Origin of the sequence: Streptomyces tibetensis (genome assembly GCF_040647715.1) — a bacterium.
Classification (GTDB): Bacteria; Actinomycetota; Actinomycetes; order Streptomycetales; family Streptomycetaceae; genus Streptomyces; species Streptomyces tibetensis_A.
Map to the genome: position 1 here is coordinate 388029 of NZ_JBEZCR010000003.1, position 112614 is coordinate 500642.

106 protein-coding genes, 3 tRNA genes and 2 pseudogenes (2 of these 111 running past the window's edge) are annotated in these 112614 nt (G+C 70.7%); 52 read left to right on the forward strand and 59 right to left on the reverse strand.

Translation table 11 applies throughout. From position 1 onward, the window contains the following. On the reverse strand, positions 1-82 hold the start of the coding sequence (locus AB0B29_RS10440; protein WP_362236648.1) for a hypothetical protein. It extends 389 nt beyond the left edge of the window; 82 of the gene's 471 nt are visible here — the first part of the coding sequence; its start codon is at positions 80-82; its stop codon lies off the left edge, out of view. Positions 83-244: 162 nt separating this feature from the next. Between AB0B29_RS10440 and AB0B29_RS10445 the strand changes: the two genes are divergently transcribed. Then, positions 245-1474, forward strand: a complete 1230-nt coding sequence (locus AB0B29_RS10445; RefSeq protein WP_362236650.1) for a GNAT family N-acetyltransferase — start codon at positions 245-247, stop codon at positions 1472-1474. A gap of 17 nt (positions 1475-1491) precedes the next feature. On the opposite strand, the gene AB0B29_RS10450 is transcribed toward AB0B29_RS10445, so the two are convergent. The 10 genes from AB0B29_RS10450 to AB0B29_RS10495 all read right to left on the reverse strand — a co-directional run bounded on the left by AB0B29_RS10450 (position 1492) and on the right by AB0B29_RS10495 (position 11535). Continuing rightward, on the reverse strand, positions 1492-2529 hold the full coding sequence (locus AB0B29_RS10450; RefSeq protein WP_362236652.1) for a MerR family transcriptional regulator: 1038 nt from the start codon (positions 2527-2529) through the stop codon (positions 1492-1494). Continuing rightward, complete coding sequence (locus AB0B29_RS10455; protein WP_362236654.1) at positions 2523-3212, reverse strand: HEAT repeat domain-containing protein; 690 nt, start codon at positions 3210-3212, stop codon at positions 2523-2525. The genes AB0B29_RS10450 and AB0B29_RS10455 overlap by 7 nt, the downstream gene beginning before the upstream one ends. A gap of 360 nt (positions 3213-3572) precedes the next feature. Beyond that, positions 3573-3797 carry a translation initiation factor IF-1 gene (gene infA / locus AB0B29_RS10460; RefSeq protein ID WP_356599948.1) on the reverse strand — a complete coding sequence of 75 codons (225 nt, stop codon included), beginning with the start codon at positions 3795-3797 and terminating at the stop codon, positions 3573-3575. Then, on the reverse strand, positions 3794-4588 hold the full coding sequence (locus AB0B29_RS10465) for a GNAT family N-acetyltransferase (RefSeq protein WP_362236657.1): 795 nt from the start codon (positions 4586-4588) through the stop codon (positions 3794-3796). The genes infA and AB0B29_RS10465 overlap by 4 nt, the downstream gene beginning before the upstream one ends. 242 nt (positions 4589-4830) lie before the next feature. Further along, on the reverse strand, positions 4831-6165 hold the full coding sequence (locus AB0B29_RS10470) for a glycoside hydrolase family 68 protein (RefSeq protein ID WP_362236660.1): 1335 nt from the start codon (positions 6163-6165) through the stop codon (positions 4831-4833). Between the two features lie 182 nt (positions 6166-6347). Next, a complete protein-coding gene (locus AB0B29_RS10475) occupies positions 6348-7361 on the reverse strand; it encodes a LacI family DNA-binding transcriptional regulator (RefSeq protein WP_362236662.1) in 1014 nt (337 codons plus the stop codon). A 62-nt stretch (positions 7362-7423) separates the two neighbouring features. After that, entirely contained in the window at positions 7424-8452 is a 1029-nt protein-coding gene (locus tag AB0B29_RS10480; RefSeq protein ID WP_362236665.1) for a LacI family DNA-binding transcriptional regulator, read from the reverse strand. 76 nt (positions 8453-8528) lie between these two features. After that, positions 8529-9365 carry an ATP-binding cassette domain-containing protein gene (locus AB0B29_RS10485; protein ID WP_362236668.1) on the reverse strand — a complete coding sequence of 279 codons (837 nt, stop codon included), beginning with the start codon at positions 9363-9365 and terminating at the stop codon, positions 8529-8531. Next, complete coding sequence (locus AB0B29_RS10490) at positions 9362-10375, reverse strand: ABC transporter permease (protein ID WP_362236671.1); 1014 nt, start codon at positions 10373-10375, stop codon at positions 9362-9364. The genes AB0B29_RS10485 and AB0B29_RS10490 overlap by 4 nt, the downstream gene beginning before the upstream one ends. Before the next feature lie 143 nt (positions 10376-10518). Next, a complete protein-coding gene (locus AB0B29_RS10495; protein ID WP_362236673.1) occupies positions 10519-11535 on the reverse strand; it encodes a sugar ABC transporter substrate-binding protein in 1017 nt (338 codons plus the stop codon). 252 nt (positions 11536-11787) lie between these two features. Here AB0B29_RS10495 and AB0B29_RS10500 point away from each other — a divergent pair, with 252 nt between their 5' ends. The 3 genes from AB0B29_RS10500 to AB0B29_RS10510 all read left to right on the forward strand — a co-directional run bounded on the left by AB0B29_RS10500 (position 11788) and on the right by AB0B29_RS10510 (position 15367). Beyond that, positions 11788-12768: a carbohydrate kinase family protein gene (locus tag AB0B29_RS10500; protein WP_362236676.1), complete on the forward strand. Its 981-nt coding sequence runs from the start codon at positions 11788-11790 to the stop codon at positions 12766-12768. Positions 12769-12793: 25 nt separating this feature from the next. Further along, the gene (locus AB0B29_RS10505; protein WP_362236679.1) at positions 12794-13096 is read left to right on the forward strand and encodes a putative quinol monooxygenase; all 303 of its coding nucleotides are present in this window, start codon (positions 12794-12796) and stop codon (positions 13094-13096) included. A 99-nt stretch (positions 13097-13195) separates the two neighbouring features. Continuing rightward, positions 13196-15367, forward strand: coding sequence for a TerD family protein (locus AB0B29_RS10510; protein WP_362236681.1), 2172 nt, complete (start codon positions 13196-13198; stop codon positions 15365-15367). 146 nt (positions 15368-15513) lie between these two features. Here the strand turns inward: AB0B29_RS10510 and AB0B29_RS10515 are convergent, their stop codons facing one another. The 6 genes and pseudogenes from AB0B29_RS10515 to AB0B29_RS10540 all read right to left on the reverse strand — a co-directional run bounded on the left by AB0B29_RS10515 (position 15514) and on the right by AB0B29_RS10540 (position 22312). Further along, complete coding sequence (locus AB0B29_RS10515) at positions 15514-18060, reverse strand: GH32 C-terminal domain-containing protein (RefSeq protein ID WP_362236684.1); 2547 nt, start codon at positions 18058-18060, stop codon at positions 15514-15516. 391 nt (positions 18061-18451) lie between these two features. Next, positions 18452-19285, reverse strand: a complete 834-nt coding sequence (locus AB0B29_RS10520) for a PIG-L family deacetylase (protein ID WP_362236687.1) — start codon at positions 19283-19285, stop codon at positions 18452-18454. 381 nt (positions 19286-19666) lie between these two features. Then, a complete protein-coding gene (locus AB0B29_RS10525; protein WP_362236690.1) occupies positions 19667-20002 on the reverse strand; it encodes a deoxyxylulose-5-phosphate synthase in 336 nt (111 codons plus the stop codon). 153 nt (positions 20003-20155) lie between these two features. After that, positions 20156-20563 (reverse strand): NUDIX hydrolase, encoded by a 408-nt coding sequence (locus AB0B29_RS10530; protein WP_362236693.1) that lies wholly within the window; start codon positions 20561-20563, stop codon positions 20156-20158. Positions 20564-20630: 67 nt separating this feature from the next. Continuing rightward, positions 20631-21476, reverse strand: a pseudogene (locus tag AB0B29_RS10535) (transposase); the annotation flags it as partial. A 230-nt stretch (positions 21477-21706) separates the two neighbouring features. Further along, positions 21707-22312 (reverse strand): TetR/AcrR family transcriptional regulator, encoded by a 606-nt coding sequence (locus AB0B29_RS10540; RefSeq protein WP_362236695.1) that lies wholly within the window; start codon positions 22310-22312, stop codon positions 21707-21709. A gap of 93 nt (positions 22313-22405) precedes the next feature. Here AB0B29_RS10540 and AB0B29_RS10545 point away from each other — a divergent pair, with 93 nt between their 5' ends. The 4 genes and pseudogenes from AB0B29_RS10545 to AB0B29_RS10560 all read left to right on the forward strand — a co-directional run bounded on the left by AB0B29_RS10545 (position 22406) and on the right by AB0B29_RS10560 (position 25932). Then, positions 22406-23608 (forward strand): MFS transporter, encoded by a 1203-nt coding sequence (locus AB0B29_RS10545; protein ID WP_362236698.1) that lies wholly within the window; start codon positions 22406-22408, stop codon positions 23606-23608. Between the two features lie 521 nt (positions 23609-24129). Next, a complete protein-coding gene (locus AB0B29_RS10550) occupies positions 24130-24408 on the forward strand; it encodes a hypothetical protein (RefSeq protein ID WP_362236701.1) in 279 nt (92 codons plus the stop codon). 247 nt (positions 24409-24655) lie between these two features. Next, positions 24656-25045, forward strand: a pseudogene (locus tag AB0B29_RS10555) (tyrosine-type recombinase/integrase); the annotation flags it as partial. A gap of 317 nt (positions 25046-25362) precedes the next feature. Next, on the forward strand, positions 25363-25932 hold the full coding sequence (locus tag AB0B29_RS10560; protein ID WP_362236704.1) for a hypothetical protein: 570 nt from the start codon (positions 25363-25365) through the stop codon (positions 25930-25932). Between the two features lie 284 nt (positions 25933-26216). On the opposite strand, the gene AB0B29_RS10565 is transcribed toward AB0B29_RS10560, so the two are convergent. Beyond that, positions 26217-26837 (reverse strand): hypothetical protein, encoded by a 621-nt coding sequence (locus tag AB0B29_RS10565; protein ID WP_362236707.1) that lies wholly within the window; start codon positions 26835-26837, stop codon positions 26217-26219. 619 nt (positions 26838-27456) lie between these two features. Here AB0B29_RS10565 and AB0B29_RS10570 point away from each other — a divergent pair. Next, positions 27457-27909, forward strand: coding sequence for a hypothetical protein (locus AB0B29_RS10570; RefSeq protein WP_362236710.1), 453 nt, complete (start codon positions 27457-27459; stop codon positions 27907-27909). 401 nt (positions 27910-28310) lie between these two features. On the opposite strand, the gene AB0B29_RS10575 is transcribed toward AB0B29_RS10570, so the two are convergent. Both AB0B29_RS10575 and AB0B29_RS10580 read right to left on the reverse strand, forming a co-directional pair. Further along, on the reverse strand, positions 28311-28853 hold the full coding sequence (locus tag AB0B29_RS10575) for a flavoprotein (protein ID WP_362236713.1): 543 nt from the start codon (positions 28851-28853) through the stop codon (positions 28311-28313). Continuing rightward, positions 28850-30064 carry a DNA-binding protein gene (locus tag AB0B29_RS10580; protein WP_362236716.1) on the reverse strand — a complete coding sequence of 405 codons (1215 nt, stop codon included), beginning with the start codon at positions 30062-30064 and terminating at the stop codon, positions 28850-28852. Before AB0B29_RS10580 ends, AB0B29_RS10575 begins: the two co-directional genes overlap by 4 nt. Positions 30065-30170: 106 nt before the next feature. On the opposite strand from AB0B29_RS10580, the gene AB0B29_RS10585 reads away from it, so the two are divergent. From AB0B29_RS10585 to tgmC, 4 genes are all read left to right on the forward strand, one after another. Beyond that, the gene (locus AB0B29_RS10585) at positions 30171-30752 is read left to right on the forward strand and encodes a hypothetical protein (RefSeq protein ID WP_362236719.1); all 582 of its coding nucleotides are present in this window, start codon (positions 30171-30173) and stop codon (positions 30750-30752) included. A 286-nt stretch (positions 30753-31038) separates the two neighbouring features. Continuing rightward, positions 31039-31350 carry a putative ATP-grasp-modified RiPP gene (gene tgmA, locus AB0B29_RS10590; RefSeq protein ID WP_344466189.1) on the forward strand — a complete coding sequence of 104 codons (312 nt, stop codon included), beginning with the start codon at positions 31039-31041 and terminating at the stop codon, positions 31348-31350. After that, the gene (tgmB, locus tag AB0B29_RS10595; protein ID WP_362236722.1) at positions 31347-32297 is read left to right on the forward strand and encodes an ATP-grasp ribosomal peptide maturase; all 951 of its coding nucleotides are present in this window, start codon (positions 31347-31349) and stop codon (positions 32295-32297) included. The genes tgmA and tgmB overlap by 4 nt, the downstream gene beginning before the upstream one ends. Then, a complete protein-coding gene (gene tgmC / locus AB0B29_RS10600) occupies positions 32297-33421 on the forward strand; it encodes an ATP-grasp peptide maturase system methyltransferase (RefSeq protein WP_362236724.1) in 1125 nt (374 codons plus the stop codon). Before tgmB ends, tgmC begins: the two co-directional genes overlap by 1 nt. Before the next feature lie 90 nt (positions 33422-33511). Here tgmC and AB0B29_RS10605 read toward each other — a convergent pair. Both AB0B29_RS10605 and AB0B29_RS10610 read right to left on the reverse strand, forming a co-directional pair. Continuing rightward, positions 33512-33608: transfer RNA gene (locus AB0B29_RS10605), tRNA-OTHER, on the reverse strand. Positions 33609-34323: 715 nt separating this feature from the next. Beyond that, positions 34324-34626 carry a hypothetical protein gene (locus tag AB0B29_RS10610; protein WP_362236726.1) on the reverse strand — a complete coding sequence of 101 codons (303 nt, stop codon included), beginning with the start codon at positions 34624-34626 and terminating at the stop codon, positions 34324-34326. On the opposite strand from AB0B29_RS10610, the gene AB0B29_RS10615 reads away from it, so the two are divergent. Next, positions 34618-35625, forward strand: coding sequence for a DUF4041 domain-containing protein (locus AB0B29_RS10615; protein ID WP_230299590.1), 1008 nt, complete (start codon positions 34618-34620; stop codon positions 35623-35625). The genes AB0B29_RS10610 and AB0B29_RS10615 overlap by 9 nt on opposite strands. Before the next feature lie 302 nt (positions 35626-35927). Here AB0B29_RS10615 and AB0B29_RS10620 read toward each other — a convergent pair. The 3 genes from AB0B29_RS10620 to AB0B29_RS10630 all read right to left on the reverse strand — a co-directional run bounded on the left by AB0B29_RS10620 (position 35928) and on the right by AB0B29_RS10630 (position 39603). Then, positions 35928-36000, reverse strand: a tRNA-Arg gene (locus AB0B29_RS10620). Positions 36001-36300: 300 nt separating this feature from the next. After that, positions 36301-38022, reverse strand: a complete 1722-nt coding sequence (locus AB0B29_RS10625) for an IclR family transcriptional regulator domain-containing protein (protein ID WP_436845820.1) — start codon at positions 38020-38022, stop codon at positions 36301-36303. A 225-nt stretch (positions 38023-38247) separates the two neighbouring features. Then, positions 38248-39603: a M6 family metalloprotease domain-containing protein gene (locus AB0B29_RS10630; RefSeq protein ID WP_436845831.1), complete on the reverse strand. Its 1356-nt coding sequence runs from the start codon at positions 39601-39603 to the stop codon at positions 38248-38250. Between the two features lie 297 nt (positions 39604-39900). Between AB0B29_RS10630 and AB0B29_RS10635 the strand changes: the two genes are divergently transcribed. Then, on the forward strand, positions 39901-40545 hold the full coding sequence (locus AB0B29_RS10635; protein WP_362236732.1) for a TetR/AcrR family transcriptional regulator: 645 nt from the start codon (positions 39901-39903) through the stop codon (positions 40543-40545). 195 nt (positions 40546-40740) lie between these two features. After that, on the forward strand, positions 40741-42285 hold the full coding sequence (locus AB0B29_RS10640; RefSeq protein ID WP_362236735.1) for an MFS transporter: 1545 nt from the start codon (positions 40741-40743) through the stop codon (positions 42283-42285). A gap of 136 nt (positions 42286-42421) precedes the next feature. Here the strand turns inward: AB0B29_RS10640 and AB0B29_RS10645 are convergent, their stop codons facing one another. Next, positions 42422-42955 carry a MarR family winged helix-turn-helix transcriptional regulator gene (locus tag AB0B29_RS10645; protein ID WP_362236738.1) on the reverse strand — a complete coding sequence of 178 codons (534 nt, stop codon included), beginning with the start codon at positions 42953-42955 and terminating at the stop codon, positions 42422-42424. 90 nt (positions 42956-43045) lie between these two features. On the opposite strand from AB0B29_RS10645, the gene AB0B29_RS10650 reads away from it, so the two are divergent. After that, complete coding sequence (locus AB0B29_RS10650; RefSeq protein WP_362236741.1) at positions 43046-43831, forward strand: dioxygenase family protein; 786 nt, start codon at positions 43046-43048, stop codon at positions 43829-43831. 75 nt (positions 43832-43906) lie between these two features. Here AB0B29_RS10650 and AB0B29_RS10655 read toward each other — a convergent pair whose 3' ends face one another. Continuing rightward, a complete protein-coding gene (locus AB0B29_RS10655; RefSeq protein ID WP_362236743.1) occupies positions 43907-44425 on the reverse strand; it encodes a GNAT family N-acetyltransferase in 519 nt (172 codons plus the stop codon). A 194-nt stretch (positions 44426-44619) separates the two neighbouring features. Here AB0B29_RS10655 and AB0B29_RS10660 point away from each other — a divergent pair, with 194 nt between their 5' ends. Continuing rightward, positions 44620-45618 carry a sigma-70 family RNA polymerase sigma factor gene (locus AB0B29_RS10660; RefSeq protein ID WP_031107295.1) on the forward strand — a complete coding sequence of 333 codons (999 nt, stop codon included), beginning with the start codon at positions 44620-44622 and terminating at the stop codon, positions 45616-45618. Positions 45619-46035: 417 nt separating this feature from the next. After that, complete coding sequence (locus AB0B29_RS10665; RefSeq protein ID WP_436845821.1) at positions 46036-46884, forward strand: TetR/AcrR family transcriptional regulator; 849 nt, start codon at positions 46036-46038, stop codon at positions 46882-46884. A gap of 9 nt (positions 46885-46893) precedes the next feature. Here AB0B29_RS10665 and AB0B29_RS10670 read toward each other — a convergent pair whose 3' ends face one another. Next, the gene (locus AB0B29_RS10670; protein ID WP_362236746.1) at positions 46894-47955 is read right to left on the reverse strand and encodes a helix-turn-helix transcriptional regulator; all 1062 of its coding nucleotides are present in this window, start codon (positions 47953-47955) and stop codon (positions 46894-46896) included. A 62-nt stretch (positions 47956-48017) separates the two neighbouring features. Between AB0B29_RS10670 and AB0B29_RS10675 the strand changes: the two genes are divergently transcribed. From AB0B29_RS10675 to AB0B29_RS10695, 5 genes are all read left to right on the forward strand, one after another. Then, positions 48018-49523 (forward strand): MFS transporter, encoded by a 1506-nt coding sequence (locus AB0B29_RS10675; RefSeq protein WP_362236748.1) that lies wholly within the window; start codon positions 48018-48020, stop codon positions 49521-49523. Positions 49524-49791: 268 nt separating this feature from the next. Beyond that, positions 49792-50553, forward strand: a complete 762-nt coding sequence (locus AB0B29_RS10680; RefSeq protein ID WP_362236751.1) for a DeoR/GlpR family DNA-binding transcription regulator — start codon at positions 49792-49794, stop codon at positions 50551-50553. Then, entirely contained in the window at positions 50550-51497 is a 948-nt protein-coding gene (gene pfkB, locus AB0B29_RS10685) for a 1-phosphofructokinase (RefSeq protein WP_362236754.1), read from the forward strand. Before AB0B29_RS10680 ends, pfkB begins: the two co-directional genes overlap by 4 nt. Before the next feature lie 154 nt (positions 51498-51651). Then, entirely contained in the window at positions 51652-53709 is a 2058-nt protein-coding gene (locus AB0B29_RS10690; protein ID WP_362236757.1) for a PTS fructose transporter subunit IIABC, read from the forward strand. A 117-nt stretch (positions 53710-53826) separates the two neighbouring features. Beyond that, positions 53827-53985, forward strand: a complete 159-nt coding sequence (locus AB0B29_RS10695) for a hypothetical protein (protein WP_362236760.1) — start codon at positions 53827-53829, stop codon at positions 53983-53985. A 17-nt stretch (positions 53986-54002) separates the two neighbouring features. On the opposite strand, the gene AB0B29_RS10700 is transcribed toward AB0B29_RS10695, so the two are convergent. The 4 genes from AB0B29_RS10700 to AB0B29_RS10715 all read right to left on the reverse strand — a co-directional run bounded on the left by AB0B29_RS10700 (position 54003) and on the right by AB0B29_RS10715 (position 58818). Then, positions 54003-54749 (reverse strand): DUF6227 family protein, encoded by a 747-nt coding sequence (locus tag AB0B29_RS10700; protein WP_362236762.1) that lies wholly within the window; start codon positions 54747-54749, stop codon positions 54003-54005. Between the two features lie 189 nt (positions 54750-54938). Next, on the reverse strand, positions 54939-56156 hold the full coding sequence (locus AB0B29_RS10705; protein WP_362236765.1) for a L,D-transpeptidase: 1218 nt from the start codon (positions 56154-56156) through the stop codon (positions 54939-54941). Between the two features lie 166 nt (positions 56157-56322). Further along, positions 56323-57351 carry a P1 family peptidase gene (locus AB0B29_RS10710; protein WP_362236767.1) on the reverse strand — a complete coding sequence of 343 codons (1029 nt, stop codon included), beginning with the start codon at positions 57349-57351 and terminating at the stop codon, positions 56323-56325. 234 nt (positions 57352-57585) lie between these two features. Beyond that, positions 57586-58818, reverse strand: a complete 1233-nt coding sequence (locus tag AB0B29_RS10715; protein ID WP_362236770.1) for a low temperature requirement protein A — start codon at positions 58816-58818, stop codon at positions 57586-57588. Positions 58819-58874: 56 nt separating this feature from the next. Between AB0B29_RS10715 and AB0B29_RS10720 the strand changes: the two genes are divergently transcribed. Then, positions 58875-59054, forward strand: a complete 180-nt coding sequence (locus AB0B29_RS10720; protein WP_362236773.1) for a hypothetical protein — start codon at positions 58875-58877, stop codon at positions 59052-59054. A gap of 133 nt (positions 59055-59187) precedes the next feature. On the opposite strand, the gene mscL is transcribed toward AB0B29_RS10720, so the two are convergent. The 6 genes from mscL to AB0B29_RS10750 form a co-directional block, all read right to left on the reverse strand. Next, a complete protein-coding gene (mscL, locus tag AB0B29_RS10725; RefSeq protein WP_362236776.1) occupies positions 59188-59646 on the reverse strand; it encodes a large conductance mechanosensitive channel protein MscL in 459 nt (152 codons plus the stop codon). Between the two features lie 96 nt (positions 59647-59742). Further along, positions 59743-60333: a hypothetical protein gene (locus AB0B29_RS10730; protein ID WP_436845822.1), complete on the reverse strand. Its 591-nt coding sequence runs from the start codon at positions 60331-60333 to the stop codon at positions 59743-59745. A 340-nt stretch (positions 60334-60673) separates the two neighbouring features. After that, positions 60674-61546, reverse strand: coding sequence for an S-methyl-5'-thioadenosine phosphorylase (locus AB0B29_RS10735; protein ID WP_362236778.1), 873 nt, complete (start codon positions 61544-61546; stop codon positions 60674-60676). A gap of 78 nt (positions 61547-61624) precedes the next feature. After that, positions 61625-61942: an FmdB family zinc ribbon protein gene (locus AB0B29_RS10740; RefSeq protein ID WP_362236781.1), complete on the reverse strand. Its 318-nt coding sequence runs from the start codon at positions 61940-61942 to the stop codon at positions 61625-61627. Positions 61943-62009: 67 nt separating this feature from the next. Further along, positions 62010-63302: an MFS transporter gene (locus tag AB0B29_RS10745; RefSeq protein ID WP_362236783.1), complete on the reverse strand. Its 1293-nt coding sequence runs from the start codon at positions 63300-63302 to the stop codon at positions 62010-62012. Between the two features lie 267 nt (positions 63303-63569). After that, positions 63570-65099 carry a potassium/proton antiporter gene (locus AB0B29_RS10750; protein WP_362236785.1) on the reverse strand — a complete coding sequence of 510 codons (1530 nt, stop codon included), beginning with the start codon at positions 65097-65099 and terminating at the stop codon, positions 63570-63572. 238 nt (positions 65100-65337) lie between these two features. On the opposite strand from AB0B29_RS10750, the gene AB0B29_RS10755 reads away from it, so the two are divergent. Further along, positions 65338-68163 (forward strand): penicillin acylase family protein, encoded by a 2826-nt coding sequence (locus AB0B29_RS10755; protein ID WP_362236788.1) that lies wholly within the window; start codon positions 65338-65340, stop codon positions 68161-68163. Between the two features lie 193 nt (positions 68164-68356). On the opposite strand, the gene AB0B29_RS10760 is transcribed toward AB0B29_RS10755, so the two are convergent. Continuing rightward, positions 68357-68905, reverse strand: a complete 549-nt coding sequence (locus tag AB0B29_RS10760; protein WP_436845823.1) for a 5-formyltetrahydrofolate cyclo-ligase — start codon at positions 68903-68905, stop codon at positions 68357-68359. 168 nt (positions 68906-69073) lie between these two features. Between AB0B29_RS10760 and galU the strand changes: the two genes are divergently transcribed. The 7 genes from galU (at position 69074) to AB0B29_RS10795 (ending at position 74637) form a co-directional block, all read left to right on the forward strand. Next, a complete protein-coding gene (gene galU, locus AB0B29_RS10765) occupies positions 69074-69973 on the forward strand; it encodes a UTP--glucose-1-phosphate uridylyltransferase GalU (RefSeq protein ID WP_362236793.1) in 900 nt (299 codons plus the stop codon). A 4-nt stretch (positions 69974-69977) separates the two neighbouring features. After that, positions 69978-71318, forward strand: a complete 1341-nt coding sequence (gene glp, locus AB0B29_RS10770) for a molybdotransferase-like divisome protein Glp (RefSeq protein ID WP_362236795.1) — start codon at positions 69978-69980, stop codon at positions 71316-71318. 82 nt (positions 71319-71400) lie between these two features. Further along, the gene (gene moaC / locus AB0B29_RS10775) at positions 71401-71910 is read left to right on the forward strand and encodes a cyclic pyranopterin monophosphate synthase MoaC (RefSeq protein ID WP_104780145.1); all 510 of its coding nucleotides are present in this window, start codon (positions 71401-71403) and stop codon (positions 71908-71910) included. Further along, on the forward strand, positions 71907-72407 hold the full coding sequence (locus AB0B29_RS10780; protein WP_362236798.1) for a MogA/MoaB family molybdenum cofactor biosynthesis protein: 501 nt from the start codon (positions 71907-71909) through the stop codon (positions 72405-72407). Before moaC ends, AB0B29_RS10780 begins: the two co-directional genes overlap by 4 nt. 26 nt (positions 72408-72433) lie before the next feature. Then, positions 72434-73051, forward strand: a complete 618-nt coding sequence (locus AB0B29_RS10785; RefSeq protein ID WP_362237258.1) for a GNAT family N-acetyltransferase — start codon at positions 72434-72436, stop codon at positions 73049-73051. A gap of 172 nt (positions 73052-73223) precedes the next feature. Further along, positions 73224-74480 (forward strand): divisome protein SepX/GlpR, encoded by a 1257-nt coding sequence (gene sepX, locus AB0B29_RS10790; RefSeq protein ID WP_362236801.1) that lies wholly within the window; start codon positions 73224-73226, stop codon positions 74478-74480. Positions 74481-74563: 83 nt separating this feature from the next. Then, positions 74564-74637: transfer RNA gene (locus tag AB0B29_RS10795), tRNA-Ala, on the forward strand. Positions 74638-75046: 409 nt separating this feature from the next. Here the strand turns inward: AB0B29_RS10795 and AB0B29_RS10800 are convergent. Beyond that, complete coding sequence (locus AB0B29_RS10800; protein WP_362236803.1) at positions 75047-76018, reverse strand: LysR family transcriptional regulator; 972 nt, start codon at positions 76016-76018, stop codon at positions 75047-75049. Between the two features lie 86 nt (positions 76019-76104). On the opposite strand from AB0B29_RS10800, the gene AB0B29_RS10805 reads away from it, so the two are divergent. Further along, positions 76105-77271, forward strand: coding sequence for a nuclear transport factor 2 family protein (locus AB0B29_RS10805; RefSeq protein WP_436845832.1), 1167 nt, complete (start codon positions 76105-76107; stop codon positions 77269-77271). A 149-nt stretch (positions 77272-77420) separates the two neighbouring features. On the opposite strand, the gene AB0B29_RS10810 is transcribed toward AB0B29_RS10805, so the two are convergent. The 3 genes from AB0B29_RS10810 to AB0B29_RS10820 form a co-directional block, all read right to left on the reverse strand. Beyond that, positions 77421-77606, reverse strand: coding sequence for a hypothetical protein (locus AB0B29_RS10810; RefSeq protein ID WP_362236808.1), 186 nt, complete (start codon positions 77604-77606; stop codon positions 77421-77423). Further along, positions 77603-78061: a hypothetical protein gene (locus tag AB0B29_RS10815; RefSeq protein WP_362236811.1), complete on the reverse strand. Its 459-nt coding sequence runs from the start codon at positions 78059-78061 to the stop codon at positions 77603-77605. The genes AB0B29_RS10810 and AB0B29_RS10815 overlap by 4 nt, the downstream gene beginning before the upstream one ends. A gap of 313 nt (positions 78062-78374) precedes the next feature. Then, positions 78375-78863, reverse strand: a complete 489-nt coding sequence (locus AB0B29_RS10820; RefSeq protein WP_362236814.1) for a GNAT family N-acetyltransferase — start codon at positions 78861-78863, stop codon at positions 78375-78377. Positions 78864-78902: 39 nt separating this feature from the next. Between AB0B29_RS10820 and AB0B29_RS10825 the strand changes: the two genes are divergently transcribed. Next, on the forward strand, positions 78903-79727 hold the full coding sequence (locus AB0B29_RS10825; protein ID WP_362236817.1) for an exodeoxyribonuclease III: 825 nt from the start codon (positions 78903-78905) through the stop codon (positions 79725-79727). Positions 79728-79782: 55 nt separating this feature from the next. On the opposite strand, the gene AB0B29_RS10830 is transcribed toward AB0B29_RS10825, so the two are convergent. Together AB0B29_RS10830 and AB0B29_RS10835 are read right to left on the reverse strand one after the other, a co-directional pair. Beyond that, a complete protein-coding gene (locus AB0B29_RS10830) occupies positions 79783-81015 on the reverse strand; it encodes a recombinase family protein (RefSeq protein ID WP_362236819.1) in 1233 nt (410 codons plus the stop codon). Between the two features lie 251 nt (positions 81016-81266). Beyond that, positions 81267-81911 (reverse strand): MerR family transcriptional regulator, encoded by a 645-nt coding sequence (locus tag AB0B29_RS10835; RefSeq protein WP_362236822.1) that lies wholly within the window; start codon positions 81909-81911, stop codon positions 81267-81269. 130 nt (positions 81912-82041) lie between these two features. On the opposite strand from AB0B29_RS10835, the gene AB0B29_RS10840 reads away from it, so the two are divergent. The 4 genes from AB0B29_RS10840 to AB0B29_RS10855 all read left to right on the forward strand — a co-directional run bounded on the left by AB0B29_RS10840 (position 82042) and on the right by AB0B29_RS10855 (position 85700). Further along, positions 82042-83559: a flavin-containing monooxygenase gene (locus tag AB0B29_RS10840; RefSeq protein ID WP_362236825.1), complete on the forward strand. Its 1518-nt coding sequence runs from the start codon at positions 82042-82044 to the stop codon at positions 83557-83559. An 8-nt stretch (positions 83560-83567) separates the two neighbouring features. Continuing rightward, the gene (locus AB0B29_RS10845) at positions 83568-84518 is read left to right on the forward strand and encodes an alpha/beta fold hydrolase (protein ID WP_362237261.1); all 951 of its coding nucleotides are present in this window, start codon (positions 83568-83570) and stop codon (positions 84516-84518) included. Next, the gene (locus AB0B29_RS10850; protein ID WP_362236827.1) at positions 84515-85399 is read left to right on the forward strand and encodes an SDR family oxidoreductase; all 885 of its coding nucleotides are present in this window, start codon (positions 84515-84517) and stop codon (positions 85397-85399) included. Before AB0B29_RS10845 ends, AB0B29_RS10850 begins: the two co-directional genes overlap by 4 nt. 76 nt (positions 85400-85475) lie before the next feature. After that, positions 85476-85700: a hypothetical protein gene (locus tag AB0B29_RS10855; RefSeq protein ID WP_104780154.1), complete on the forward strand. Its 225-nt coding sequence runs from the start codon at positions 85476-85478 to the stop codon at positions 85698-85700. Positions 85701-85770: 70 nt separating this feature from the next. On the opposite strand, the gene AB0B29_RS10860 is transcribed toward AB0B29_RS10855, so the two are convergent. Continuing rightward, positions 85771-89013 carry a S41 family peptidase gene (locus AB0B29_RS10860; RefSeq protein WP_362236830.1) on the reverse strand — a complete coding sequence of 1081 codons (3243 nt, stop codon included), beginning with the start codon at positions 89011-89013 and terminating at the stop codon, positions 85771-85773. Between the two features lie 153 nt (positions 89014-89166). On the opposite strand from AB0B29_RS10860, the gene AB0B29_RS10865 reads away from it, so the two are divergent. The 4 genes from AB0B29_RS10865 to AB0B29_RS10880 all read left to right on the forward strand — a co-directional run bounded on the left by AB0B29_RS10865 (position 89167) and on the right by AB0B29_RS10880 (position 91557). After that, positions 89167-89769, forward strand: coding sequence for a TetR/AcrR family transcriptional regulator (locus AB0B29_RS10865; RefSeq protein ID WP_362236832.1), 603 nt, complete (start codon positions 89167-89169; stop codon positions 89767-89769). 82 nt (positions 89770-89851) lie between these two features. Then, a complete protein-coding gene (locus tag AB0B29_RS10870) occupies positions 89852-90367 on the forward strand; it encodes a YbaK/EbsC family protein (RefSeq protein WP_362236835.1) in 516 nt (171 codons plus the stop codon). Further along, positions 90364-91209, forward strand: a complete 846-nt coding sequence (locus AB0B29_RS10875; RefSeq protein WP_362236838.1) for a DMT family transporter — start codon at positions 90364-90366, stop codon at positions 91207-91209. The genes AB0B29_RS10870 and AB0B29_RS10875 overlap by 4 nt, the downstream gene beginning before the upstream one ends. A gap of 72 nt (positions 91210-91281) precedes the next feature. Continuing rightward, positions 91282-91557 (forward strand): DUF1876 domain-containing protein, encoded by a 276-nt coding sequence (locus tag AB0B29_RS10880; protein ID WP_053675991.1) that lies wholly within the window; start codon positions 91282-91284, stop codon positions 91555-91557. Between the two features lie 47 nt (positions 91558-91604). Here the strand turns inward: AB0B29_RS10880 and AB0B29_RS10885 are convergent, their stop codons facing one another. The 6 genes from AB0B29_RS10885 to AB0B29_RS10910 all read right to left on the reverse strand — a co-directional run bounded on the left by AB0B29_RS10885 (position 91605) and on the right by AB0B29_RS10910 (position 96409). Next, on the reverse strand, positions 91605-92768 hold the full coding sequence (locus tag AB0B29_RS10885) for a serine hydrolase domain-containing protein (RefSeq protein ID WP_362236841.1): 1164 nt from the start codon (positions 92766-92768) through the stop codon (positions 91605-91607). Positions 92769-92803: 35 nt separating this feature from the next. Then, entirely contained in the window at positions 92804-93250 is a 447-nt protein-coding gene (locus AB0B29_RS10890; RefSeq protein WP_362236844.1) for an organic hydroperoxide resistance protein, read from the reverse strand. Positions 93251-93354: 104 nt separating this feature from the next. Then, the gene (locus AB0B29_RS10895) at positions 93355-93816 is read right to left on the reverse strand and encodes a MarR family winged helix-turn-helix transcriptional regulator (RefSeq protein WP_362236847.1); all 462 of its coding nucleotides are present in this window, start codon (positions 93814-93816) and stop codon (positions 93355-93357) included. Between the two features lie 10 nt (positions 93817-93826). Further along, positions 93827-94594, reverse strand: coding sequence for an energy-coupling factor ABC transporter ATP-binding protein (locus tag AB0B29_RS10900; protein ID WP_362236850.1), 768 nt, complete (start codon positions 94592-94594; stop codon positions 93827-93829). Next, entirely contained in the window at positions 94582-95343 is a 762-nt protein-coding gene (cbiQ, locus tag AB0B29_RS10905) for a cobalt ECF transporter T component CbiQ (RefSeq protein ID WP_362236853.1), read from the reverse strand. Before cbiQ ends, AB0B29_RS10900 begins: the two co-directional genes overlap by 13 nt. Before the next feature lies 1 nt (position 95344). Further along, positions 95345-96409 carry an energy-coupling factor ABC transporter permease gene (locus AB0B29_RS10910; RefSeq protein ID WP_362236856.1) on the reverse strand — a complete coding sequence of 355 codons (1065 nt, stop codon included), beginning with the start codon at positions 96407-96409 and terminating at the stop codon, positions 95345-95347. Between the two features lie 169 nt (positions 96410-96578). Between AB0B29_RS10910 and AB0B29_RS10915 the strand changes: the two genes are divergently transcribed. Beyond that, on the forward strand, positions 96579-96944 hold the full coding sequence (locus AB0B29_RS10915; RefSeq protein ID WP_362236859.1) for an SsgA family sporulation/cell division regulator: 366 nt from the start codon (positions 96579-96581) through the stop codon (positions 96942-96944). A 63-nt stretch (positions 96945-97007) separates the two neighbouring features. On the opposite strand, the gene AB0B29_RS10920 is transcribed toward AB0B29_RS10915, so the two are convergent. Continuing rightward, complete coding sequence (locus tag AB0B29_RS10920; RefSeq protein ID WP_362236862.1) at positions 97008-98675, reverse strand: penicillin-binding transpeptidase domain-containing protein; 1668 nt, start codon at positions 98673-98675, stop codon at positions 97008-97010. Between the two features lie 103 nt (positions 98676-98778). After that, positions 98779-100413: a penicillin-binding transpeptidase domain-containing protein gene (locus tag AB0B29_RS10925; RefSeq protein WP_362236865.1), complete on the reverse strand. Its 1635-nt coding sequence runs from the start codon at positions 100411-100413 to the stop codon at positions 98779-98781. Between the two features lie 243 nt (positions 100414-100656). On the opposite strand from AB0B29_RS10925, the gene AB0B29_RS10930 reads away from it, so the two are divergent. Beyond that, positions 100657-100914: a hypothetical protein gene (locus AB0B29_RS10930; RefSeq protein WP_362236868.1), complete on the forward strand. Its 258-nt coding sequence runs from the start codon at positions 100657-100659 to the stop codon at positions 100912-100914. A 387-nt stretch (positions 100915-101301) separates the two neighbouring features. Here AB0B29_RS10930 and AB0B29_RS10935 read toward each other — a convergent pair whose 3' ends face one another. The 5 genes from AB0B29_RS10935 to AB0B29_RS10955 form a co-directional block, all read right to left on the reverse strand. Then, positions 101302-102288: a hypothetical protein gene (locus AB0B29_RS10935; RefSeq protein ID WP_362236870.1), complete on the reverse strand. Its 987-nt coding sequence runs from the start codon at positions 102286-102288 to the stop codon at positions 101302-101304. Beyond that, positions 102285-102827 carry a DUF6932 family protein gene (locus tag AB0B29_RS37740; protein WP_436845824.1) on the reverse strand — a complete coding sequence of 181 codons (543 nt, stop codon included), beginning with the start codon at positions 102825-102827 and terminating at the stop codon, positions 102285-102287. The genes AB0B29_RS10935 and AB0B29_RS37740 overlap by 4 nt, the downstream gene beginning before the upstream one ends. A gap of 283 nt (positions 102828-103110) precedes the next feature. Then, the gene (locus tag AB0B29_RS10945; RefSeq protein ID WP_362236875.1) at positions 103111-103575 is read right to left on the reverse strand and encodes a Pycsar system effector family protein; all 465 of its coding nucleotides are present in this window, start codon (positions 103573-103575) and stop codon (positions 103111-103113) included. A 458-nt stretch (positions 103576-104033) separates the two neighbouring features. After that, complete coding sequence (locus AB0B29_RS10950) at positions 104034-104174, reverse strand: hypothetical protein (RefSeq protein WP_436845825.1); 141 nt, start codon at positions 104172-104174, stop codon at positions 104034-104036. A gap of 207 nt (positions 104175-104381) precedes the next feature. Beyond that, positions 104382-106130, reverse strand: a complete 1749-nt coding sequence (locus tag AB0B29_RS10955; protein ID WP_362236878.1) for a dolichyl-phosphate-mannose--protein mannosyltransferase — start codon at positions 106128-106130, stop codon at positions 104382-104384. A 110-nt stretch (positions 106131-106240) separates the two neighbouring features. On the opposite strand from AB0B29_RS10955, the gene rsmI reads away from it, so the two are divergent. The 7 genes from rsmI to AB0B29_RS10990 form a co-directional block, all read left to right on the forward strand. Then, positions 106241-107089 carry a 16S rRNA (cytidine(1402)-2'-O)-methyltransferase gene (gene rsmI / locus AB0B29_RS10960; RefSeq protein ID WP_362236880.1) on the forward strand — a complete coding sequence of 283 codons (849 nt, stop codon included), beginning with the start codon at positions 106241-106243 and terminating at the stop codon, positions 107087-107089. A 298-nt stretch (positions 107090-107387) separates the two neighbouring features. Beyond that, positions 107388-107813 (forward strand): hypothetical protein, encoded by a 426-nt coding sequence (locus AB0B29_RS10965; protein WP_362236883.1) that lies wholly within the window; start codon positions 107388-107390, stop codon positions 107811-107813. A gap of 79 nt (positions 107814-107892) precedes the next feature. Beyond that, positions 107893-108783 carry a TatD family hydrolase gene (locus AB0B29_RS10970; RefSeq protein WP_362236886.1) on the forward strand — a complete coding sequence of 297 codons (891 nt, stop codon included), beginning with the start codon at positions 107893-107895 and terminating at the stop codon, positions 108781-108783. A gap of 129 nt (positions 108784-108912) precedes the next feature. Further along, complete coding sequence (locus AB0B29_RS10975) at positions 108913-110472, forward strand: ubiquitin-like domain-containing protein (RefSeq protein ID WP_436845826.1); 1560 nt, start codon at positions 108913-108915, stop codon at positions 110470-110472. A 31-nt stretch (positions 110473-110503) separates the two neighbouring features. Next, on the forward strand, positions 110504-111394 hold the full coding sequence (rsmA, locus tag AB0B29_RS10980) for a 16S rRNA (adenine(1518)-N(6)/adenine(1519)-N(6))-dimethyltransferase RsmA (RefSeq protein WP_362236888.1): 891 nt from the start codon (positions 110504-110506) through the stop codon (positions 111392-111394). Further along, positions 111391-112293, forward strand: a complete 903-nt coding sequence (locus AB0B29_RS10985) for a 4-(cytidine 5'-diphospho)-2-C-methyl-D-erythritol kinase (protein WP_362236891.1) — start codon at positions 111391-111393, stop codon at positions 112291-112293. The genes rsmA and AB0B29_RS10985 overlap by 4 nt, the downstream gene beginning before the upstream one ends. A 158-nt stretch (positions 112294-112451) precedes the next feature. Next, on the forward strand, positions 112452-112614 hold the 5' end (the start) of the coding sequence (locus tag AB0B29_RS10990) for a HEAT repeat domain-containing protein (protein WP_362236893.1). 1103 nt of this gene lie beyond the right edge of the window; only the first 163 of its 1266 coding nucleotides appear in the window; its start codon is at positions 112452-112454; its stop codon lies beyond the right edge, outside the window.

Sequence of the window (112614 nt, forward strand, 5' to 3'; positions counted from 1 at the left end):
ACCGCAGATGCTCACCGGCCAGCGTCGCCCCGATACCCAGCACTGCTCCCAGCGCCGTCCCCACGAGAGTCACCCATCCCACGCGGTGGATCGTGCCACACGGGGACTCTCTCCGTGGCGGCGCGTGACGCTCAACCGGTCCGGGCCGGAGGGTAATTCGCTTGCCCGGGCCACGGGTCGACGCTGCACTGTGGCCACCCACCACTCGTCGTGGTGCGGGTATCCCGAGGAGGCAGCGGCAGCGATGGAGATCCGTCCCACGACCGACAAGGATCTCGACGCCTTCGTCGACACCGTTCATGCCGCGTTCGGGCGCTTCCCGGAAACCCCGGTCGAGGGCGGCGGGCTCTGGTGGTCGGCGCTCGAAACGGACCGCTGCCTACTCGCCCTGACGGCGGACGGCCGGCCCGTCGGCACCGCCGCCACCCACTCCTTCGAGCTCACCCTGCCCGGCGAGACCCTCGTCCCGGCCCCCGGGGTGACCGCCGTCGGCGTCCTGCCCTCGCACCGACGCCAGGGCGTGCTCACCGAGATGATGCGGTATCAGCTCGCGGAGCTGCGGTCCCGCGGGGAGCTCCTGTCCGTGCTGCTGGCCTCCGAGGCCTCGATCTACGGCAGGTTCGGCTACGGACCGGCGACCTGCACGGCGCAGCTGAAGGTGCCGCGTGCCGAGGCCGCACTCGCCGTCCCCCGGGCACGCGAACTGGTCGACGCGCCCGTGACCGCGTCCGACAACGGCTCGGTCGAGGTGCTGCGCCGGGCCGAGTGCGGCGGGATTCTGGAAGAGGTCTACGACCGGTACCGCCGCGCCCAGCCCGGCGCGCTGTCCCGGCCGCACCGCTGGTGGGCCCTGCGCGCGGGGCAGCCCCCCATCTCGAGGGAGCCGCGTTACATCGCTGTTCACCGGGACGCCGACGGGGTCCCGGACGGGTACGCCAGCTACTCGATCGAGTCCGGCACCCTGACGGTCGACGAGACCATCGCCACCGACGACGCCGTCTTCACGGCCCTGGCCCGGTTCGCCCTCGAACACGACCTGGTGTCGCAGGTCGTGTTCAAGCACGTCCCGCCCGACCACCCGCTGCGCTGGCAGTTCGCGGACTTCCGCGCCGGCCGGGTGAGCGGCGACATGGACTGGCTCTGGGTACGGCTGCTGGACGTCCCGCGTGCGCTGACCGCACGCCGCTGGTTCACGGACGGCGAGCTCGTCCTCGACGTCCACGACCCGTTCCTCGGCGGACGCGACCGCTACCTGCTGACCGTCCGCGACGGCAAGGCCGACTGCGCCCCGACGGACCGCAAGCCCGACCTCTCCCTCGACATCCGCGATCTGGGCTCGGTCTACCTCGGCGGCACCGCCCCGAGCACGTTCGTGCGCGCCGGACACGTCCTGGCCCACCACCCGGACGCGGCCGCCCTCGCCGACACACTCTTCCGGGCCGACCGCTCCCCGCACTGCCTGCACTGGTTCTGACCCGTGCCTCACCGACGTCAGCGGTCCTCCAGGTACCGCTCTTCGAGAACTTCGACGAGGGCCGTGGCGACCAGGGCGACATCGCGGTCGTCGTCGTGGGTCAGTCGGCGCAGGACGGTGACCGGCCCGGCCTCCTGCGCGGTGGTTCCCGCGAGCTCGACCAGCGCCTGGGTGAGGCGGATCCGCGTCGCGGAGTCCGCGGTGGGCGCGGCCAGTTCGCCGACCAGGGCGGTCGTGATCCGGTCCCTGCACCCGGGGTCCAGGGACAGAGTTCCCAGAACCTCCGCCGCGTCCACGTCGTTGCAGCCCTCGACCACCATGCTGACGAGTGTGGGCACCGCCGCGGCCACGCCCTGCCGGCCCAGAGCCAGAGCGGCGTGCCTGCGCACCGGCGGGTCCGAGTCCCGGAGAGCGTCCGTGAGCACCTCGACGGCACCCGGGGCCTCGGGCATCCCGGCGATCGCCAGCACCGCGCGCCGCCGGACGCGGGCGTCCTCCGAGTGCGTGCCGGCGCGCAGCGTCGCCACGGCGTCGCCGCCCGATCGGGCGAGCGCCCAGCGCAGGGCGCCCGCGACGTGCGGGTCGGATTCGGTCAGGACCGCCTCGGCCAGCAGTTCGGCGGGGACCGGCGCGTTCTCCGGCGGGGCCAGGACGGCCTGCTGTCGGCGCGCGGCACTGGTCGAGTTGAGTTCCCGCATGAGTGCGACGATGCGCAGCACGCCCTGCCAGTCGGTGGGCGTCGACGCGTCGATGGCTCGGAGCCGCTCGAGCAGCTCCTTCTCCCGCGCCAGGCGGTCCTCCGTCTGCCGGATGAGGTCACTGACCAGGGCGGACGGCGTGAAGGCCGGGTCCTCCAGCGCGCGCCCGATCTGCTTGAGCGAGAGCCCGAGGGACCGCAGGCTCTCCACGTGGAAGATCCTGCGGACGTCCTCGGCGGAGTACTCGCGGTAGCCACCGACGGTGCGCCCCGTGGGCCGCACCAACCCCAGGGCGTCGTAGTGCCGGAGCATCCGGGTGCTCACCCCGGAGCGGCGGGCCACATCGCCGATCAGCAATCTGCGCCCTCCGCCTCAGCAGCTGTCCCGGTGCCTGCCGACGCAGCCGCGGCAGCAGCAGCCCGGTCCGGGCCGAGTGCGACCACGCGCTTCGCCTCAGCGAGGGCCGCATCGAAACCGGTCTCCGGGTTCTGCCTGAGCAGCTCGGTGGCACGGGCGTGTGCGGCCACCGCCGGGTCGGAACTCTCCGAGGCCCCCTCCAGGGACGGTTTGACCACGTCACCGAGGTCGACCAGGGCCCGGCTCAGACTCAGCTGCACATCGCGGTCCCCACGGCCGAGCTGCAGGACCAGATCGGCTGCCAGCTCCTTCTTCTCGCCCTCGGGCACCAGGACGACCGCGACGCGCCACGCAGTCCGCGCGACCTCGTCGTCCGCGTCCCGCAGCATGTCGCGGGTGATCCATGCCCACGTGCTCTTGTCGCCGATCTTGGAGAGTGTGTGCAGTGCCTGGCTGCGGGCCCGGGGCCGTTCGGAGTCGAGTTCCTGGCGGACCCGGGGCAGGGTGATCTCCGGCGGGAGACGGGTCAGCGCCCAGGACAGCATGTCTCGTACGAAGAAGTCCGGCTCGACCGCGCACCGCTCGACGAGCGTCCCCAGGAACGCGGGATCGGGGTTCGAGCCGACCGCCAGGGCCGCCTGCAGCCGGACCGACGAGTCCTCGGCGCCCAGGGCGTTGGTCACACGGGTGTGCTGCGGGGTTGTGTCGGTCGTGTTGATCGGGACCACCTCCAGCGCCCAAGTGAAAACCTTGTCACGGTGTCAAGGTCAAGCGCGAGGTCGGAGACCGGGAGGACGCACTCCGCCGGTGTCGGCCGACCGGCGACCGACGGCCGAACCGCCCCCGGAGCCCCCGCCACGGAGAACACCGTGACCGGAACCCCAGGGTCAGCCACCGCCACGGCCGGGGCCACCGCTACCGCCGGTGCCCCGCTTACCGCCGCGGCCCCCTACGGCTGGGGCCCGCTACGGCTGGGGCCCCCTACGGCCGGGGCCACCGCTGGGCGCGGCCCCGGTCGGCGAAGTGCCCGGGGCCGCCCGCCGCTAGTTCCGGTACCGGAAGACGATCCGCCCGCGTGTCAGGTCGTACGGCGGGAGCTCCACCAGCACCCGGTCCTCCAGCATGATCTTGATGTAGTGCTTGCGGATCTTCCCGCTGATGTGCGCGAGCACCTGGTGGCCGTTCTCCAGCTCCACGGTGAACATGGCGCTGCGCAGGCACTCGACGACCCTGCCCTCGACCTCGATGACGTTCTTGTTCTTCGTCATCGCACCAGCTCCAGGTTGCTGCTCATCGGCCGGGCGCCGACGCCCTCGAACAGTGCCGTGGCCGCGTGGTTGGACTCGTGGACCTCGGTCCAGGCCGCGGGGAACCCGGAGCGGTGCGCCGTCACGAGCGCATGGGCCAGCAGGGCTCGCCCGATGCCGCGGCGCTGCTCGCCCGCCCGGACCGCGATCAGCCCGATGCGCGGCCGGATCGCCGTCACCACCCGGATCAGCCCCAGGTAGCGGTGCTGCGCCGCGGCCACCGCGTACTTCGACGGGTCGACGACGGTGTCGCCCTCGGTGCGGGGCACCACCTCCGCGGGCATCGACTGCCACCACCCGGCCGTCGCCTCGACCTCGTCCCGGATCGTGCGGTCCACCTCCCGCAGCGGACCCTCGTCCGCCTGGCCGGCGGGCACGATCGTCACGCCCGAAGGCGGCAGGACCCCTTCGAGTCCGGTGACCCGCGGGTCGGTCGGTACGGCGTACTCCCACTCCCTGCGCCGGACCGTGAAACCGGCCCGCCGCCAGCCGGCCGTCAGCTCGGTGTCCGCTTCGTCGACCACCGTGTACAGCGGCGCCGGCAGTGCCGCCACCATCACCTCGGCGAGCCGGTCGAAGGCGGCGTCGTGCCAGGCGTCGATGCTGACGAACAAGCGGCCGTCGGGTCGGTGGTGCGCATGCCCGCGGCCGACCACCAGGTCGTCGTCCAGGGCGTGCCATTGCCTGTACGCGACGCGCGTGACCGTCACCGCGTTCTCGCTCAGGCCGGATGCGAAAGGCTTTGTGTCCATCGGAGTCTCCCTTCCAGGAGTGCCTCGGTCTCAGGCGCTCCTGGCGACACCGAACGTCAGCCGCCGGACCGTGACGGATCGAGGGAGCACCCACGGGTAACTGCGTTCACGGGGCTCACCTCCTACGACGATTCACGGTCCACGGGGAAGGTAGCAGCGGGGCGCCGCCACGCTCAAAGCCTTTTACGGGCAGGGGGGCGGCTGATGAATCAGCCGCCCCCCTCGGATCCACTCGGACTGGTCTACGGAATGAAGCCGTAGTCCAGCTGACCGGCCAGCCTCGTCCTGTCGTCCTTCAGGGACAGTACGAGCGTGCGTGCGAGGGTGCCGCCGAAGCGGGTCCCGCCGTCAGCCGTCGGGACCGTGTCGATGAAGCTCTCCACCAGCCCGTTGGGCATCACGTAGTGCGAGTACTGCTGCGTCGGGGCGTCCTCGGGGTTGCCCAGGACCAGCGCGCTGCCGTTGAGCGGCCGGTAGTCGCTGCGCAGGCCCGGGCCGACGAACCCGTAGAGGCCGTCCCAGCCGCTCAGCCCCGGCGCGAACGTGAACTTGTGGCTGATCGTGAACAGGTAGTACTTGCCGCCGCGGATGATCAGGTGCGGCCGTTCGGTCTGCTGGTTCACGCAGTTGGCCGAGAGCAGCGGGGGCTGGAGCTTCCAGTTCTCCAGGCTGTCGCCGTCGGCCGTGGCCAGCCCGATGTTGCCCGTGTAGTACTTCGAGTCCTCCGGCACCTCGTGGCCGGCCGGGAGGTCACCCAGGTCACGCTTGGTGCACTGGTACGAGCCCGCGGTACCGCCCGTGTTGCCCTCGAACAGCAGGTGGACCTTGCGGTCCCGCGGGTCGCGGAAGACGTACGGGTCGCGGAAGGCGTAGATGATCGGGCCTTGTTGCGACTGCTCGAGGGTCTGGTACATCTTGCCGTCGGCCTCGGCGATGATGCGGTGTTCCCGGAAGCCGGAGAACCACACGCGGTTCTTGTCCGCGTGGATCTGGCCGGTCGCCTGCGCCAGACGCTGCAGGGCGTCGCTGGGGTCGACCCCGCCGTTGTCGCGCCCGGAGGCGGTGTAGAAGGACTGCACCTTGTCACCGATGAGCGCCGTCGAGCCGGCCCACTCACGTGAGCCGAACGAGGTGCCGGCCGGGAACAGGTCGCCGCCGTACTTCCAGCTCTTGGCGTCACGCGAGTAGAAGTAGCCGATCTTCGCGTACCAGTGCCGGTCACCGAACGGCACCGAGCGTGGGGCCGTCAGGGAGAAGATGACGTGCCAGCCCTTGTAGGTGGCCGTCCGGGTGTTGAGCTTGGTGAGCGGCCAGGTGTCCCACACCCACACCTTGTCGGTCATCACCGGGAAGTCGGGTGACACGCGAGGGGCGGTGTTGGTCTTGTCCTGCTTGAGTTTCAGGGCGTCCGCGCGGGACCAGACGGCTGTGTAGTCGTCGTCGGCGGTGTACTGCCGTGTGCCCGTCCGGGACGCGTCGTGGGGGGAGGCGGAAGCGGGAGTGATGATGCCGCTCAGCGTCGCGAAGGCTGCCAGACCCGTCGCCAGCCGGAGCAGCACTCGTCTTGCTCTGTACATACGTCACCCTTGGGGGGAAGAGGGAACGAATGGAAGCTTTGGAACCGGTTCCGTCGCTGACGCTACCTCAGTTTTGCGGGAAAAGGGTGAACTTGTGAGGTGAAGATTTACGTACGAGCAGCGGTCGGAGTCGCGCTGTGGAAGTTAATGGAAACGATCCAACGTCGTCGGCGCAGCGCGGATCAGGATCCCGCGGCGGCCGTCGTACGCCGGGGCACGAGCTCCAGTTCCAGCATCGTCTCGACGGGTTCGCCAAGGGGCCGGCCGATGCGTTCCAGCAGCAGACGCGCGGCGATCCCACCGCTGGCGCGCAGGGGCTGGCGTACCGTGGTCAGCCCTACGTAGGCCGCCACGTCGAGGTCGTCGAAGCCCACCACGGACAGGTCCTGAGGAACCCTCACGCCCGCCGAGTCCGCCGCCTCGATCACCCCCAGCGCCCGGGTGTCGGACGCGGTGACGATCGCGCTGGGGGGCTCCGGAAGGGCCAGCAACTCATCGGTGAGTCGGTGCGCCACGGCGCGGCCGTGGGGTCCGACCCGCATGTACGGCTCCTCCAGCGCGAGACCGTACGCCTGCAGCGCCAGCTCGCAGCCCTCGCGGCGACGGGCGCTGGCGCTGAAACGGAAACGGTCGTCGGCGACGTCGCCCATGAACGCGATGCGACGGTGGCCGAGTTGCAGCAGATGACGCGTCGCCAGCATGCCGCCGCGCACGTCGTCGATCACCACACGTGGCAGGTCCGGGTGCTCACAGTCCAGCAGGACCGTGGGCAGACCGGCCCGTGCCAGCTGCTTCGTCTCGTCGTCGGTGGGAGCGAGCGAGATCGCCAGCAGCCCGTCGAAACGGTCGTCGGCCGCCACTGCCCGGTACTGCTGATCGCGCTGATCCGGTGTGGCCACGTCGAGCAGTGTGAGGTCGTGGTCGCTGCCGTGCAGCACGTGTGAGACGCCGCGCAGCCGCTCGACGACCGACGGCTCGGTGGCGAAGGGCGCGATGACGGCGATGCTCTGGGTGCGTCCCGTGGACAGGGCGCGAGCGCGCCGGTTGGGCCGGTAGTCCAGGTCCCGGATCACCCGCAGCACCCGCTCGCGGGTGTCCTCGCTGACGTTCCGGCTGTCGTTCAGGACGCGCGAAACCGTGCCGACCCCCACCCCGGCCCGGGCCGCGACATCGCCGATGGTCGCCCGTTCTCCCACGGCCGTACAGTACCCGAACCCGCAGATCAGCCTGTTCAGGGCTCAGGAGGCGCCCCGGCCCGTCAGTGACCGCCGCCTCGGATGCGTTGCTCTCCCGACCCACGGACGACCAGCCGGGTGGGCACGGTGATCGTGCGGGCCCGGGAGCGGTCGCCGTCGAGCCGGGCCAGGGCGGTGGTCGCGGCGCTGCGGCCGATCTCCTCGGGGGCCTGGGCGACGACCGTGAGGGCCGGTTCCAGTGCTTCGGCCAGGGAGACGTCGTCGAAGGCCACGACAGCCACGTGTTTGCGCTTGCTGCGGGCGAGTTCGGCGACGATGCCGAGCGCCATGATGTTGTTCCCGGCGAACAGGGCCGTGGGGGGATCGGGCCGTTCGAGGAGCTGAGCCGTCACGGCCTCCGCCCCCTGCTGATCGTGCGCGCTGACGACCAGGGAGCGGTCGTAGGGGATGTCGGCTTCCTGCAGGGCCGCCCGGTATCCGGCGAGGCGTTCGCGGCGGGTGTACAGCTTGACCGGCAGGTCGCCGACGAACCCGATGCGGCGGTGCCCGTGGGTGATCAGGTGCGCGACGCCTTCCTGGGCCCCCGCACGGTTGGAGCTGACGACACTGTCCGTGGACAGGCCGACCCCCGGCCGGTCGAGGAAGACGACCGGCAGTCCCGCCGTGCGGTGCGACTTGAGGTCGGAGTGGTCGGCGCCGACGGACGGCACGACGATCAGGATGCTGACGCGCCGGGCGAGGAACTGGGCCGTCAGGGCGCGTTCGCGGTCGGGGTCGTCCGCGGACGAGCCCATGAGCAGCGTCAGCCCGCGGTCCCGGACCGTGTCCTCGATGCCGCGGGCGACGGCTCCGAAGAAGGGGTTGGCCAGGTCGGGGATGACCAGCCCTATCGTCGTGTCCGGGCCGCCGACGCGGATGTTGCGGGCCATGAGGTTCGGCTGGAAGCCCAACTCGGCCACCGCGGCGAGCACCTGCTCCCGCGTCCGGGCCGAGACGGGCCCGTCCTCGTTGAGGACCCGGGAGACCGTCTTGGCGCTGACACCCACTTCTCGGGCGACATCGGCCAAGGTGGGTCTGCGGCTCGCTGCCATGGAGTAAACCGTCTCCTGGATGCTCCCGGTTCCGGGCCGCGGCCTCGGCCGGAACATGCGGGAGCGGGTTGCGCTGTCAGGTGGCCTGTACTCCGGCGGCCTTCGCGGCCTCGGAATCCGCTACGACAGTATCTCCGGCCTCGTCGACGGTGAGGGCGCCCGTCATGATGGCCACGACCTCCGCCATGGAGTAGTCCGACGGCCTGATCACTGCGGCGCGCCGGCCCAGCCGGTGGACGTGGATCCGGTCGGCGATCTCGAAGACGTGCGGCATGTTGTGGCTGATCAGGACGACCGGCATGCCCTTGTCGCGGACGCGGCGGATCAGGTCGAGGACCTGGCCGGACTCCTTGACGCCGAGGGCGGCGGTGGGTTCGTCCATGACGACGACGCTGCGGGCCCAGGCGACCGCACGGGCCACCGCGACGGCTTGGCGCTGTCCGCCGGAGAGGGTCTCGACGGCCTGGGTCAGCGAGCGCAGGCCGATCTTCAGGTCCGCCATGTGCTCGGCGGCCTCCTGGCGCATGCGCTTCTTGTCGAGCATGCGGAAGGCACTGCCGAGGATGCCCGGGCGGCGCAGCTCACGGCCGAGGAACATGTTCGAGGCGATGTCCATGGACGCCGCCACGGCGAGGTCCTGGTACACCGTCTCGATGCCGTGGGCGCGTGCGCTCTGCGGGCCGGAGAACTGGATCGGCTTCCCGTTGAGGCGAATCTCGCCCTCGTCCGGCACCACCGCGCCGGTGAGGGCCTTGATGAGGCTGGTCTTGCCGGCGCCGTTGTCGCCGATGACGGCGAGGACCTCGCCGGGCATCAGGTCGAAGTCGGCGCCGTCGATGGCGGTGACCTGGCCGTAGCGCTTGACGAGACCGCGGGCCTGCAGCACGGGCGTCTCGGTGGTGGTCGTGGTCATCGGGCCTTCCTCCGGGAGATCTGGTCGACGGTCACCGCGAGGATCACCAGGACCCCGGTGATCAGGGTCTGGTAGATCGAGGCGACGCCCATCAGCTGGAGCCCGTTGCGGAAGACGCCGACGATGAGGACGCCGATGAACGTGCCCAGGACCGAGCCGCGTCCGCCGAAGAGGCTGGTGCCACCGAGCACCACGGCGGTGATGCTGTCGAGGTTGTCGGTCTGCCCGGCCTGCGGATCACCCACGCCGGTACGGGAGATGAGCAGCAGGGCGGCGACGCCGTAGAGGAGACCGGCCACGGTGTAGACGCCGATGGTCAGCCGGGAGGTGCGGATGCCGTTCAGCCGCGCCGCTTCCGGGCTGTTGCCCAGCGCGTAGACGTGCCGGCCCCAGCCGGTGCTGCTCAGCGCGTAGGCGAGGAGGAGGAACAGGGCGATGGTGACCAGCGAGCCGTAGGTGATGTCGGTCTTGCCCAGCGGGAAGGTCTGGCCGAGGGCCGTCAGCGGGCCGGGCAGGTTGCTGACCGTCTGCTCCTCGGAGTAGATGTGCGTCAGCGCGAACGCCACGTTGAGCATGCCGAGGGTGACGATGAACGGCGGCAGCGGGACCTTCTGCACGAGTGCCCCGTTGAGCATGCCGAAGCCGCCGCAGACGACCAGGCCCAGCGCGATCGCGGCGAGCGGCGGCAGGGAGCCCTCGGCGGCCATCTTCGCGATCATGATGCTGCCGAACGCCATCACCGCTCCGCAGGACAGGTCGATGCCCGCGGTGAGGATGATGAGCGTCTGGCCGATGGCCAGCGTTCCGACGACCATGACCTGCTGGACGATCAGCGAGAAGTTCCCGCCGGTGAGGAACTGGTCGGTCGAGACGGAGAAGAAGACACAGGCCAGCAGGAGGGCGATCAGCGGGCCGGTGGTGGGTTGGGTGAGCAGTCTGCGGGCGGTGGTCGGCGCCTTGAGCTCGGCGTACGGCGTGGACGTGGAAGGTGGCGTGGACGTGGCAGTCATGCGAGGTCCTTGTCGGAAGACAGAAGTCCTTGTCCGTCCCCTGAGGGCGGCAGGAGGACGAGAGGCGGCCGTCCCGGGCCGGGGAGGAGGGGCCGGCCGCCCCGCTGAGGGGTGTCGAACGTTTGGCGGCGGGAGCCGGCGGCTCAGCCCCAGCAGTTGTCCAGGCCGTAGGCGGTGTCCTTCGAAGCGACCCCGTCCTGTGCCTTGTCGGTGATCAGGGTGACGCCGGTGTCGGTGTAACCCGACGCCTTCTTGCCGTCCTTGGCGTACGTCACGACGGCCTTGACGCCCTCGGCGGCCATCTTCAGCGGGTACTGCTGCGAGGTCGCGGCGATCTTGCCGTCCTTGACGGCCCGGGTACCGGTGCAGCCGCCGTCGACGGAGACGATCAGGACGTCCTTCTCCCGGCCCTTGGCCTTGAGCGCGGTGTACGCGCCCAGCGCGGCGGGCTCGTTGATGGTGTAGACGACGTTGATGCCGGGTTCCTTCTGGAGGCAGTTCTCCATCGCCGTCTGGCCCTTGGACTGGTCGCCGCCGGTGTCCTGGGCACAGGCGACGTCCTTGTCGGTGGCGCCGAAGCCCTTGAGGAAACCGTTGTGCCGCTGCACGCCGACGGACACACCCGGCGCGAGGTCGAGGGCGGCTATCTTCGCCGTCTTGCCCTTCATCGCGGCCTTGGCGTACTCCCCGATCAGCTCACCGGCCTTGAGGTTGTCGGTGGCGAAGAGGGCGTCGACCGCGCTCTGCGGCTCGGTCGGGGTGTCCAGGGCGATGACCAGGACGCCCTTGGCCTTGGCCTTCTGGATCGCCGGCACGATCGCCTTGGAGTCGCTCGGGGTGATCAGGATGCCCTTCACACCGGAGGCGACCATGTTCTCGATCGCGGTGACCTGCCCGGCGTTGTCGCCGTCGAACTTGCCGGCCGCGGTCATGAGCTCGACGCCCTCGGCCTTCGCGGTCTTCTCCGCGCCCTCCTTCATCTTGACGAAGAACGGGTTGGTGTCCGTCTTGGTGATCAGGCCGACCTTGACCTCGCCCGAGCCGGTGCTCGTGCTGCCCGATCCCGATCCGGATCCACAGGCGGTCAGGGTGAGGGCCGCGATGCCCGTGCACGCGGCAGCTCTGAGCAGGGAGGAGGGCAGACGAGAGGTGCGTGACATGAACGACTCCAGGCGGGATGTCGGGCGGGTGGTCGGCAGCGAGGCCTGCCGTCCCGCGATGTCAACGATGACTGATGTCATCGTTGACACTGCTTGGCGAGGATGATGGACTCCGCTCACCGGCAACGTCAATGCCTTGCACTCGTCACAAATCGGCAACGTCCCTCGGCGGCTGCCCCGCCCCGAAGCCGTACACCGGCGTGCCCGGGTCATGCCCGTTTCCGCTCCGCGCGTCCCAGAGAAGAGCAGCCCATGAGCCGGATCACCGTCCTCGGAGAATGCGTCGCCGACGCGTTCACCGAGCCCGCGCCTGCCCCGAACGAACTCGCCCTGCGCGTCCTGCCGGGCGGCGGGCCGGCCAACACGGCCGTGGCCCTGGCGCGCCTCGGCACCCGGGCCCGCTTCCTCGCGCGACTGTCGGGCGACGTGTTCGGCCGCCTCTTCCGGGCTCACCTCGCGGCTTCCGGCGTGGACCTCTCGCACGCCGTGGAGGCCGCCGAACCCAGCACGCTCGCCGTCGCCGAACTGGACGCCCAGGGCCAGGCCGCGTTCTCCTTCCACGCCCAGGCCACCGCCGACTGGCAGTGGACGACCGCGGAACTGTCCGGGGTGGACCTGGCCGGCACCGCCTGCGTGCACACCGGTTCGCTGGCCCTGGTCAGGGAGCCGGGAGCGGCGGTGGTGGAGGACTTCCTGGCAGCGGCCGCTCCCCGGGCCACCATCAGCATCGACCCCAACGTCCGCCCGCTCCTGGTGCACCCCGAGGTCTACCGCGCCCGGCTGGCGCACTGGTGCTCCCTCGCGGACGTGCTGCGGCTGAGCGAGGACGACCTGGAGCTCCTCCTGCCCGGAACACCGCCCGAGCAGGCGTGCGACGCCTGGCATGCGGCGGGGACACGGCTCGTGGTGATCACGCGCGGCGCGGAAGGTGCCCTGGCCTCACTCGACGGGGAGCGTGTGCGGGTGCCGGCGGTGGCCACACCGGTCGTCGACACGGTCGGTGCGGGGGACTCCTTCACGGCGGGCCTGCTGCACCACCTCGGCACCCACGGACTCCTCGGCGGCAGACTGACCGACCTGCGCCTCGCCGACGTCGAGGCCGCCTGCCTGTACGCCGTGCAGGTCGCGGCCCTGACCTGCTCGGTCGCCGGCCCGAACCCGCCCTGGCAGGACCGGTTGCCGCCTCTCACGCCGGACGCCTGCGCGGTCCGGCCCCTCGACTCCACCCACTGAACCCCACGGACAAGGACGGAAGACCATGACGAAAACCCTGCTCGCCGAGTTCACCGCCCGAGAAGGAGCGGAGGACGAGGTCGCCCGCCTGATCCAGGAGTACGCCCTGAAGGTGCGCGAGGAGGAAGGCAACCTGACGTTCGACGTCTACACCAAGGCGGCCAGCCCCCGCGCCTACTGGATCTTCGAGGTCTACCGGGACGAGGACGCCTTCCAGGCGCACCTGCACGCCCCGTACGGCGGCCCGTTCAACGCCGCCCTCACTCCGCTGATCGAGGAGGACGCCTCCGTGCTGACGTTCCTCGATCCGCTGGCCACGCGTCCCTGACGGCAGCGGCCGGGGGCCCGCTCGCCGGAGGCCCCGGGCCACGGCGTCGTGCGGAAAACTCCGGTGCGTCGCCTCGCGCACCTCTGCGATCATCCCCGAATGGCGCACACTTTCGAATCGCTGGTCGTCCGGCACACCCATCGCCTGCCCTCCCCCAAGGGATCCGCAGGAGAAGGCGCCACCGCCGCCCGGCAGTTCGACGCGGCCCTGATCTCCGTGGGCTTCAAGCTCTCCGCCGAGCTGCTGGAGCGGCTGTCGGGGCTGTCCGAGGCCGCGGTCGTGCACACCGCCCGGCGAACGCTGGCCACCGTGAGCGAGATGGTGGGCGACCACGTCCGGCACAACTCCTACTTCATCGACTTCCCGGCGAACGTGCCGGACACCGAAGAGTTCTGGATGCGGTGCGTGACGAAGGCGCTCGCCGACGACACCTCGCGCGAGAACGTGCAGGCGCAGCTGACGCACGGGGCCCTGAACCTGCTCAGCCTCCCCGCGTACGGCCGCTACCAGCACACCTACGAGGAGATGCTCGCGGCACAGGACGAGCTGATCGCCTCGGCGGGTGACCGGGTGACCGTCCTGCACCTCGGCCGGGACCTGGACGCCGAACTCACACACCTCTACCTGGCCCTGGCGGGCAGCACGACGCCCCTGGGCGAGGAGCACCTGCGCGACCTCAGGACCCTCGCCGGACGCTGCGCCCCCGGCCCCCAGCCGGAGTCGATCCCCGTCCGGGAGAACCGGGCGGTCGTCAACGAGGCCCGCCTCGGCGTCGGCGCCGACCTCCTGCTGGACACCGTCACCGACGTGCTGCGTCTGGCCTGCGCCCTGTCGGGCGGCGATGTCACGCTCCAGGAACCGACCCGGTTCCGGACGCTGCCACGGCCGGTCCGCCGGGCTCTGCTCGCGGGCCTCGACGCGGTGGTCGCGGCGAACCCGGCGAAGCTCGCCGACGTGCACGCGCACCGGGAGCCCTTCAAGCGCCTCGGTGAGCGTCTCCACCCGCACGAGTACCCGCGCTGGCCGCACGCCGCCGACGTGTTCGCCGTGGCGCGGGGCGAGAAGGAGGCCCGCTCCTTCGACAGCCGCGTCGAGAAGCTGCTCGACGCGTACGACGTCACCGGTGCGGTGAAGCTGCTGAAGTCCGCTCCCGGCAAGCTGTTCCGCGCCCTGGACCTCCTGCTGCGCATCGCCGCCGGCCAGGAGGAGCGGGACGCGGTGGTGGCCGCCGCGGTCGAGGCCGCCCCCGAGGTCTCCGGCCGGGTCGTCCTCTCGGTCCGTGAGCACTTCCACAACCGGGAGCGGGAGACCGACGCACCTCGCATCTTCGTCAACCGCCGGGGCCGCGCCTGGGTGACCCCCGACGACCGGCCCCCGGTACCGGCCGCGGACCGCGATCGCCTGATCGCCGCCCTCGACACGGAGATCCGCCGCCGCCTCCCGGCGCCGCGCCGGCTGCTGCTCGACCCCGAGATCCTCGACGTGGCGCTCCCGCTCAGCGGCAGGGCGACCACGGCCGGGTTCGGCGTACTGCCGCGGGGCTCGGTCTCGCGGATCGACGGCGAACTGCTGCGCTTCTTCGTGTACTGGAAGCAGACCGAGGTCCGCACCGACTACGACCTGTCGGCCCTGCTTCTGCGCAGCGACTACAGCACCGACTCCTGGCTCTCCTACACGGCCCTCACCGCCGTCGGGGGCCGGCACTCGGGCGATGTCACCGAGGCGCCCGACGGGGCCTCGGAGTTCATCGACCTGTCCCTGGACCGGGTGCGCAGCGCGTACATCGTTCCCCAGGTCAACATCTACGCGGGCGAAGGCTTCGAGGAGGTCGAGGAGTCGTTCTTCGGGTTCATGCTGCGCGAGGGTGAGCAGAAGGGCCGTCCGTTCGAGCCGCGCACGGTGCGGATGAAGTCGGAGCTGCGTGGGGTCGGCCGTGTGGCACTGCCGCTGGTCTTCCGGCGTGGGGACGACGGCACGTGGAGCGCGAAGTGGCTGCACCTGTATCTGAAGGGCGTCTTGGTGGCGAACCGGGTCGAGGAGAACCAGGTCTCGGTGTCCAAGGTGGTGCGTGCCCTCGTGGAGCGCGAGCAGCTGACGACGAGGTACCTGATCGACCTGATGTCCCGCGGCACCACGGCCGTGTCCCTGTGGGACGGCGAGTCGGTTCCGGAGGAGCCCGTGACGTACATCGGCCTCGAACGACCCGAGGGGCTGCACCCGGACTCCCGGATCATCACCCTCGAAAATCTGCGCGACCTGATCCCGGCCTGAGTGCTAGCGTTGCCGACGGCGAGGCCATGAAGGGGCTTCCTTCTCATTCACTCCAAATGACTCAAGTCCCTTCGCTCTCCTCGCCCTCGACGTCGACCGAGAGGCGCCCACGCGGCGCCTCTCGGTTTTCGTGCACGAACAGCTCATCACTGCCAGATGGACTTCATCTGCCACACGCGGAGGACATCGAGGGTGGCGGTGCCTCCTTCGGCGAACACCTGGACGCCGGTGCTGGAGGGGTCGGGGAAGATTTGGTCGGTGATCACGGCCTCGCCGTTGCCGCCGAAGACCTCGACGGACGACCAGTCGACGAGGATCCGCAGCCTGACCTTGCCGTTCTCGGCCTTCAGCGGTGCCGTCTGCACGCTCGGGAAGGTGCTGTTGAAGTCACCGGCGCCGGAGCGGCTGCGGTCGGCGTACAGCTCCTGGGTGGTGGTGTCGTAGCCGATGACGGTCTCCTCGCCGCCGGCGCCGGTGCGCACCTTCAGGCCGAAGCGCTTCGCGTCCTTGAGGGAGAAGGTCGCCTCGATGTCGAGCGCCTTGCCCTGGGCCCCGAGACCGGTCAGGGACTTCGAGGTGCTCTGGACGGTGACGCCGGACGCCCTGGCCGGGCCGGTCTGCCGGAGGGACTCGAGACTCCCCACCGGCTTGCTGGTCAGCCGGATCCGGCCGTCGACGGTCCGCAGGGCCATCTCCCTCGGGACGCTCTGCACGCCGCGCCACGGGGAGGTGGGGACGGACTGGCCGTAGTCCCAGTTGTTCATCCAGCCGATCATGTAGCGCTTGCCGTCCGGCGCGTTCTCCCAGGACACGGCCGCGTAGTAGTCCCTGCCGTAGTCGGCCCAGCCGGCGCGCCGCAGAACGGACTCGGCGGGCTTGTCGGCGGTGGTGAACCGGTCGGCCAGTACGTGGCCCCAGCCGCCGGTGTTCGTGTCGACGATCCGGATCTGCGCCTTCTTGCCGACGTACGGGCGCAGGTCGAAGGACGCCCAGTCCATGGCCTCACTGTCGGTGCCGGTCGCGCTGCGGACGACCTTGCCGTCCACGATCAGGTTGACGGACGTCTCCTGGGAGGCACGCTGGGCCGGGGTGTCGGACATGACGATGTGGTCGGCGTTGACGTGGCCCCAGCCGCCGGTGTTGTCGTCGACGATCCTGATCCGCGCCTTCTTGCCGGCGAGGTCGCCGACGTCCCACGAGGCCCAGTCGAGGGCCTCGGAGTCCTTCCCCGTGGCGCTGCGCACCACCCGGCCGTCCACGAGGAGCTCGACGGCGGTGGGGTTGGCCGCGTCCGCCGGGTGGTTGCCACCGCCGATGAGGAAATTGATGTGCTTCTTGTCGACGGTGAACTCGGGCGAGGTGAGGGTGCCGGTGGTGGAGTCGCCGCTGCGGAAGGTGTTGACCAGGCCGCTGCCCAGGTATCCGGAGACCTGTTGCTGGCCGGGGAGGGTGCCGGTGGCCGGTGCCGTGCCGAAGGCGTCCCCGGTCGCCGTCCAGTCGCCGTAGCCGCCGCCCTCGAAGTCGGCGAGGACCGTGCCCTCGGGCGCGGTGCCGTCCAGGACGGTACCGGCCTTGTGCGGGTGCCGCCCGCCACCGATCTTGAAGTTCAGGTAGGGGCTGGTCACGGTGAAGGAGGGGGAGGTGAGGGAGCCGGTGGTGCCGTCACCGCCGTGGAAGCTGTTGGCGAGACCCTTGCCGTCGAAGCCCGAGACGGCTTGCTGACCGTCCACCGCACCGGTTGCCGGCCCTCGCCCGAACGCGGTCCCGGTCGCCGTCCAGTCCCCGAAGCCGTCGCCTTCGAAGTCCTGCACGACATCGCCCGTGGGCGGCGTGTAGGTGCCCTTGTCGTCAGGGGTGAACTTCTTGCCGTCGAAGTCTCCGACGAAATACTGGGCGGCCGAACCACCCGCGATACCACCGGGGTTGAGGTTGACCACCAGCACCCACTTGACCTTCTTCGGGTCCCCGTCGACCGCGAGGGGGAACAGGTCGGGGCACTCCCACACGCCACCCGTCGCGCCGGCCGGCCCGAACTCGCTCTGCAACTCCCAGTCCTTGAGGTTCTTGGACGAGTAGAACCGCACCTTGTGCTCGGCGGACAGAGGCACCGTCATCAGCCAGCTCTTGGTCGGCGCGTACCACTGCACCTTGGGGTCGCGGAAGTTGTCGGAACCGATGTCGATCACGGGATTGCCCTGGTACTTGGTCCAGGTGCGGCCCCGGTCGGTGCTGTAGGCGAGCGACTGGGCCTGCTTGCCGCCGTTCTTGTAGGCACTGGTGTAGATGGCCACCATGGGCGGGTTCTCCGTCGTGCCGAACCCGGTGGTGTTGTTCCAGTCGACGACCGCGCTGCCGGAGAAGACCATCTCCTCGTCGTCGTGCGACAGGGCGAGCGGCAACTCCTCCCAGTGCACGAGGTCCTTGCTCACCGCGTGTCCCCAGGACATGTCGCCCCAGGAGCTGCCGTTCGGGTTGTACTGGTAGAAGAGGTGGTACTCGCCCTTGTAGTACACGAGGCCGTTGGGGTCGTTCATCCAGTTCTTCTGCGGGGTGAAGTGGAACTGGGGCCGGTAGGTCTCGGTGTATGCCTGTGCGACGCCCTGCGGGGTGAGCGGGGCCGCCGACAGGGCGAAGGCGGTCACCACCGTCGCCACCCGCATGCGGGCCTGCCGGGATACGCGTATACGGCTCATAGCGGCTCCTTGTCCCACGGCCGTCCACGCGGCGGTGAGGGAAGACCCCTGCGCGACGACCGAGAAGTGCGCCCCGGCCCGACGAAGGCTGCCCCGCCGTCGCCCGAGGGTGTCATCGTTGACTTGTGTCATCGATGACAGTGGCTGCCCGATTATGAGACCCAGTCAGGTGGCCGCGTCAACGGTGCGGATGCGAATTGGTTCGGTGCGCCCTGCGGTCCCCGGGTGCGGGGCAGGGCCTGACCGGTCACGCCCTGCCGCAACACCCCCTACGACCCGCTGCTCACACCGGCATGGTCGCCGTCCTGTCCGCTTCCTGTCCCATCAGCGGGCGAAGCCAAGCTGCCGGCCGGTCGCCGGTGCGCTTCCCCGGCCGGCCTGGTAGGGCGGATCAGCGCAGTCCGGCGAAGAGATCGTTCTCGGGTACGGCCGCGCCGGTGGCGTCCTGGACCCGTACGAAGGTCTCCATGCCCATCAACTCGCCGAACCTCTCCTTGCCCATCCTGAGGAAGAAGATGTTCTCGCCCTGACTGGCGTGCGCGGCCAAGGCGTCGAACTTCTGGCCACTGAACTCGGTGGTGTCCACCCACGTGGTGATCTCATCATCGGGGAGGCCGATCTCGGCCATGGCGGCGGCCTCGGCAGGATCCGGCTCCGGCATGTCCGGATGAAACTCGCGCATGATCTCGCCGAACCGCTGCATCATCGAGCGGGGCATCGTGGTCCAGTACACCTTGGGTGTCAGCGCGGTCATCTCCAACGCCGCCATCGTGATGCGGTGGGCCTGGATGTGGTCGGGGTGACCGTAGAAGCCGTTCTCGTCATAGGTGACGACCACATCAGGCCGGTAGTGCCGCATGAGTTCCGCGAGCCGGGCCGCGCCCTCCTCCACGGGGGTCTGCCAGAAGGACCCGGGGGCGTCGTTGCTCGGCCAGCCCATCATCCCGGAGTCGGCATAATCCAGCATCTCCAGATCACTGATCTTCAGCACTCCACAGCTCGCCTCCAGTTCCTGACGGCGCATCGAGGCGACCGCCGCCGCATCGTGCCCGGGGTCGCCCGGTTTGGCGCCCCCCGGCCCGTCACCGCACCCGCCGTCGGTACACGTCACGAGAACCGTGCGGATGCCTTCCGCCGCATACCGCGCCAGGACCCCTCCCGTTCCGGTGGCCTCGTCGTCGGGGTGGGCGTGAACTGCCATGAGCGTCAACGGCCGGTCAGTCATGAAGCGGTCCTCCTGCGGAGATACGTCTTGATCCGAGTACGTGGCGGGCCTACCGCGATCCCGGGGCCAGGCGGCCTGGTGGCGCTGCGGCCCTGGTGGTGCTGAGGATCTTGAGGCCTCTGGGCCCGTCGCCCGTGCGGCCCGGACCCTCGATCGATGCAACCGCGCCGGCCGGGCCGACTGTTCCCGGCGCGACCGATTGGTCTTGCTTGGCAGACGCGGTGCACATGAACTTCCCCGGCGTCCCAGGGCCCCGGGCCGACGGCCCCATTCGTTGATGTCCGGCGGGCCGCCTGCCGCGCTCGACACCTACCGCCGGGACAGGGCGCGCAGTCGGGGCATCCGGCTCGGCAGCCGGTGGAGGACGCCCACCGTCGCCGGCTAGGGCAGGTCGCGGCGTACCAACGCCTGCGCGAACGGTTCTCCGGTGGCCCGGGCGTAGGCCATCCGCTCGCGCACCTCGCTGAGGGTGCGGGGGCGGTAACCGGGGCCGCCGCAACAGCTCTTGTGGAAGCGCACACCGGCGTGCAGCAGCACGGAGAGGGTGCGCCAGGCGGCGGTGTCCCGCCTCTGGGGTGCCGCGAAGGCGGAGCCGACATGGATCAGAGGCTCGCCGCAGCGTGGACAGACCCGGTCGTGATCGTGGTAGCCGGGGTAAGGCTGCTTGTACGAGGCCCGGCAGGGCAGGCAAACGTACGAGGTCTTTCCGTGGGCCATGCGGCCAGAGTAGGGCCGTCGCAGGACCGGGTTCGACGGAGTTTCGGCTGCCCGCTATTGCATGGGTGTCGACCGTGGCCGGCCCTCGCATCCGGCACGAGTTCAGCACGAGAAGCCCTCGTCCCGATCCGATCCTGCCCAGCGGACACGACGTCAGAGCAGCCGACCGGCCTCGTGAAGCGAGTCGAAGACCAGCCCGTCGACAACGGAGACCCGGTCCCTGTCGGCGTAGCGGAACCACGCCTTCTCGGCGACCTCCCGTGCAGGGGTCAGCTCGCCGCGGTGGTCGGCCGTGTAGCAGATCATCCGGAACGGACCGTGTTCCGGATGGCCCTCGCCGATCTCGAAAGTGCCGACATGCACCATGGAACGGGGGTCGACCGCGGCCTGCAGTTCCTCGTCGATCTCCCGCACCAGAGTCTCGCCGTCGGACTCGCCCGGCTCACGGTGACCACCCGGCAGGTAGAAGCGATCCCTGCCGTGGCTACGCGTCACGAGCACCAGCCCGTCCCGGACCAGGACCCACGCCACCTTCTCCGGCACACGGTTGCCATTCGCCATGACGGGACCGTATCGGTGTGCCACGACACTGGAAGCGGTGCAGCGTGCGAGCGTCCCGTTTCCGAGCGGCGAGCGTCACGGCCAGTCCGGCGGCTCCGGTGTGGCGGAAGATCTTGCGGCGGTTGTGGCAGGCGGCCAGCAGGCGCCACTCGCCGCGGGCGCCGTCCTCGCCGCGCAGGAGGAGTTGGCGGCCGTTGTGGCAGGTCATGATCTGGCCGAAGACGGGTTCGACGATGGTCTTGCGTCGGTTGTAGGCGGCCCGGCCGGGCTTGGTCCGCAGTTTGCGGGCCATGCGCTCCTTTAAGGTCGCGTCCTTGGGGATGCGTCCGCGGGGTGCGTGCGGGACCTGCTCGTCGTGGGACAGGCGGCCGGTGGCCATGAACGTGTCAGTGGGGCAGTTCAGTTGGCGTTCCTTTGCTGCTTCGAGGTTCGTCTCGGAGCAGTAGCCGGCGTCGACGAGAGCCTGCTTGGGGTGGGCGCCGGTGTTGCGCGCGGACTGGTCGAGCATGCTGGTGTAGTTCAGTGCGTCGGAGGCGTTGGTGGTCACGTCGGCGGCGGTGATGACCGGGTGGGTCTCGTCGACGACGGCCCGGGCGTTGTATGCCTGGATGTAGGCGCCGTCGCTGCTCTTCGTGATCCGCGAGTCGGGGTCGGTGAAGTTGGCCTGGGCCTTCGGCTTGGGCCTCGCTTTCGCGGCGGCCTGCTCTTCCGCGTCGGTGACGGCCTGCTCGTCGCGGACGCCGGTGCGGTCCTGGCGGCGGCGTTCTTTGTCCTCGGCGTGGCGGCGGGCCTTGTCGGCGGTCTCGGCCTCGATCTGGGCGCGGGCGGCCTGCAGCCGGGCGAGGCGCTTCTCTCGTCGGTCCAGCTCGGCGGGTAGATCGGTCTCTTTGCCGTCGATGCCGAAGGCCTGGTCCGGGTAGCCAGTCGTCCAGTGACGGCGGCAGCAGCAGGGCCTGGTGCGGGTCGAACGCCGGAACGTCTTGTCCACCGCCGCCGCACGACGTGGCGGCTGTTTGCCCTCGGCCGGCTGGACCTCGAACAGCCCCTCCTGATCACGCATACCGGGATCAACCTGTACGAGTGATCACCAGACACACGCGGGTTGCGGTTACTGCGACACGCTCCTGGCGCATCCCCGTGCCGTCAGGCAGGTTCCGCGGGCGTGGGCCCCAGGGCGCGGACCGCGAGGTCGATCGCGGTGGTCAGGCGCTCGATGTCGTGGCCGGCCCGTTCCCGCACCCGCAGGCCGAGCACCGTGGTGAACAGCAGCTCCACGGCGTCGTCGATGTCGAGACCGGCGGACAGTTCGCCACGGTCACGGCCCTCGGCCAGCACGGACCGCAGGGCCTGCCGGGTGACCTCGAAGGCGGCCTCGGTCCGCTGACGGACCTCTTCGTCGGTGGTCCCGAGCTCGGTGGCGGTGTTGACCACGAAGCACCCGCGGCCGGGCGCGCCGTCGGCCGGGCAGGTGACCAGCCACAGCATCCATTCCCGCAGCACCTCGCGAACGGGATGGTCCGCCGCGTCCAGCCGCTGCCGGGCCTCCGCCGACTCGGTGGCCCGGTAGTGGTCGAGCGCGCGCAGGAACAGCGTGTGCTTGTCCGTGAACGTCCGGTACAGGCTGCTGGGCGTGAGCTTCAGCTCGTCACCCAGGTCGCGCACCGAGGTGGCGTGGTAACCGCGTCGCCAGAACAGCTCGGTCGCCGACGTGACCGCGTTCTTCTCGTCGAACTGTCGGGGGCGTGCCATGTGTTCACCTTACCGAACTTGTGGAGCGATCGCTCCCATACTAGGGTGCCCAATTCGGGAGCGATCGCTCCCGAATTGTTGAAGGAGGCTCCGTTGACGACCGCAGAACAGACCCCCACACCGGCGCAGGAACCACAGGCCCCGGAGAGAAGTCGCTGGATGGCGGTCTCCGCGGTGGCTCTGGGCACCTTCCTGCTGGTGACCGCCGAGCAACTGCCGATCGGTCTGCTGACCTCCGTGGGGTCCGCGCTGTCGGTCTCCGAGGGGACGGCGGGGCTGATGGTGACGGTGCCCAGCATCGTCGCCGCGTTCGCGGCGCCGCTGGTTCCGATGCTCGTCGGGGCCATGGACCGGCGCATCCTGCTGCTCGGACTGATGGCCCTGATGACCGTCTCCAACCTGGCCTCGGCCCTGGCACCGAACTTCGCCGTCCTGGTGGGCTCCCGGGTGCTGGTCGGTATCGCGATCGGCGGCTTCTGGGCCATCGCCAGCGGCCTGGCCGTCCGGCTCGTCGCTCCCGCCGATGTGCCGCGAGCCACCGCCGTCATCTTCGGCGGCGTCGGAGCCGCGAACGTGTTCGGCGTCCCGCTCGGCACCCTGGTCGGTGACCTCACCGGCTGGCGCATCGCCTTCTCCTCGCTGAGCGCCCTGGCGCTCGTCACCCTCATCGCCCTGCTGGTGGTGCTGCCGCGGCTGGTCGCTTCGCAGGTCATCCGCGCGAAGCTGCTGATGGAGCAGTTCCGCAATCCGGGTGTGCGCGTCGGCATCATCGCGACGGTGCTGATCGTGTTCGGGCACTTCGCCGCCTACACGTTCGTGAGCCCGGCCCTGCAGAAGCTGTCGGGGATCGACGAGCGCTACGTCGGTCCGCTGCTGTTCGGATTCGGTGTGGCCGGCATGATCGGCAACTTCGTCGCCGGCTCGGCGCTCTCCCGCCAGGTGCACCGGAGCGTGCTGGTCATCTCCGTGGCCCTCGCGGTCGCGATGCCGCTCTTCCTGCTGCTGGGCCAGACCGCGTTCGGCGGCGTCATCCTGCTGATCGTCTGGGGACTGTCCTACGGCGGGGTGTCCGTGGGCCTCCAGACCTGGATGATCAAGGCCGCCCCGCAGGCGGTGGAAGCGGCTTCCTCGCTGTGGGTGGCGGTGTTCAACCTGTCCATCGGCCTCGGCGCGCTGGTCGGCGGCGTCATCGTCGACTCGCTCACCCTCCAGGGCGTGCTGTGGCTCGGCGGCGCCTGCGCCCTGCTCGCCGCCCTGGCAATCTGGACCGCCCGCACCAACGACGCCTTGCGATGACCGAGCCCTCCTCAGAGCCCACCGGGGACGCGTAGCCACAACGGCGCCGGATGGCGCGCCGCCGGTGTACCGGCGGCGGCACGCCAGCCGGAGTCGCATTGTGTCGGGCTCCAGGCGTGGCCTGATTGCCGGTTACTGGACACGCTCCTAGGCGCTGCGCTCTTGGTCGGCGTTGCCGTTGTGGCACTGATGCTGACGCTCTACGGGGCGGGTCCTGACTGACAGCGGTTGGCTGTAGGCCGCTTGTAGGCCGGCACGAGGCCGACAGGGGTCTGACCCGCGATGCGGACCAGACCCCTGTCCTTGTGTTTCAACTGTTGGGGTGGCGGGATCTGAGCCCACGACCTCCTTGTCCCGAAGCGACGTGGACGGGCGCTCGACCTTGGGCCAGCGTGCTTCTCGTCTGCGGCTACAGTCCATGGGCGTTCGCGGTTGCCCGCCGCTGTGTGCCGGCGTTGTCACGCAGTTGAACACTCACCTCGCCACGGGGCGGTGTCGTAGGGCTCGGCTATGTTGCCTGCATGACTGACAGGGATCCGCTTCTGCCGGCACTCACCGGCCTGCTCGTTGACGTCGTGTGGTGGCTGGAGAGTTGCGAGGACGAGGAAGTGGATCCCGACTCCGCGGTGAAGATGATGGAGAGCCTGGGCGGGGTGCTCCTACAACTGCCTTCAGACCAACGCCAACGGCTCTTGCAGGTGCTTGTGGACCTGGCCGAAAGGGAGCAGGACCCTGAACGGCGCGAGTTCCTGGAGTCGTTCCCCTTCGCGATCGGCATGGTCGAGGACCGGGAGGGCTGAGGTGAGCCGGCGGCGACCCCGCTTCAGCCACAACTGATCACCCGCGGCCGTGGCTTGTCCATCAGCACGGGTGTCCTCCCGGCTGGGTGCCCGTCCCTCCCCCATCGGTGACCGACAGGGCCATCACCTAGCGGGAGACCCGAGGGCAGGTGGAAACTGCCGAGTCCGCCGCTCGCGGTGGGGAGGATCGCGTTCGTGCTCAGTTCGCCCACGATCAGAGTGCTCGCCGAGGAGAGATCGTGGGCCTGCGCTGGTCGCCCTCTGCATGGCGCCCCTGCTCCGGCACCGCCTACGGCAGGCGGACGCTCATGCCAAGGCGGGGGAGAGGTGGCAGGAGTCGGACTACGTCTTTGCCACCCGAACCGGCCGCCCAGTCGAGCCGCGCAACCTGTACCGCTCCTTCACCCGCGTCGCCGAGTCCGCCGGCCTCCGTGTCATCCGGCTGCACGACGCTCGCCCCGGGGCGGCCACGCCCCTCACGGCGGCCGGAGTCGCGCCCCGCGTGGTGACGGAGATCCTCGGCCGCTCCCAGATCAGCATCACCATGGACGTCTACACCCACGTCGTCCAGGACACGCAGCGCGAGGCCATGAGTCACATGGACCGGCTGCTCGGAAGACGCCGCATCCCCGAGTGACCGCCCGCGTTGATGTCAGAAGCGCATGTCAAAGGCCCCGGACCATGATCGGTCCGGGGCCTTTTGGCTGGTGCCCCCGGCACGATTCGAACCTGGACACCGCTATAGGAGAGAGGCTGGGTGATCGCGGGTCTGAGCTGCGGCTTCGGCGGCCGAGGAAGCGAGTGGCTACTCGACCGCGGGGTACCGGTGTTGACCGTGGCTGACCCCTGCATCTGGCCCGCCTGCAGCGTGCCCTGAATGAGGCTCCGACTGACGGGCTGTGACGCCCAATTGACCTACGGTTGACGCTTGGCTCGGTGGGTTAGGAAGCACTCATGAGTCTGACTGGTCAACTGGCAACGTTGCTCGGCGTGGCGTTGGGCGCCATCCTGTCGATGACGACAACCATGATCGTGGAGAAGGCACGATGGCACCGCGAGCAGTCCGTCCGGTGGGATGAGCGTCGTCTGAGCGCGTATGCCGAGTACGCCCACGTCGTGAAGGATCTCGCGCACCGTTACCGGCGGATCGCGGTCGCCAAGGGCATTGCTGTCAGTGGGGCAGCGCCGCTGGAGCCCACCGATCAGGTTCTCGCCGAAGTGGCAGAGGCCGAGGTGCAGCGCTCGGCGCTCGCTGAGACAGTGTGGCTGCTGGGGGACGCCAAGACGAACACGGCCGCTGTCAGGCTGAACCACTGCCTGTGGCATCTGGAGTGGTTGGCCCGTGAACTTCCGACAAGAGAACAGGGAGGCTGGGACCAGGCGTACAAGGATTTCCGACAGGCACGGCAGCACTTCCTGGAACTGGCTCGAACTGGTCTCGGTGTGCGAGGGGCGCGCATAGCGGAGTCAGTTCCCTGGCCACCACCTTGGAGGGGTGACCTTTCCCAAGACACCCCACGCTGACTACTGGCGCTGGCGGAGCCTCTTCTTGCCCTGGGTCTTGCCGGGATCTTGGTGAGCTGGGTTTTTGCTGCTCATGGGTTTGTGGGCGCGTGCGCCTGGTGGTCGTTGTTGGTCGTCATTGGCCACTGTGGAGGGGCCTCGGACGGCCCAGGGACGGCCCAACCAGCACCGTTATGAACGTCGCACCGAGCGCGACGGATCGGCACCTTCGGCACGGATTCGAGGAGGGGCGCCAAGGCGGCCTAGAAGGCACAGGCGTAGATCCAGCTGTCATCGGTTGCTGGTCAGGGGGTCTCCAGCTTCCCGACTGCGTCCGCCCAGGCCGGACTCTTGGCGTACTCCTTTAGCCAATCGACCATAGCTTCACAGCTCGCGATGTAGTCCTGGCCGGCACCGGTGGTCGGGAGTCGCCTTCTGTCTCGAAGCTCCTGCGAGATTGCGTGGAGATCACGCAGGGATTGAGCGATGTCATGGGGGAAGTACCGTTCACTCCAGATGAGGCGCCTCAGGACCGTCTCGCCGATCCTGCCGTAGGTGGTGTGCTCCAACACCATGCGGCTGATAGTCCAGCGGACTTGACCCCACGCTTCGAGCATCGCATTGGTCGGGTCAATGTAAGGAGCTGTCGGTCGCGCATCCCGTTCACGTCGCTCGGCAACTGTCGCGGCCGACGGTAGCGGCAGTTCGCTGGCCTGTGGCTCGGCCTGTGTCACGGCCTCCTCTACTTCAGCGCTGGCCTGCTCAACAGCTTCCGAGAACTCAGCGTCCACACCCACAGCGCTCAGTGCTTTGACTCGCCGCAGCAAGCCTCGAACCTCCTCCCTGAACCCGTACGCGACGGCAAGGATCACGGCTGGCCACACAAGCACCTTGAGGAAGTCCAGAACCAGACGGGCTATCTCCACCAGATCATCTTGGCTTCCTGGGTAAAGGTTGTAAGGCGTTTGCGCAACTTGGTCGGAAGGTGCTCGGCCCAGAGGGGGAAGAAGGCACCCCATCTTGACAAACGTGCAGGTAAGAGGCCATTATCTCCCGAATCGCTGCCAGTTCTCCGGGCTCGGTATAGCCCTCCAGTGCCGCAGATCAACTCGGGGAGCCCATGCCAGAGCGGGGTGGGGGTGGGGTGCTGACTCTCAACGTTGGTCGGTTCCGGAAGGCCCAGGGACGGCCCCAGCGGGTGATGGTGGGTAGAAAGGTCACCTGCTCTACAGTTTCGAAACAGAGAGCCCTGAGGCCTGCCGCGAAGCACTGAAGTCGGCGGAGTTTCAATGGTTAAGTCAAGCCGACAGGGCGCCGCCCGTCATTCGAGAGCGGCGCCCCGCCTGGCACAGGTTCTATCCTCAGCCTTATCAGGTCGGTCACAGGGAATCGAGGACATCGATCAATTCACGCCGAGTCTCGGTTGATCGTCCGTTGGGGTTCGGCCCCGACTGCTCATGTACGTGCCTGTTGATGTCAGCCGCTGTTGTCAAGAATGACGGCGTCCTTGACAACCGCGCTGGGAGCTGACTCAAAATTACGACCTTGATTCAAGCGCGCGAAACCCTACAAGGGGCGGGGATGATCAAGAGGCCTGGGGCGTTGGCTGTGGTCGGCGCCCTCACCGTTGTTTTAGCAAGTGGTTGTGGCGCGGGTTCGGGCGTGCCAGATCCCGGCGGCTCGTCCCCTCAGGACTGGTGCTTCGCCAGTGAATGGGTGGACAGAGCTAGCTACGTATACGCCTACTGGCAGGAGAAGCACCCGCACAGTCCTGATGAAGTCAAGCGAGCGATGGGCTATGGACAGTCCCTCATGAGGCAGTACCAACAGGATGAGCGTAGTGGCGACCTGCCCGCAGACATCGCTGACGACGCGCTGAAAGGCTGGGTCGTCCACCTGGCCCATGTCCAAGGTGACAGCTCCCAGAACGCTGCCGTGGCGCTGAGCGAAGGGGGCTTCGTCAACAGCTATCTGGACCAGGTGCACGCTGCCTGCTGAGTAGCCGACCGCCCCAGCCGCGACGTACCTCTTTTCTGGCATCAAGTGGCTGATTGCTGGGCGCGCGGCTCGGACGCCGGCCGGGCTGGAGCGGGGCGGAGACAGGAGCGCAGGCGCGGCCGGGGACCGGGCCGCGCGCGGTGAGTGGAGCGAGCCGCCTTGAACCAGTAGAGAAGTTGTAACTCAGTCTGTGGCGTGGGGGTGTCCGGTCCCGGTAGATGCTTGACACTTCGGTCCCAGATGACGGTTGACAGTGGCCGTGATCGTCCTGCGGATCGGGTAGGGGCATGGGCTACAGAGGCTGTACACGCTCCCGAACGGGAAAACTGCCGTCGTGGGAGCCTTTGCCCACTCTGGCCTTCGGGTGGGAGTGGGATGGGGCGTTTCGTCTTGTACGTAGGTCAGTGACCGCCGGTCTGTCGCCGAACGCCAGCTAGCGCCTTCCCCCAGGGATACGCCTGCGGGTTGCCCCGCTTCGGAGGGTGCGACTGGTATCCGTCCGGGCCATCGAGGACCAGAATGCCCTGTTCACGCAGAGCAGCAATCGACTGTGCCACCGCCGGCTGCGCACCCTGAGCCTGGTTGAAGTAGGGCATCGCCACGACCGGCACGCCCATGTGCACCGCTTCCGACGGGATACCGATGGCGACGGTGTCCGTGATGCCGGCCCCCCACTTGTTCAACGTGGTGCACGACATCGGCGCGACCAGCATCGCGTCGGCCTTCGGTAGGGCGTCCTTCTCCCACGGCAGCTTGTACCGCGATCGAACAGGATGCCCGGTCAGCTCGACGAGTTCCTCCATGCGTGGCTCCCACCAAGTCGCCGCGGACGGGGTCAGGATGAGGCACACGTCCCAGCCGTCGGCCTGCGCGGCGCGAACGCCGTCGTCGATGTGCTGCGTCGGGCCAGCGGCGCAGGCGATGAGGTAGAGCACTCGGGTCATGCCCGCAGTCCACAATGCTCGGCGAGCGTGCGCAAGGCCGGTCCGGGGTCCCGGGTAACGCGGACCACGTCCTTGACGAGGTTCACCGTCTCCGGACGTCCGCGCACCTCCTCGGGCGCCAGCTCGTCGGCCTGGAGCAGGGCTGCTACGGCTGCGCCGTGGCGTCGCGTCAGCAACGAGGCGCGGGCGATGGCGACCCGGTGCCCGGCCTGCCGCTCCCGGGTCATCCCCGCGAGCGCTTCGGGCCTCGCATCCTCTGCGGCTTCGAGCGCGGACCATCCGTCCTCGAAGCGGAGCAGCACGTCCATCCGGTGCAAGGTGACGTTCGTCGGCCCGAACTGGGTGTAGTCCTCGTCCAGGTCGACGCCCTGCCGCGCGGCTACGTCCCCGGCCTCGGCCACGTACTCGCCCGCCGCCGCGATGCGCCCGGGGGTCCGGTCCTGCGAGGACTCGGCGAGCGCGGCGGACAGGTACAGCATGCCGAGGGTGGACAGACCGAGCGCCCCGCGGCCGGTGAGATCGTCGGCCAGGCGCCGCCCGGCCGCCGTCGCGAACTCGACCGCCGCGGCCGGACGCTGTTGGTAGACGAGGCTCTTCGCGACCCGCCGGGCGGCCGCGCCCATCTGCACCGGATCACCGGACCGCTCGGCGGCGACCAACGCCCGGTCAGCGGCGAGCGCCGCCGGGATCGCCGTCGCCGCACCGTACTTGTGCAGGTACGAGGTGACGAGCTGGTACACGCGGGAGAGCAGCGCATGCGCCTCACCCTGCTCGCCGACGGGCGCCGTGTGCACCGCCCGCCCGGCCTCCCCGATCAGTGCGGGCAGGTCCCGGGAGAGCGCAGCGTAGTGGCAGGCCTGAAAGGCCACACAGCAGTAGTCGAGGCGACGTTGCAGAACACTGCGCGGTGGCACGTCGTCGTCGCGGTCGGAGCCGTACAGGGCGTCGATGACGCGGAGGGCGTCAGCGGGCGGGGTGCTGTCTGCCGGCTGCTGGGGCGCAGTGTCGGTCAAGAGCTGCTCCAGAGGGACGCGGAGGATCTCGGCCGCGCGCACCAGTACCGAAAGCCGCGGGTCCTGTTGGCGCTTGCCGCCTTCGACGTCCTGCACCCAGCGTTTCGTCTGGCCCATGAGGTGGCCGAAGTCCGACTGGGTGTAGCCGCGCATGGCTCGCCAGTAGGCGATGCGGCGACCGATGCCTGAAGTGTCCATCCCCGTGCCCCCGTACAAGGCACGCACTGTGCGTGCCCACCTCTGTTGTACCGCGCCCTACGGTCCCATGTGTGAGACGGACCACATGTGACAGGGGGGCGCGAGCATGAACTGCGATCACAGCTATCCGGCCTTACGGTCGATCGAGGCTGCGCCCGGCGTGTTCATCCACCCCACCGTTGACCGGCGGTTGGCCTCGGAGCACTGGCTGCTGGCAACCCTTCCGGCATCGAGCCGTGCCCGCGCCCGGCTGGAATGGGACCAGCACCAGGTGACGCTGCTGCCGCTGGGCACCCTGTTCTCCGCTGTGCGGATCCCCGGCCGCCTCCTCGTCGCCCTCACTGGTATCACCGAGGCCCTCAAGCTGGACCAGTTCCTGCGCGAAACCCTCGAAGGCGGCCCGGTCGTCTGCGATCCGCACTTCCGCCGGTACTACGCCCTGGTCCCCGCGAGTATGCCCAAGACCTGGTACCAGGCCCTCGACGACTGGCGGGCCATGGACGTGGACTGCCTGGGCCGCGGCAGCTACCTCGGCGTGCCGAGAGTGGACGCCGTGCAATGGACTCGTCCCCGCGCCACCTACTGGTCGGCGCCTTTGGACTCGCCCTCGATGCTGTGCTCGCCCGTCGAGGTCGCCCGCCTGATCGCTGCCGGACGGCACTGTATGCCGGCGGAGCCGGAGGCATGAGCGGCCGCGGTTATCCGTCCTCCGTCGACGCCTCCTGGGCAGCCGCGTTCGAGCGCATGGCGGGCCACTGCATGACCTGCCCGACGTGCACGGCCACTGACGACCGGGCCGCGAACCTTCGGCTGACATGCCCGGAAGCCGTATGGCTGAGCAGGGAATGCCGGGACGCGCGCCGCGGCGCCTGACCCGAGGAGACTCCCGCCCCGGCTCTCAACCCTTCACAGGCCGAGCGCAGGGGCGGGCTCGTCAAGCAACCGAAGAAGACCGAAGCAGAGAGGAAGAACTCTTGTTCGCTCACTCCGATCGGCTCCCCACCGGGACGCCTCTGCCCTCCGGCGCGGCAACGCCGTCCCCCTGGGGCGTGCGGCGCATGGCTCCGTATCCGGCGATGGCGTCGGGCTACGACCGCGTCGAACTCGACCGAACCACGCAGACAGCTCGCTACTTCGACGCCGACGGTCGTGTGCTGGAGATGGGGAAGCACGGCACCAGCAGTGGCACGAATCCGGCGACCAACACCGGTAACCCGTCGGACGGCTCCGGCGGCGGTGGCAGCGGCGGCGGTGACCAGGACACCGGGAACGACACCGACCAGTGAGCGATCTCGGTCCGGTGCTGGTCGTCACCAATCTGGACGACCCCACGGCCGACGTGGTGATCAGTGAGCTGCACGACCGGGGCGTCCCGGTCGTGCGGTTCGACTCGGGGGACTTCCCTCACGCCCTGTCGGTCACGGCCACGATCAGCTCGAACGGTATGGAAGGAACGCTGTCCACGCCGTCGCGGACCGCCGACCTGACACAGGTCCGGTCCCTGTACTACCGCCGGCCTTCCGGCTTCACCTTCCCGCACCTGGACGAGCAGGACGCCCGGTTCGCGGTCGCTCAGGCCCGCTACGGTCTGGGCGGAGTCCTCGCGTCGCTTCCCGGCTGCCTGTACGTCAACCACCCGCACCGCATCGGGGACGCCGAGTTCAAACCGTCCGGCCTGGCCGCCGCTGCGGCCGCGGGGTTCCGTCTCCCGCCGACGGTCATCACCTCGGACCCGGATGCCGCGCGGTCGTTCATCAAGCAGCACGCACCCGTGATCTACAAGCCTCTGTCGGCGCCGCTGTACCGCATCGACGGGGTTTCCTGCACCGTGGAGGTCGCCGAAGTGGCGACCGATGACATCGATGAGGCCGTCTCCGGCACCGCGCACCTCTTCCAGCAGCGGATCGAGAAGACCGCGGACGTACGCGTGACCGTCATCGGTGACCGGGTGTTCCCTGTCCGCATCGTCTCGGACCTGTTGGACTGGCGTACCGACTACAGCCTTCTGCGCTACTCCGTGGTCAGCCCGCCGCCCGGCATCGTCGACGCCCTGCACGCATACCTGGCCCGCTTCGGCCTCGTCTTCGGCGCTTTCGACTTCGCCATCGACCGCGAAGGGCAATGGTGGTTCCTGGAGTGCAACCCGTCTGGGCAGTGGTACTGGCTGGAACCGGAGACCGGCCTGCCGATGCTCGAGGCCATGGCCGATCTGCTGGAAAGGAAGATGCGCTGATGACCGTCATGGACTCCGCAGCCCATCGCCGTGCGCTGGCTGCTCGACTCGCCGGTGACGGCTTCCTGCGTACCCCGTCGTGGCGCTCGGCTGTCGAAACCGTGCCCCGCCACGAGTTCCTGCGTGGCGGTTTCTTCGATCAGGTCGAAGGCTCCGCACCGACCGCCTGGCGGTCCGTCCTGCCCGACACCGCCGGCTGGCTGGAGCGCTGCTATGCGGATGAGTCTCTGGTCACTCAGATCGCCGGGACGGTCGTGCCGGGCGACATCCGCGGTGAGATCCTGCGGACCCCCACGTCGTCCAGCACCATGCCGAGCCTGGTCGTGCGGATGCTGGAGGAGCTCCAGGTCGACGACGGCAACCGGGTGCTTGAGATCGGCACCGGCACCGGATACTCGACCGGGCTGCTGTGCCACCGACTCGGAGAAGAGTTGGTGACGTCGGTGGAGGTGGACGCGGAGGTGTCCAGCAGGGCGAGAGCTGCCCTGGGTTCCTGCGGCTACTTCCCCGAGTTGGTTGTCGGTGACGGCCTCGCTGGGCACAAGGACGGGGCCCCGTACGACCGGCTGGTCGCCACCTGTGGGGTGCTGGACGTGCCCTACGCCTGGATCGAGCAGACCGCACCGGGCGGAGTCATCCTGGCCACCCTGTGCGGATGGCTGTATGCCTCGGAGTTGGCCCGGCTTACTGTCGACGACGACGGGGTGGCCCGCGGCAGACTGCTCGGAGGGCAGATCTCCTTCATGCTCGCCCGGCCGCAGCTGCCGCCCCACCTCGGCATGCTCCCCGACCTCGACGACGGCGAGGAACGCGAGACCGTCACCGGCGCCGACGTGCTGAACAACTGGAGCGCACGCTTCGTCACGCAGCTCGCCGTGCCGGGCGCCCAACGGCTGACGATGGAACGGAACGGGCGCACCGAGGACGTCCTGGTCGACGTCGGCTCCGGTTCGTGGGCCGCGGTGTACGAGGACGGCGGTCGGTGGCTGGTCCGACAGGGCGGGCCGGAGGGGCTGTGGGACCGCGTGGAAGAACAGCTCGGCCGCTGGTACGCCGCCGGTGCACCGGAGCTGGAGGAGTTCACTGTCACCGTTACCCCGGAGGGACAGACGGTTCGCTGGTAGCCGGAGCGAGGGAGAGCTTTCGACCGTCTGGTTGATGTCAGACGTAGATGTCAAAGGCCCCGGACCAAGATCGGTCCGGGGCCTCTTGGCTGGTGCCCCCGGCAGGATTGACCTGCGACACCCGCTTTAGGAGTTTTCTCTGATCAAGGTCGTGGCCTGGGGGGATCATCACCCCGTTCACGGGGCCCCAGTTGCCGTGCTGGTCGCGGTTGGGGGGTGCGCCAGGATCCGTGTTCGACAACGCCAAGTCGTGCGTTCTTGAGAACGGACAGGATCTTGTCCGCGGACAGAGGGGTGGGCACCTTCGCTTCACCTTCACCCGGTGCGTCAGGGGCGGTCGGCCGTGCCCGGGGGCGCCGGACCGGTCCCTCGAGGACGAAGGGCACTTCGCTGCCGGCGGAGGGCCGTCCTGACAGCGGCCGGAGTCTAACGGCTTCCCTGCGGCTTACTCACCTCGTCGGATCTGCTGCCAGGAGGGCCAAAAACAGGAGATGGCAGGACGAAGGTCCACAAGGCCGAGTACGTTCGACTCGGCCCGCTGGCTGCCGGACGGCATCGGGGTTACGCCGGCCGTCTCTCGCCCTCGCGACAGGAGTCGTTGCCCCATGACCTACCGGTTCAACCCGCCGCCCACCTGGCCCGCCCCGCCGGAGGGGTGGAGCCCGCCACCGGGCTGGGAACCGGATCCCGCATGGCCCACACCCCCAGGCTGGCAGATCTGGATCCCGGAAGGGGCCGCGCCGCAGCCGAGCGCACCCGTTCCTCAGCAGTCCCCCTACGGTCCCCAGGCGACGGTCCCGGCCACAGGTGGGGGTCTGTTCGGCCGGCGCCGTAAGCAAGCGGAGTCCGAGGCGGCGCGTCTGGCGGGCGAGCTGGCGCTGATGGAAACACAGGTACGCGGACTACAGGAAGACAACCGTCACCTGACGGAGCAATTGAGTCGTCTCATCGGAGCCGACAGCGCTCAGATAGCCGCCGAGCAGCAGCGACTGCGCCGCGCGCATGAGGAGAAGCTCCAAGAGATCGGACGGATCGACGCTCTCCTCGACGAGAAGATAGAGCACGCCGCCGAGAGCGCCGCGCAGTCCCTGGTTGACGTGCGCCGCCAAGCCGACGACATGGCTCGCCAGACGGCGGAGGCCGAACAGCGTCTCACGGCCGCGCGCCGGGATCTGGTGCTCACTGATGAGACGCGGATGCTGCAAGAGGCCGGCATTTACGAGTACCGCCATCCGCTCGCCGACGCGCTCGCCTACAAGGACCGGCTCGACAGTCTCAAGGCCCGCTACAAGCAGTTGGCGAGGGACGATCGGGCAGTGCTCGGCAACCAGTACTGGATGGTGGACGGCTCAGCTGCCAAGGGCCGCAAGATGGTCCGTGACTTCTCCAAGCTGATGCTGCGCGCGTACAACGCCGAGGCGGACAACGCAGTGCGCGGCATGAAGCCGCACCGGCTTGACTCGTTGATCGACCGGCTCGGCAAGACGCGGGAGTCGATCGCCCGGCTCGGCGCCACCATGCAGATCCGCATCGGCGATGACTACCACCAGCTGCGGGTCCAGGAGTTGGAACTGACGGCGGACTACCTGGTGAGGAAGGAGACCGAGCGGGAGGAGCAGCGAGAGCTTCGAGCCCAGCAGCGCGAGGAGGAGCGCATGCAGCGCGAGATCGAGCGCGAGCGGCAGCGGCTGGAGAAGGAACGCAGCCACTACGAGGGCGCCCTGCGCCGCCTGCGCTCCGGCACCGGCGATGAGGCCGCCATCGCCGAACTCGAAGGAAAACTTGTTGAGTTGGGCGCCGAACTGGAGGCGGTCGAGGCCCGCGAGGCCAACATCCGGGCCGGATACGTCTACGTCATCTCCAACGTCGGAGCGTTCGGCGAACGCATGGTCAAGATCGGTATGACCCGGCGCCTCGATCCCATGGACCGCGTCATCGAACTCGGGGACGCGTCCGTCCCCTTCCGTTTCGACGTACACGCCCTGATCTTCAGTGAGGACGCCGTCGGCCTGGAACGCCGCCTGCACCAGGAGTTCGAGTCCCGCCGCGTCAACCGGGTGAACCTACGCCGGGAGTTCTTCTACGTCACACCGGCAGACGTACGCGCCGCCCTGCAGCGGCTCGCCGGACAGCACCTCCTGGAGTTCCAGGACACGCCCGAGGCTCCTGAATGGAGGGCCAGCCAGACCGCTGCCGGGCGGTGACGGGCTCGACTCAGTCAACCTCGTCGGGTGTGTCCAGACGGCAGGCGGCGCCATCCAGACTGATCCAGGTGACCTTGGAGGTACTGCCGGCAAAGGCCTGTCGATGGCGTCGCGCAATCTCGGAGCAGCCGGTAGACGCAGAGTGACCTGTGGCGGATTGGGGCGGATGTGGTGGTTGCCCTTAAGTGGTTGCCGGGCGGCGAGCCCTCTGCCGGATGATGTGGCACGCCTATGGCACGGGGCGGGAAACGAAGAAGGGCCAGCCTGGGAGGAAACCCCTCCTGAGCTGGCCCTTATCTCTGTGCCCCCGGCAGGATTCGAACCTGCGACACCCGCTTTAGGAGAGCGGTGCTCTATCCCCTGAGCTACGAAGGCAGTGGCAGTGGACGCAAGCAGCGACGTGCCCTGTGGTCTGGGAGGACCACAGGCGTCAGCGTACCGGATGCGGGTCGGGTGGGTGTGGGGGCCAGGATGCGGGGCGAGCGGTGAGCGGCGCGGGGGAGACGGCGGGGCGCGCGGGGAAGACGGCGGGTGGGCGGGCAGCGGCCGATCCGGTGACTGGTCAGAAGCCGGACCGGTGGCTGGTCAGGAGTCGGTCAGAAGCCGGTCAGGGGACCGTCAGAGGGCTGGTCAGGGAAGCTGGTCGGGGTCGGGCAGGGCCCGGTCAGGGGGCGGTCAGGATGTCGGGATCCGGGTGAAGCGGGACGCTGTGTGGAGGTCTGTTTGGATGCGGGTGGCTGTGGTCGTCAGTTCCGGGAGGAGGTCCCTCACGCACTCCTTGAGGGTGTGGCGGCTCGCGTGCATCGCCGTGTTGAGGGCCGCCACCACCCTTCCCGACCGGTCGCGGATCGGGACCGCCAGGGAGCGGAGGCCCTCTTCCAGTTCCTCGTCCACCAGGGCGTAGCCCTGCGAGCGGACCGAGGTCAGGGTCCGCTCCAGCGTCTCGTTGTCCGTGATCGTGTGCGGGGTGAGAGCCCGCAGGCCCCCGGAACGCGGAACGCGAGCGGGCGCGTCCGCCAGCAGGACCCTGCCCAGTGCCGTCGCGTAGGCCGGCAGGCGGGTGCCCACCGTGATGTTCACGCTCATCACCCTGGCCGTCGCCACCCTCGCCGTGTACTGGATCTCCTCGCCGGAGTCCGACAGCACCGCCAGTGACGTCGATTCGTGGATGCGGGACGTCAGATCGGCCAGGTGGGGCTGGGCGATCTCCGGCAGGGACGTACGGGACAGGGGCGGGAAGCCGAGGGAGAGGACCCGGGGAGTCAGGGTGAAAGTGCGGCCCGTCGTGGCCACCAGGCCCAGGTGGTCGTAGGTGATCAGGGCGCGGCGGGCCGTCGCCCGGGCCAGGCCCGTAGCCCGGGCCACCTCCGTGAGGGTCGGTTCCGGCCTGTCCTCGCCGAAGACCGTGAGGACCGTCAGGCCACGCGCCAGGGATTCGATGAACTCGCGGCCCAGTTGCTGCTTGGACGCCCCCGTCCAGCGCGCCAGGTCCGATGGGGGAGGGCCGGGCTCAGGGGGTGGGGTGTTCTGGAGTTCCCGTTCCATGGCCCGGACCGCGGACCGCAGTCTCGGGAGCAGCGTCGTACGCAGGTGGTGTGCGGTGTGGCGGCTGGTGTGGCTGACCACGCTCGCCACGCACGCGATCCTGCCGGTTGCGCCGTCCGTTCCCGGGGCTCGGACCGGCACCGAGACCGCCACCAGGCCCGGCTCGATGAGCTGGTCGTCCAGGGACCAGTCGTTCGCCGACGCCTCCTGCGTGCGGCGTGCAAAGGTCTCGTCGTCCCGCTCGTCCGCCCCGTACCTGCGCGGCGGTACGGCCGTGAAGGACAGGTCTCTCGGATCCGCCGCCCTGCGGTGCCGCCAGCGTTGCCAGTCCGTGGCCGTCCACTCCGTCGCGAACAGCGGGCCGGGCGCGGTGCGTTCGGCGGGGAGCAGGTCGCCGATGCGGAAGCTGAGGGACATCGCGCGCCGGCGGGTCGCCTGGTGGATGAAGCGGATGCCGTCGAGGTCGGCGACCGCGAGCGAGACCGACTCGTCCAGTTCGTCGGCCAGGGCGTCCGCGTGCGGGGCGAGCAGGGCGGGCAGGCGCAGGGCCGACATGTAGGCGTTGCCCAGTTCCATCAGGCGGGGGGACAGGTGGACGTCCCTGCCGTCGAAGCGGACGTAGCCCATGCGGGCGAGCGTGGCCGTGATGCGGTCGACCGTGGAGCGGGCGAGGCCGGTGGCGCGTTCCAGCCCGCTCAGGCTCAGCGTGCCGCCCGCCTCGGTCAGTTCCCGCAGTACCGCGATGCCGCGGATGAGAGGGGTGACCGCCTCCTCGGGTACGCCCCTCTGCCCCGACTCGTCGGCCGTCGGAGCGGCACCCTCCTGGGACTCGGGCATGGGCTTCGCTGGCATCGGCTCTCCGTACTGCGCTCGCGACGGTCGCGGCAAGCCCACCGTAATCCGAGTGATCCGACTGATCCGAGTAATCCGAGAGGGCAACATCCGGCAGCCGGCGGCAGCAACCGGCAGCCCGCGGGCCCCCGGGAGCAGCCGGCCGCCTGGCGCCCCGGCCCAGCACCCCCGCCTGTCCCGGGAGCAGCCGGCCGCCTGGCGCCCCGGCCCAGCACCCCCCGCCCCCTACTCCCTCGTCACCCGCACCCGATACCCCCCTTCCGCCCTTGCCCGTCCTCCCGCCCCCACCCCCGCCACTCCCGGCTCCACCCCCGTCACCTCGATCGTGATGCCCCGGCCCGCGTCGCGGAACGTCTCGCCGGGGGTGAACGTCGCGTCCGACAGTTCCGCGTGGACGTTCGGCGCGCGCGTGCAGCCGCCGCTGTTGCGGCGGGAGTCGGTGACGGTGACCGGGCCCATGCCCGTGTCCACCTCCGCGTCGACCTTGTAGATCAGGACGCCCGGCCGGCACACCGCCTCGTCGTTGCCGGCGTGGGTGCGCAGTTCGACGGCGTAGCCGGTGCGGGCGTCGAGGGGGACGAAGACCAGCTTGGAGCCACCGGCCCGGGCCAGCGGCGTCAGGGTGTACTCCGTGGTGCCGGGGGACGCCGCGCAGTGGACCTGGGCGGCGTCGAGCCAGCCCAGCTTCCACTTGTGCCAGCCGAGGAAGTCGTTGTTGGCGCCCCAGTCCTCGCTCATGATGTCCCAGTGGCCGACCGCGCCCCCGCCCTCCGCGGTGTACAGGTCGGGGAGGCCGAAGACATGGCCGTTCTCGTGGGGGAGGACGCGGTAGCCGGTGCGGTCGTAGGAGCCGGAGCCGTCGTCCTGGCGGGAGTAGACGAAGGACGCGTTGGCCACGGGTATGCCGTCGGCCACCGGGGCGTCCGGGTTGCCGGCGAAGGTGACGGACAGGACCGTGTCCAGGGCGGAGGGGCCGGCGTTGGGGCTCACCAGGACGTTCAGCAGGTCGTACGCGCGGAAGTCCACCTCCGGGTCGGCGACTTCGACGAGGTCCTGGACCAGGGCGCGGTAGCCGGGCTCGAACGGGGCCCCGCGCTCTATGCCGTACTCCCGGAAGGACTTCGGCATCCGCAGCCAGCCGGGTATGGGCGTCTCGGGGCGGTAGTCGAGGCGGCCGTAGGAGCTGGTGCGGAACCACTCGCTGGTCTGCGGGAAGAACTCGCGGAAGCGGTCCTGGGCGTCACCCTCGCCCGGGGCGTCGGAGAAGTCGACCATCAGGGTGAGGGCGCGGACGATGCCCGTGGAGCGGGTGTAGCCGGTGGCGGTGGGGATGCCCTCGGACATCTGGACCCCGCGCGCGCCGCGGATCATGCAGGGGCCGTGAGCGGGGGTGTGGGAGAGGACGATCGGGCCTGCTCCCGCCGTACTGGAGCCCGGGACGAGCCGGCCCGTGCCGGCCGAGGTGCTGACGGTGAAGGTCAGGGCGCTCACACAGGCCAGGGCGGCCAGCCGGCGCCGGGGTATCCGGCGGCGGGGCGGGCCCGTGCCGCCCGGGCGGGGGCGCCGGGGCGGCGGCTGTATGCAAGGGACCTGCAAGGGACCTCCCGCGCCACGGCAGCCTCCCGTCTCCGGCTGCACCCTTCCGATCACCCTGCGTCGCGGGGTGGGGGGACGCGCGCTGGAAGAGACCGATCGTGGGTTTCCCGTCAGTAGCGGTCGGGGGCGCAGCAGGGCGGTTTGTGAGCCAGGTCACAAATAATTTCGGCGGCAGCGGGAAATACCGGGGACCTACTCCCCGTTTAGCCATGTGTCCGACCGAAACGGGGACCCGCTCCCCGGATCGGAGCACCAGTCACTTTCCCTCACGAGGAGTACGCCGTGCAGACCGCCAGCCCCGAAGCGCGCAAGGTGCCCCGGCCCCGCGCCGACGCCCTGCGCAACCGGGAGCGGATCGTCACCGCCGCCCGGGAGATGTTCGTCGAGCACGGCCCCGAGGTGCCGCTCGACGAGATCGCCCGCCGGGCCGGCGTCGGCAATGCCACGGTGTACCGCAACTTCCCGGACCGCGACGCACTCGTCCGCGAGGTCGTCTGCTCCGTCATGGACCGTACGGCCGCCGCAGCCGAGGTCGCGCTCACCGAGACCGGCGACGCGTTCGAGGCGCTGGAGCGCTTCGTGCACGCCGCCGCCGACGAGCGGATCAGCGCGTTGTGCCCGATGGTCTCCAGCACGTTCGACCAGCACCACCCGGACCTGGAGGCCGCACGTGAACGAGTCGAGCGGCAGGTCGCGGAGGTCATGGACCGCGCGAGGTCGGCCGGGCAGCTCCGGTCCGACGTGGACGTGGGGGACGTCATGATCGCCGTGGCCCAGCTCAGCCGGCCCCCGGCCGGTACGGACTGCTTCCGGGCCGACCGTTTCGTCCACCGCCATCTTCAGCTGTTCCTGGACGGGCTGCGGGCTCCCGCCCGCTCGGTCCTGCCGGGTACGGCCGTGACCCTGGAGGATCTGCGCCGGCCCTGACCGATCAGCACGCCCGGATCCGTCCGACCCGACCCGAGCCACATCGCCTCGGCCCGATCGTCTCGGTCCGATCGCTTCAACCCGATGAGTTCAGGCGGCCCCACCCGTCTGAACCCTGACCGACAGTCCCTGCGGCCGTCCGGAGGGCGAGCCGTCACCCTTTTTCCGTCACGAAGTCCCGAAGTGGGTATCCCCATGTCTGAAACAGCCTCCAAAACCCTCGCCGCACCGGCCAGAGAGCCGGATGCCGGCCGCTGGAAAGCGCTCGTCTTCATCGCGCTCGCCCAGCTGATGGTCGTCCTGGACGCCACCATCGTGAACATCGCCCTGCCCTCCGCCCAGCAGGACCTGGGCATCTCCGACGGCAACCGGCAGTGGGTCGTCACGGCCTACGCCCTCGCCTTCGGCGGTCTGCTCCTGTTCGGCGGCCGGATAGCCGACCTGTGGGGCCGCAAGAAGGCCTTCGTCGTCGGCCTGGGCGGCTTCGCCGCGGCATCCGCGCTCGGCGGCGCGGCCACCAACGAGGCGATGATGTTCGGCGCCCGCGCCCTCCAGGGCGTCTTCGGCGCCCTGCTCGCGCCCGCCGCGCTCTCCCTGCTGGCCGTGATGTTCACCGACGCCAAGGAGCGCGCCAAGGCGTTCGGCATCTACGGCGCGATCGCCGGTGGCGGCGGCGCCGTCGGCCTGATCCTGGGCGGCTTCCTCACCGAATACCTGGACTGGCGCTGGACGTTCTTCGTGAACATCCCGTTCGCCATCGTCGCCGCGGCCGGCGCCTACTTCGTCATCCGTGAGCCGGAGGGCGGCCGCAACCGCTCCCCGCTCGACATCCCCGGCGTGATCCTGTCCACCCTCGGCCTGGTCGCCCTCGTCTACGGCTTCACCCGCGCCGAGTCGAACGGCTGGAGCGACTCCCTCACCATCGGCATGTTCGTCGCCTCGGCCGTGCTGCTGCTCTCCTTCGTGCTCGTCGAGTCCAAGGTCAAGGCCCCGCTGCTGCCGCTGCGCGTGGTCACCGAGCGCAACCGCGGCGGGATCTACCTCTCGCTCGGTCTCGCGATCATCGCGATGTTCGGCCTGTTCCTCTTCCTGACCTACTACCTGCAGATCGTGAAGGGCTACTCGCCGGTCAAGACCGGGTTCGCCTTCCTGCCGATGATCGCGGGCATGATCACGGGCTCCACCCAGATCGGCACCCGCCTGATGACCCGGGTCGCACCGCGCCTGCTGATGGGCCCCGGCTTCCTGGTCGCCGCACTCGGCATGCTGCTGCTGACCCAGCTGGAGATCGGCTCCTCGTACGCGGCCCTGCTGCTGCCGGCGATGCTGCTGCTCGGCCTCGGTATGGGTACGGCGTTCATGCCGGCCATGTCGCTGGCCACCCAGGGCGTCGAGCCGCGGGACGCCGGTGTCGCCTCCGCGATGGTCAACACCTCGCAGCAGGTGGGCGGCGCGATCGGCACGGCCCTGCTGAACACCATCGCCGCCTCGGCGACCACGGCGTACGTCGCCGACCACATCGCCGGGGCGACCAGCCGGTCCCAGCAGCAGCTGGTCCAGCTGGAGGCCATGGTGCAGGGCTACACCAGCGCCATCTGGTTCGCCGTCGGCATCCTCGTGGTGGCCGCCGCGATCGCCCTGACGTTCGTCAACGCCGGCCGCCCGGGCGGTACGCCGGTGGCGTCGTCCTCCGGGGAGGGCGCGGCGGACGAGGTGCAGATCCCGGTGGTCGCCCACTGACGCCGGCGCACCACACCCCGGCGGTCACGCGCCACGCCCCGGCGGTCGCGCACCGCACCCCTTCGGGCCATCCGTAGGTGCGAGGAAGGGGACGCCTCGCACCTACGGAATCCAGGACCTGCCCCGGCTTCGCGGCTCAGCGGAGCCAGGGCAGGTCCGCACCCGCTTCGGCCGGCTGGAGTCCCTCGGCGATGATCCGCATGATCTCGCCGAGGGACTTCTGCTGTTCCGGCGAGAGCCGGTCGAACACGGCCTGGCGCACGGCCTCGACGTGCCCGGGCGCGGTCTGCCGAAGCACCTGGAGGCCCTCGTCGGTGAGGACGGCGAACTGGCCCCGCTTGTCGTCGGGGCAGTCCTCCCGGCGTACCCAGCCGTTCTTCTCCAGGCGCGCGATGGCGTGCGAGAGGCGGGAGCGGGTGATCTTCGCCAGCATCGCCAGCTCGGTCATCCGCAGCCTGCGCCGCGGCGCCTCGGCGAGCTTGACCAGAAGGCCGTAATAGACGTGCGGCATGCCCGCGTCGCGCTGGAGCTGGCGGTCGAGATGGTCGTCGAGGAGGGTGGCGCCCTCCATGAACCAGCGCCAGACGCGCTGCTCCTCGTCGGTGAGCCAGCGCGGTTCCTGGGGTGGGGCGGTCGAGCCGGTTGTCGGTGCGGATGCGGGTGCCTTCATGCGTTCCACTCTACGTGGCCCCTCCTTGAACTTTAAACAAATGGCCCGTACAGTTTTGTCAGGGAACCACGTTTTGGAAGGAGCCGCAGCATGTCCGCCGCCACCCAGGAGCGCATGCCCGCTCTGTACCTCAGCCACGGCGCGCCGCCCCTGGCGGACGACCCGGTCTGGCCCGGTGAACTGGCCGTCTGGTCCGCGGGCCTGCCTCGTCCCAAGGCCGTCCTGATCGTCTCCGCCCACTGGGAGGAGGCCCCGCTCGCCCTCGGCGCGACGGAGACCGTCCCGCTCGTCTACGACTTCTGGGGCTTCCCCGAGCACTACTACCGGGTGAAGTACGACGCTCCCGGCGCACCGGAGCTCGCGGAGTCCGTGCGCAAACTGCTGCGCGCCCCCGGCATCCCCGTCCAGGACGTCCCCGACCGCGGTCTCGACCACGGCGCGTACGTCCCGCTGGTCGAGATGTACCCGCAGGCCGACCTCCCGGTCCTGCAGGTGTCCATGCCGACACTCGATCCGGTCCGGCTGATGGAGATCGGCCGCAAACTCGCCCCGCTGCGGGACGAGGGCGTGCTCATCGTCGGCTCGGGCTTCTTCACCCACAACCTGGCCGCGCTGCGGCAGGGCGGCATCCCCGCGTGGTCGGCCGAGTTCGACGACTGGGGCAGGCGGGCGCTGGAGGCGCGTGACGTGGACGCCCTGCTCGACTTCACCCACAAGTCCCCCGCGGGGCAGCTGGCCCACCCGCGCACCGAGCACTTCGCCCCGCTGTTCGTGACCATGGGCGCGGCCGACGCGGCGGGTGAGCTGGACACGCAGAGGTCCGTGATCGACGGGTTCTGGATGGGGCTGGCGAAGCGGTCGGTCCAGTTCGGCTGAGGCGGGCCGGGGCGGCGGCGAGCCCGCGGATTCGGCTGAGGCGGGCCAGGGCGGCGCCGAGCCCGCGGAGGCGCTCTACAGCGGCTTCTCGTACCAGGCCACGTCCCAGTAGCGCCCGAACTTGCGGCCGACCTCCTGGTAGGTGCCGACGTGCCGGAAGCCGAAGCGCTCGTGCAGCCGGGCCGACGCCTCGTTCGGCGGCACGATGCCCGCGTAGGCGCGGTGGATGTCCTCGCCCGCCAGCGCCTCGAAGAGGGCCGTGTAGAGGAGTGTGCCGACGCCACGCCGGCCGGCGCTCGGAGCGACGTACACGGTCGTCTCCACGGACGTGGCATAAGCGGGCTTCATCCGGAAAGGGCTGGAAGTGGCGTAGCCCAGGATCTCCTGTGTATCCGGCTCCGTGGCAACCATCAGGCGGTGCGGCCCGTCTTCAGGGTGGGAGAGCAGCCAAGGGCGGCGCTCCTCCGGAGTGAAGATCGCGGTATCGAATGTGATCGCCGTCTCACCTACATAGTGGTTGTAGAGGGCCGTGAGGGCTTCGAGGTCACCCTCGACCCCCGGCCTGACCTGCACCTCTGTGGACTCTGGCGGCATCCGGCCTCCTCGTGTGGCCGGACAGGGTACTGCATGATCAGAAAAATCGGGGGCCGGGTTGGGAATTCTGTCCTGATTCCAGTCGTTGTTTCCTTCGGATGCAGGGCACCCGAGGAGAGTCCGGAGAGTCCCGGAAGACGGAGTCCCGCGTCCGAAGGACCACCCGCTGACCTCACCATCGCAAGGGAGCTCGCATGGCAACCCGTGCCGTCGCCCGTCGTCAGTCCGCCACCGGCGAGACGGCCGACGCGGCAAGCAGTGTTCGCGCCCATGGCGGCGAGATCGCCGACCGCGACCTGGTCGGCATGTACCTCGACGAGATCGCGCGCACACCGCTGCTCGACGCCGCCAAGGAGGTCGAGCTGTCGCAGATCATCGAAGCGGGTGTGTTCGCCCAGCAGATCCTCGACGGCCTGGAGGAGAACAAGGCCGGGGCTTCCCCCGAGGAGCTTCAGGCCCTGGTCGACGCGAGCGAGCGCGCCAAGGACGTCTTCATCCGCTCCAACCTGCGCCTCGTCGTCGCCGTCGCCCGCCGCTACCCCCGCAGCGGCCTGCCGCTGCTGGACCTGATCCAGGAGGGCAACGCCGGCCTGGTGCGCGCGGTCGAGAAGTTCGACTACCGCAAGGGCTTCAAGTTCTCCACGTACGCGACGTGGTGGATCCGCCAGGCCATCACCCGCTCGATAGCCGACCAGTCCCGCACGATCCGCCTGCCCGTCCACCTCGTGGAGGAGCTCGGCAGGATCCGGCGTGTGCAGCGCGAGTTCAACCGCGAGCACGGCCGGGACCCGGAGCCCGCGGAGATCGCGGCCGAGCTCGGCTCGACGCCGGAGCGCGTCACCGACGTGCTGGACTGGGCCCGTGACCCGGTCTCGCTGAACATGTCGGTGGACGACGAGGGCGAGACGCAGTTCGGCGACCTCCTGGAGGACACCTCGGCGGTGTCGCCCGAGCAGTCGGTGCTCACCCTGCTGCGCAGCGAGGAGCTCGACGACCTCATCGGCCGCCTCGACCAGCGCACGGCGTCGATCATCAAGATGCGTTACGGCATCGAGGACGGCCGCGAGCGCACCCTGACCGAAGTCGGCAAGGAGCACGGTCTGACCCGCGAGCGCATCCGGCAGATCGAGAAGCATGCGCTGCTGGAGCTGAAGAAGCTGGCCCGCAGCACCGGGTTCGACGCGGCGGCGTAAGGCTCGGCCCCGTGTCCCCGGCGTCGGGCGTCGGTCACCTCGGTGAGCGTCCGGGCGTACGACCCGTTCCCACGGCCAGTGGTGACGGACCGTGTGCGCCCGGGGGTCACCGCGTACGCCGGGTGGCGAAAGACCGCGCAAACATGGCGATGTAACGCTGCTTCAATCCGCGGACTCAGGGAACAAGACTTCTGGGTCCACCAGTTCGGGCCCGGGGCCACGCCCCTTGACCCCTACAGCCAGGTCCCGTCGCACTCCCCCCGGCGCCGGGACTTTCCCCGAGACCGGGCTTCGGCGTCCTTCCCCCCGGACGCCGGGGCCCGGCTCTCTGTTCCTGGAGGGCGGGCCACCCCGTACCTGAACCACGGGGTGGCCCGCCAGTGGCAGATTGTGTCACATGGGCATAGCCTGCCGGGCGTGAGCAGCACCACCCCTACCCCGCCTCCGTCCTCACTGACCGAGCGGCGGAAGGCCGAAACACGTATGGAGATCGCCCGGGTGGCAGCCGGTCTCTTCGTACGGCACGGCCTGCGTGCCACCCGCGCGGAGGACATCGCCCAGGCCGCCGGTATCGCCCCGCGCACCTTCTACCGGTACTTCGCCACCAAGGAAGAGGCGGTCGCCCCGCTGTATGCGACCGGCGCCCAGCGCTGGGTGGAGGCGGTGCGGGCCGCTCCTGCCGACGCCGGTGTGCTGCGAGCCCTGGAGCAAGGGGTGCACCACACCCTCACTCCAGGGGTGGGCGTCTCGGTGTCCTCCTGGGAGTGGGTCCGCACACTCCTGCGCCTGGCTGAGGCGACCCCCTCCCTGGGCAGGGTGTGGGCGGAGGTGTGCCAGGCGTCCGAGCGGCGTCTGGGCGAGGTGATGGCGGAACGGGTGACACGTGTCGGGTCGTCGGGGGCCGAGGGGGTGCGCGACGCTGGTGAGGCGTCTGTAGCTGGTGGGGGCTCTGGGGCATATGGGGCCTCTGAAGTCGGTGGGGCCGGAGGAGTCGGTGGGGCCTCTGGAGTCGGTGGGGCCCGAGCAGTCGAGTCAGCCTCCGGAGTCGGTGGAGCCTCCGGAGTCGGCGACAACGTTGCCGTGGCCGGTGAGGCTCCCGTGGTCACCGCCGACCTCCGCTTCGCCGCCGCCGTCGCCAGTGCCGCCGTACGGGCCGCGTTGGAGGCCTGGGCCGCGGGGGACGGGCCCGTCGAGGGCCCGGACGGCCCGGCGGAACTCGCCCTGCGCAATCTCGCGGCCCTGCGGGACTTCCCGTGGGGACAGTGACACGACGGCTCACACCCCGCCCGTGTCCCGCACCACGCCCACCTCCCGCATTCCGCCCGCGTCCGGTGCTCCGCCCGCGTCCGGCACGCCCACCCCGGCCGCGTCCGGCGCCCCGGCCGCCCTGGTCAACCGTGCGCCCAACTCCCTGACCGCCGTCACGAGTTGTTCCGGCTCGTGCACCACGAAGTCGCACTCCAGCATCGCCAGCCGGAACGCCACCCACTGAACGGCGTCGCTGACGGATCCCCGTAGTCGGCAGCTGCCGTCGTCCAACGGCTCGGGCGTGCCCAGCCAGTCGGGTACCCGGGCGGCGACGAAGTCGGCCGGTGCGGCGAACGTGACCTCGAAGTCGTAGGACCGGTGCCGGTGTTGCATGGAGCGCCGCAGGTACTCCGCCGCGTTGCCCGTGGGCAGCTCGCGCGGCACGAAGCGGGCTCCGGTGGCGAACGGTTCGCTGACCCGGTCGACGCGGAAGGTGCGCCAGTCGTCCCGGTCGATGTCGTAGGCCACCAGGTACCAGCGGCGGCCCGTCGACACCAGCCGGTAGGGCTCCGTCAGGCGTCGCGACTCGGTGCCGTCCGCGGTCCGGTAGGCGAACCGCAGCCGTTCGTGCCCGGCCACCGTGGAGGCCATGACGGTCAGCGTCTCGGGCGCGATGCTCGGCCCGTCCCCGCTGGTCAGCGGCGTCGTCGCCGCCTGAAGGGTGGTCACACGGTGGCGTAGCCGCCCGGGCAGGACCTGCTCCAGCTTGGCCAGGGCCCGCACCGAGGCCTCGTCCAGGCCCTCCACCGCGTGCCCCGCCCCGGCGCGCAGGCCGACCGCGATGGCCACTGCCTCCTCGTCGTCGAGCACGAGCGGGGGCATGGCCTTGCCGGCGACCAGCCGGTAGCCGCCGTCGGCGCCCTTGGTCGCCTGCACGGGATAGCCGAGCTCGCGCAGCCGGTCGATGTCCCGCCGCACCGTGCGGCGGGAGACCCCGAGCCGCTCGGAGAGCTCACCGCCGGGCCATTCGCGGGGCGTCTGGAGAAGGGAGAGAAGCGTCAGCAGCCGAGCCGGGGTGTCCGTCGTCATACCGATGAGGATGGCGCACCACTAGGACACGATCTGACCTATTACCGGTCTACCTTCGGAGCATGAACTCCACCGACAGCACCCTCGGCACGGCGGGCGGCGGGACCGACCGCCGGCGCTGGTTCGCCCTCGCGATCGTGATGACCGCGGCCTTCATGGACCTCGTCGACGTGACGATCGTCAACGTCGCCATCCCGTCGATCCAGCGGGAGGCGGGCGCGTCGTTCAGCCAGATCCAGTGGATCACCGCCGGTTACGCCCTCGCCTTCGCCGCCGGCCTGATCACCGGCGGGCGGCTCGGCGACATCCACGGGCGCAAGCGGATCTTCCTCGTCGGCATCGGCGGGTTCACGGTCGCCTCCGCGCTGTGCGGCCTCGCGGTGAACCCGGAGATGCTGGTCGCCTCGCGGTTCCTGCAGGGCGGCATGGCGGCGCTGATGGTGCCGCAGGTGCTGTCGATCGTGCACGCCACCTTCCCGGCGCACGAGCGGGGCAAGGTGTTCGGGCTGTTCGGCGCGGTCGTCGGCCTCGGAGCCGTGTCCGGTCCGGTCCTCGGCGCGCTGCTGACCGAGTGGAACCTGTTCGGCTGGGAGTGGCGGTCGATCTTCCTGATCAACCTGCCCGTGGGTGTCGCCGGCCTGATCCTCGGCAGCCGCTTCATCACCGAGTCCAAGGCGCCGCGCGCCCTGAAGCTGGACCTGGTGGGCGTCGCGCTGGTGACGCTGGGCCTGCTGATGCTGCTCTACCCGCTCATCCGCGGCCGCGAGCTGGACTGGCCGGTGTGGGGGTACGTCTCGATGGCCGGGTCGCTCGTCGTCCTCGCGGCGCTGGTGGCGTACGAGAGGCGCAAGGCCGCGCGGGACGGCTCCCCGCTGGTCGAGCTGTCGCTGTTCAAGGTCAAGAGCTTCGCGGCCGGGATCGCCGTGCAGACCGTCTTCGGTGTCGCGCTCGGCGTGTTCTTCCTGGTGTGGACGCTGTACATGCAGTTCGGGCTGGGCTGGAGCCCGCTGAAGGCCGGGCTGACCGGGGTGCCGTTCTCGATCGCCGTGTCCGTGGCCGCCGGGATGTCGGTGCAGAAGCTGGTGCCGCGCTTCGGGCGCAAGGTGCTCCAGACGGGCGCGCTGGTGATGGCGGCCGGTGTGCTGCTCTACATCTGGGAGTCCGGGCACTACGGCCTGTCCATAGCTGCGTGGCAGATGGCCCTTCCGCTGGTCGTGATGGGCGTGGGCATGGGGCTGATCGTCGCGCCGCTGACCGACGCGATCCTCTCGGAGGTGCCGCGCGAGCACGCCGGTTCGGCGTCGGGACTGATCAACACCGTGCAGCAGATGGGCAACGCGCTGGGACTCGGCCTGGTGTCGGTGGTGTTCTTCGGCACGATCTCCGACCACCTGCGGCCCGAGCAGATCGGTCCCGCCTTCGTGGACGCGTTCCAGAACGCGCTCGGCTGGGTCGCGGCGGTGCTGGGCACCATCTTCCTGCTGATGTTCGCGCTGCCGAAGCGGCCCGCGCAGCATGTGGAGGGCGAGCAGGCGCCGACGGGGGAGAAGGCAGCGGTGCTGGTCTGACCGCGGGAAACGGGCCCGGCACCTCGGTGCCGGGCCCGTCCGCGTCTCCGCTCCCGCTATCCGCTCCCGCTATCCGCTCCCGCTATCCGCTCCCACTCCCGTTCCCGCTCCCCATGCCGTTGCCGCTCCCGCTCCCGCTCCGGCTCCCGTTCCCGCTCTCCGTTCCTCCTCATGCCCGATTGAGTCCGAACCTGTTTACTTTGCGGAAATCTCGGCGTAGCCTCCCGCTGAAACCACACGTTCGGGCATGAGGCGGAGGTGAACGGACATGTACGCACCGGAGCGGCAGCAGGAGATCCTCCGGCTCGCCCGTGACGGCGGCCGAGTGGATGTCGTGTCGCTGGCCGAGCAGTTCCAGGTGACGGCGGAGACGATCCGCCGGGATCTGAAGGCCCTCGACCGCGCCGGACTCGTCCGCCGGGTGCACGGCGGGGCCATCCCGGCCGGGCGCCTCGACTTCGAGCCGGATCTCGCCGAGCGCGAGACCACCGCCGCCGACGAGAAGGACGGCATCGCCAAGGCGGCCCTCGCGGAACTGCCCACCGAGGGCACGGTGATCCTCGACGCCGGGACGACGGTGGCGCGGATGGCCGCCGCCCTCCCCCTGGAGGCCTCCCTCACCGTCGTCACGCACAGCCTCCCCATCGCGGCCCGCCTCGCCGACCACCCCGGCATCCAGCTCCACCTCATCGGAGGGCGCGTACGGCATCGCACGCGCGCCGCCGTGGACGCCTGGGCGCTGCGGGCATACGGCGAGATCCGCGCCGACGTGCTGTTCGTGGCCGCCAACGGCTTCTCCGCCGAACACGGCCTGACCACCCCCGACCTCGCCGAGGCCGCCGTGAAGCGCGCGGCCGTGGCCGCCGCCCGCCGGGTGGTGCTGCTCGCCGACTCCTCCAAGCACGGCCAGGAGCACTTCGCCCGCTTCGGCGACCTGAGCGATGTGGACCTGCTGATCACCGACAGCGGGCTGAGCCCCGAAGACGCCGTCGCGATCGAGCGCGGCGGCACGGAAGTAGTGCGCGCATGATCCTCACCGTCACCCCCAACCCGTCCCTGGACCGCACCTACGAGGTGCCGTCCCTCGACCGCGGCGAGGTCATCCGCGCCACCGGCGAGCGGATGGACCCGGGCGGCAAGGGCGTGAACGTCTCGCGCGCCGTCGCCGCGGCCGGCCGGCGCACGGTGGCGGTCCTGCCCCTGGGCGGCGCTCCGGGCGCCCTGGTCGCCGACCTGCTCGACCAGCAGGGCATCGAGGTCGCGCCCGTTCCGGTCGCCGGAGCCACCCGCTCCAACATCGCCCTCGCCGAGTCCGACGGCGTCCTGACGAAGATCAACGCGCCGGGCCCCGAACTCTCCGGCGCCGAGCGCGAACTGCTCCTGGAGACCGTACGGCAGCAGTCCCGCGACGCCTCCTGGATCGCCTGCTGTGGCAGCCTCCCGCGTGGCCTCGCCCCCTCCTGGTACGCCGACCTGGTCGCCCGCGCGCACGCCGCAGGGGTCCGGATCGCCCTGGACACCTCCGGGCCCGCATTGCTCGCGGCCCTGCGCGAGCGGCCCGACGTGGTCAAGCCGAACGCCGAGGAACTCGCCGGAGCCGTCGGCCGCCCCCTCGCCACCGTCGGTGACGCCGTCAAGGCCGCCGAGGAACTGCGCGAGATGGGTGCCCGGGCCGTCCTCGCCAGCCTCGGCGCCGACGGGCAGCTGCTCGTCTCCGCGGAGGGCGCCTGGTTCGGCAGCGCCCGCGTGGCCGCCGTCCGCAGCAACGTCGGCGCCGGTGACTCCTCCCTCGCCGGTTTCCTGATCGCCGGCGGCAACGGCCCCGAGGCCCTGGCCTCCGCGGTCGCGCACGGTGCCGCGGCCGTCCAGCTGCCCGGCAGCGTGATGCCGACGCCGAGCGACCTGGACCCGGCAGCGGTGACGGTCACGTCCGAGGTCCCGGCGGACCGTGTGCTGAAGGAGCCGGTGTCATGACGTACGACGAGCAGGGCGCGCCTTCGCCCGAGCCGCAGGCCTCCTCCCCGTTACTCGCGGGCCTCACCTCCACCCCCGTCACCCCCCACCGCACCCCCGTTCCCCTCCCCGCCCACCCCTCCCACCGGGCGATACGCGTGCTAAGGAGCCCGCGATGAGCGACATGATCACGGCGGACCTGGTCGACCTCGGCCTGTCCGCCGACACCAAGGAAGCGGCGGCCCGTGCCCTCGCCGAGCGCATGGTGGCCCTGGGCCGGGTGACCGACCTGGACGGCTTCCTCGCCGACGTGGCAGCCCGTGAGGCCCAGATGCCGACCGGCCTCGACGGCGGCATCGGCATCCCGCACTGCCGCAGCGAGCACGTCACCGAGCCGACCCTCGCCTTCGGCCGCAGCGCCGAGGGCATCGACTTCGGCGCCCCGGACGGCCCCGCCGACCTGATCTTCCTGATCGCCGCGCCGGCCGGCGCGGACGACGCCCATCTGACGATCCTTTCGTCGCTGGCCCGGCAGCTGATGAACAGCGAGTTCACCGACGCCCTGCGCGCGGTGAGCGACGCGCCGGCCGCGGCGGCCCTGATCCGCGGCGACGAGCCGGACGCACCCGCACCCGCGGGTTCCGAAGACACCGTGGCGTCGGCGGGAGCGGCCTCTCCCGCCGCCGCCACGGTCACCGCGGACGACACCACCACCGAAAAGCCCTCCGCGGAGCGCCCGTTCCGCATCGTCGCCGTCACCTCCTGCCCCACCGGCATCGCCCACACCTACATGGCGGCCGAGTCGCTGGAGAACGCCGGCCGGGAGGCGGGTGTCGAACTCACCGTGGAGCCCCAGGGCTCGGCCGGTTTCACGCGGCTCGACCCGCAGGTCATCGCCGCGGCGGACGCCGTGATCTTCGCCCACGACGTGCCCGTGCGGGAAAAGGAGCGGTTCGCCGGCAAGCCCACCGTCGACGTCGGGGTGAAGGCGGGCATCAACCGCGCCGCCGAACTCATCACCGAGGTCCGAGAGAAGGCGGCACGCGGCGAGGTCACCTCCGGATCCGCTCCGTCCACTCCCGTGGAGCGCGCGGGCGAGTCCGGCGAGGGCTACGGCACCAAGCTGCGCAAGTGGCTGATGTCCGGCGTCAGTTACATGGTGCCGTTCGTCGCGGCGGGCGGTCTGCTCATCGCCCTCGGATTCGCGATCGGCGGCTACAAGATCAACAAGGCCCCGTCGGTGATGGACCACTTCCTGTGGACGCAGGCCGACAGCTGGGCGGCCCTGCTCTTCCAGATCGGCGGCGTCGCCTTCGGCTTCCTCGTCCCGGTCCTGGCCGGCTACATCGCCTACGGCATGGCCGACCGGCCCGGCATCGTCCCCGGGTTCGTCGGCGGCATGATCGCGTTCAACATCAACGCCGGGTTCCTCGGCGGCCTGGCGGCCGGTCTGATCGCCGGTGGCGTCGTGATGGCGATCCAGAAGGTGAACGTCCCGGCGGCGCTGCGCGGCATCATGCCCGTGGTGGTGATCCCGCTGATCTCCGCGGCGATCGTCGGGTTCCTGATGTTCGTCGTCATCGGCAAGCCCATCGCCGAGGCCCAGAAGGGCATGACCGACTGGCTGAACGGCCTGTCCGGCAGCAACGCCATCCTGCTCGGCACCCTCCTCGGCCTGATGATGTGCTTCGACCTCGGCGGCCCCGTCAACAAGGTCGCCTACACCTTCGCCACGGCCGGTATCGCGGTGGCCAGCCCCAGCGACTCGGCGATGAAGATCATGGCCGCGGTGATGGCGGCCGGCATGGTCCCGCCGCTGGCCATGGCCCTGGCCACGACCGTCCGCGGCAAGCTCTTCACCCAGACCGAGCGTGAGAACGGCAAGGCCGCCTGGGTGCTGGGCGCCTCCTTCATCTCCGAGGGCGCGATCCCCTTCGCGGCGGCCGACCCGCTGCGCGTCATCCCGGCCTCCATGGCGGGCGGCGCGGTCACCGGCGCCCTGTCGATGGCCTTCGGCGCCACCCTGCGCGCCCCGCACGGCGGCATCTTCGTGGTCCCGCTGATCGGCAACCCGTTCCTCTACCTGGTCGCCATCGCCGCGGGCGTCTGTGTCACGACGGCCCTGGTCGTCGTCCTGAAGGGCATGCGCAAGCCGGCCCTGGGCGCCGCACCGGCCTCCGGCGAGAGCGGCGCGGTCGGGACGACGGAGACGAAGCAGCCCGTCGCGGCGTGAAACCGGTGCGAGTTCGTCCCATTCGGGTCGTGTGAACCGTTCATGCCACCTGCGAGATAGATCACGAAAATCACGGCCCGGGACCGAAGTCCCGGGCCGTGGTGTCTACTGGGGCGCATGCCCGAGCACGTCTCCCGATGGCCCGAAGGCCACCCGCTCCCCGCCCTCCCGCAGCAGCGGCAGACGGGCCACCGGTCGGAGTCCGTGGAGCTGACCGCCGAGGAGAGAGACGCCTTCACCGAGCTGGTGCGCCGGCTCGGAGACACAAGCGCCTGAGGAACCTCGGCTCTGCCTCAGGACAGCTGCGCCGCCCGCCGTTCCATCGCCTCGCGCGCCGCGTCCTCGCTGGCGTACACCTCACACATGTGCCGCCCGTCCGGCGTCGCCGTGTGCTCGACCTCCCAGAGGGAGACCTCCTCGCCGTCGCGCAGCAGGAACGCGTGCTCGTAGAGCGAGAAACCCAGCCCCGCCCGGCCCGCGCGGCACGGCCGGCCGAAGGCCTGGGTGATCTGGTGCCCGGACGCCGTGGCCAGCAGGGCCGCCGTGTCCACGCCCGGCCGGTCCACGTTCTCCGCCCGGCGCAGTAACCTGCGCGCGTGGTCCGCCGAATCCTCCGGGGCGTACGCGTGCCGCGGGGTGGGGACCGGCGACAGCTGCACCGTCACCGGCAGTTCGAAGTCCGGGGTGTCCGGCGGCAGCGGCAGCCGCGTGGTGGCGGCGCGCAGCTCCTCCTCGTCGACGTACACCTCGTGCTGCGGTTCGCTGCCCGGTGCGGTGTTGTGGACGAGCTCCCACAGGGTGAGCGCCGAACCGTCGGGGAGCAACCACGTGTGCCGGTACGTCTCCCGGTGCAGGCCGGCGCTGTGATGCGCGGAATGCAGCGAGCCGTCGTGCGCCAGTGCGCAGTCCAGCCGCCTTATCGCCTCGTCCGGTAGCTCGAAGGAGTTCAGGGCGCGGCCGAGGAGCCGCGCGAGGTGCTCCTCCGGAGTCTCGGGCGAGTCGTGGGGTTCGTACGCTGCCGTCTCGTACGGAACGCTCAAGGTTTCTCCCGGCGTTGCTGCATGTCACCTTGTGGGTGCATACCGTAGCCCCTCGGCCGGACATCATGTCCGGGAACCGAGAAAACGTACGTCCGGTGAAACGCGCGGGCCGCGCGAACGGTTCCCGCGCGGCCCCTTCGGTCCGTCAAAAACCCCAGTCGGGACGGTTGCCGGCAGTCTCGCAGCCGGTCAGGAAGCGCTGTCCGCCGTCCACTGGCTCCACGCCATGTTCCAGCCGTTGAGCCCGTTGTCCGGCGCCACCGTCTTGTCGGGGGAGTTCTTCACGATCACCACGTCGCCGATGAGGGAGTTGTCGTAGAACCACTTGGCGGGCGTGCTGCCTCCCGCGCCCTGGACGTCGGCGAGTCCCACGCAGCCGTGGCTGGTGCCCTGGCGGCCGAAGGGCGGGTTGCCCTTGTTGTACCAGTAGTTGCCGTGGATGAACGTGCCCGACGTCGTCAGACGCATCGCGTGCGGCACGTCAGGGATGTCGTACTCGCCACCCAGCCCGACCGTCCGGCTGTTCATCCGCGTCTGGACGAACTTCTCGGAGATCACCATCTGCCCGTTGTAGGTGGTGTGCTCCGGACTGCCCGCCGAGATCGGGATCGTCTTGAGGGTCTTGCCGTCCCGGACCACCGTCATCGTCTGCGTGTTGACGTCCACCGTGGAGACCTGCGAACGGCCCACCGTGAAGGTGACCGTCTTCTTCTGCACGCCGTAGACGCCGTTCGCGCCCTCGACCCCGTCCAGGTCGATCTTCATCGTCACCTTGGAGCCGGCCTTCCAGTACTCCTCCGGCCGGAAGTCGAGCCGCTGCCCGTTGAACCAGTGCCCGACGACCTGCTGCCCGCTGCTGGACGTCACCGTGATGTGCGACTGCACGGCCTTGCGGTCGGTGATGGCCTTGTCGAAGGTGAACGACACCGGCATCCCCACGCCGACCGTCGTGCCGTTGTCCGGCGTGTACGTGCCGATGAAGCTGTTCGACGACGTCACCGTCGTGAAAATGGAGTTGGCCGCCGCCGTCCGGCCGTCCGCGTCCTTGGCGGTCGCGGATATCTGGTACTTGGTTCCGCGCTCCAGCTGCTCCTTCGGCTTCCAGACCTTGCCGTCACCGGAGATCGACCCCGCGACGGCCTGGCCGCTGCCCGCCACCGTCATCTTCACGTCGGTCAGCTTGCCGTCGCTGACCTTCACGCCGGTCGCGTTGATGGACGCGCCCGTCGAACCGTCCTTCGCCGAGATGGCGATCTTCGCGACGGACGTCTTGGTCCCGGCCTTGCCGCCCTTGTGGTCGTCCTTGGCGTTGGCGCTGCCGCCGCAGGCGGTGAGGGTCAGGGCGCCGACCACCAGGGCGGCACAGGCCCCCAGAGTGCGCCGCGCTGAAATGTTCGGCGTTGTCACGGGCTGCTCCCAGTTCGTGTGATGTTGCGTGATCCGCTCCAGTACGTGGGAGTAGAGGGGCCCGGGGGCCGGTCGGGTTCCGTCCGTTCCCCATGAAGGCCCTCACGTGACAGAACCGCGACATTTTCCGGGCCCGCTGTGCAACCCCTGTGCGCAGGGCGCCCGTTCAACGGCCCGCGTACAGCTCCCCGTACGAAGGCCACGCCCCGCCCGGACCGTCCACCGGCTGCGCGGCGCGCACGGCCCGGACGATCGCGCGCGTCACCACGTCGGCGCCCGCCGCCAGGACCTCGTTGAGGGCGAGCGGGTCCGCGACGTCCAGGGCGCGCTCGCCGGTCGCCAGCGTGAACACCGTGTCCCCGTCGTTGAGGAGATGCACCGGACGCACCGCGCGGGCGATGCCGTCGTGCGCCGTGCCGGCCAGCTTCTGCGCCTGCGCCTTGGACAGGTCCGCGTCCGTGGCGACCACGGCGAGCGTGGTGTTGAGCGGCGGTGGCGTGCTCCTCGCGGCCGTCTCGGCGAGACGCCGCTGCGCGGCCGCGTGGATCTCCGCCCCCGGGTACTCCACCCGGCCCTGGAACAACTCCCCGTACAGCACCCCCGTTTCCGGATCCACCGTCGACCCCGCCGCGTTGGCCACCACCAGCGCGGCCACGGTGATCCCCGAGCCGAGCACCGTGCTCGCGCTGCCGACACCGCCCTTCATCGCACCGACCACGGCTCCCGTGCCCGCGCCCACGCACCCCTGGGGCACCTGGGCGCCCGGCTCGCTCGCCGCGGCCGCCTCGACCGCCGCCCGGCCGGTCGCCGCGTCCGGCCGGGCCCGGAAGTCACCGCCCCGCCCCAGATCGAAGACGCACGCGGCGGGCACCACCGGCACCACATGCGCCGGGTCCGCCCCGACCCGGATCCCACGCCCCCGCTCCTCCAGCCAGGCCATCACTCCCGCCGCGGCATCGAGCCCGTAGGCGCTGCCCCCGGTCAGCACGACCGCCTCGACCTTGCGCACCACGTTGCGCGGGTCGAGCGCGTCCGTCTCCTTGGTGCCGGGGCCACCGCCCCGCACGTCCACGGCCGCCACGGCCCCGCCCTCCGGGGCGAGTACGACCGTGGTGCCGGTGAGCCAACCGTCGCCGGTGCGGGTCGCGTGCCCCACCCGCAGGCCGGTGACATCCGTCAGTGCGTCAACTGTCATGGGGCACAGTCTCGTCCAGCCGCCGAACCCCACGGACGCACCGAGCCGGCGGACGCCGCGTCGAGGCCGTTGACGCGAGCGTGCAGGGACAGCGGGTGTGCAAGGGACAGCGGGTGTGCAAGGGACAGCGGGTATGCAGGGACAGCGGCCGGGCAGGCAAAGCGGGCGTGGAGGGGAAAGCGGGGACAGCGGGCGGGCAAGGGACAGCGGGCGTGGAGGGGAAAGCGAAGGTGCTCACCCGAGGCGCGTCGCCGGCCGGCTCCCCCCGGCCACCCGGCGCGCGGCCACGGTCTCTCCGGCCACCACCGACAGCGCGCAGACCACCCCCGCCGTGAACACCGCCCAGTGCCCGAGGAACGTGCAGCAGATCACCAGCAGGGCCGTCGTCGGCAGCACCAGCTGCTGGGTGATGCCCCGCTTGAAGTGGCGCGAGTGCAGGGCCCACACCGTGAGCAGGTACAGAGCCGTGGGCAGGGTCACGGCAGCCGACGCCGCCAGCGTGGAGATGTGCGCCTTGCCGACCGTCTCCTCCACCGCCACCTCCAGCCCGGCCCCGATCGCGGCTGCGGACGCGAACACCAGGTAGTGGCCGTACCCCCACAGGAACGCCTGCCGGTTGGATCGCAGATGGCCGTGGATGGGCACCACGAAGTAGATCCACCAGGCCGCGAAGACGACCAGCAGCCCACCCGCCGCGATGGGGAGGAGCTCGCCCAGCGCGTCGTTCTCGTCGATGCCGGACTTCACGGCGACCGTGGCCGCTGCGATCGTCTCGCCGAGCACGATGATGGTGAACAGCCCGTACCGCTCCGCGATGTGACGGGGATGCCAGGACGTGGTGTGACCTCTCTCCGCGAGGGGCGGCACGCACATCTCCAGCAGCGCCATCACCAGGAACCACCAGGGCCGGGCCCCCTCGGGCAGGAACAGCAGCCCCAGCCAGCCGACCTGGCACGCCAGCACGCCGCCGGCGTAGCGCAGGGCCGTCGTGCGCTCCGGGCCCTTCCCGGCCCGGGCCGCCCGCAGCCACTGCGTCGCCATGGCCACCCGCATGATCGCGTAGCCCAGCCAGACCACGAGGTAGTCGTGCTCCTCGAACGCCTGGGAGACCCCCGCCGCGAGGACCAGCACACCCGCGATCTGCACCAGTGTGACGACCCGGTAGAGCACGTCGTCGTTGTCGTAGGCCGAGGCGAACCAGGTGAAGTTCATCCAGGCCCACCACAGGGCGAAGAACACCATCGCGTAGTCGAGGATGCCCTGGCCCGCGTGCCCCTGGGCGACGGAGTGCACCAGCTCGATGCCCGCCTGGGCGACGGCCACGACGAAGCACAGGTCGAAGAAGAGCTCCAGCGGTGAGGCCGTCCGGTGCGCCTCGTCGCGGCCGCGGGCCCGGAGCCTGCGCAGCGGTCCCCGGCCGCCGGGCGCGTCGGAGGGGACGTGCGGGGGAGTGGGGCTGGACGTCATGCGTCCCAGCACAACAGAAGGCACGGGGAATGTCTCCGCGACCGTACCCTGGTTGCATGAGTACCGTCCCCGGCGCCGAGCCGCGCGAGCCGAAGCCCGCGCTGGTCTTCGACGATCCGCTCGACCAGCAGTCCTCCGACGACACCGACCGCGGATGGGGCGAGCGCACCGACTCCGGCGGCAGTGCGGCGGACCTCAAGCGCTTCCTGGACGAGAAACCTCCCCACCACCTCTGAACCGGCCGGGCGGCTGCCCGCGCCCGCTCCCGAGCTGCCCGCGCCCGCTCCCGAGCTGCCCGCGCCCGCTCCCGAGCTGCCCGGACCGCCGCCTGCGGCGCCGTTCCTGCCCGGACCGCCGCCCACAGCGCCGTTACTGCCGGTCGTGTCCCGAGCCGCGCTGGGCGACCAGGGCGTCCCGGATCTCCTTCAGGACCTCCAGCTCGGTCACCTCGATGATCTCCTGCGCGCCCTCCTTGGCCTTGCGGCGGGCCTCCAGCCGGGCCAGGTACTTCGCCATGGGCAGGACCATCAGGAAGTAGACGACCGCCGCGGTGATCACGAAGCTCAGGGTGGCGCCCAGGACGGACCCCCACAGGATCTGGATGCCCTTCTCGCCCTCGCAGGAAGAGCTCAGGCACGAGCTGTAGTGGTCGAGGTTCTTGGTTCCGATGGCACCGACGACCGGGTTGATGATCCCCTTCACCACGGCGTTCACGATGTTGGTGAAGGCGGCACCGATCACCACCGCCACCGCCAGATCGACGACGTTCCCGCGCATCAGGAAGGCCTTGAAGCCCTGCAGGATGCTCGACTCCTTCTTCTCGCTCACCTCGGGGCGTCTCCTCACACGAGCAGCTTGTGGAACAAAACGCTCCGCAACCTACGTCAACGCCGGCCCGCACCGAGAACCTGGGTCCCTCCGGAGTCACCACAACGTCACCGCCAACCGCCCGGTGGCACCGGCACCGGCCAGCCGCGCCGCGACGGCCCGGGGCACCGACAGCACGACCAGCGCCCCGTTGTCGCCCGCGCCCTCCACCGGCTCCGGCACCTTCGTCACCCTGGCCCCGCGCGCGACCACCCGGGCATCGCCGCCCGGCACCGCCCCCTCGGCGGCGATGACGTCGACCCGGTCGCCGGGCCGCAGCAGCCGCACGGTGGCCGCGTCGGAGATCCGGACCGGGGCGGTCACCGACCCCACGGCATGATGCGGGTGCACGGGCTGCCGCCCGGGCAGCGTCGCCGTGTGCGCGGGAGGCCGGGCCCGGGGATGACCACGGGGCCCGTCGGTGTCGCGCGGACCCGCCGCCACGAGCGCCGTCGCGGTGACCGCGAGTCCGACGGCCAGGGCCCGCCGGCGGTTCCGGACGAGCCGGCCGGAGCGGTGACCGCCGCGCACCCGGACCGGGTCGAACCGCGGCACCTCACGGGTCGCGGGCACCTCCGCCCCGGGCGGGCCCGAGGCGAGCGACCAGGAGGGGGGAGAGGAGAGGACCGAGGAACGAGCGAAGGGCACGGGGACCACCACCTGCGACGAGGGACCGGCTTGCGCTCCCCACGATGAGGCTTCCCGGCGCCGCCCGCTCGGGCCTGTGGACCCACCGCCGGGCTGTGGACAACTCCCTCACCCGAACGGCGAGTTCCGCTCTCCCCCGGCGGCGAGGTCGGCGACGATGTGCACCCCCGGAGACGGGGGCCTGCCGCCTACGGCAGCACGAACCCCGGAGACCGGGGCCTGCCACCTACGGCAGCACGAACCCCGGAGACCGGGGCCTGCCACCTACGGCAGCACGAACCCCGGAGACGGGGGCCTGCCGCCTACGGCAGCACGAACCCCGGAGACGGGGGCCTGCCACCTACGGCAGCACGAACCCCGGATCCATCCCGCCCAGCGCACTCGCACACAGACAGTCCCGCTCGCTCTCCCCGGGCAGCCCGGCCACCGCGTCGAACAGCACCCCCCGCAGCCGGTCCACGTTCGCCGCGAACACCCGGAGCACCTCGTCATGCGAGACCCCCTCACCCGTCTCGGCACCCGCGTCGAGGTCGGTGACCAGGGTCAGGGACGTGTAGCAGAGCTCCAGCTCACGGGCGAGCGCCGCCTCGGGATGGCCGGTCATGCCCACCACCGACCACCCCTGCGCCTGGTGCCACAACGATTCCGCACGCGTCGAGAAGCGCGGCCCCTCGACGACGACCAGCGTGCCGCCGTCCACCGGCTCCCAGTCCCGGCCACGCGCCGCCTTCAGTGCGACGGCCCGCCCGGCGGGGCAGTAGGGGTCGGCCAGCGACACGTGCACCACGTTCGGCACCGAGCCGTCGGGCAGCGGCAGCCCGTCGAAGAAGGTGCCCGCGCGGGACTTCGTGCGGTCGACCAGCTGGTCCGGGACCAGCAGCGTGCCCGGCCCGTACTCGGGGCGCAGGCCGCCTACGGCGCACGGGGCGAGGACCTGGCGCACGCCGACCGAGCGCAGCGCCCACAGGTTGGCGCGGTAGTTGATCCGGTGCGGCGGCAGGTGGTGCCCCCGCCCGTGCCGCGGCAGGAAGGCGACCCGCCGGCCGGCGACGTCACCGACGAACAGTGAGTCGCTGGGCGGCCCGTACGGGGTGTCGACCTGGATCTCGGTCACGTCGTCGAGGAAGGAGTAGAACCCCGAGCCGCCGATGACGCCGATCCCGGCGCCTGCCTGGTCCGTCGCCTGGTCCGTCGCGTTCGCCTTGTTCGCCATGCCCGCACCCTAACCGCAGGCGGAAACGCCGAGGACCCCGTCGCCCCGAGGGTGACAGGGTCCCGTAAGAATCAGGCCTTACGCGGCGGTGGTGCTGCTGGAGGAGCTGCCGGCGCTCGACGACGAGCTGGAAGCGGAGCTCGACGAGCCGGAGTCGGAGGACGACGACCCCGAGGACGAGGTGCTCGACGACTTCGCCGGGGAACTGCTCGACGAGGAGCCGCGGCTGTCGTTCCGGTAGAAGCCGGAGCCCTTGAAGACGATGCCGACCGCCGAGAACACCTTCTTCAGGCGGCCCTTGCAGTTGGGGCACTCGGTGAGGGCGTCGTCGGTGAACTTCTGCACCGCCTCGAGGCCTTCGCCGCACTCGGTGCACTGGTACTGGTAGGTCGGCACTGTCTTCCTCCTGGCACTCTCACTCGATGAGTGCTAACGACGATCCATAGTGACGTATTCCGGCCGCTCAGTCCACTGCCACCGGCACGCGGTGACCCACGCCACGTGCGACGGTCCGGCCGTTGCCCCGCGCCACCAGCCGGGAACGCAGGGCCAGGAGGGTCACCAGGGCAAGCAGTGTGCCGCCCATCGGCACCAGGAAACCGGCGCCTCCCCAGAGGCGGTCCTCCAGCTGTCCGGCGACCGTGACGGCGGCGGCCTGGCCGAGCGCCACCGCCCCGGTCAGCCAGGTGAAGGCCTCGGTGCGGGCACCGGCCGGGACCAGGTTGTCGACCAGGGTGTAGCCGGTGATCAGGGAGGGCGCGATGCACATGCCGACCAGCAGGCCGAGGCCGGCCAGGACCGGCACCGAATGGGCGGCCCACAGGCCCGACGCGGTCAGGGCGAGCGCCGCGTAGCCGACGACCAGGCGCCGCTGTGGGGCCGCCTTCCAGGCGATCGCGCCGCAGACCACGCCGGAGAGCATGTTGCCCGCGGCGAAGACGCCGTAGAGGACCCCGTTCATGCCCGGTTCGCCGATCGACTCGGTGAATGCGGCCAGGGAGACCTGCATGCCGCCGAAGACGGTGCCGATGCCCAGGAAGGTCACGATCAGCACGCGCACCCCGGGGACGCGCAGGGCCGAGGCGTGCTCCACGCGCGCGTGCCCGCTGCCGGCCACCGAGGGCTGCGTGCTCCTCTGTGCGGCGAACAGCAGGCCGCCGATCAGGGTCAGCGAGGCCTCCGTGACCAGTCCGGCGGCCGGGTCGACGGCCGTGCACAGGGCGGTGGCCAGCAGCGGGCCGACCACGAAGGTCAGCTCGTCCGTGACGGACTCGAAGGCGGCCGCGGTGGTCATCAGCGGCGAGTCCTTGAGCTTGACACCCCAGCGGGCCCGCACCATCGGGCCGACCTGCGGAACCGAGGCGCCGGTCGGCACGGCCGCAGCGAACACCGCCCACAGGGGCGCGTCCAGCAGGGCGAGCGCCGTGAGGGTCAGCCCCGCGACCGCGTGCAGCAGCACTCCCGGGATCAGTACGGCGCGCTGCCCGTAGCGGTCGGCGAGGCGTCCGCTGTAGGGGGCGAACAGCGCCATGGAGACACCGGTGACGGCCGCGGCGGCGCCCGCCGCCCCGTAGGAGCCGGTGGTGTGCTGCACCAGCAGGACGATGGAGATGGTCAGCATCGCGAACGGCTGGCGTGCCGCGAAGCCGGGGATCAGGAACGTCCAGGCGCCGCGGGTGCGCAGCAGCCGGCCGTATCCCGGGCGGGCGGAAGCCGTCGGGTTCTCCGACGCCTTCGAGGTGACCGTGGACGCCACGGCCCGTGCCTTTCTGCCGCCTGGTAGCGCGGCCCCGTAGCGGGCGGCGCCGAGAGCTGTCCTCTTGCGCGGAACTGCGGTAGATGCCGGGGCCCGGTGAGGAGGGGTGTCCCGACCGCCATACGGTCGCGCCAGCTCTGCGTCAGGCAGAGTTGGTTCGATCTGGGTTACGCCTTCATCGTACAGGGATCAAGGTGGTGTGGGCCTGTGAAAGTGAGCACCATGGCCTGCGCGCCCTGTGAATCACAAAGGGTGCAAAGTGCCCTCTCAAGCGCTGTTCCCGCCCGTCCCCAGCCAGCCGGCCAGCTTGCCGCCGTGTCCCACGGCCCGCAGCCGGTTCTCGGTCGCGTCCCGGACGGGATCCGTGGCGACCACGAGGAGCTCGTCTCCCCGCTGCAGAATCGTCGTCGGCAGCGGCACGAAGGACTCGCCCCCGCGCACGATGAGCGTCACGGCGGCACCGTGCGGCAGCCGCAGCTCGGCCACCTCCACGCCGTGCATCTTCGATTCGCCGGGGATGGCCACGGACAGCAGGTGCCCGCGCAGCCGCTCCAGCGGCGCCGACTCGATGCCGAGGTCGGCGGCCTCCGAGCCGTCGCCGAGCCGCAGCTTGCGGCCGAGCCAGGGCAGCGTCGGGCCCTGGATCAGGGTGTAGACGACGACCAGCACGAAGACGATGTTGAAGATCCGGCGGCTGGCGTCGACGCCCTGCACCATCGGGATGGTCGCCAGGATGATGGGCACGGCGCCGCGCAGCCCCGCCCAGGACATCAGGGTCTGCTCCTGCCAGGGCACCCGGAACGGCGACAGGCAGAGCACCACGCTCAGCGGCCGGGCCACCATGGTCAGGACCAGCCCGATGACCAGCGCGGGGACGATGTCGTCGCCCAGCTCGTGCGGGGTGACCAGCAGGCCGAGCAGGACGAACATGCCGATCTGGGCCATCCAGCCGAGCCCGTCGGCGAACCCGCGCGTGGCCGGCCAGTGCGGCAGCCGCGCGTTGCCCATGACCATCGCGGCGAGGTACACCGCGAGGAAGCCGCTGCCGTGGGCCAGCGCGCCGGCCGCGTACGCCACCACGGCGATCGCCATGACGGCGATCGGGTAGAGGCCGGACGCGGGCAGTGCCACGTGCCTGAGGCCCCAGGAGCCCAGCCAGCCCACCGCGAGCCCGATGGCCGCGCCGATGGCCAGTTCCCCCACGATCACGCCCAGCAGCGTGTACCAGTGATCGACCGGGCCGGCCGTGGACAGGGACACCACGAGGATGACCACCGGGGCGTCGTTGAAGCCGGACTCCGCCTCCAGCGTGCCCGTCACGCGCGCGGGCAGCGGGATCTTGCGCAGCACCGAGAAGACGGCCGCCGCGTCCGTCGAGGAGACGACCGCCCCGATGATGAGCGCCTGCCGCCACTCCAGCCCGATCAGATAGTGCGCGGCCGACGCCGTCACCCCGACGCTCACCGCGACACCGGCCAGCGCCAGTGCCGTGGCGGCCGGCAGGGCCGGCTTGATCTCCTTCCACTTCGTGCCCAGACCGCCCTCGGCCAGGATCACGACCAGGGCCGCGTATCCGATGACCTGGGTCAGTTCGGCGTTGTCGAAGTGGATGTCGCCCACGCCGTCCTGGCCCATGGCGACGCCTATCCCCAGGTACACGAGCAGGCTGGGGAGCCCGCTGCGCGAGGAGATCCGTACCGCTGCGACGGCGACGAGCAGGACGAGCGAGCAGACGAGCAGGAGCTGGTTGAGGTGGTGAACAGTCAGCGGCCGAATCCTTCCCTGGCCCGCACGCACGCGCGCGTGGGCTCACGTACATCGCACATGAAGCGGTGGCGCAGCGCGCCAACTACTTCGTTACCTTACCTAACTCTTGACGATTTCTTGACGCTTGCGAGGGTGAGATCGAACGTCAGTCCGTGCCGGTTCCCGACTCCGCGTCAAGGGGCGGAAGGCCCTGCGCCTATCGTTGCTCCAGCGCTCAGTTAAAAGCACAGCCGAACCTGCCGCTCGCGTTAGGACAGCAAGGACAGCGATGCCCACCGACACCACCGCCTCCACGGGTCAGCAGCCCGGCAAGTCCGGCAGGAGAAAGGGGCGCAAAGCCCGACTCATCGTGCTCGTCCTGGTGCTGGCCCTCATCGGGGGTGTGGCGTACGGGTCGTACTGGTCCATCAGTACCGTCCGGGCCTCCTTCCCGCAGACCAAGGGCACCCTGACGCTGAAGGGGCTCTCGGGTCCCGTCGAGGTCAAACGCGACAACTACGGCATCCCGCAGATCTACGCGTCCTCCGACGCGGACCTGTTCATGGCGCAGGGCTACGTCCAGGCGCAGGACCGGTTCTACGAGATGGACGTCCGTCGCCACATGGCCTCCGGCCGGCTGTCGGAGATGTTCGGCAAGAGCCAGGTCGACAACGACGAGTTCCTGCGCACCCTCGGCTGGGACCGGGTCGCCAAGCAGGAGTACGACACCAAGCTGTCGGCCTCCACGAAGAAGTACCTCCAGGCGTACGCCCAGGGCGTCAACTCCTACCTCCAGGGCAAGGACGGCGAGGACATCTCCCTGGAGTACGCGGCGCTGGGCTTCACCAACGACTACAAGCCGCAGGCGTGGACCCCGGTCGACTCGATCTCCTGGCTGAAGGCGATGGCCTGGGACCTGCGCGGCAACATGCAGGACGAGATCGACCGCGCCCTGCTGACCAGCCGGCTCGGCCCGAAGCAGATCGCCGACCTGTACCCGCAGTACCCGTACAGCCGGAACAAGGCGATCGTCCAGGAGGGCCAGTACGACGAGCTGACGAGGGCGTTCGAGCCGGGCGGCACGGGCGGCACCTCCGGCACCTCCGGCGCGGGCGGGACCGGCGGCACCTCCACCGGCACCGCGTCGAGCGGCTCGGGTACGGGCGGCACCGGCTCGGGTACGGGCGGTACCGGCTCCGGCGCCTCGGGCACCGCGGGCCTGGACAGCCAGCTCGGCGGTCTGACCCGGGTCCTGGACGACCTCCCGCCGGCCGTCGGCGTGAACGGCGACGGCATCGGCTCCAACTCCTGGGTCGTCGGCGGGGCGCACACCATCACCGGCAAGCCGCTGCTGGCCAACGACCCGCACCTGTCGCCCTCCCTGCCGTCCGTCTGGTACCAGATGGGCCTGCACTGCCGCAGCGTCTCCAGCACCTGCCAGTACGACGTCAGCGGCTACACCTTCGCCGGCATGCCCGGCGTGATAATCGGTCACAACCAGGACATCGCCTGGGGCATGACCAACTCCGGCGTGGACGTCACGGACCTCTACCTGGAGAAGATCACCGGCAACGGCTACCTGTACGACGGCAAGGTCAAGCCCTTCGAGACCCGCGAGGAGACCATCAAGGTCGCCGGCGGCTCACCCAAGAAGATCGTCGTCCGCGAGACCAACAACGGCCCCCTGCTGTCCGACCGCGACGAGGAGCTCGTGAAGGTCGGCAAGAAGGCCACCGTCGACACCGCCGCACCCGACAGAGGCGACGGCTACGGCGTCGCGCTGCGCTGGACCGCCCTGCAGCCCGGCACCACCATGGACGCCGTCTTCGCCATGGACAAGGCGAAGAACTGGGGCGACTTCCGCAAGGCCGCGTCGCAGTTCGAGGTGCCCTCGCAGAACCTGATCTACGCCGACAACGAGAACCACATCGGCTACACGCTGCCCGGGAAGATCCCGATCCGCGCGAAGAACGACAACGGCTCCATCCCGGCGCCCGGCTGGGACCCCGAGTACCGCTGGACCGGCTACATCCCGCAGGACGCGCTGCCCTACGAGTACGACCCGGAGCGCGGCTACATCGTCACCGCCAACCAGGCCGTGATCGACCCGGACAAGTACCCCTACACGCTCACCGCCGACTGGGGTTACGGCGCGCGCAGCCAGCGGATCACCGACCTGATCCAGTCGAAGATCAAGGACGGCGGCAAGATCTCCACGGACGACATGCGCCAGATGCAGCTGGACAACAGCAGCGAGATCGCCCGGCTGCTGGTGCCCACGCTGCTGAAGATCGACCCGGAGAACAAGGACGTCCGCGAGGCGCAGAAGCTCCTGGAGGGCTGGGACTACACCCAGGACGCCGACTCGGCGGCGGCGGCCTACTTCAACGCCGTCTGGCGCAACATCCTCAAGCTCGCCTTCGGCAACAAACTGCCCAAGGAGCTGCGGCCCAAGGGCCAGTGCCTGTGGGTCGATCCGGTCAACAACACCGGCCCGGCCGACGAGGTCCAGAAGGTCCGCGAGTGCGGCCAGCGCGACCCCGACCAGGCGCAGCCGGACGGCGGCGACCGGTGGTTCGAGGTGGTCCGGCGGCTCATGGACCAGCCGGACAGCGACTGGTGGACCACCCCCGAGGTGCGCACCCGCCCCGCCGCCCACAACCGCGACGAGCTGTTCAAGCGGGCCATGATCGACGCCCGCTGGGAGCTGACCGCCAAGCTCGGCAAGGACATCGACTCCTGGAGCTGGGGCCGGCTGCACCGCCTGTTCCTGAAGAACCAGACCCTCGGCACGGCGGGCCCCGGTTTCATCAAGCGCGCGCTCAACCGTGGCCCCTGGGAGCTCAGCGGCGGCGAGGCCACGGTCAACGCGTCCGGCTGGAACGCGGCCGGCGGCTACGGGGTCGTGTGGGTGCCGTCCATGCGGATGGTGGTGAACCTCGGCGACCTGGACAAGTCGAAGTGGATCAACCTCACCGGCGCCTCCGGGCACGCCTACAGCGCCCACTACGTCGACCAGACCGACAAGTGGGCCGACGGCGAACTGCTGCCGTGGGCCTTCTCGGACCAGGCGGTCGAGAAGAGCACGGCCGACAAGCTGGTGCTCAAGCCGTGAGCCACTGACACCGGCAGGACGAGCGGCCCTCCACGCGCGCGTGGAGGGCCGTTTCGCGTCACGGCGCCGACCCGGCGGGGCGCCACCCTCCCCGTGCGGCGCCCCGCCAGGACGCCACCCCCTGCCAGGACGCCACCCCCTGCCAGGACGCCACCCCCTGCCAGGACTCCACCCTGGCAGCGCGGCGCCCCCGTCAGGACGCGTGCCCGAACCGCCGTACTCCCGACGGTGTCACCACCGCGTGCACCGGCCGGTCGTGCGGCTCCTCCGGGACGTGCCCGACGACCTCGGAGTCGTACAGCAGCACCACCAGGGCGGGATGAGCGCCCGCTCGCTCCAGTCGCGCGAGGACCCGGTCGTACGAGCCGCCGCCCCGCCCGAGCCGCATTCCGCGCTCGTCCACCGCGAGCCCCGGCAGCAGGACGGCGTCGGCGGTGGTCACGGCGTCCGGCCCGAGGCGCTCGCCCACGGGCTCCATCAGGGCCATCCTGCCGCCGTGCCGGACGGACGCGAGCGAGCCCTCGCCCTCGTACGCGCCCCAGTCGAGGTCGTTGTCGGGCAGCAGGACCGGAAGCAGCACGCGCACGCCCCGGGCACGCAGGGCGTCCAGGAGCGCGAGAGTGCCGGGTTCACTCCCCACGGAGACGTACGCCGCGACCGTGCCGGCCCCGGCCAACTCGGGCAGCTCCAGCGCCCGCCCGGCCAGGGCGGTCGACGTCTCCCGCAGGTCATCTGCCGTCAACCTGCTCCTCACCGCGAGGAACCCGCGCCGCAAACTCCGCTTGTCAGGCTCGCCCGGACGTGCGATAGGCCTCAATGGTTGCTCCCGTACCGTTGCAATACGCTCATATGAGCTCCTATGAACCGGAGCCGCAGATTCCATGCAAAGGCACCGGATAGGGTGGCCGACATGACTCAGCACCCTCGGATCAGCAAGGCTGTCATTCCCGCAGCAGGCCTCGGCACCCGGTTCCTGCCGGCCACCAAAGCCACTCCCAAGGAGATGCTGCCGGTCGTGGACAAGCCGGCGATCCAGTACGTGGTCGAGGAGGCGGTCGCCGCGGGTCTCGACGACGTCCTCATGGTGACGGGCCGCAACAAGCGCCCCCTCGAGGACCACTTCGACCGCAACTACGAGCTGGAGTCGGCTCTCCAGAAGAAGGGCGACGCCGGTCGCCTCGCCAAGGTGCAGGAGTCCAGCGACCTCGCGACCATGCACTACGTCCGCCAGGGCGACCCCAAGGGCCTCGGCCACGCCGTCCTGTGCGCCGCCCCGCACGTGGGCGACGAGCCCTTCGCGGTCCTCCTCGGCGACGACCTCATCGACCCCCGCGACCCGCTGCTGCAGCGCATGGTCGAGGTCCAGGAGCAGCGCGGCGGCAGCGTCATCGCGCTCATGGAGGTCGCCCCCGAGCAGATCCACCTCTACGGCTGCGCGGCCGTGGAGACCACGACGGACAGCGACGTCGTCCAGGTCAGCGGACTCGTCGAGAAGCCCGACCCGGCCGACGCACCCTCCAACTACGCCGTCATCGGCCGCTACGTCCTCGACCCGCACATCTTCGACATACTGCGCCGGACCGAGCCCGGCCGCGGCGGGGAGATCCAGCTCACCGACGCCCTCCAGCAGCTCGCCCAGGACGAGAAGATCGGCGGCCCGGTGCACGGCGTCGTCTTCAAGGGCCGCCGCTATGACACCGGCGACCGCGGCGACTACCTGCGTGCCATTGTCCGACTCGCATGCGAACGTGAAGACCTGGGCCCGGACTTCCGGACCTGGCTTCGCAGTTACGTAGCCGAGGAGATGTAGCACGTTGAGCAGCGCCGCGCCCCACGTCACCGGCCAGGACGACTTCGGCCCCGACCATCTGTGGTCGGTGGACGAGCACCTGGAGGACATCCTCGCCACCGTCCGGCCCCTGGAACCCATCGAGCTGCACCTGCTCGACGCCCAGGGCTGCGTCCTCGTCGAGGACATCACGGTGCCGGTGTCCCTGCCGCCCTTCGACAACAGCTCGATGGACGGCTACGCGGTACGGGTCGCGGACGTCGCGGGCGCGAGCGAGGAGTTCCCGGCGGCCCTGGAGGTCGTCGGGGACGTCGCCGCGGGCCAGGCCGACCTGCTCCACGTGGGCCCCGGCCAGGCCGCCCGCATCATGACCGGCGCCCCGCTGCCGTCCGGCGCCGAGGCGGTCGTGCCCGTCGAGTGGACCGACGGCGGTCTCGGCGAGGGCCCGGTGCACGGCATGCGCGCCCGCAGCCTCGGCCCCGAGGACGCCACCGGGCACGTGCACGTGTACCGCCCGGCCGAGGCACGCGCGCACGTGCGCGCGAAGGGCAGCGACGTGAAGGCCGGCGACCGCGCCCTGGAGGCCGGCACCGTCCTCGGCCCGCCCCAGATCTCCCTGCTCGCCGCGATCGGCCGCGGCACCGTCCGGGTACGCCCGCGCCCCCGCGTGGTGGTGCTCTCCACCGGCAGCGAACTGGTCCCGCCCGACACGGAACTGGGCACCGGTCAGATCTACGACTCCAACAGCTTCGCCCTCACCGCCGCCGCCCGCGACGCCGGCGCCATCGCCTACCGCGTGGGAGCCGTCGCCGACGACGCCGAGACCCTGCGCTCCACCATCGAGGACCAGCTGGTCCGCGCCGACCTGGTGGTGACCACCGGAGGCGTCAGCGTCGGCGCGTACGACGTGGTCAAGGAGGCCCTGTCGCACGTCGGCGACGAGGACGAGGCCGGCAGCGGCATCGACTTCCGCAAACTCGCCATGCAGCCCGGCAAGCCCCAGGGCTTCGGCTCCATCGGCCCCGACCACACCCCGCTGCTGGCCCTGCCCGGCAATCCGGTGTCGTCGTACGTCTCCTTCGAACTGTTCGTCCGCCCCGCGATCCGCACCCTCATGGGGCTGAAGGACGTCCACCGTCCGACGACCCGGGCGACCCTGTCCGCCGGCAGGGCACTGACCTCCCCGAAGGGCCGACGGCAGTTCCTGCGCGGCACCTACGCCGACGGCAAGGTCACGCCGGTCGGTGGCGCCGGGTCCCACCTGGTCGCCGCCCTCGCCCACGCGGACGCCCTGATCACCGTTCCCGAGGACACCGTCTCCGTCGAACCCGGCACCGAGGTCGAGGTGGTCCTGCTCGGCCGATAGCCGCTGGTTGGGGGTACCGTGTCGCGCACAACAGGCCCGTGCGCCGCACCGCGACGGGCCCGGACCGGGAGCGCCACACAGCATGAGCACGCAGGACCCACCCCCGCAGGACGGCCGTACGCCGGACCGGCTGACGCACATCGACGAGGCGGGCGCCGCCCGCATGGTCGACGTGTCGGAGAAGGACGTGACCGCGCGCACCGCCCGCGCCAGCGGACGCGTCCTCGTCTCGCCCCGTGTGATCGAGCTGCTGCGCGGCGAGGGTGTCCCGAAGGGCGACGCCCTCGCGACCGCGCGGATCGCGGGGATCATGGGCGCCAAACGCACCCCCGACCTGATCCCGCTCTGCCACCCGTTGTCGGTGTCCGGTGTGAAACTGGACCTGTCGGTCGCGGACGACGCCGTGGAGATCCTGGCCACCGTGAAGACGACGGACCGCACGGGTGTCGAGATGGAGGCCCTCACCGCGGTCTCCGTCGCCGCGCTCACCGTGATCGACATGGTCAAGGCGGTCGACAAGGGAGCGGTCATCACGGACGTACGGGTGGAGGAGAAGACGGGCGGCAAGTCGGGCGACTGGAGCCGGTCATGACGTATCGCGCTCTCGTCGTCACGGCCTCCAACCGGGCCGCCGCCGGGATCTACGAGGACAAGGGCGGCCCGCTGGTCTCCGACGGCCTGAAGGCCTTCGGCTTCGAGGTCGACGGCCCCCAGGTCGTCCCCGACGGCGACCCCGTGGAGGCGGCCCTGCGCGCCGGTGTCGACGCCGGCTACGACGTCATCGTCACCACCGGCGGCACGGGCATCTCGCCCACCGACCGCACGCCCGAGGCGACCCGCCGCGTGATCGACCACGAGGTGCCGGGCATCGCCGAGGCCATCCGGGCGTTCGGCCGCCCGAAGGTGCCGACGGCGGCGCTCTCCCGGGGCCTGGCCGGAGTGGCGGGCGGCACGCTGATCGTCAACCTGCCCGGCTCCAGCGGCGGCGTGAAGGACGGCCTCGCCGTCCTGGAGCCGCTGCTCGTCCATGCCGTCGAGCAGCTCCGGGGCGGCGACCACCCCAGACCCGGCAGTGGGGGTGCGAGCTGAACAGCCCATCCTGGCCCGTGGAGCTGGTGGACGGCGACATCGTCCTTCGGCCGATAAAGCTGCGCGACCAGCGGGCATGGCGCGAGGTCAACCGGCGCAACCGCGACTGGCTGCGCCCCTGGGAGGCGACGATCCCGCCGCCCGCACCGGGCGGGCCGATGACCCACCGCCCCACCTTCCGCCAGATGGTCCGCCATCTGAGGTCGGAGGCGAACGCGGGCCGGATGCTGCCCTTCGTCATCGAGTACCAGGGGCGGCTGGTCGGGCAGTTGACCGTCGCCGGGATCACCTGGGGCTCGATGTGCTCGGGGCACGTCGGGTACTGGGTGGACGAGTCGGTGGCCGGCCGCGGGGTGATGCCGACGTCGGTGGCGCTCGTCGTGGACCACTGTTTCCGCACCGTCGGACTGCACCGCATCGAAGTCTGCATTCGCCCGGAGAACGGGCCCAGCCGCCGGGTCGTGGAAAAACTCGGATTCCGCGAGGAGGGGCTGCGGCCGCGCTATCTCCACATCGACGGAGCATGGCGCGACCATCTCGTCTTCGCCCTGACGGCCGAGGAGGTGCCGGACGGCTTGCTGAAGCGCTGGCACCGAGCACGGTCGCAGAGCAACCCGGGAATGCGGCACCACCCCGGAAATTGAATACATGTTCGAAATTGATCGGCCGATGACCATCTCAGGGCAATGAATTCCCGGCCTGGGCGGTCTGCTGATCGCATCGGTCACAAAAAAAGTTCGAAATATCAGCCAGATCGTGCGACACACCGGCTCAATTGGCAGATGGCCTCACACAAACCCCTCTACGGTGTGAGACGTGAGCAGCAGCGGCCTCATCTACGCAGTCATCGTCGGGGCCTGGGCCGCCTACTTGGTGCCGATGTGGCTCCGTAGGCAGGACGAGCTGAACGAGGCCCGTCCGACGGAACGCTTCAGCACCGCCATCCGGCTGCTGTCCGGACGGGCGGGAATGGAGCGCCGGTACGCCAAGGACCTGCGGGCGCGCTCCACCGACGAGGGGGAGCAGGGCGCCGACAGGCCGGACGCCGTCACCGACTCGGTGGACGTCCGGGCCTTCGCCGTGTCCAAGACCCGTCCGCAGACCCAGGCACCCGTACCGTCGCCCGCCCCCGAGCAGCCGGCCCGGCCGGCGGCCCCCGAACCCCAGGCCCGGCAGTCGCCCGCACCCAACGCGGCGCGCTCCGGCCGCCCCCGCGAGCGGGTGCCCGCCGCCCGGCGCGGCCCCTCGGCACAGGCGGACCAGGCAGCCGCGGCACGAGCCCGGCGCTCGAAGGTCCTCGCGCGCCGCCGGCGTACCACCACCATGCTGTTCCTCGCCTTCACCCTCGGCGCGATCGTCGCCGCGGTCGGAGGGCTCGCGTTCCTGTGGGCCCCCGGCGTACCCGCGGTCATGCTCAGCGTCTACATCGCCTATCTCCGCTCCCAGGAGCGCCGCCGTTTCGCCTACCAGATGGACCGGCGGGCGGCCGAGGCCGCGGCCCAGCGCCTGCGGGAACGGCAGCGCCAGCCCCGCCGCCGCGCCCTGGCCGACGAGGAGAGCGACGAACCGGAGGAGGGACCCGAGTCGGTGGCCGACCCCGGCCTCTCGGCCCTCGCGGCCGACCGGCGCGCCCTCGTGGAACAGACCGACCACGCGGAGTGGGTCGACCAGCAGCGAGAGCGCCGTCGCCGGCCCGGCCAGGGCGGCGACAGCTGGGAGCCGGTGCCGGTCCCCCTGCCGACCTATGTGACGGCCCCGGTCGCCCCGCGGGCCACCAGCGACGTGGACCTGGGCGCCCCCGACACCTGGAGCTCGGCCCGGTCGAGCACGGTGAACCCGGACGCGCAGAACGACTCGGGCGCCGCCGGCCACCCGGGCGAGCCGCACCCGTCCGCCCAGGACGCCGGTGACGGCGACGGCGACGGAAGCGGCGACGCCCTCCCCCAGGCCCGGACGCGCTCGCGCGGGGCGACCCCCAGGGCGGCCTCCGCCCGGCGGGCCCGGGAGCGCGGCCGCACCCCGCTGTTCGACCAGTACGAGGACGGGGAGCGGCCCCGGGCCGCGAACGAGTAGCGCCGCGAAGCCGCAGGTGACCGCCCCTGGGGAACGGATTTCCAAGCAGGCCGATCGGGGTGCTAAAGTTTCACTCGTTGCAAGGGCCTGTGGCGCAGTCCGGTAGCGCACCTCGTTCGCATCGAGGGGGCCAGGGGTTCAAATCCCCTCAGGTCCACGCACAACCGTTCTTGAGTTGGCTCAAGGTCGGTTGACGAGATCCCGGCGATCATGATGATCGCTCGGGATCTTCGTCGTTTCCGGGGTCTGTTCGATGGCGTTCGGGGTGATGGACGTCGGTGGTCTACGGCTATGGCGGTGTCGCTGCCGGATCAGGCCCTGTTGAGCGCATGACGGTTGGCCCCGGGATGCCGGGGTCGGCATCGAGCCGGTGGCTGGGGATGGTCGTGTTCGAAAGCCGTGCCCGGCAAGCCGCTTGCAGGTCGCGCGGATCCTCTCCACCGCCGCCGTCCCGGCCTTGCCCTCCGTCGGGCGTCCCGGAGCAGCGGTGAGATCCCTGACGTAACGCCAAACCACGTAAGGCAGTTGGGAAGGTCGGCGGTGTCTCGATGCAGGAGAGCCCCGGCTCACGGTTCCGTGATGCCGTCGTGAAGCGGTGGCCCAGTGAAGTGGGCGTCTGTACCACTCAGCCGGTGAGCGGCGTGCGCAGGACGGACCGAGGCGAAGGCTGCGGTGAACTGGTCGAGCAGGGGCGCTGCGCAGGGGTGGGGGTCGCGACATGGCGTGATCGTGTAGATGCCGCGGGTCGGGGGATCGACCAGGCCCACGGTGGTGATGTCGGTTCGCAGTGCGCGCGTCAGCACCCCGGGTATCAGCGCGATGGCGTGGCCGGTTGCGACCAGGGCCAGCTTGCCGGGCAGATCGGCGGCGGTGAGGTCGATGCGGGCGCTGACTCCGGCACGGGCGGCGTGCTGGTGCAGGAGTGCCGCTGAGCCGTCGTTGTCCTCGACCCAGGTCTGGTCGGCCAGTGACTGCATGCGCACCGAGCCGCGCCCGGCCTGTGGATGGTCGACGGGCAGTGCGACGACCATGTCGTCCAGCCCGAGGAACCGGCGCTCGACCCGCGGGTCATGGGGCAGCCCTGGCGGTGCATCGGTGACGACGGCAACGTCGAGATCGCCGGTGGTCACACGGTGGTGCAGTTGTGCGCTCAAGCCGGGGAGCAGGCTCCACCGGATGGATCCGGTCTCCTTCTGCAGGGCCCGGACGGCCTCGGGGACGATCCCTGCGGCAAGAGAAGGTGTCGCGCCGACGGTCAGCGGCCGGTCGAACGCCCCGTCGCCGGTCTCCCGTGCGGCACGTACGGCGCGGTCGGCCTCGCTGAGCGTGGCCAGAGCGTGGTGCCGGAACACCTCACCGGCAGGCGTCGGACGCACACCGCGCGCATGGCGCTCCACCAGCGGCACGCCGAGCTGCCGCTCCAGGCCGGCGATCTGCCGGGAGACGGCCGACTGCGTGTGATGGAGCTCGGCGGCCGCCGCCGACAGAGACCCGAGCCGGCACACGGTCACGAAGGTCCGCCACACCGTCAGTTCCATGGCGCCAGTATGCCCAGCCGGTATGCGAACCCCGCAGGGCCGGCCTGCACGATCTGCGCTTGTCGCAGCCTTCGTGGTGCACCACTGTGGCGAGCATGACCACACCGCACACGATCGCCGTCCTCGGCCTGGGGCGCATGGGCGAGGCGATCGCGACACGACTGGCCACCCAGGGCTGGGACGTCGTCGGCTGGACACGCTCCGGGCGCACATCAGGCGCCGTCAAGACGACCGGCGATCCGAACGACGCCGTGGCCGACGCCGACCTCGTGGTCCTGGCGCTGTTCGACGGCCCGGCCTGCCGGCAGGTCCTCGACGATGTCCGTGGCTCGCTACGAACGGACACGATCGTACTGAACACCAGCACCATCGCCCCCGCCGAAGCATCGAGGCTGGCCCGGAAACTCGGCCCGGCCTACGTCCACGCGCCCGTACTCGGCTCTGTTCCGGCTGCCGCCGCCGGAACCCTGCAGATTCTTGCCGCCGCCTGCCAAGACGCACTTGATCGAGTCCGACCGGTTCTGGAAGCGCTGGGCACCATCCGGCACGTCGATGACGCCTCCACCGCCGCCGCGCTGAAGCTGATCGCCAACCACAGCCTCGCCGGCGCCGTCCTCGCGCTGCGCGACTCACTACGGCAAGCCGACGCCCTCGACCTGCCCCGTGCCCAGGTACTCGACGTCCTCGAACTCGGCCAACTCGGCGGGCTCGTGGCCCGCAAACGGCCCTTCCTCGCCGACCAGCCCGGCGCTGTCACGGCCGAATTCACCATCGGCGCGCTGGCCAAGGACATGGCTTTGCTGGCCGCCGCGTCCAACACCCCCTTGCGCAGCGCAGCCGGCCTGGCCGACACCCCTGCCGCCCCTGAGGCCGACATCGCGGTCGCCGCCACGGTCCCCGCCGTAGAAGACGCCGTACTCGAACCGCTCCGCGCCTACATCCGCGGACACTCCACCGGGGACCCCACCCACTTCAGCGACGCGTTCCTTCCCACTGCCCACATCGAGGGGCTCCGCGACGGCGCATTCGTCTCCTGGCGCCTGGACGAATACTGCGCTCTCTTCCCTGGCCGGCCGGCCCCGGACGAACCGACCCGCTCCCGCCGCATCGACGCCATCGACGTCCACGGCACCGTCGCGACCGCAACCATGACGCTCTCGCACGGCGCAGACACGTTCACCGACATCTTCCTGCTGGTCCGCACCGACGACAGTTGGCGTATCGCCAACAAGGCGTATCACCGCCACTCCTGAGGACGCCGGAAGCAATCATGCGCCGGATTCAGCGTCAAGCCCGGATCAGTCGTTCCGGGCCGAGGAGGTCGGTGTTGCACTGGCTGTTCCATCGGCGCATGACCAGGCGCCTCGCCTCGTGTGCGTCCCGCCCACCCGGCTGTGCCGGCTCAGCGTCGGTCTGTGGCTCGCGGATGCCCGGTGCCTGCGCAGGTGATCCAGGCGCGGTAGGTGTTTTCGCGGGCCTGCTGGGCGAGGCTCTCCCAGCCCTTGGCCGAGGCGGCGTCGGCGAAGCGGACTTCCCAGTGGCCGTCGGGTGCCGGGGGTGCGGCGCGGTCGCCGCGGCCCGCGGTCATGCGACGCACCGCGGGTCCGGTACCGGGCCGTGGTCTTCGCCGTGATCCCTGGTGAGTGCGGCGAGCAGTTCGGGGTCGGAGTAGACCTCGGCGGTGTGCTGCCAGGCGATGAGCAACTGGGCGACGGACGCGCTGTTGCCGATTGAGTCGGCGGCCCGCATGGTGTCGACCAGTTCGACGGCGAAGGCGTGGAGATCGGGCTCGGGAAGGAAGCGGACCCATGGGAATGCGTCCGGCAGTATGTCGAGGAGCAGTTCCATGCTGCCGGGCTCCCGGCGGGCCATCGCGGCCAGCATCCGGGTGGCTGCTGACACCACCGTCTGGTCCTGCTCGGCCCGTGCCGCGGTGGTGAGGACGAGATCCTCGCCGTCTCTGCGGTGCAAAAGCAGTCTCGGTGATTCCCGGAGCCGGGCAAGGGTCTGCTTGTTCTTGTTCACCAGCTCGGAGAAGTTCACGGCCGCGTCCTCAGGAAGAGGGGCGTGGGCAGCGGACCGGTCACGCACTCCTCGCGAGTGGCCGGACGACGGCGACCCGTCCCGTTCCCCTGGCGGCTGGGGAGCGATCTTCGGCAAAACGGGGACCGATCTTCGGAGCCTCTTGTCGGCCCAGCTCATCACTACTCGTGAACACCCCACGCAGCCCAGAGCCCGGTCGGGGAACCGACCGGGCTCTGACGTATGTTCAGGCCCCGACAGTGGGCGACGGGGCGGGCGGCGATGGCTCGCGCCGCGTGACACGGGCCACAGCCGGCCCGTCGCTGAGTGTCCGTCAGCCGGCCGGCCGAAGGTCCTTGGCGAAACACCGGCTCGCTTCGTGGTGGCGGTAATAGCCGAACTTGCCGCACGGCTCGTATCCGCTGGACGTGTACAGGGCTATGGCCTCCGGCTGCTTCGTGCCGGTCTCCAGGACCATGCGGCGGCGGCCCGCGGCGCGGGCGTCCTCCTCCAGGGCGGCCAGGACCCGCCGGGCCAGACCCCGTCCCCGCATGGCGTCGACCACGTACATGCGCTTGATTTCGGCGTCGCCGTCCAGGTTGCCCTCGCCGTTGCTGTCCTGGGTGCGCCAGCCGCCCGAGGCGACGGGGGTGCCGTGCTCGTCGTACGCGATCAGGTAGACGCCGTTCGGCGGGGCGAAGTCCGCGGCGGCCATGGGCGTGGCGTCGCCGTCGTCGCCGTAGCGGACGGCGTACTCGGCCTGGACCTGGTCGTTCAGCTTCATGGCGTCGGGGTGGTCGAAGGAGACCCGGCGTATGTGCATGGCCGCTACCGTATTCGATCCGGAACTGGACCTCGTCCAGTGTGCCGGTATCGTGCCGGGGTGCTCACTGTGACCTCTGTGAATGTGAACGGGCTGCGTGCCGCCGCGAAGAAGGGCTTCGTGGAGTGGCTCGCCGGCACCGAAGCCGATGTGCTGTGCCTGCAGGAGGTGCGCGCCGAGCCGGAGCAGCTGCCGGAGCACGTCCGTGCGCCCGAGGGGTGGCACGTGGTGCACGCGCCGGCCGCCGCCAAGGGCCGGGCCGGGGTGTCCCTGTACAGCCGCCGCGAGCCCGACCGGGTCCGGATCGGGTTCGGCTCGGAAGAGTTCGACGGCAGCGGGCGGTACGTGGAGATCGACCTCCCGGGGGTCACCGTGGCGTCCCTCTACCTGCCCTCCGGCGAGGTCGGCACCGAGCGGCAGGACGAGAAGGAACGCTTCATGGGCGAGTTCCTCGTCCACCTGAAGGGGCTACGGGAGCGTGCGGCCGCCGACGGGCGCGAGGTGCTCGTCTGCGGCGACTGGAACATCGCCCACCAGCGGGCCGACCTGAAGAACTGGCGCGGCAACCAGAAGAGCTCCGGCTTCCTGCCCGAGGAGCGCGAGTGGCTCGGCCAAGTGCTCGACCCGGCCGACGGCGGCTACGTCGACGTCGTACGCGCCCTGCACCCGGACGTCGAGGGGCCGTACTCGTGGTGGTCGTACCGGGGGCGGGCCTTCGATCGGGATACGGGGTGGCGGATCGATCTCGCCGTCGCGACCCCGGGGCTCGCGGAGAGGGCGGTCAAGGCGTTTGTGGAGCGGGCCGCCAGCCATGACGAACGGTGGTCGGATCACGCGCCCGTGACGGTCGTCTTCGACAGGTGACACGGGTGGGGGCGCGCCGACACTCGGTACACGCCCCCATGTGCCGTAGGGCGGATCAGGGCCGCGACGCGATCGTGAAGGTCAGCCGTGAGGTATCGGGCCCGGCCAGTCGCTCCGGTCCACCGCCCGACCGTCCCTTGGTGACCGTGACGCGAACTCCGTCCCTGAGGAGCTGTCCCCGGGTCACCTCACCGTCCGTGGCGAACGCCTCGCGGTAGCGGCTGACGGTGTACTCGTCGAGCCAGTCGGCACGAATGCCAGCGGGAGCTGGGCAGGTCACGCCGCGGGCAGGCGCACGGCAGACGTAGTCACCGTACGCATATGCCTTCCAGGCGGCGAAGTACATGCGGCCACTGCATCCGGTGCAGTGCGCGACCCCGATGAGCAGCGACGTCTCCCGACCCTTGGGGTGGGTGCCGTTCGAGCGGGCGCTGAGGGCGTCCTGGAGCGCCCGGAACTCGTCCTCAGTGAGAAGCGGTGGGCCGATCAGCACGGGTGAGCCCTCAGCGTCACGGACGGTCATTCCCTTGTGGACCCGGTGGCCCATGAGTGCCGGGGTACGGAGGATCTTGCACAGGCTGCCTGCTGTCCAACGGAAACGCTCGAAGTCGCGCCCGTGGCGTCGCCCACCCGGGGGGGGGCGCCCCTGAAGCTGGGCGTGGCGATCGCGTGGCACCAGGACGCCCGCGGTCTCGAGTTTGTGAGCGATGGCCACCAGGGACAGTCCCGAGTGGACGTCGTCCACGATCGCGCGGACGACGGTGACGGTCTCCGGGTCGGGAGCCAGACACCACCCGATGCCAGAGGGGTGCGGTGCCTTCTTGTACCCGAACGGAACCAGGCCCCCGCCGTATCGGCCAGTGGCTCGCAGCACTTCGTGGGCGCTGGTGAGACGAGCGGAAATGGCGCGGGTCTCTTGTTCCGCGGCGTAGGCCAGATTCATGCAATGGCGGATTGCGTCGCCGTCGGCCTGCGGTGTGACCCCCAGCGGCTGACCTGTCTCGAGCGTCGTAGAGCACTGCCGGCTCCACTCGAGCAACTCGGACATGTGGGCCACCGAGCGGACGGCGCGATCGACGTGCGACCACAGGATGGCTTCGTATGCGTCCGGGCGCCGCAGCCAGGTCGACAAAGCAGGCCTTTCGAAGGGCGACATCGTGCGCGCGGGCACGCCGAGGTCGGAGGCTTCGGCGATCAATGTGAAGCCCAGCCGCTGGGCGCACCGCTGGATCGAGGTGCGCTGTCTGCCGGGTGACGTGGTCACTTCGGTCAGATGGCTGAGACGCACGGCTCCCAGAGCTCGTGGATGTCCGGCCTGAGCCGAAGCCGGTTGTGAAGACTGAGGACTACGCTTGAGCACGTCGACGCTCCAGGTAAGGGTCGGCCATACCCCGGGGCTGGTCGCACAGCCGCCGGGGCCTTTTCGATCTCACTCTGGGAGTGCGAACGCGGTTTCGCCGGTGACCGTCTGGAAAGTGCCTCGATGGAGTGCATGTGTCTGAAGTGCTGGACAGTTGAGATGTGTGGCGCCTTCAGCGGCTATGCCTGGTTTCGCATCCTCCGGTCCAGCGCCAGGGAAAGTTCCGCCTCCACCACGCTGCGGGCCAGGGGGCGTAGGCGGGGGAGGTCCTGGGCGGAGGTGTGGCGCAGGACCAGGTCGGTGAAGAGGTCGGCGAGGGCGTCGGCGTGGGTGCGGACCTGCTGGGCGGCGCGGAGGACCTCCTCGAGGGGGATGCCCTCGTGGACCAGGGCCGATGAGACGTCCAGCAGGCGGCGGCTGATGTGGACGATCTCCTCGCCGTCGGTGCCGAGGTAGCCGAGTTCCATCGCGGCGGCGAGGTTCTCCGGGGTGGCCTCGCCCGCGTAGCGGTCGGCGAGCTCCTCGGGGGTGAGGCGGATGGGCTCCTCCTCGGTGGGGCCGCCGACGCCGAGCAGGTCGCCGACGTCCCGGCCGTGGTCGAAGGCCTCCGCCAGTTCCGCGATGCCGTTGAGGGTGTGGCCGCGTTCCAGCAGGGCCGTGATCGTGCGCAGCCGGGCCAGGTGATGGTCGTCGTACCAGGCGATGCGGCCCTCGCGGCGGGGTGGCGGGATCAGTTTGCGTTCGCGGTAGAAGCGCAGGGTGCGCACCGTGATCCCGGCGAGCCGGGCCAGCTCTTCCATGCGGTATTCACGCTTCTCGGCCACCTGGGCACCTTAAGGCGTACTGCGGGTAACTTCCGTGTCCCGCCCCCTACCCATCAGTACGCCGCTGCCCTACGCTCCCATTGCGCCAGTGTTCACTGGCACGGTTCTCGTGGTGCGTGGAGGTGTCGGCATGGGCGAGCGCGAGCATGTGCGGGTCGCGGTGGTCGGGTCCGGGTTCGGCGGGCTGGGGGCCGCGGTGCGGCTGCGCCGCGAGGGTGTCACCGACTTCGTCGTCCTGGAGCGGGCGAGCAGTGTGGGCGGCACCTGGCGGGACAACAGCTACCCGGGATGCCGGTGTGACGTGCCCTCGCACCTCTACTCGTTCTCCTTCGCGCCCCATCCCGACTGGCCGCGCACCTTCTCGGGGCAGGAGCACATCCGCGCCTATCTGGAGCACGTGACGGACGTGTTCCGGCTGCGGCCGCACATCCGCTTCGACTCGGAGGTGAAGCGGATGACCTGGAACGCCGAGCGGCTGTGCTGGGACATCGAGACCAGCAGCGGGAACCTGTCGGCGGACCTGGTCGTGTCGGCGACGGGGCCGCTGTCCGACCCGAAGGTGCCGGACATCCCCGGGCTGGAGTCCTTCCCGGGCAAGGTGTTCCACTCGGCCCGCTGGGACCACGACTACGACCTGCGTGGCAAGCGCGTCGCGATGGTGGGGACGGGTGCCTCGGCCGCCCAGATCGTGCCGTCGATCCAGCCCGACGTCTCGCGGCTCACCCTGTTCCAGCGCACGGCGCCCTGGGTGATGCCCCGCATGGACCGGGCGATCAGCGACATCGAGCGGTGGGTGCACCGGCGGCTGCCCTTCACCTCGCAGGTGCGGCGCGGACTGCTGTGGGGCATCCGAGAGGTGCAGGTCCAGGCGTTCACCAAGCATCCGGGGCAGCTCGGGCTCGTCGAGGACATGGCCCGGCGCAACATGGCCCGGTCCATCAAGGATCCGGCCCTGCGGGCGAAGCTGACCCCGGACTACCGCATCGGCTGCAAGCGGATCCTGCTGTCCAGCGACTACTACCCGGCGCTCGCGCAGCCGAATGTGGACGTGATCGCGAGCGGGCTGACCGAGGTCCGCGGTTCGACCCTCGTCGCCGCCGACGGCAGCGAGGCCGAGGTGGACGCGATCGTCTTCGGTACCGGCTTCCACGTCACCGACATGCCCATCGCCGAACGGGTCGTGGGCGCCGACGGGCGGACCCTCGCCGAGACGTGGAAGGGCGGCATGGAGGCCCTGCGCGGCGCCTCGGCGGCCGGCTTCCCCAACTGGATGACGGTCATCGGGCCCAACACCGGCCTCGGGAACTCCTCGATGATCCTCATGATCGAGTCCCAGCTGAACTACCTCGCCGACTACGTCCGCCAGCTCGACGTCCTGGGCGGCCGGGTCGCCCTCGACGCCCGCCCGGACGCCGTGCGCACCTGGAACGACCGGGTGCAGGAGCGCATGAAGCGCACCGTGTGGAACACCGGCGGCTGCACCAGCTGGTACCTCGACGCGAGCGGCCGCAACACCACCATCTGGCCCGGCACGACCGGGGAGTTCCGCCGGGCGACGCGGCGGGTGGACCTCGCGGAGTACGAGGTCCTGCGGGCGCCCGCGGTGAAGAAGACCACCGCCGCGGAGAAGGCCGGGGTGGACGCGTGAGCCGCCTCCTGCTCCCCCAAGCTCTCGGCTTCGCTCGAGCAGGGGGGACCCCCTTCGACTCCGGCCCCTACGCCCCGCCCGCCCCGGCGCGCGAGCTGACCGCCGTCTCCGCCGACGGGGCCCGGCTGCACGTCGAGATCCACGGGCCCGAGGGCGCCCCCGCCGTCGTCCTCGCCCACGGCTGGACCTGTTCCACCGCCTTCTGGGCGGCGCAGCTGCGTGACCTGGCCGCCGACCACCGCGTCATCGCCTACGACCAGCGCGGCCACGGCCGCAGCCCCGCGAGCCCCGCGTGCAGCTCCGACGCGCTCGCCGACGACCTGGAAGCGGTTCTCGAGGCCGCCCTCGCGCCCGGCGAACAGGCCGTGATCGCGGGGCACTCCATGGGCGGGATGACCGTGATGGCGGCCTCCGCAAGAGCCGCCTTCCGGGCGCACGCGGCCGCCGTCCTGCTGTGCAGCACGGGCAGTTCGCAGTTGGTCGCGGCCTCCACCGTCGTACCGATGCGTGCCGGGCGGGTGCGGACCTGGCTGACCCGGCGGATCCTGGGCTCCCGCGCACCGCTCGGGCCGGTCACGCCGCTCGCCCGCCGGATCCTCAAGTACGGCACGATGGGCCCCGGTTCGGCCCCGCACATGATCGACGCGTGTGCCCGGATCGTGCACGCCTGCCCCCGCAAGGTCCGCCACTCCTGGTCGCAGGTGCTGGACCTGCTCGACCTCGACCACGGCGTGCGCGAGTTGGACGTGCCCACGGCCGTGCTCGTCGGTACGGCGGACCGGCTGACGCCGCCGGTGCAGGCCCGGGCCCTGGCCGCCGCCCTGCCGCACTGCACCGGGCTCGTCGAACTGCCCGGCATCGGCCACATGACGCCCGTCGAGGCGCCCGACCTGGTCAGCGGCACCATCCGGGAACTCGCCGCCGCACACATCCCCGTCGCGACCGAGGAGAGCGCATGAGCAGGGTGAGCCTTGAGGGCAAGGTTGCCGTGGTGACCGGAGCGGCGCGCGGTGTCGGGGAGTTGCTGGCCCGCAAACTGTCGGCGCGTGGTGTGAAGGTGGCGCTGGTGGGCCTGGAGCCGGACGTGCTCAAGGAGGTCTCCGGCCGGCTGCACAGCGACAGCGACCACTGGCACGCGGACGTCACCGACCACGAGGCGATGGCCCGTGTGGCGCGCGAGGTCGAGGAGCGCTTCGGCCGGGTCGACATCGTCGTCGCCAACGCCGGCGTCGCCACCGGAGGGCCGTTCGCGGACTCCGACCCGGAGTCCTGGCGGCGGGTGATCGAGGTGAACCTGATCGGTTCTGCGGTGACCGCCCGGGCCTTCCTGCCGCTGCTGACGCGGAGCAGGGGCTATCTGCTGCAGATCGCCTCCCTCGCGGCGATCACCCCGGCGCCGATGATGACCGCGTACTGCGCGTCCAAGTCGGGCGTGGAGGCGTACGCGCACAGCCTGCGGGCCGAGGTCGGGCACCGGGGCGTGAAGGTGGGCGTCGGGTATCTGTCGTGGACCGACACCGACATGGTGCGCGGGGCCGACCAGGACGACGTCATGCGGGAGTTGAGGCAGCGGCTGCCCTGGCCGTCCAACAAGACGTACCCGCTGGGGCCGGCCGTGGACCGGCTCGTGGAGGGGATCGAGCGCACGTCGAGCCATGTGTACGGGCAGTGGTGGCTGCGCGGGATGCAGGGCGTGCGCGGCTACCTGCCCGCGGTCATCGGGACGGTGGGCCAGCGCGAGATGCGGCGGTTCGCGGACCGGCTGACGGGCATGCGCACGGGCCTCGTCGGGGCCGGGGGAGCGGCCGACGAACAGCAGCGCGCTACGCTCCGTAAGTGATCGACATGCGCAGCGTCACGGCCCGTGTGAATCTGATCGAGCCAGATCCCCTCACCCCCAACGGGAGTGAACCCACATGGGTATGAAGGACCAGTTCCAGGAGAAGTCCGAGCAGTGGCAGAACCAGGCTCGCCAGAAGGCGGACCAGGCTCGCGAGCAGATGCAGGGCCGCGGTCGCCGGCGCGACGAGGACATGGACCCCTCGCAGCCGCAGCGCGACCGTGAGCGCTCGGAGCCGCAGCGCGACCGTGAGCGTGAGCGTGACCAGGAGGACCGCTTCGACCAGGACTACGACGCCTGACGTTGCGTGCCGAGAGGACTGGGGCGTCCCCGTGCGGGGCGCCCCTTTCCCCCTGTCCGCGTCCGGGCGTTCACGTCCTGGGCGGCAGCTTCGGGCGGGAGCGGTCCGGTACGTCGCTGTAGGTCGGCGGGGTCGCCGGGGGGTCGGTCGCCAGCAGCCCGAGTGCCAGTTCCACCGCGTCGGTCAGCTGGGCGTGCCGTCCCTCGGCCCAGTCCAGCGGGGTGCGCAGGACGTCGATGTCGGGGGCGACGCCCTTGTTCTCGACCGACCAGCCGTACGCGTCGAACCAGGCCGCGTTCATCGGCACCGTGATCACCGTGCCGTCGCCCAGTTCGTGCCGGCCGGTCATGCCGACCACACCGCCCCAGGTGCGCTGTCCCACGACCGGGCCGAGCTTCAGCAGCTTGAACGCGGCGGTGATCATGTCGCCGTCGGAGGAGGTCGCCTCGTCCGCCAGGGCGACCACCGGGCCCCGCGGGGCGTTCGAGGCGTACGACACCGGCTGGGCGTCCCGGGTCAGGTCCCAGCCCAGGATCGTCCGGCTCAGCGTCTCGATGACGAGTTCGCTGATGTGGCCGCCCGCGTTGCCGCGCACGTCCACGATCAGCGCGGGGCGGGACACTTCCATGCGCAGGTCGCGGTTGAACTGGGCCCAGCCCGAACCACCCATGTCCGGGATGTGCAGGTAGCCGCAGCGCCCGCCGCTCAACTCGCGCACCACCGCCCGGCGTTTGGCCACCCAGTCCTGGTAGCGCAGCGGGCGCTCGTCGATGAGCGGGACGACGGCGACCCGCCGGGGCGCGGCTCCCCCCGTCGCGTCCTCGGCCGGTGTGAAGGTCAGTTCCACCGTCGTACCGCCCGCCCCTGCCAGCAGCGGATACGGGCCCGTGTCCGGGTCCACCGGGCGGCCGTCCACGTGGGTGAGGACCGCGCCCTCCCGGATGCCCGTGCCGGCGAGCGGGGAGCGGGCCTTGGAGTCGGAGGAGTCGCCGAGCAGGATCCGCTTGACCGTCCAGCCGCCGTCCCTGCGGACGAAGTTGGCGCCCAGCAGGCCCTGCCGGCGCTGGTAGTGGGGCGGGCCCTCGTTGCGCCGGGCGGCGGTGACGTAGGCGTGGGACGTGCCCAGTTCGCCGAGGACCTCGCGCAGCAGGTCGGCGAACTCGTCGGGGGAGGCGACCCGTTCGACCAGCGGGCGGTACTGGTCCAGCACCCCGTCCCAGTCGATGCCGCACATGCCCGGTTCCCAGAAGTAGGCCCGGATCAGCCGGCCGGCCTCCTCGTAGGCCTGCCGCCACTCCGCCGCCGGGTCGACCGTGTGCAGGATGCGGCGGGCGTCGATCCACACGGTGGAGTCGCTGTCGCCCTGCTCGTTGGCCGGGACCGCGCGCAGCTCGCCCTCGTCGACGATCACCAGCCGGCTGCCGTCGCCGCTGACGGCGAACCAGTCGAGGTGCTGGGCGAGTTCGGACTTCCTGGCCTTGGTGATGCCGAAGTGCTCCAGGGTCGGCCGGCCGCTGGTGTCGTCGGGGTTGGCGAACGTCTCGCCGAGGGCTCCGGAGATCGGCCAGCGCAGCCACACCAGCCCGCCGCCCGCGACCGGCCGCAGCGCCGAGTACTTGGAGGCGGCCACGGGGAACGGCGTGACGCGGCTCTCCAGCCCCTCGGCCTCGACGGTCACGGCGGCCCCGTGGTCCCCGTCGCCGTCGTCCTCGACCGGGTCCAGGCCACCGGCCGCCGGGCGCCCCTCGGGGTTCACGGCGAACGGGGACGGCGTCGCCGAGGACAGCGGCACCAGGTACGGGCGGCAGCCGAGCGGGAAGGACAGGTCGCCGGTGTGCACGTCGTAGACGGGGTCGAAGCCGCGCCAGGACAGGAAGGCGAGGTACCGGCCGTCGCTGGTGAAGACCGGGTTCTCGTCCTCGAAGCGGCCGCCCGTGACGTCGACGACGAGCCGGTCGGCGAGCCGGGCCATCTTGATCTGCCGCAGCGTCCGTCCGATGCCCGGGTGCGACCAGGTGAGCCACGTTCCGTCCGGGGAGAACGCGAGGTCGCGCACGGGTCCGTTGACCGACCGGATCAGCTCGGTGACCTCGCCACCGGTGTCCTCCGTGACGTCCACGAGGAGAAGCCGGCCGTCGTGCGAGGCGACCGCCAGCCGCTCGCCCTGCGGGTCGGAGACCAGCTCGTGCACGCGGCCCAGGCGGCCCGGGGCGAGCCGCCGGGGTGCCCGGTCGCCGCTGGCCCGGGGCAGGGTGGCGATCTCGATCGCGTCCTCGCCCTCGGCGTCCGTCACGTACGCGACCCGCCCGCTGCCGCCGAGCATCTCCGGCAACCGCACGCGGACGCCGGGGGTGTCCGTGAGGGTACGGGCCGGGCCGTCCCGGTGGGTCAGCCAGTACAGGCTGCCGCGCACGACGACGGCACTGGCCCGCCCGGTCTCGTCGACGGAGAGCCCGTCGAGGTGCCGGGACGCCGCCACCTGGTAGGGGCGCCGCCCGGTCCGGGGCCCGCTCAGCCGTACGTCCAGCCGGCGCGGCCCGGAGTCCGGGGACAGGTCGTCGACGAGCCACAGGTCGCCCCCGCACTGGTACACCACCCGGGTGCCGTCGCTGGCGGCGTGCCGGGCGTAGAAGGCGTCGTGGTCGGTGTGCCGGCGCAGCCCGGAGCCGTCGTAGGCGCAGGAGTAGAGGTTGGCGACGCCCTCGTGGTCGGAGAGGAACGCGATGCGGCCGCCGACGAACATGGGGGAGTGCAGGTGGCCCCCGATGCCTTCGAGGAGCCGTTCGCCGTGCAGCCAGAGCCGGCCCGTCGCCCCGCCGCGGTAGCGCTTCCACGAGGCGGGTTCGTGCGGCGGGGTGCCGGTGAGGAGGAGGGACTTGCGCTCCCCGTCCACGTCGGCGACCTGGATGTCGGAGACCGGTCCCCAGGGCAGCTTGCGGCCCGGGTCGCCGCCCGGGGTGACTTTGTAGGCCCAGGTGAAGTAGGAGAAGGGCTCGCCGTGCGAGGCCACGGCCAGGATCTCGCCGTCCGGGGTCCAGCCGCAGACCCGGGTGTCGGCGCTGCCCCAGTGGCTCACCTGGCGGGCCGGCCCGCCGTCCACGGGGACGACGTGGACCTCGGGCACCAGGCTGCGCCAGCTCGTGTACGCGAGGTGACGGCCGTCGGGCGAGAAGCGCGGGTGACCCGCCTTGGTGCGGTCGACGGTGAGCCGCCAGGCCCGGCCGGGGGAGTCGAGCGGGGCGAGCCAGAGGTCGTCCTCGGCCACGAAGCACAGCAGGTCGTCATGGAGGTGCGGCAGGCGCAGATAGGTCACGTCCTCATGCTTTGCCGGGGGACGTACCCGGGCAACTCAGGGCGGAGTCCCACGCGCGATCGCTACACGTACGAAACCGTTTCGTTTCTTTCAGAGGTGCGCTACATTCGTGACGTACGAAACCGTGTCGTTCGGAGCAGGAGGGCGAGAGGGATGACCGAGGTCGCCGCCGCGCGTCGCAGCCGCATCACCCCCGAGCGGGAGGCCGAGCTGTACTCGGCCGTGCTCGACCTGCTCCGTGAGGTCGGCTACGACGCCCTCACCATGGACGCCGTGGCGGCGCGCACCCGGTCCAGCAAGGCCACCCTCTACCGCCAGTGGGGCGGCAAGGCCCAGCTGGTCGTCAAGGCGCTCCGCCACAACAAGCCGGTGAAGAACCTCGGAGAGATCGACACCGGTTCGCTGCGCGGCGACTTCCACGCGATCATGGCCCGCGCGGACGACGCCGAGATGGAGCAGAACGGCGCCCTGATGCGCGGCCTGGCCACGGCGATGCACGCCAATCCCGACCTCCACCGCGAGTTCCGCAGCCAGATCGTCGAGCCCGAGATCGCGGACTCGCGCCGCGTGCTCCAGCGCGCCGTCGACCGGGGTGAGGTCCGCGCGGACTGCCCGGCGCTGGAGTTCGTGGGGCACATGATGCTCGGCGCCTTCGTCACCCGCGCGATCGTCGACGACCAGCCCCCGACGGCGGCCTTCCTCACCTCGTACATCGACGCCGTGGTCCTCCCGGCCCTCGGCGTGCCCGCCGAGTAGCCGTTCCGGTCGGCGGCGAGCCGCGCCCGCGCGCTCCGAACCCACTCGCGTGCGCCCTACACGGACTACTACGGTGCTCCCCATGACGACGACAGCCGCCACTGACGCCGAAGACTCCGGAGCCCACCCCCGATTCGCCGAGGCCCTGCGCGAGCTCGGGCCCGCAGACCTGGTGCAGCGGGTCCGCCGGTTTCCGGACGCCACCCGTACCGCCACCGAGGCCGCTGCCGCCGTCGGGTGCGAGCTGAGCCAGATCTGCAAGTCCTTGATCTTCGCTGCGGACGGTGTTCCGGTGCTGGTGCTCATGGACGGCGCCTCCCGGGTCGACCTCGAACTCGTCCGCAAGGAGCTCGGTGCCGACAAGGTCACCCGGGCCAAGGTGGACGTCGTGCGGGAGACCACCGGGTACGCCATCGGCGGCGTGCCGCCCTTCGGGCACCGGACGAAAACCCGGGTGCTCGCCGACCGGTCCCTGCTGGAGCACGACGTCGTCTGGGCCGCGGCCGGGACGCCGTACGCCGTGTTCCCCATCGCCCCCAAGGACCTCGTGACGTACGCCGACGGCACCCTGGTGGACGTGCGCGAGCCCACCTCGTGACCCCTCTGGTCACCGCCGCCGTCCTGCTCGCCGCGGTCACCCACGCCAGCTGGAACGCCATCGCCCACAAGATCACCGACAAGCTCGTCGGCTTCGCGCTGATCTCGGGCGGCGGGACGGTCATCGGACTGGCCCTGGCACCCTTCGTGACGTTCCCCGCGGCCGGGGCCTGGCCGTACCTGCTCGGTTCCGCCGCCGTCCACATCGCCTACTACGCCCTGCTCATGACGTCCTTCCGGCTGGGGGACTTCGGGCAGGCCTATCCCATCGCCCGGGGCACCGCGCCCCTCGTCGTGACCTTGCTCGCCGCCCTCTTCGCACACGAGGTGCCCGACAGCCGCGCCGCCGCCGGGATCGCCCTGTCCTGCGCGGGGCTGACCGGCGTCGCCCTGTGGGGGCTGCGCGGGCGGCGGCCCGACTGGGCGGCGATCGGGGCGGCCCTGGCGACCGGGCTGACCATAGCGGTGTACACCGTCGTCGACGGTCTCGGCGTGCGGGCCTCCGGGTCCTCCCTCGGGTACATCGCCTGGCTGATGGCGGTCCAGGGGGTGGTCATCCCGGCGTACGCGGTGTGGCGCTGGCGCGGGGAGACCGTCGCCCTGCTGCGGCCCTTCGCCGGGGTCGGGCTGATCGGTGCCGCACTGTCCGTCGCCGCCTACGCGCTCGTCCTGTGGGCCCAGACCAGGGCCGAACTGGCCCCCATCGCCGCCCTGCGCGAGTCGTCGATCATCGTGGGCGCGGCGATCGGGGCCGTGTTCTTCAAGGAACGGTTCGGGGCGCCGAGGATCGCGGCGGCCGGGCTCCTGGTCGTCGGGATCGGGCTGATGCTGCACGCCGGGTAGGGGCCCGCCAGGCGGGTGCGTCCGGCGGGTGCGAGGAGCACCCTGGAATTAAGCGTTCCGGAGGTGATCGTCATGATGCACACCACCGTGGGGTGGCACGTCGAGATGGAGTTCACGGAGGACGACCAGCACACGCGCGCGGCCGCGATGGTCCGCCTGCCCGACGGCAGCGAGGTACGGGCACACGGACATGCGAGCCGGCACCGGACCGACGCGAATCAGCCGAGGGTCGGGGAGGAGATCGCCGGCGCGAGGGCGCTGAACGAACTCGCCATGCGGTTGCTGACCAAAGCCCACGAGGAGATCGACCAGGCGTCCGGCCGGACCTCCCACCCCATCCACGTCTAGGGCCTGTCGTTTGGCCAAACGACAGGCCCTAGCGGCCCGTAGAGCGGCTAGAGGTCCAGAACGCCCCGCACCGCCCGTACCAGCCCCTGCGCCCGCGGGTCCGCCGTCACCGTCTTGCGGAAGCCGTTGGTGACGTAGCCGAAGGCGATCCCGGTCTCCGGGTCGGCGAACCCGAGGGCGCCGCCGCGCCCGGGGTGGCCGAAGGATCCGGGGGTCAGGAGCGGCGAGGCGCTGCCGTGGAGCATGTAGCCGAGGCCGAAGCGGGTGCCGACCACCAGGACCCGGTCGGGGCCCGCCGACTCCTCGGCCCGGGCCAGTTCCACCGTCTCCGGGGTGAACAGGCGCCCTGTGCCGGCCGTGTCGCCGATCAGCGTCGCGTAGAAGCGGGCCAGCCCGTCCGCCGTCGCGATGGCGTTCGTCGCGGGGAGGGCGGTCGCCCGGTAGGCGGGGTCGTTCTGGTCCGGGAACGGGGAGATCGCGGCGAACGCCCGGCGCGTGAGGGAGGCCGGATCCTCGTAGGCCGCGGTCACCGAGCGCTTGGGGCGGGCCCGCAGGCCACCGGTCGGCTCGGCTCCCTCGACCCGGCCGACCCGCCCGACCCGGGCGGCCTCCGACTCCGGCAGGCCGAGCCAGACGTCCAGCCCCAGCGGGCCGGTGACCTGCGACGCCAGCCACTGACCGGTGCCCTGACCGGTCACGCGCCGCACCAGTTCGTCGACCAGCCAGCCGTAGGTGAGCGCGTGATAGCCGTGGTCGGTGCCGGGCTCCCAGGCCGGGGCCTGCCCGGCGAGCGCCTCCGGGCCCCGCAGCGGGTCGAGCGCCTCCTGCGGGGTGAGCGGCCGGTCGAGGACCGGCAGACCGGCGCGGTGGTCCAGCACGTGCCGGACCAGCACCCGCTCCTTGCCCCGCGCCTTGAACTCCGGCCAGTAGTGCCCCACCGGCGCGTCCAGGTCCAGTTGCCCGCGCTGGTGCAGCAGCAGGAGTACGGCGGCGGCGACACCCTTGGTCGCCGAGCGCACGACCTGGGCCGTGCCGCGCTCCCAGGGGGCGGTTCCGTCGACGTCCTTCGTGCCGCCCCACAGGTCGACGACCTTGTGCCCGTCCCGGTAGACGGCGACCGCCGCACCCCGGTCCCCGAGCGCTTCGAAGTTCCGTACGAACGCGTCCCTGACCGGCTCGAAGCCCTCGGCGACTGTGCCGTTCACGTCCACGTCGGTACTCCTCCTTGGTGCGGGGCTGCTCCCCTCTAGCCAAGCAGGATGGTCACGTCGATGTTCCCGCGGGTCGCGTTCGAGTACGGGCAGATCTCGTGGGCCGCGTCCACCAGCCTGGTCGCGAGGTTCGTGTCGACGACCGGCAGCGAGACGCTGAGGGCGACCGCGAGGCCGTAGCCGCGCTGCTGGTTGGGGCCGAGGCCGACCTTCGCGGCGACCGTGGAGCCGGACAGGTCGTAGCCCTCGCGGTTGCCGACGAGGATCAGGGCGTTGTGGAAGCAGGCGCTGTAGCCGGCCGCGAAGAGCTGTTCCGGGTTGGTGCCGTTGCCGTCGCCGCCGAGCTGCGGGGGCATCGCGACCCTGAGGTCGAGCTGACCGTCCTGGCTGGTCACGTAGCCCTCGCGGCCGCCGTGAGCGGTGGCCTCCGCCACGTACATGATCTTCGTCGGGCGGGTGTCGACGGCGGGGCCGTCAGTCATGCTGTCCTCCCCCGGGAACCAAGTGCACACAAGTACATCGTGCACAAGGTACTGGCCGGTAACTCCCTTGTCGCGAGCAGGGGGTGGGCAACCGGGGGTAACCCTCAGCGGGACCGGTCCGCCGTGGATTCCGCACGCTCGGCGAGCCGCCACAGCTCCCCACGCAGCCGCCCGGCCTCCGCCGCGTCGAGCCCGGTCGCCGCGAGCAGCGCACCGGGCACCCGCCCCGCCCGCTCGCGGAGTTCCTCCCCGCGCCTCGTCACGGCGACCAGCACCGACCGCTCGTCCCGGGCCGACCGCTCACGCCGTACCAGACCGGCCGCCTCCAGCCGCTTCAGCAGCGGCGAGACCGTGCCGTAGTCCAGGCGCAGCGCCGCGGCCAGATCCTTGACGCCGGTCTCGCCGCGCTCCCACAGGGCCAGCAGTACCAGGTATTGCGGGTAGGTGAGGCCCAGCTCATCGAGGAGCGGGCGGTACGCCGCCGTCACCGCGCGCTGCGCGGCGTACAGCGCGAAGCACAGCTGCTCGTCCAGCAGCAGCGATCCGTCGCTCTCCTCGTTCGTCACGCGCCCATTGTCACGGACGGGCCGGCGCCACCGGGACGGAACGTGGATCGAAGCCGAACGGCAGCTCCAGGCGGTGGGCCCGCATCAGCTCCTCGTCCGAGAGCAGCTCGCCGGTCGGCCCGTCGGCCGCGATCACCCCGTCGCTGAGGACCAGGGAGCGCGGGCACAGCTCCAGGGCGTACGGCAGGTCGTGCGTGACCATCAGCACGGTCACGTCCAGGGAGCGCAGGATGTCCGCCAGTTCACGGCGGGAGGCGGGGTCGAGGTTGGAGGAGGGCTCGTCCAGCACGAGGATCTCCGGCTCCATCGCCAGTACGGTCGCGACCGCCACCCGGCGGCGCTGCCCGAAGGACAGGTGGTGCGGCGGGCGGTCCTTGAACTCCGCCATGCCGACCCGCTCCAGCGCCCGGTCCACGCGCTCCTCCAGCTCGGGCCCCTTCAACCCGGCCGCCGCCGGCCCGAACGCCACGTCCTCCCGGACCGTCGGCATGAACAGCTGGTCGTCCGGGTCCTGGAACACGATGCCGACCCGGCGCCGGATCTCGGCCATGTTCCGCTTGTCCACGGGCAGCCCGGCGACCCGCACGGTGCCGGCGCCGCCGGTCAGGATGCCGTTGAGGTGCAGCACGAGGGTCGTCTTCCCGGCGCCGTTCGGCCCGAGCAGCGCGACCCGCTCACCGCGCGCGACCGAGAAGTCGACGCCGAAGAGGGCCTGGTGCCCGTCGGGGTAGGCGAAGGCGAGGCCGGAGACCTGAAGAGAAGCAGTCACAGGGTCCATCCCAGCAGACAGACGAGCAGGGCGGCGCAGGGGAGGGCGAGGGCGTACGACCACTGCGCCCGGGACGCGGTCACCTCGTCGATGACCGGCATGGAGCCGGCGTAGCCGCGGCTGACCATGGCCAGGTGCACCCGCTCGCCGCGCTCGTAGGAGCGGATGAACAGCGCGCCGGCCGACTTGGCGAGCACGCCCCAGTGCCTGACGCCCTTCGCCTCGAAGCCGCGCGACTCCCGGGCGATCCGCATGCGCCGCATCTCGTCGGTGATGACGTCGCCGTAACGGATCATGAAGGACGCGATCTGCACCAACAGCGGCGGGAGCTTGAGGCGCTGCAGGCCCAGCAGCAGTTCGCGCAGCTCGGTCGTGGCGGCCAGCAGTACCGAGGCGGCGACGCCGAGCGTGCCCTTGGCGAGCACGTTCCATGCGCCCCACAGGCCGTTCACGCTCAGGGACAGACCGAGGACGTCGACCCGCTCGCCCTCCGCCACGAACGGCATGAGCACCGCGAACGCGACGAACGGCACCTCGATCAGCAGCCGCCTGAGCAGGAAGCCGACGGGCACGCGCGCGGCGTACGCGACGGCCCCGAGCAGCACGGCGTACAGCCCGAACGCCCACATCGCCTCGCGCGGCGTCGACACCACGACCACCACGAAGGCGAACACGGCCGTGAGCTTGGTGTGCGGCGGCAGGCCGTGCACGGGCGAGTGCCCGTGCCGGTACAGCTTGTGCGCGTGCCCTGCTCCCACGTCAGACGCTCGTCATGCTCGTGGTGTCCGTCGGGGAGGCGTCGTCCGTCCGGCGGCGTCGCACCACCCAGAACACGCCGGTGCCCGCGACGACCGTCACCCCCACGCCGATGACGCCCGCCAGCCCTCCGGACAGGCGGGCGTCGTCGACGTCCTTGACGCCGTAGTCGGCGAGCGGGGAGTCGGCCGTGGAGTGCTCCTCGGTCTTCTTGTCGATGCCGTGGTCGGCGGCGACCTTCTCCAGGCCGTCGGGGTTCGCCGAGGCGTAGAAGCTGACGAAGCCGGCCAGGACGAGGGAGGTGACCAGGCCCGCGGCCCACACCTTGCGGTGCGAGGTCCGGGCGGCCACGGGAGCGGGCTCGGGCCGCGCGTCGGGCACGTCGACCAGTTCGCCGTTCACCCGCAGCTTGAGCTTCTGCGTCAGACCGCGCGCCCCGTACACCAGGTCCGGACGTACGGCGATGACCGCGCCGACGGTCAGTGCGGTGATCACGGCCTCGCCGATGCCGATCAGGACGTGCACGCCGACCATGGCGGTGGCGACCTTGCCCAGGGAGACGTCGGTGGTGCCGCCGATCGCGTACATCAGCGTGAAGGCCAGCGCGGCGGCCGGGACGGAGACCAGGGCGGCGACGAAGGAGGCCGCGGTGACCGACCGGCGGGTGCGGGGCAGCACCTTCACCAGGCCGCGGAAGAGGGCGTAGGCGACGACCGTCGTGACGATCGCCATGTTGGTGATGTTCACGCCGAGCGCGGTCAGACCACCGTCCGCGAAGAGGATGCCCTGCATCAGCAGGACGACGGAGACGCACAGGACCCCCGTGTAGGGGCCGACGAGTATCGCCGCCAGCGCACCGCCGAGCAGATGGCCGCTGGTGCCCGCCGCGACGGGGAAGTTCAGCATCTGCACGGCGAAGATGAACGCCGCGACGAGTCCGGCCAGCGGCGCCGTCCGCTCGTCGAGTTCGCGGCGTGCGCCGCGCAGGCTCACGGCGACGGCGCCCGCGGCGATCACACCGGTGGCGGCGGAGGTGGGCGCGTTGATGAATCCGTCAGGTACATGCACCGTTCGATGATGTGGCTTGATGCGAACAGTTTGCAAGAGCGTGAAGCTCGTTTTATCTCACGCGTGATATATCCGGCCCCACGGGCGTAATCCGGAAAATATGCGACATTGGAGAAGGAGTGGACGCAAGGTCTCCACTCGGAGTTGCGCACGGTGAAGGGGCCGTCCGATGTCCGTAGTCGAGCAGTACGCGCGAGCCCACATCGTCTCGGACGCGGCCGTCCCGCTCGTCGACGAGCTGGAGGCGGTTCCGGTCAGGCTGCGGTACGACCCCGACCACGACCCCCGGAAGGTGCGCATGGCGCTGCCCGGGGCCGGTGGCGGGGAATGGACCGTGGGCCGCGAGCTGCTGGAGGAGGGGCTGCGCGCCCCCGCCGGAAGCGGCGAGGTCCGGGTGTGGCCCTGCGGCCGGGTGCAGGTCGTCGTGGAGTTCCACACCGCGGAGGGCGTGTCGGTGGTGCAGTTCGAGCGGCAGGCGCTGCTGCGGTTCCTGCGGCGCACGTACACGGCCGCCGCGGAACCCGTCACCCATTGAGTCCAGACCTCGGCCGCCGGTGGGTCGGGCTGCCGGGGCGGGCTGCCGGGCCGGCCGTCTGTCTCAGCCGCCCATCTTCAGCAGCGCCGCCACGATCGGACCCGCCGTCGAGCCGCCGTGCCCGCCCTGCTGGACCACGCCCGCGGCGGCCAGGTCGCCCCGGTAGGCCGTGAACCAGCCGTTCGGCTTCTTCTGCCCGTCGACCTCGGCCGACCCGGTCTTCGCCCCGACGTCGCCGCCGACCCCGGCCATCGCCTCCGCGGCCGTGCCGTAAGCGGCCGTGTACGACATCAGCTCCCGCAGCTGGGACAGGGTGCTCGCCGGCAGGGTGCGGGAGGCCTTCGCCAGCGTGCGTCCGTCCACGTCCGGGGAGACCAGGTAGGGCTGGTGGAAGGTGCCGGCCTTGACCGTCGCCGAGACCGACGCCATGTTCAGCGGGTTCATGCGGACCCCGCCCTGCCCGATCAGCGAGGCGCCCATCTGGGCCGCCGACTGCACCGGCACCGCGCCGTCGAAGGACGGCACACCGATGGCCCAGTTGTTCAGCCCCAGGCCGAAGACCTGCTGGGCCTCCTTGGTCAGGTCGTCGTTCTTCAGCTTCGGGGCCTGACTGATGAAGGCCGTGTTGCAGGACCGGGCGAAGCTCGCCTTGAAGGTGCCGTTCTTGATCTCGAACTTGTCGTCGTTCTGGAACTTCCAGTGGCCGTACGTGAAGTACTTCGGGCACGGGTGCTTCTTGTCCGCCGCGGCCAGGCCCTTCTCCAGCAGCAGCGACGAGGTGATGACCTTCATCGTGGAGCCGGGGGCCAGGGAGCCCTGGAAAGCGGTGTTGAAGCCCGGTGAGGCGTTGGCCGCGGCCAGGATCTCGCCGGTCGACACCCGTAGCAGGACCACCGAAGACCTGGCCTTCTTCGCGACCTTCTGCTCGGCCGCCGCCTGCAGGGCCGGGTCCAGCGTGGTCTTCACCGTGCCCGGCGTTCCCTCGCTCAGCTCCAGCAGCGTCTTGTCGGAGAGGTCCTTCGCCTTGGCGGCCTTGCCGCGCACGACCCGCAGCTCGATACCGGCCTTGCCGCCGGCCTCCTTGCCGTACTTCTCGCGCAGCCCGTCCAGGACCGGGCCGAGGGAAGCGTACTTCTTCGTGGTCAGCTCCCCGCCGTCCCGGTCGAGGGCCTTGACCGGGGGCGTGCCCGCCTCACCGGTCACCAGGGTGTCGCCGTCCCTCAGGTCCGGGTGGACGACCGCGGAGTGCCAGTCGACCAGGGGCTTCCCGTCGGAGGTGCGGCGCATCACGGTCAGGGCGCTGTCGTACGCCAACGGCTTGTCGGTGCCCTTGTAGGAGACCGTGCCCTTGACGGAGAACGGCACCTTGTCGCCGGCGGGCTTGCCCGGGGTGAGGGTGACGTCCTTGATGTGGGCGTCCTTGGTGTAACCGGTGAGCAGCGGCCGGGCCGCGGAGGGGTCGTCGGTGGCGGCGGCGGCCTGCGTGATCTTCCCGGACTGCCAGGAGGTGAGGAAGGCGGTGGCGGTGGTGGTGACCTCGGTCGGCGACAGCGGACCGGTCTTGACCTTGGCCTTGTGGTCCGCCGCCCGCGAGCCGTCGTCGGCGGCGGCACCGCCGCCGTACAGCGCGTAGGCGCCGAACCCGGCACCGCCGACGACCACGGCGATCATCCCGCCGATCACGGCGGGTCTCGTCTTCCGTCGCTCGGCGACGCGCCTTCTGTTGCCCACTGCTGTTCTTTCCTCCGCGAATCCCCAGGGACCCCGTCGCCCTCAGCCGTCCCACATCCCAACGACGGCCACCACCCTAGAGTCCCGTTCCTCGAAGGTGAGATCAGCCACCTGTTCGTAGCACGGCTGCGACAATCGGCCCGGCCGCGTCGCCGCCGTGGCCGCCCTCCTCGGTCATGGCCGCCGCCGCGATGTCGTCCCGGAATCCGGTGAACCAGCTGTTGGACTTGGCGTTGCCGTCGACCTCGGCGGAGCCGGTCTTGGCGCCGATGTCACGGCCCAGTCCGGCCATGGCCTCGGCGGCGGTGCCCTGCGTGGCCGTGAGCTGCATCATCTGCTTGAGCTGGCCGGCGGTGCTCGACCGCAGGCCCTCGGCCTGTGCCAGTTCCCGGCCGTCCAGCTTCGGCGAGACCAGGTAGGGCTGGCGGAAGGCCCCGGTGATGGCGGTCGCGGTGACCGAGGCCATGTTGAGCGGGCTCATCTGGACCTGCCCCTGCCCGATGGCGCCCGCCGCCCGGTCCGGCCCGTCGACCGCGGGCACGCTGCCGTCGAAGGAGACGATGCCGGTCTTCCAGTTGTCCTGCCCCAGCCCGAAGCGGTCCTCGGCCTCCCGGGTCAGCGAGGCGTCCGTGAGCGGCTTCTCGTCGATGAGCTTGATGAAGGCGGTGTTGCAGGACCGCATGAAGCTGTCGGCCAGCGTGGCGCTCTCATTCGGCTTCATATCGGTCAGGTTCTTGAACGTCTGGCTCTGCCACACGGCGGTGTCGGGGCAGGGCGCCGGGCCGTTCATCGAGGTCACGCCGTTGTCGATGAGCATCGCGGCGGTGATGATCTTCATGGTGGAGCCGGGTGCCGACTGGCCCTCGAAGGCCGCGTTGAAGCCGTCCGTGCGGTTGTTGGCCACGGCCAGCACCTCGCCGGTGCTGGGCTTGACGGCGACCACCGACGACTGGGCGAACCGCTTGACCGCCTTCTCGGCGGCCGCCTGCGCGCTCGGGCTGATCGTGGTGGCGAGCCTGCCCGGCTTGCCCTTGGCGAGGGTGAGCAGCGGGGTGTCGGGCCCGCCGTCGCCGTCGTGCCGGACGACCAGCTCGATGCCGGGGGTGCCGCCGGCCTGCTCGCCGTACTTGCCGCGCAGGGCGTCCAGGACCGGGCCGAGGGAGGGGTACTTCTCCTTCGTCAGCACGGAGCCGTCGCGGCCGACCGCCTCGATGGGCGGGGCGGCCGACTTCCCGGTGACGAGCGTGTCGTCCTTCTGCAGCTCGGGGTGCACGACGGACGGCTGCCAGTCGACCAGTGCGCGACCGGTGGTGAGCCCGCGCACGACCTTGAGCTCGCTGCGGTAGCTCAGCGGTTTCGACTTCCCGTCGTAGGCCACCGTCGCCTTCACCGCGTACGGCACGGTGGTGCCTTTCGCCGTACCCGGCGTGATCTTCACGTCGGTGATGTGGGCTTCGTCCGCGAAGGCGCTGAGCAGCTGCTCGGCGGCCGCGTCGTTGTTGGTGTACGACGCCGCCTTCGCGGACGCTCCCGACTGCCAGGCCTTGAAGAACGCGGCCGTGGTCTCCTTGACCTCGTCCTTGCCGGGCGGCCCCGTCCGCTTCTCCGCGGCGACCCCGTCCGCACCGCCCCCGTCACCGCTCAGGGCGCTCACGATGTTGTAGGCGCCGTACCCGGCCCCACCCAGCATCACCGCGAACACCCCGCCTATGACGGCGGCTTTGACCCCCTTGCTCATAGGGTGGTCCCCTCCCCGTTGAGCCTTCCGCGTCCCGTTGAACGCGTTCAGAAAGCCCGATCCCGGGAGCACTCTATGCGCGAGGGGTTACCAACGGCACAGGCGTTTCGATTTTTGACCGAACGCAGATCGGTTGAGACGCGGGCCGGGGCCTAGCGCGCGCTCGACTCCATCTGCCCGAGGCCGCCGAGTCCCACACATCGCTCGTGAAGGCGCAAGCGGTTCTGAGGAGGCGTACTCCCGGTGCAGTTGGAAGGGCCGATGAGGGCAGCCGAGGCGGCAGACGAAGCCCACCGTGAGGTGCTGGGCTGGATCAACATCGGCCGGCTGCTTGAGGGGAAGGAGCCCAGCCCCGTGCCGGTCGCGAAGGCGCGCTGCGCGCGGCTGCCGGTGCAAGCCTGCTGGCGGTCGACCGGCTCGACGACTTCACGGAAGTCTGCCGCGTATTGCTCGATGAGCATGAGAAAGCGGGTAGTGCCCGGGGCCCGCGCCAACCGCTGACGACCCGCGACGACCACGACGCCCGAGCAGCCTGCGAGAGCGCCATGGCGCCGTGGCCGGCTAGACCCTCGTGTCCAGCCGGTCTGCCTCCTTGAACTCCTCGAAGGCGGCTTCGTAACCGACTGAGCGGCTTATGGCCTCGATCCCTTGCCCTTCACGAATCGCCTCAGGCCATCCCGCCTGTGCGACAAGCACACGACCCGCTGTCCGCCGCAGTGCAGAGCGCGGATTCTACTCAGGTCGGCGTCAAACGGTATCTCCGGTCAGCGTGCGGACGACTGAGGGCCAACATCCCGGCCTGCCGGTGGAACGGCGAACGGGCCCGGATGCAGCGTCCGGGCCCGTTCGGTGCGCTCACCGCGAAGAGGGTCGGGATGGCGTGCCTATTCACTCCGTCAGCTTCCTGAGACTCAGTACCGAATAGAGTCTGCGCTCTCGCCCGCCGGCGAATACGACCTTTTCGACTTCGATGTTCGCTTCAACCCGCTTGTTGAAATACTCGCCGAGTCGTCCCGTCAGTTCTTCATCGGTGCTGGCGCGAATAACCTCGCCGCTGTCGGTGCGGATTTCGACTTTTCCGCGGAATGAGCTGGCTGTGCCCAGCCATCCGGTCACCGTGACTCTTTCTGCTTCAGTGAATTCGCTTTCTTCGCATAGGAGGCGAACTCTCTGCACTCCAGATGGGCTCCAGTCGCTTCGTCTGACTGCTCCTTCGCGTGCCTGCCAGGCCACGCGAACGCCCACGCCAGCGTCTGTGAGTCCTGCCGTGAGTGACCCGATGTGTTTCATGGCTCTCTGGCCAAGAGGGGCCAACTGCTCGGTCAGCAGATCATTGGAGGAGCCGATCCCCTCTGACAGGTCCACGATATCGAGCACTTTATTGACTGCCTCATCGAGGATCGTGTGCAAGTGCCCGGACGGCTCGCCGAAAAGATCATACTGACTTTCGTCCGCAGGTGGTCCGTACATCGCCACACCGAAAGATGACGGATATGTGGCAGCGGCACTCAGGGCTGTAGCCTCGCGAATGTCGCGCGGGATCGAAGCGAACCTGGTGGGGCGACCGCATACGGCTTGAGCCACAGCAGAAACGGACTCTTGTAGGTGCGTCAGAAATGCTCCAAGCGTGGACACAGGGACTGTGTGGTGCACGGTTGGAGCGCCGGTCAGCGCCACGTCGAGTCGACGCCGTTCGGTCTCTTCCAGTGGGACTCCGATTGACCGAAGGAGTCGTTTGCGCTGCACTACGGAAAACTCTTCCGGCGTTGCCGGTGCTTCATTTTTGCCGTGAGCGCGACTGTTCCGGATCTGCCTCATCCATTGGCGGACGGCATCTTTGTCTGATGGGTCAGGCATGGGTGCACGCGGTGTCATAGCAGCACCTCTACATAGCCTCGACGCAGCTCACTCGGAATTGAGTGGACCGACGGCGGCTTGATGGCTTGGCACACCTCATCGTAGAGGCCAAGGTCTCGAAACGACTCGCTTGATTTCGCATCCAACAGGCTGGGTGCCATCTGAGAGACGGGCAGTCTCTTCGGGAGACGCAGGAGCAGGGCGTCCACGCGCATGCCTTGCTCAGCACACCAAGCGGCGTCAGTCAGGTCGGCAAGATCTGTCAGCGTCTCGCGATCAAGATCATCATAGACCTGGGCGTTGACCAGGTAGGTCACGTCCACATCACTGGGGTCGAGCTTGTTGCTCACGAAGCTCCCTCCAACCCACATGCGTGTGACCTCCCCTACCTGTGCTTCAACCAATCTGTGGTGTGTGGTCCATTCTTCCCAGATCTCGCGGCGGACAGTTGAGTCTGTGGAAGCGACGAGCGTTGTGTACAACTCGTCCAGTGAGGCCGCGTAACGGCCCGGTGGCAGCAAGCCCGTGATCGGGTCAAGAATGGGCAGACAGGTCAAGATGTCCGATCCCCCTCCCGCTTGATCGGCACGACGATCCTAGCGGCGCAACCGCACCTCGCGAGTGGTATCGCCTATTCCCGCGGTCGGTTAAAGGATCACCGTAGGCCCGTAGGGGGCCTTGCTGGGCGCGGGTCGTCCTGCGTAGCTCTCCGGACGAGGTGCGGACGACGCGAGGGCCGGCCATCGGGTGGTCGCAGGTTCCGCAGGCCACAGTGCTCCTGCTCTGACGAGCCTGAGGGGCCTGTGAATCTACTGATCGCCTGTGGTAGGGCTGGCTCCTTCACGCGACACCAGTGGTGAGTGCGGCGCAGACCAGGGTCGTCAGCCCTGCTAGCTGCAGGTCGCAAGCCAGTCTTAGCCGCTTGAATTTGCGGTGCAATATGCATGAGAGGAAGAGGACATTGTCGGTCCGCCTGTCTGCCTCCATGTGGTTCACGAGGGTTTCCTGATCCATGCTGGACCAGAGCTCCCAACCTTCACCGGCCGAGCCTGCGAGGTGCGGACGTATGGAGATCAGCAGTACGAAGAGGGATGCAACGAGGAGGGACGAACCGGCCAGCCCAAGGACGAAAAGTGCGAGCCCTGTATGAGTCCCACGGCCAAGGGAGACAGCTAAGGCCAGGGTTCCGGCATTGATCGCGATCAAGAGGCTGGCCTTGGTGTCGTGCCTGACTAGTTCTCTCTCCAGCATTGATTGTGCGGCGTTCAGGTTCCGTGTCGCTAGGTCCGAGGGCTCTGCTGTCATGCGGCACTCCAGACGGAGGGAGAGGAGAGTGCCTTGTATGACGGTCTCGAGCGCGTCTTGGTTCTCAGCCAACTGGCGAGCGCAGAGCTGTGGAGCCTGCCACGTGATCAGAGGGGAACGCCTGAGCTTGCCTGGCAGGCTAGTGGGACTGGCGTGGGGTAGGTAGGCGAGGCCAGCGTGAGTGTTTCTGCCGATCAGTGCGGTTTGACTGCGCGGACTGTAAAGCTGCCGGTCGGCGTGGCGGGTCCCGGAGGGGGCCCTCTTCGGGCCGTCCGAGGGGCCCACGAGCCTAACGACCGTCCGGCATGATGCCGGGGTGAGCATCATCGTCGAGTTCTTCGCGGCTCCGGATGACGCGACGCGGAGATCGCCGAAGCGATCCTGAGCGATCTGGCGGCTCTCGTCAGCAGCGCCCGACGCCAGGGCGAAGACGTCTACTGCTGGGTCGCTTAAGGAGCTCACGTTCGGAGCCAGATCGCAACGGACGCCGCGGTGGCGGTGCCGAGGAAAACGCAGCCGCGCTTGTCGTAGCGCGTGGCGACGGCCCGGGCCTGCTTGAGGCGGTTGATCGCCCGTTCGACGCTGTTGTGCTTCGACACCAGGGCGAAACGCCGTGGCAGAGCCTGGTCGCCTGCGTCGCAGAACTCCGTCGATCACCTGCCGATGGTTCCGCCACCTGCCAAAACACCCATTGCACACCGGCAGGAACGGCCGGAGCCGTTCCCACTCGGCATACGTCGAATCATCCCGCCCCATGCCCGCATCAACTCCGGCGCGGAGCAGTCACATGGTCGGCCGGACAAGTCCTATACCCACGTATCCAGCCACATCCGCGACCGCCAGTCGTCGATCGGGATGGCCTGGCCCGTGTACAGGGGCCAGAAGTAGATGAAGTTCCAGGTGATCAGGAGGACCAGGACACCCGCTGCCGTGGCGCCTGCGACGCGGCGGGTGTCGGAGGAGCGGGGCGGGCCGATGATCGCGCCGAGCAGCATCGCCACCGCCAGGCACAGGAACGGCAGAAAGACGACGGCGTAGAAGAAGAAGATCGTGCGCTGCTGGTACATGAACCAGGGCAGGTAGCCGGCCGCGATGCCGCAGGCGACGGCGCCCGCGCGCCAGTCGCGGCGGAAGAACCAGCGCCACAGGACGTACAGGACGGCGAAGCAGGCGACCCACCACAGCAGCGGCGTGCCGAGCGCGAGCACCTCGCGGGCGCACTTCTCGCCCGCGTCGGCGGGGCAGCCGTCCTTGCCGGGGGCCGGGGACTCGTAGAAGTACGACACCGGCCGGCCGAGGACGAGCCAGCTCCACGGGTTGGACTGGTACGTGTGCGGCGACGACAGACCGACGTGGAAGTCGTACACCTGGTGCTCGTAGTGCCACAGGCTGCGCAGCCAGTCGGGCAGGAAGGTCCAGTTGCCGCCCTTGCCGCTGGTGGCGGCCCAGTTGCGGAAGTAGCCGCCGGAGCCGTTCGTGGCGGAGAGGATCCAGCCGGTCCAGGACAGCAGGTAGGTGACCAGGGCGACCGGGACCGTGGCGAGGAACGCGAGGCCCGTGTCGCGCTTGAGGACCGTCGAGTACGGGTGACGGGCACCGGCGACCCGCCGCGAGCCGACGTCCCACAACACCGCCATCAGGCAGAACGCCGCCAGGATGTAGAGGCCGTTCCACTTCGTGCCGATGGCCAGTCCCAGCATCAGGCCCGCGGCCCAGCGCCAGGGGCGCCATCCCAGGCGGGCCGTCTCGGCCGTGTGCCGGTCGGGCCGGGCCCGGCCGTCCTCGTCCAGCGGCAGCGCGGCGGCGAGTTTCCCACGGGCCTTGTCCCGGTCGACGAGCAGACAGCCGAACGCCGCCAGCACGAAGAACATCAGCACACCGTCGAGCAGTGCCGTGCGGCTCATCACGAAGTGCAGGCCGTCCACCGTCATCAGGGCGCCCGCGAGGCACCCCAGGAAGGTGGAGCGGAACAGGCGGCGGCCGATCCGGCACAGCAGCAGCACGGACAGCGTGCCGAGCAGCGCGGTCATGAACCGCCAGCCGAAGGGGTCGAAGCCGAACATCAGCTCGCCGAGCCCGATGACGTACTTGCCGACCGGCGGGTGCACGACATAGGCCGCGTCCGCCGGGAGCGTGACGTGGCCGCCCGTCGACAGGACCAGGTCGTTGGCGTTCTTGTCCCAGTTGAGCTCGAACCCGCGGTGGACCAGCGCCCACGCGTCCTTGGCGTAGTACGTCTCGTCGAATATCACCGCCCTGGGGCTGCCCAGGTTCCAGAACCGCAGCACCCCCGCCAGCAGGGTTACGAGCAGCGGTCCGATCCAGCCCGACCAGCGCACCAGCCGGCCCGCGAGCGTGTGCGGGACGCCGAGCGCCGCCCACAGCCGCGGGGAGGGCTCGGTGTACGGCGGCACCAGGCGGTCACGGACGTCGCGGGCGTCGCTGCCGGGCTGCCCCTGGTAGCCGAAGCGGCGCAGCCGCTGCTGCCAGGACGGCCGCTGGTCGAGCGGCGCCTGGCCCTGACGGGTGTCCGTGGAGGACGCGGTACTGGTCACCGCGCCATCGTAGGGAACCGTTCTGTGTGAGTCCCGTGCATGGCCGTATGCGTCCGCATCGTCCGCCCCTGGGAGGAGTCCCCGGTCGCCGCCCCTGGGAGGATGGGGACGTGATCGGAACCCTCGTACTCGCAGGCACCCCCATCGGCGACATCGCGGACGCCCCGCCCCGGCTCGCCGAGGAACTGGCCGGGGCCGACGTCGTCGCCGCCGAGGACACGCGGCGGCTGCGCCGGCTGACCCAGGCGCTCGGCGTCACCCCCAAGGGCCGGGTGGTGTCGTACTTCGAGGGCAACGAGTCCGCCCGGACGCCGGAACTGGTCGAGGAACTGGTCGGCGGGGCGCGGGTGCTGCTCGTCACGGACGCGGGCATGCCGTCGGTCTCCGACCCGGGGTACCGGCTGGTGGCCGCCGCCGTCGAGAGGGACGTGCGGGTCACCGCCGTGCCCGGACCGTCCGCGGTGCTCACCGCGCTCGCGCTGTCCGGGCTGCCCGTCGACCGGTTCTGCTTCGAGGGGTTCCTGCCGCGCAAGGCGGGGGAACGGCTGGGGCGGCTGCGGGAGGTCGCCGAGGAGCGTCGGACGCTCGTGTACTTCGAGGCTCCCCACCGGCTCGACGACACGCTGTCGGCCATGGCCGAGGTGTTCGGGGCGGAGCGGCGGGCCGCGGTGTGCCGGGAGCTGACCAAGACGTACGAGGAGGTCCGGCGGGGCGGGCTGGGGGAGCTGGCCGCGTGGGCCGCGGAGGGCGTGCGCGGTGAGATCACCGTCGTCGTGGAGGGCGCGCCGGAGAAGGGGCCCGAGGAGGTCGGGCCGGAGGAGCTGGTGCGGCGGGTGAGGGTGCGGGAGGAAGCGGGGGAGCGGCGCAAGGAGGCGATCGCCGCGGTGGCGGTGGAGGCCGGGGTGCCGAAGCGGGTGGTCTTCGATGCGGTGGTCGCCGCGAAGAATGCCGGTGGGTGAGCCGGGTTCGGGTGGGGGCCCGGGTGCTTGGCGGGGCGCGCGTTGACTGTGGTTGATCGCGCAGTTCCCCGCGCCCCTGAGGGGGCGCTCCCAAGGGCGCTGAATCCCCTCTGAGCAGGGCGCATGTCGTTTGAGCGTGCGCCCCATGCGGGGGCAAAGCACAACGGGTGCAGGGGCAAGGGACGCCCAAATCGGGGCCAACAGTCGACAGGTCGGCTGCCATCGCCCCGCCCGAGGAGTCCACTGGGTTGCGGGGACGGAATCGTCCTCACGCCACAGCGGACCAACAGGAGCTGGCATGAGTGAGATCGCAGGGCAGACCGGGCTCCGCGCCGGTGCGACCGCAGTCGTCAACGAGTCCTACTCCTTCGCCTGCATGCGGTGCGGGCACGGCTGGGAGCAGTCGTACGAGATAGAGCACCACACGGACGCCGCGGGTCACGAGTTCGTCCTCTACGTGGCCGACGGCAAGGTGGTGCCCTCCCCGTTGAGCAAGCCCGAGTGCCACAACTGCGACAGCCACGTCGTGCGGATCATGCGGCCCGGACGGGTCGCCTCGGCGCGTGACGCGGCCCACCGGCCCCACCGCGTGCCGCCGCCCGCAGGGCCCGTGGAGGCGCCCGTCGCGGGCGCCGAGTCCGCGACGGCCGATCAGGAGCAGCGCGAGCACCACCACTGGCACCTGTCCGACCTGCTGCACCCCTTCCAGCGCAAGGCGAGCTGACCCGTCCGGCTCCCCTTGTCGACGCCCTCCCCGGTCCTCCCCCACCGGGGAGGGCGTACCCCTTTCGTAGGATCGGTGCATGCCTTCGAACACCTCCGGCCGCCCGGACAAGAACGCGGCCCCGCCCCTCCCGGACCCCCTCCGGGTGCCGGTCGCCGACTCCCACACCCACCTGGACATGCAGTCCGGCACGGTCGAGGAGGCGCTGGCGAAGGCGGCGTCGGTCGGGGTGACGACGGTCGTGCAGGTCGGCTGCGACCTCAAGGGCTCGCGCTGGGCCGCGGAGACGGCCGCCGCGCACGACGCCGTCCACGCCACGGTCGCCCTGCACCCCAACGAGGCGCCCCGGATCGTGCACGGCGACCCGGACGGGTGGTCGCGGCAGGGCGCCCGCGAGCCCGGCGGCCAGGCCGCCCTGGACGACGCCCTCGCCGAGATCGACCGGTTGGCCGCGCTGGAGCAGGTCAAGGGCGTCGGCGAGACCGGCCTCGACTACTTCCGCACCGGGCCCGAGGGCAAGGAGGCGCAGGAGCGGTCCTTCCGCGCCCACATCGAGATCGCCAAGCGGCACGGCAAAGCCCTGGTCATCCACGACCGCGAGGCCCACGCCGACGTCCTGCGCGTGCTGAAGGAGGAGGGCGCTCCCGAGCGGACCGTCTTCCACTGCTACTCCGGCGACGCCGAGATGGCCGAGATCTGCGCGAGCGCGGGCTACTTCATGTCGTTCGCCGGCAACGTCACCTTCAAGAACGCCCAGAACCTGCGGGACGCGGTGGCGGTGGCCCCGCTGGAGCTCCTCCTCGTGGAGACCGACGCGCCCTTCCTCACCCCCGCGCCCTACCGCGGGCGGCCCAACGCCCCCTACCTCGTGCCGATCACCGTGCGGGCCATGGCCGAGGTGCGCGGCACGGACGAGGACACGCTGGCCACGGCCCTCGGCGCGAACACGGCACGCGCGTTCGGCTACTGACCCGGCGCTCACCTCACCGTACGACTGTGCGTAGCCGCGTCGCTTTGGAGAGTGACGGCCGCTCCGCTAGGTTCTGGGGGCCCGATCCGGACCCCTCTGGACCCCTCCGGCCCCCTGGAGCGCGTCGGCGTGAGCAACTCCCGGTACGAGACGTACGAAGCGTACGAGCCGCGCGAGGCATACAAGGCGTACGAGCCATATAACGCGTATGACACGCATGTGGCCTACGAGACCCATGCGGCCTACGAGTCGCAGGCGGGGCCGTACGAGATGTACGGCCCCGCCTACGCCCACCCGGTGTACACCGCGTCCGCCGTGTCGCCGGCCGATCTGCACAGCGCCGAGACCCTCACCTACGGGACACCGCCACCCGGCGCCCACGCGGACACCTACCGGCCCGCCTACGAGGCGCCGACGCTGCCCGCGCTGCCCGCGCTGCCCCGGCAGGGTGCTCCGGACGACGACGAGCCCGCGCCCGGGCCCGTCGGACCCCCCGATCCGGACCCGGGAGCACGCGCCGTATCGCGTGCCGCGGCGCGCACCGGCTCGCACCGCAGGGCCACGCGCCGGCGCAGGACGCGCTACGCCGAGCGCCCGGACAGCCCCATGCGACGGCTGCTCCCGCAGGCCCTCGTCGTCGCCTTCCTGGCGGGCGGCACCACGGCGTTCGTCGCCAAGGACAAGGCGATCGAGCTGAACGTCGACGGCAACGCCCGCACGCTGCACACCTTCGCCGACGACGTCACCGAGCTGCTGGCGGACGAGGGCGTCGACGTCGGCGCCCACGACGTGGTCGCGCCCGGACCCGGCACGCGGATCAGCAGCGGTGACGAGGTCGCCGTGCACTTCGCCCGCCCCGTGCGCCTCACCCTCGACGGACACCGGCGCGAGGTGTGGACGACCGCCCACACGGTGGCGGGGGCGCTGCGGCAGCTCGGTGTGCGTCAGGAGGGCGCGTACGTGTCCACGCCGCGTTCCCGGCGCATCGGACGCGGGGGACTCGCCCTGGACGTGCGGACCGAGCGCACGGTCACGATCATGGCGGACGGCCGCGCCCGCACGGTGCGCACCAACGCGGCGACCGTCCGGGAGGCCGTCGAGCAGGCCGGGGTCACCCTGCACGGCCAGGACACCACCTCGGTCCCGCAGGGCGGCTTCCCGCGCGACGGGCAGACCGTGACGGTGCTGCGGATCACCGGCGGCAGGGAGGTCCGCGAGGAACCGATCCCCTTCGAGGTGCGGCGGACGGAGGACCCCACCCTGTTCCGGGGCACGGAGGTCGTGGAGCGGGCGGGCGAGCCGGGACTGCGCCGGGTCACCTTCGCCCTGCGCACGGTCAACGGAGTCCCGCAGAAGCCGCGCCGGATCAGGTCCGAGGTGGTGCGCGAGCCGAGCCCGCAGCTGGTCAAGGTCGGCACCAGGCAGCGTCCGGCGTCCGTCCGGGGCGCCGACCACCTCGACTGGCAGGGCCTCGCCGCCTGCGAGTCAGGCGGCCGGCCCGACGCGGTCGACTCCTCGGGCACCTACGGCGGCCTCTACCAGTTCGACACCCGGACCTGGCAGGCCCTCGGCGGCACCGGCCGCCCCCAGGACGCCCCGGCGGCGGAACAGACGTACCGGGCGAAGAAGCTCTACGTACGGCGAGGAGCCAGTCCGTGGCCGCACTGCGGGGGACGGCTGCACGGATAGGCGCCTGCACAACCCCCCGTACCCTTGTCCCGTGACCAGCAGCCCCACCCCCGACGCCCTCCTGGGCCCCGCCGACATCCGCGAGCTCGCGGCAGCCCTCGGCGTACGCCCGACCAAGCAACGCGGACAGAACTTCGTGATCGACGCGAACACCGTCCGCCGGATCGTCCGCACCGCACAGGTCCGCCCCGACGACGTGGTCGTCGAGGTCGGCCCGGGGCTCGGGTCGCTCACCCTCGCGCTGCTGGAGGTCGCCGACCGGGTCACGGCCGTGGAGATCGACGACGTGCTCGCCGGGGCGCTGCCCGCGACCATCACCGCCCGCATGCCCGAGCGCGCCGACCGGTTCGCCCTGGTCCACTCGGACGCCATGCACGTCACCGAGCTGCCCGGGCCCGCCCCGACCGCGCTGGTCGCCAACCTCCCCTACAACGTGGCCGTCCCGGTGCTGCTGCACATGCTCGACACCTTCCCGACCATCGAACGCACCCTCGTCATGGTCCAGGCGGAGGTCGCCGACCGGCTCGCCGCCCCGCCCGGCTCCAAGGTCTACGGCGTCCCCTCGGTCAAGGCCAACTGGTACGCCGAGGTCAAGCGCGCCGGTGCCATCGGGCGGAACGTGTTCTGGCCCGCGCCCAACGTCGACAGCGGCCTGGTCTCCCTGGCCCGCCGGAGCGAGCCGCTGAAGACGACGGCCGCCAAGCGCGAGGTGTTCGCCGTCGTCGACGCGGCGTTCGCCCAGCGCCGCAAGACGCTGCGGGCCGCGCTCGCCGGCTGGGCCGGGTCGGCCGCCGCCGCCGAGGAGGCCCTGGTCGCCGCCGGGGTCTCGCCGCAGGCCCGGGGCGAGTCGCTGACCGTGGAAGAGTTCGCGCGTATCGCCGAGCACAAGGCGAACCAGCACCAGGAGAAGGAGCCCGCGTGAGCGTCACGGTCCGCGTCCCTGCCAAGGTCAACGTCCAGCTGGCGGTCGGCGCCGCCCGCCCCGACGGCTACCACGACCTGGCCAACGTCTTCCTCGCGGTCGGCCTCTACGACGAGATCACCGTCACCCCGGCCGACGAGCTCCGCGTCACCTGCGAGGGCCCGGACGCCGACCAGGTCCCCCTGGACCGCACGAACCTGGCTGCGCGGGCCGCCGAGGCGCTCGCCGGGCGGTACGGCCGCAGCCCGGGCGTCCACATCCACATCGACAAGGACATCCCCGTCGCCGGTGGCATGGCCGGCGGCAGCGCCGACGGCGCAGGCGCCCTGGTGGCCTGCGACGCGCTGTGGGGGACCGGCGCCTCCCGTGACGAACTCCTGGAGATCTGCGCCGAGCTGGGCAGTGACGTGCCGTTCAGCCTGGTCGGCGGGGCGGCCCTCGGCATCGGGCGGGGCGAGCGGCTGACGCCCCTGGAGGCCGGCGGCACCTTCCACTGGGTGTTCGCGATGGCGGGGCGGGGCCTGTCCACCCCGGCGGTGTTCCGCGAGTTCGACCGGCTCGGCGAGGGCACGGACATCCCCGAACCCGTCGCCTCCGGGGAACTCCTCGCCGCCCTCGCCAAGGGCGACCCGGACGCGCTCGCCGCGGCCGTCTCCAACGACCTCCAGCCCGCCGCCCTCTCCCTCTTGCCGGACCTCGCCGGCACCCTGGCCACGGGCCGGGCGGCCGGTGCCCTCACCGCGCTCGTCTCGGGCTCCGGCCCGACCACCGCGTTCCTGGTCCGCGATCCGGAATCGGCCGCCGCGGTCGCGCAGGCCCTCACGGCGTCCGGCACGTGCAGGTCGGTGCGCACGGCGTCGGGCCCGGTGCCCGGGGCGACGGTGACGGCCGCAGACTGACCGCGTGCCGTGGCGACGCTCGCCCGGCATTGACCGCGGCCCCGCGGCAGTCGCCTCGCGTCCCGGCCCGCGGCAGTCGCCTCGCGTCCCGGCCCCGCGGCAGTCGCCTCGCGTTAATCGCGTGCCCCGGCCACAGCCGGGCGCCTAAGCTCCCCCAGTTGTTCTCGACAGGGGGCGAAAGCGTGCAGGGACTGGTCGCGGCCGTACGGCGCGGGGACGCCGACGAGGTCACGGCGCTGCTGGAGTCCGGGGCCGACCCCGACACCCTCGCCGAGGGCCTGCCGGTCCTCTGCCTGGCCGTGGCGGCGTACGACAGACCCG

Excerpts from the sequence above, each read along its gene's own strand:
- AB0B29_RS10445 (WP_362236650.1), top strand. The coding sequence starts at position 245 with ATGGAGATCCGTCCCACGACCGACAAGGATCTCGACGCCTTCGTCGAC.
- infA (WP_356599948.1), bottom strand. The coding sequence starts at position 3,797 with ATGACGAAGAACAAGAACGTCATCGAGGTCGAGGGCAGGGTCGTCGAG.
- AB0B29_RS10465 (WP_362236657.1), bottom strand. The coding sequence starts at position 4,588 with ATGGACACAAAGCCTTTCGCATCCGGCCTGAGCGAGAACGCGGTGACG.
- AB0B29_RS10470 (WP_362236660.1), bottom strand. The coding sequence starts at position 6,165 with ATGTACAGAGCAAGACGAGTGCTGCTCCGGCTGGCGACGGGTCTGGCA.
- AB0B29_RS10480 (WP_362236665.1), bottom strand. The coding sequence starts at position 8,452 with ATGGCAGCGAGCCGCAGACCCACCTTGGCCGATGTCGCCCGAGAAGTG.
- AB0B29_RS10485 (WP_362236668.1), bottom strand. The coding sequence starts at position 9,365 with ATGACCACGACCACCACCGAGACGCCCGTGCTGCAGGCCCGCGGTCTC.
- AB0B29_RS10490 (WP_362236671.1), bottom strand. The coding sequence starts at position 10,375 with ATGACTGCCACGTCCACGCCACCTTCCACGTCCACGCCGTACGCCGAG.
- AB0B29_RS10495 (WP_362236673.1), bottom strand. The coding sequence starts at position 11,535 with ATGTCACGCACCTCTCGTCTGCCCTCCTCCCTGCTCAGAGCTGCCGCG.
- AB0B29_RS10500 (WP_362236676.1), top strand. The coding sequence starts at position 11,788 with ATGAGCCGGATCACCGTCCTCGGAGAATGCGTCGCCGACGCGTTCACC.
- AB0B29_RS10505 (WP_362236679.1), top strand. The coding sequence starts at position 12,794 with ATGACGAAAACCCTGCTCGCCGAGTTCACCGCCCGAGAAGGAGCGGAG.
- AB0B29_RS10510 (WP_362236681.1), top strand. The coding sequence starts at position 13,196 with ATGGCGCACACTTTCGAATCGCTGGTCGTCCGGCACACCCATCGCCTG.
- AB0B29_RS10515 (WP_362236684.1), bottom strand. The coding sequence starts at position 18,060 with ATGAGCCGTATACGCGTATCCCGGCAGGCCCGCATGCGGGTGGCGACG.
- AB0B29_RS10520 (WP_362236687.1), bottom strand. The coding sequence starts at position 19,285 with ATGACTGACCGGCCGTTGACGCTCATGGCAGTTCACGCCCACCCCGAC.
- AB0B29_RS10525 (WP_362236690.1), bottom strand. The coding sequence starts at position 20,002 with ATGGCCCACGGAAAGACCTCGTACGTTTGCCTGCCCTGCCGGGCCTCG.
- AB0B29_RS10530 (WP_362236693.1), bottom strand. The coding sequence starts at position 20,563 with ATGGCGAATGGCAACCGTGTGCCGGAGAAGGTGGCGTGGGTCCTGGTC.
- AB0B29_RS10540 (WP_362236695.1), bottom strand. The coding sequence starts at position 22,312 with ATGGCACGCCCCCGACAGTTCGACGAGAAGAACGCGGTCACGTCGGCG.
- AB0B29_RS10550 (WP_362236701.1), top strand. The coding sequence starts at position 24,130 with ATGACTGACAGGGATCCGCTTCTGCCGGCACTCACCGGCCTGCTCGTT.
- AB0B29_RS10560 (WP_362236704.1), top strand. The coding sequence starts at position 25,363 with ATGAGTCTGACTGGTCAACTGGCAACGTTGCTCGGCGTGGCGTTGGGC.
- AB0B29_RS10575 (WP_362236713.1), bottom strand. The coding sequence starts at position 28,853 with ATGACCCGAGTGCTCTACCTCATCGCCTGCGCCGCTGGCCCGACGCAG.
- AB0B29_RS10580 (WP_362236716.1), bottom strand. The coding sequence starts at position 30,064 with ATGGACACTTCAGGCATCGGTCGCCGCATCGCCTACTGGCGAGCCATG.
- AB0B29_RS10585 (WP_362236719.1), top strand. The coding sequence starts at position 30,171 with ATGAACTGCGATCACAGCTATCCGGCCTTACGGTCGATCGAGGCTGCG.
- tgmC (WP_362236724.1), top strand. The coding sequence starts at position 32,297 with ATGACCGTCATGGACTCCGCAGCCCATCGCCGTGCGCTGGCTGCTCGA.
- AB0B29_RS10615 (WP_230299590.1), top strand. The coding sequence starts at position 34,618 with ATGCTGCAAGAGGCCGGCATTTACGAGTACCGCCATCCGCTCGCCGAC.
- AB0B29_RS10625 (WP_436845820.1), bottom strand. The coding sequence starts at position 38,022 with ATGCCAGCGAAGCCCATGCCCGAGTCCCAGGAGGGTGCCGCTCCGACG.
- AB0B29_RS10640 (WP_362236735.1), top strand. The coding sequence starts at position 40,741 with ATGTCTGAAACAGCCTCCAAAACCCTCGCCGCACCGGCCAGAGAGCCG.
- AB0B29_RS10645 (WP_362236738.1), bottom strand. The coding sequence starts at position 42,955 with ATGAAGGCACCCGCATCCGCACCGACAACCGGCTCGACCGCCCCACCC.
- AB0B29_RS10650 (WP_362236741.1), top strand. The coding sequence starts at position 43,046 with ATGTCCGCCGCCACCCAGGAGCGCATGCCCGCTCTGTACCTCAGCCAC.
- AB0B29_RS10655 (WP_362236743.1), bottom strand. The coding sequence starts at position 44,425 with ATGCCGCCAGAGTCCACAGAGGTGCAGGTCAGGCCGGGGGTCGAGGGT.
- AB0B29_RS10660 (WP_031107295.1), top strand. The coding sequence starts at position 44,620 with ATGGCAACCCGTGCCGTCGCCCGTCGTCAGTCCGCCACCGGCGAGACG.
- AB0B29_RS10670 (WP_362236746.1), bottom strand. The coding sequence starts at position 47,955 with ATGACGACGGACACCCCGGCTCGGCTGCTGACGCTTCTCTCCCTTCTC.
- AB0B29_RS10675 (WP_362236748.1), top strand. The coding sequence starts at position 48,018 with ATGAACTCCACCGACAGCACCCTCGGCACGGCGGGCGGCGGGACCGAC.
- AB0B29_RS10680 (WP_362236751.1), top strand. The coding sequence starts at position 49,792 with ATGTACGCACCGGAGCGGCAGCAGGAGATCCTCCGGCTCGCCCGTGAC.
- pfkB (WP_362236754.1), top strand. The coding sequence starts at position 50,550 with ATGATCCTCACCGTCACCCCCAACCCGTCCCTGGACCGCACCTACGAG.
- AB0B29_RS10690 (WP_362236757.1), top strand. The coding sequence starts at position 51,652 with ATGAGCGACATGATCACGGCGGACCTGGTCGACCTCGGCCTGTCCGCC.
- AB0B29_RS10695 (WP_362236760.1), top strand. The coding sequence starts at position 53,827 with ATGCCCGAGCACGTCTCCCGATGGCCCGAAGGCCACCCGCTCCCCGCC.
- AB0B29_RS10710 (WP_362236767.1), bottom strand. The coding sequence starts at position 57,351 with ATGACAGTTGACGCACTGACGGATGTCACCGGCCTGCGGGTGGGGCAC.
- AB0B29_RS10715 (WP_362236770.1), bottom strand. The coding sequence starts at position 58,818 with ATGACGTCCAGCCCCACTCCCCCGCACGTCCCCTCCGACGCGCCCGGC.
- AB0B29_RS10720 (WP_362236773.1), top strand. The coding sequence starts at position 58,875 with ATGAGTACCGTCCCCGGCGCCGAGCCGCGCGAGCCGAAGCCCGCGCTG.
- AB0B29_RS10735 (WP_362236778.1), bottom strand. The coding sequence starts at position 61,546 with ATGGCGAACAAGGCGAACGCGACGGACCAGGCGACGGACCAGGCAGGC.
- AB0B29_RS10755 (WP_362236788.1), top strand. The coding sequence starts at position 65,338 with ATGCCCACCGACACCACCGCCTCCACGGGTCAGCAGCCCGGCAAGTCC.
- galU (WP_362236793.1), top strand. The coding sequence starts at position 69,074 with ATGACTCAGCACCCTCGGATCAGCAAGGCTGTCATTCCCGCAGCAGGC.
- moaC (WP_104780145.1), top strand. The coding sequence starts at position 71,401 with ATGAGCACGCAGGACCCACCCCCGCAGGACGGCCGTACGCCGGACCGG.
- AB0B29_RS10780 (WP_362236798.1), top strand. The coding sequence starts at position 71,907 with ATGACGTATCGCGCTCTCGTCGTCACGGCCTCCAACCGGGCCGCCGCC.
- AB0B29_RS10800 (WP_362236803.1), bottom strand. The coding sequence starts at position 76,018 with ATGGAACTGACGGTGTGGCGGACCTTCGTGACCGTGTGCCGGCTCGGG.
- AB0B29_RS10810 (WP_362236808.1), bottom strand. The coding sequence starts at position 77,606 with ATGACCGCGGGCCGCGGCGACCGCGCCGCACCCCCGGCACCCGACGGC.
- AB0B29_RS10820 (WP_362236814.1), bottom strand. The coding sequence starts at position 78,863 with ATGCACATACGCCGGGTCTCCTTCGACCACCCCGACGCCATGAAGCTG.
- AB0B29_RS10840 (WP_362236825.1), top strand. The coding sequence starts at position 82,042 with ATGGGCGAGCGCGAGCATGTGCGGGTCGCGGTGGTCGGGTCCGGGTTC.
- AB0B29_RS10850 (WP_362236827.1), top strand. The coding sequence starts at position 84,515 with ATGAGCAGGGTGAGCCTTGAGGGCAAGGTTGCCGTGGTGACCGGAGCG.
- AB0B29_RS10855 (WP_104780154.1), top strand. The coding sequence starts at position 85,476 with ATGGGTATGAAGGACCAGTTCCAGGAGAAGTCCGAGCAGTGGCAGAAC.
- AB0B29_RS10865 (WP_362236832.1), top strand. The coding sequence starts at position 89,167 with ATGACCGAGGTCGCCGCCGCGCGTCGCAGCCGCATCACCCCCGAGCGG.
- AB0B29_RS10870 (WP_362236835.1), top strand. The coding sequence starts at position 89,852 with ATGACGACGACAGCCGCCACTGACGCCGAAGACTCCGGAGCCCACCCC.
- AB0B29_RS10880 (WP_053675991.1), top strand. The coding sequence starts at position 91,282 with ATGATGCACACCACCGTGGGGTGGCACGTCGAGATGGAGTTCACGGAG.
- AB0B29_RS10890 (WP_362236844.1), bottom strand. The coding sequence starts at position 93,250 with ATGACTGACGGCCCCGCCGTCGACACCCGCCCGACGAAGATCATGTAC.
- AB0B29_RS10900 (WP_362236850.1), bottom strand. The coding sequence starts at position 94,594 with ATGGACCCTGTGACTGCTTCTCTTCAGGTCTCCGGCCTCGCCTTCGCC.
- AB0B29_RS10915 (WP_362236859.1), top strand. The coding sequence starts at position 96,579 with ATGTCCGTAGTCGAGCAGTACGCGCGAGCCCACATCGTCTCGGACGCG.
- AB0B29_RS10925 (WP_362236865.1), bottom strand. The coding sequence starts at position 100,413 with ATGAGCAAGGGGGTCAAAGCCGCCGTCATAGGCGGGGTGTTCGCGGTG.
- AB0B29_RS10935 (WP_362236870.1), bottom strand. The coding sequence starts at position 102,288 with ATGACACCGCGTGCACCCATGCCTGACCCATCAGACAAAGATGCCGTC.
- AB0B29_RS10945 (WP_362236875.1), bottom strand. The coding sequence starts at position 103,575 with ATGACAGCAGAGCCCTCGGACCTAGCGACACGGAACCTGAACGCCGCA.
- AB0B29_RS10965 (WP_362236883.1), top strand. The coding sequence starts at position 107,388 with ATGAGTGAGATCGCAGGGCAGACCGGGCTCCGCGCCGGTGCGACCGCA.
- AB0B29_RS10970 (WP_362236886.1), top strand. The coding sequence starts at position 107,893 with ATGCCTTCGAACACCTCCGGCCGCCCGGACAAGAACGCGGCCCCGCCC.